116 protein-coding genes are annotated in these 110,666 nt (G+C 62.2%); 76 read left to right on the top strand and 40 right to left on the bottom strand.

Annotated elements, in window-relative coordinates; genetic code table 11:
- Positions 1–23: 23 nt before the first annotated feature.
- The 15 genes from trpS (at position 24) to trmB (ending at position 13,671) form a co-directional block, all read left to right on the top strand.
- The gene (gene trpS / locus BS629_RS33450) at positions 24–1,088 is read left to right on the top strand and encodes a tryptophan--tRNA ligase (protein WP_018244504.1); all 1,065 of its coding nucleotides are present in this window, start codon (positions 24–26) and stop codon (positions 1,086–1,088) included.
- A gap of 129 nt (positions 1,089–1,217) precedes the next feature.
- Complete coding sequence (locus BS629_RS33445; protein ID WP_003544884.1) at positions 1,218–1,709, top strand: universal stress protein; 492 nt, start codon at positions 1,218–1,220, stop codon at positions 1,707–1,709.
- Between the two features lie 219 nt (positions 1,710–1,928).
- The gene (locus tag BS629_RS33440; protein WP_018447786.1) at positions 1,929–2,495 is read left to right on the top strand and encodes a NifU family protein; all 567 of its coding nucleotides are present in this window, start codon (positions 1,929–1,931) and stop codon (positions 2,493–2,495) included.
- A gap of 88 nt (positions 2,496–2,583) precedes the next feature.
- The gene (gene tsaB, locus BS629_RS33435) at positions 2,584–3,246 is read left to right on the top strand and encodes a tRNA (adenosine(37)-N6)-threonylcarbamoyltransferase complex dimerization subunit type 1 TsaB (RefSeq protein WP_018244502.1); all 663 of its coding nucleotides are present in this window, start codon (positions 2,584–2,586) and stop codon (positions 3,244–3,246) included.
- Positions 3,243–3,743, top strand: coding sequence for a GNAT family N-acetyltransferase (locus BS629_RS33430; RefSeq protein WP_018244501.1), 501 nt, complete (start codon positions 3,243–3,245; stop codon positions 3,741–3,743). Before tsaB ends, BS629_RS33430 begins: the two co-directional genes overlap by 4 nt.
- Before the next feature lie 82 nt (positions 3,744–3,825).
- Positions 3,826–4,254 carry a Fur family transcriptional regulator gene (locus BS629_RS33425; RefSeq protein ID WP_003544875.1) on the top strand — a complete coding sequence of 143 codons (429 nt, stop codon included), beginning with the start codon at positions 3,826–3,828 and terminating at the stop codon, positions 4,252–4,254.
- 27 nt (positions 4,255–4,281) lie between these two features.
- A complete protein-coding gene (gene olsA, locus BS629_RS33420; protein ID WP_018244500.1) occupies positions 4,282–5,079 on the top strand; it encodes a lyso-ornithine lipid O-acyltransferase in 798 nt (265 codons plus the stop codon).
- A gap of 49 nt (positions 5,080–5,128) precedes the next feature.
- Complete coding sequence (gene miaB / locus BS629_RS33415) at positions 5,129–6,562, top strand: tRNA (N6-isopentenyl adenosine(37)-C2)-methylthiotransferase MiaB (protein ID WP_018244499.1); 1,434 nt, start codon at positions 5,129–5,131, stop codon at positions 6,560–6,562.
- 18 nt (positions 6,563–6,580) lie between these two features.
- A complete protein-coding gene (locus tag BS629_RS33410; RefSeq protein ID WP_018244498.1) occupies positions 6,581–7,633 on the top strand; it encodes a PhoH family protein in 1,053 nt (350 codons plus the stop codon).
- Entirely contained in the window at positions 7,633–8,148 is a 516-nt protein-coding gene (gene ybeY / locus BS629_RS33405; protein WP_018244497.1) for an rRNA maturation RNase YbeY, read from the top strand. Before BS629_RS33410 ends, ybeY begins: the two co-directional genes overlap by 1 nt.
- Entirely contained in the window at positions 8,145–9,290 is a 1,146-nt protein-coding gene (locus tag BS629_RS33400; protein ID WP_018244496.1) for a hemolysin family protein, read from the top strand. Before ybeY ends, BS629_RS33400 begins: the two co-directional genes overlap by 4 nt.
- A gap of 80 nt (positions 9,291–9,370) precedes the next feature.
- A complete protein-coding gene (gene lnt / locus BS629_RS33395; protein WP_026188588.1) occupies positions 9,371–10,975 on the top strand; it encodes an apolipoprotein N-acyltransferase in 1,605 nt (534 codons plus the stop codon).
- Between the two features lie 152 nt (positions 10,976–11,127).
- The gene (locus BS629_RS33390; RefSeq protein ID WP_018244494.1) at positions 11,128–11,544 is read left to right on the top strand and encodes a helix-turn-helix domain-containing protein; all 417 of its coding nucleotides are present in this window, start codon (positions 11,128–11,130) and stop codon (positions 11,542–11,544) included.
- Between the two features lie 178 nt (positions 11,545–11,722).
- A complete protein-coding gene (gene metK / locus BS629_RS33385; RefSeq protein WP_018244493.1) occupies positions 11,723–12,961 on the top strand; it encodes a methionine adenosyltransferase in 1,239 nt (412 codons plus the stop codon).
- Between the two features lie 8 nt (positions 12,962–12,969).
- Positions 12,970–13,671 carry a tRNA (guanine(46)-N(7))-methyltransferase TrmB gene (gene trmB, locus BS629_RS33380; protein ID WP_018244492.1) on the top strand — a complete coding sequence of 234 codons (702 nt, stop codon included), beginning with the start codon at positions 12,970–12,972 and terminating at the stop codon, positions 13,669–13,671.
- Positions 13,672–13,800: 129 nt separating this feature from the next.
- Here trmB and BS629_RS33375 read toward each other — a convergent pair whose 3' ends face one another.
- Positions 13,801–14,508, bottom strand: coding sequence for a helix-turn-helix transcriptional regulator (locus BS629_RS33375; RefSeq protein ID WP_018244491.1), 708 nt, complete (start codon positions 14,506–14,508; stop codon positions 13,801–13,803).
- Between the two features lie 89 nt (positions 14,509–14,597).
- Between BS629_RS33375 and BS629_RS33370 the strand changes: the two genes are divergently transcribed.
- Positions 14,598–14,996, top strand: coding sequence for a VOC family protein (locus BS629_RS33370; RefSeq protein WP_018244490.1), 399 nt, complete (start codon positions 14,598–14,600; stop codon positions 14,994–14,996).
- A gap of 278 nt (positions 14,997–15,274) precedes the next feature.
- Here the strand turns inward: BS629_RS33370 and BS629_RS33365 are convergent, their stop codons facing one another.
- Positions 15,275–15,532, bottom strand: a complete 258-nt coding sequence (locus BS629_RS33365) for a BQ00720 family protein (protein WP_003556039.1) — start codon at positions 15,530–15,532, stop codon at positions 15,275–15,277.
- 46 nt (positions 15,533–15,578) lie between these two features.
- Positions 15,579–16,004: an Hsp20 family protein gene (locus BS629_RS33360; RefSeq protein WP_003583826.1), complete on the bottom strand. Its 426-nt coding sequence runs from the start codon at positions 16,002–16,004 to the stop codon at positions 15,579–15,581.
- 277 nt (positions 16,005–16,281) lie between these two features.
- Here BS629_RS33360 and BS629_RS33355 point away from each other — a divergent pair, with 277 nt between their 5' ends.
- Positions 16,282–17,226, top strand: coding sequence for a nucleoside hydrolase (locus BS629_RS33355; RefSeq protein WP_026188587.1), 945 nt, complete (start codon positions 16,282–16,284; stop codon positions 17,224–17,226).
- Between the two features lie 39 nt (positions 17,227–17,265).
- Here BS629_RS33355 and grpE read toward each other — a convergent pair whose 3' ends face one another.
- Positions 17,266–17,898: a nucleotide exchange factor GrpE gene (gene grpE / locus BS629_RS33350; protein WP_018244488.1), complete on the bottom strand. Its 633-nt coding sequence runs from the start codon at positions 17,896–17,898 to the stop codon at positions 17,266–17,268.
- Between the two features lie 111 nt (positions 17,899–18,009).
- Entirely contained in the window at positions 18,010–19,098 is a 1,089-nt protein-coding gene (gene hrcA, locus BS629_RS33345) for a heat-inducible transcriptional repressor HrcA (RefSeq protein WP_018244487.1), read from the bottom strand.
- Positions 19,099–19,226: 128 nt separating this feature from the next.
- On the opposite strand from hrcA, the gene rph reads away from it, so the two are divergent.
- The 4 genes from rph to hemW are packed head-to-tail and all read left to right on the top strand — an operon-like array spanning position 19,227 to position 22,225.
- Positions 19,227–19,946 (top strand): ribonuclease PH, encoded by a 720-nt coding sequence (rph, locus tag BS629_RS33340; RefSeq protein ID WP_011650181.1) that lies wholly within the window; start codon positions 19,227–19,229, stop codon positions 19,944–19,946.
- A complete protein-coding gene (locus BS629_RS33335) occupies positions 19,943–20,368 on the top strand; it encodes a VOC family protein (protein ID WP_018244486.1) in 426 nt (141 codons plus the stop codon). The genes rph and BS629_RS33335 overlap by 4 nt, the downstream gene beginning before the upstream one ends.
- Positions 20,369–21,013, top strand: coding sequence for an RdgB/HAM1 family non-canonical purine NTP pyrophosphatase (gene rdgB, locus BS629_RS33330; RefSeq protein ID WP_018244485.1), 645 nt, complete (start codon positions 20,369–20,371; stop codon positions 21,011–21,013).
- Positions 21,014–21,022: 9 nt separating this feature from the next.
- Complete coding sequence (gene hemW / locus BS629_RS33325) at positions 21,023–22,225, top strand: radical SAM family heme chaperone HemW (RefSeq protein WP_018244484.1); 1,203 nt, start codon at positions 21,023–21,025, stop codon at positions 22,223–22,225.
- Positions 22,226–22,365: 140 nt separating this feature from the next.
- Here the strand turns inward: hemW and BS629_RS33320 are convergent, their stop codons facing one another.
- From BS629_RS33320 to mutM, 5 genes are all read right to left on the bottom strand, one after another.
- A complete protein-coding gene (locus BS629_RS33320; RefSeq protein WP_018244483.1) occupies positions 22,366–23,478 on the bottom strand; it encodes a saccharopine dehydrogenase family protein in 1,113 nt (370 codons plus the stop codon).
- 137 nt (positions 23,479–23,615) lie between these two features.
- Complete coding sequence (dnaA, locus tag BS629_RS33315) at positions 23,616–25,166, bottom strand: chromosomal replication initiator protein DnaA (protein ID WP_018244482.1); 1,551 nt, start codon at positions 25,164–25,166, stop codon at positions 23,616–23,618.
- Positions 25,167–26,021: 855 nt separating this feature from the next.
- Positions 26,022–26,300: a 30S ribosomal protein S20 gene (gene rpsT / locus BS629_RS33310; protein ID WP_003556028.1), complete on the bottom strand. Its 279-nt coding sequence runs from the start codon at positions 26,298–26,300 to the stop codon at positions 26,022–26,024.
- 192 nt (positions 26,301–26,492) lie between these two features.
- The gene (locus BS629_RS33305; RefSeq protein ID WP_017966711.1) at positions 26,493–27,266 is read right to left on the bottom strand and encodes an enoyl-CoA hydratase; all 774 of its coding nucleotides are present in this window, start codon (positions 27,264–27,266) and stop codon (positions 26,493–26,495) included.
- A gap of 23 nt (positions 27,267–27,289) precedes the next feature.
- The gene (gene mutM, locus BS629_RS33300; protein ID WP_018244481.1) at positions 27,290–28,195 is read right to left on the bottom strand and encodes a bifunctional DNA-formamidopyrimidine glycosylase/DNA-(apurinic or apyrimidinic site) lyase; all 906 of its coding nucleotides are present in this window, start codon (positions 28,193–28,195) and stop codon (positions 27,290–27,292) included.
- A gap of 149 nt (positions 28,196–28,344) precedes the next feature.
- On the opposite strand from mutM, the gene ubiE reads away from it, so the two are divergent.
- The 8 genes from ubiE to BS629_RS33260 all read left to right on the top strand — a co-directional run bounded on the left by ubiE (position 28,345) and on the right by BS629_RS33260 (position 38,334).
- Entirely contained in the window at positions 28,345–29,121 is a 777-nt protein-coding gene (gene ubiE / locus BS629_RS33295) for a bifunctional demethylmenaquinone methyltransferase/2-methoxy-6-polyprenyl-1,4-benzoquinol methylase UbiE (RefSeq protein WP_018244480.1), read from the top strand.
- Positions 29,122–29,183: 62 nt separating this feature from the next.
- Complete coding sequence (gene ubiB, locus BS629_RS33290) at positions 29,184–30,758, top strand: 2-polyprenylphenol 6-hydroxylase (protein ID WP_018244479.1); 1,575 nt, start codon at positions 29,184–29,186, stop codon at positions 30,756–30,758.
- Positions 30,759–30,960: 202 nt separating this feature from the next.
- On the top strand, positions 30,961–32,547 hold the full coding sequence (locus tag BS629_RS33285) for an aromatic amino acid lyase (protein WP_018244478.1): 1,587 nt from the start codon (positions 30,961–30,963) through the stop codon (positions 32,545–32,547).
- A 24-nt stretch (positions 32,548–32,571) separates the two neighbouring features.
- Positions 32,572–33,951, top strand: a complete 1,380-nt coding sequence (locus tag BS629_RS33280; protein WP_018516599.1) for a dihydroorotase — start codon at positions 32,572–32,574, stop codon at positions 33,949–33,951.
- Entirely contained in the window at positions 33,948–35,228 is a 1,281-nt protein-coding gene (locus BS629_RS33275) for a Zn-dependent hydrolase (protein ID WP_018244476.1), read from the top strand. The genes BS629_RS33280 and BS629_RS33275 overlap by 4 nt, the downstream gene beginning before the upstream one ends.
- Positions 35,209–36,306 (top strand): thiohydantoin desulfurase, encoded by a 1,098-nt coding sequence (locus BS629_RS33270; protein ID WP_018244475.1) that lies wholly within the window; start codon positions 35,209–35,211, stop codon positions 36,304–36,306. Before BS629_RS33275 ends, BS629_RS33270 begins: the two co-directional genes overlap by 20 nt.
- 3 nt (positions 36,307–36,309) lie before the next feature.
- Positions 36,310–36,639: a TfoX/Sxy family protein gene (locus BS629_RS33265; protein WP_018244474.1), complete on the top strand. Its 330-nt coding sequence runs from the start codon at positions 36,310–36,312 to the stop codon at positions 36,637–36,639.
- Positions 36,640–36,672: 33 nt separating this feature from the next.
- A complete protein-coding gene (locus BS629_RS33260) occupies positions 36,673–38,334 on the top strand; it encodes a thiourocanate hydratase (protein WP_018244473.1) in 1,662 nt (553 codons plus the stop codon).
- Positions 38,335–38,351: 17 nt separating this feature from the next.
- Here the strand turns inward: BS629_RS33260 and BS629_RS33255 are convergent, their stop codons facing one another.
- Positions 38,352–38,738, bottom strand: coding sequence for a VOC family protein (locus tag BS629_RS33255; protein ID WP_018244472.1), 387 nt, complete (start codon positions 38,736–38,738; stop codon positions 38,352–38,354).
- Positions 38,735–39,985, bottom strand: a complete 1,251-nt coding sequence (locus tag BS629_RS33250) for an MFS transporter (RefSeq protein ID WP_077988770.1) — start codon at positions 39,983–39,985, stop codon at positions 38,735–38,737. Before BS629_RS33250 ends, BS629_RS33255 begins: the two co-directional genes overlap by 4 nt.
- A 91-nt stretch (positions 39,986–40,076) precedes the next feature.
- Between BS629_RS33250 and BS629_RS33245 the strand changes: the two genes are divergently transcribed.
- Entirely contained in the window at positions 40,077–40,952 is an 876-nt protein-coding gene (locus BS629_RS33245) for a LysR family transcriptional regulator (RefSeq protein WP_018244470.1), read from the top strand.
- Positions 40,953–41,052: 100 nt separating this feature from the next.
- Here BS629_RS33245 and BS629_RS33240 read toward each other — a convergent pair whose 3' ends face one another.
- On the bottom strand, positions 41,053–41,958 hold the full coding sequence (locus BS629_RS33240; RefSeq protein WP_018244469.1) for a LysR family transcriptional regulator: 906 nt from the start codon (positions 41,956–41,958) through the stop codon (positions 41,053–41,055).
- A gap of 125 nt (positions 41,959–42,083) precedes the next feature.
- On the opposite strand from BS629_RS33240, the gene BS629_RS33235 reads away from it, so the two are divergent.
- The 3 genes from BS629_RS33235 to coaBC all read left to right on the top strand — a co-directional run bounded on the left by BS629_RS33235 (position 42,084) and on the right by coaBC (position 45,116).
- On the top strand, positions 42,084–42,848 hold the full coding sequence (locus tag BS629_RS33235; protein WP_018244468.1) for an SDR family oxidoreductase: 765 nt from the start codon (positions 42,084–42,086) through the stop codon (positions 42,846–42,848).
- 135 nt (positions 42,849–42,983) lie between these two features.
- Positions 42,984–43,733 carry an SDR family oxidoreductase gene (locus BS629_RS33230; RefSeq protein WP_018244467.1) on the top strand — a complete coding sequence of 250 codons (750 nt, stop codon included), beginning with the start codon at positions 42,984–42,986 and terminating at the stop codon, positions 43,731–43,733.
- Between the two features lie 177 nt (positions 43,734–43,910).
- A complete protein-coding gene (gene coaBC / locus BS629_RS33225) occupies positions 43,911–45,116 on the top strand; it encodes a bifunctional phosphopantothenoylcysteine decarboxylase/phosphopantothenate--cysteine ligase CoaBC (RefSeq protein ID WP_018244466.1) in 1,206 nt (401 codons plus the stop codon).
- Positions 45,117–45,146: 30 nt separating this feature from the next.
- Here coaBC and BS629_RS33220 read toward each other — a convergent pair whose 3' ends face one another.
- Positions 45,147–45,959, bottom strand: coding sequence for a class II glutamine amidotransferase (locus BS629_RS33220; protein ID WP_018244465.1), 813 nt, complete (start codon positions 45,957–45,959; stop codon positions 45,147–45,149).
- A 527-nt stretch (positions 45,960–46,486) separates the two neighbouring features.
- Between BS629_RS33220 and BS629_RS33215 the strand changes: the two genes are divergently transcribed.
- The 4 genes from BS629_RS33215 (at position 46,487) to BS629_RS33200 (ending at position 50,593) form a co-directional block, all read left to right on the top strand.
- Complete coding sequence (locus tag BS629_RS33215) at positions 46,487–47,164, top strand: FadR/GntR family transcriptional regulator (protein ID WP_018244464.1); 678 nt, start codon at positions 46,487–46,489, stop codon at positions 47,162–47,164.
- Complete coding sequence (locus tag BS629_RS33210; RefSeq protein WP_018244463.1) at positions 47,161–48,453, top strand: CynX/NimT family MFS transporter; 1,293 nt, start codon at positions 47,161–47,163, stop codon at positions 48,451–48,453. Before BS629_RS33215 ends, BS629_RS33210 begins: the two co-directional genes overlap by 4 nt.
- 98 nt (positions 48,454–48,551) lie before the next feature.
- The gene (locus tag BS629_RS33205; protein ID WP_018244462.1) at positions 48,552–50,081 is read left to right on the top strand and encodes a S10 family peptidase; all 1,530 of its coding nucleotides are present in this window, start codon (positions 48,552–48,554) and stop codon (positions 50,079–50,081) included.
- 110 nt (positions 50,082–50,191) lie between these two features.
- A complete protein-coding gene (locus BS629_RS33200; protein ID WP_018447814.1) occupies positions 50,192–50,593 on the top strand; it encodes a GFA family protein in 402 nt (133 codons plus the stop codon).
- A 40-nt stretch (positions 50,594–50,633) separates the two neighbouring features.
- On the opposite strand, the gene BS629_RS33195 is transcribed toward BS629_RS33200, so the two are convergent.
- Entirely contained in the window at positions 50,634–51,215 is a 582-nt protein-coding gene (locus BS629_RS33195; RefSeq protein ID WP_018244460.1) for an Lrp/AsnC family transcriptional regulator, read from the bottom strand.
- Between the two features lie 27 nt (positions 51,216–51,242).
- Here BS629_RS33195 and BS629_RS33190 point away from each other — a divergent pair, with 27 nt between their 5' ends.
- Entirely contained in the window at positions 51,243–51,629 is a 387-nt protein-coding gene (locus BS629_RS33190) for a RidA family protein (protein WP_018244459.1), read from the top strand.
- 44 nt (positions 51,630–51,673) lie between these two features.
- Here BS629_RS33190 and BS629_RS33185 read toward each other — a convergent pair whose 3' ends face one another.
- Complete coding sequence (locus BS629_RS33185; RefSeq protein WP_018244458.1) at positions 51,674–52,381, bottom strand: glutathione S-transferase family protein; 708 nt, start codon at positions 52,379–52,381, stop codon at positions 51,674–51,676.
- 114 nt (positions 52,382–52,495) lie between these two features.
- On the opposite strand from BS629_RS33185, the gene BS629_RS33180 reads away from it, so the two are divergent.
- Positions 52,496–53,413, top strand: coding sequence for a LysR substrate-binding domain-containing protein (locus BS629_RS33180; protein ID WP_018244457.1), 918 nt, complete (start codon positions 52,496–52,498; stop codon positions 53,411–53,413).
- 76 nt (positions 53,414–53,489) lie between these two features.
- On the opposite strand, the gene BS629_RS33175 is transcribed toward BS629_RS33180, so the two are convergent.
- The gene (locus BS629_RS33175) at positions 53,490–55,073 is read right to left on the bottom strand and encodes a peptide chain release factor 3 (RefSeq protein ID WP_018244456.1); all 1,584 of its coding nucleotides are present in this window, start codon (positions 55,071–55,073) and stop codon (positions 53,490–53,492) included.
- A gap of 91 nt (positions 55,074–55,164) precedes the next feature.
- Between BS629_RS33175 and dut the strand changes: the two genes are divergently transcribed.
- Together dut and BS629_RS33165 are read left to right on the top strand one after the other, a co-directional pair.
- Entirely contained in the window at positions 55,165–55,635 is a 471-nt protein-coding gene (gene dut, locus BS629_RS33170) for a dUTP diphosphatase (protein ID WP_018244455.1), read from the top strand.
- Complete coding sequence (locus BS629_RS33165) at positions 55,635–56,534, top strand: GNAT family N-acetyltransferase (RefSeq protein WP_018244454.1); 900 nt, start codon at positions 55,635–55,637, stop codon at positions 56,532–56,534. The genes dut and BS629_RS33165 overlap by 1 nt, the downstream gene beginning before the upstream one ends.
- 73 nt (positions 56,535–56,607) lie before the next feature.
- On the opposite strand, the gene BS629_RS33160 is transcribed toward BS629_RS33165, so the two are convergent.
- Complete coding sequence (locus BS629_RS33160; RefSeq protein WP_018244453.1) at positions 56,608–57,072, bottom strand: Lrp/AsnC family transcriptional regulator; 465 nt, start codon at positions 57,070–57,072, stop codon at positions 56,608–56,610.
- A gap of 99 nt (positions 57,073–57,171) precedes the next feature.
- Here BS629_RS33160 and BS629_RS33155 point away from each other — a divergent pair, with 99 nt between their 5' ends.
- Positions 57,172–58,086, top strand: a complete 915-nt coding sequence (locus BS629_RS33155; RefSeq protein WP_018244452.1) for a DMT family transporter — start codon at positions 57,172–57,174, stop codon at positions 58,084–58,086.
- A 44-nt stretch (positions 58,087–58,130) separates the two neighbouring features.
- On the opposite strand, the gene BS629_RS33150 is transcribed toward BS629_RS33155, so the two are convergent.
- Positions 58,131–58,649, bottom strand: coding sequence for a Dps family protein (locus BS629_RS33150; protein ID WP_018244451.1), 519 nt, complete (start codon positions 58,647–58,649; stop codon positions 58,131–58,133).
- 233 nt (positions 58,650–58,882) lie between these two features.
- Between BS629_RS33150 and BS629_RS33145 the strand changes: the two genes are divergently transcribed.
- Positions 58,883–59,500: a LysE family translocator gene (locus BS629_RS33145; RefSeq protein ID WP_018244450.1), complete on the top strand. Its 618-nt coding sequence runs from the start codon at positions 58,883–58,885 to the stop codon at positions 59,498–59,500.
- Between the two features lie 145 nt (positions 59,501–59,645).
- Positions 59,646–60,608, top strand: a complete 963-nt coding sequence (cysK, locus tag BS629_RS33140; RefSeq protein ID WP_018244449.1) for a cysteine synthase A — start codon at positions 59,646–59,648, stop codon at positions 60,606–60,608.
- Here the strand turns inward: cysK and BS629_RS33135 are convergent.
- The 6 genes from BS629_RS33135 to BS629_RS33110 form a co-directional block, all read right to left on the bottom strand.
- On the bottom strand, positions 60,605–61,192 hold the full coding sequence (locus BS629_RS33135) for a hypothetical protein (protein WP_018244448.1): 588 nt from the start codon (positions 61,190–61,192) through the stop codon (positions 60,605–60,607). The genes cysK and BS629_RS33135 overlap by 4 nt on opposite strands.
- 421 nt (positions 61,193–61,613) lie before the next feature.
- Positions 61,614–63,146, bottom strand: coding sequence for a YifB family Mg chelatase-like AAA ATPase (locus BS629_RS33130; RefSeq protein ID WP_018244447.1), 1,533 nt, complete (start codon positions 63,144–63,146; stop codon positions 61,614–61,616).
- Between the two features lie 229 nt (positions 63,147–63,375).
- Positions 63,376–64,323 carry a glutathione synthase gene (gene gshB / locus BS629_RS33125; protein WP_018516393.1) on the bottom strand — a complete coding sequence of 316 codons (948 nt, stop codon included), beginning with the start codon at positions 64,321–64,323 and terminating at the stop codon, positions 63,376–63,378.
- A 148-nt stretch (positions 64,324–64,471) separates the two neighbouring features.
- Entirely contained in the window at positions 64,472–65,494 is a 1,023-nt protein-coding gene (locus BS629_RS33120) for an ABC transporter permease (RefSeq protein WP_018244445.1), read from the bottom strand.
- Positions 65,478–66,998: a sugar ABC transporter ATP-binding protein gene (locus BS629_RS33115; protein WP_026188585.1), complete on the bottom strand. Its 1,521-nt coding sequence runs from the start codon at positions 66,996–66,998 to the stop codon at positions 65,478–65,480. Before BS629_RS33115 ends, BS629_RS33120 begins: the two co-directional genes overlap by 17 nt.
- A 182-nt stretch (positions 66,999–67,180) precedes the next feature.
- Positions 67,181–68,167 (bottom strand): sugar ABC transporter substrate-binding protein, encoded by a 987-nt coding sequence (locus tag BS629_RS33110; RefSeq protein WP_018244443.1) that lies wholly within the window; start codon positions 68,165–68,167, stop codon positions 67,181–67,183.
- 334 nt (positions 68,168–68,501) lie between these two features.
- Between BS629_RS33110 and BS629_RS33105 the strand changes: the two genes are divergently transcribed.
- Entirely contained in the window at positions 68,502–69,521 is a 1,020-nt protein-coding gene (locus tag BS629_RS33105; RefSeq protein WP_018244442.1) for a LacI family DNA-binding transcriptional regulator, read from the top strand.
- Between the two features lie 29 nt (positions 69,522–69,550).
- Here the strand turns inward: BS629_RS33105 and BS629_RS33100 are convergent, their stop codons facing one another.
- The 3 genes from BS629_RS33100 to rsmI all read right to left on the bottom strand — a co-directional run bounded on the left by BS629_RS33100 (position 69,551) and on the right by rsmI (position 71,448).
- Positions 69,551–70,054: a cupin domain-containing protein gene (locus tag BS629_RS33100; protein ID WP_018244441.1), complete on the bottom strand. Its 504-nt coding sequence runs from the start codon at positions 70,052–70,054 to the stop codon at positions 69,551–69,553.
- 118 nt (positions 70,055–70,172) lie between these two features.
- Entirely contained in the window at positions 70,173–70,541 is a 369-nt protein-coding gene (locus tag BS629_RS33095) for a YraN family protein (protein ID WP_018244440.1), read from the bottom strand.
- Entirely contained in the window at positions 70,531–71,448 is a 918-nt protein-coding gene (gene rsmI, locus BS629_RS33090; RefSeq protein WP_018244439.1) for a 16S rRNA (cytidine(1402)-2'-O)-methyltransferase, read from the bottom strand. The genes BS629_RS33095 and rsmI overlap by 11 nt, the downstream gene beginning before the upstream one ends.
- Before the next feature lie 260 nt (positions 71,449–71,708).
- On the opposite strand from rsmI, the gene dnaN reads away from it, so the two are divergent.
- The 8 genes from dnaN to BS629_RS39420 all read left to right on the top strand — a co-directional run bounded on the left by dnaN (position 71,709) and on the right by BS629_RS39420 (position 77,630).
- Positions 71,709–72,827 carry a DNA polymerase III subunit beta gene (gene dnaN, locus BS629_RS33085; protein ID WP_018244437.1) on the top strand — a complete coding sequence of 373 codons (1,119 nt, stop codon included), beginning with the start codon at positions 71,709–71,711 and terminating at the stop codon, positions 72,825–72,827.
- 54 nt (positions 72,828–72,881) lie between these two features.
- Positions 72,882–73,793, top strand: coding sequence for a DUF72 domain-containing protein (locus BS629_RS33080; protein ID WP_018244436.1), 912 nt, complete (start codon positions 72,882–72,884; stop codon positions 73,791–73,793).
- Between the two features lie 95 nt (positions 73,794–73,888).
- Entirely contained in the window at positions 73,889–74,488 is a 600-nt protein-coding gene (gene pmtA, locus BS629_RS33075; protein WP_018244435.1) for a phospholipid N-methyltransferase PmtA, read from the top strand.
- Between the two features lies 1 nt (position 74,489).
- Positions 74,490–75,071 (top strand): histidine phosphatase family protein, encoded by a 582-nt coding sequence (locus BS629_RS33070; protein WP_018244434.1) that lies wholly within the window; start codon positions 74,490–74,492, stop codon positions 75,069–75,071.
- Between the two features lie 6 nt (positions 75,072–75,077).
- The gene (pyrF, locus tag BS629_RS33065) at positions 75,078–75,785 is read left to right on the top strand and encodes an orotidine-5'-phosphate decarboxylase (RefSeq protein WP_018244433.1); all 708 of its coding nucleotides are present in this window, start codon (positions 75,078–75,080) and stop codon (positions 75,783–75,785) included.
- A 28-nt stretch (positions 75,786–75,813) separates the two neighbouring features.
- Complete coding sequence (locus tag BS629_RS33060; protein WP_003544731.1) at positions 75,814–76,101, top strand: DUF1330 domain-containing protein; 288 nt, start codon at positions 75,814–75,816, stop codon at positions 76,099–76,101.
- Positions 76,102–76,213: 112 nt separating this feature from the next.
- The gene (locus BS629_RS33055; protein ID WP_018244432.1) at positions 76,214–77,194 is read left to right on the top strand and encodes a complex I NDUFA9 subunit family protein; all 981 of its coding nucleotides are present in this window, start codon (positions 76,214–76,216) and stop codon (positions 77,192–77,194) included.
- A 283-nt stretch (positions 77,195–77,477) separates the two neighbouring features.
- Positions 77,478–77,630 (top strand): hypothetical protein, encoded by a 153-nt coding sequence (locus tag BS629_RS39420; protein WP_003544729.1) that lies wholly within the window; start codon positions 77,478–77,480, stop codon positions 77,628–77,630.
- A 244-nt stretch (positions 77,631–77,874) separates the two neighbouring features.
- Here the strand turns inward: BS629_RS39420 and BS629_RS33050 are convergent, their stop codons facing one another.
- The gene (locus BS629_RS33050) at positions 77,875–78,672 is read right to left on the bottom strand and encodes an undecaprenyl-diphosphate phosphatase (RefSeq protein ID WP_018244431.1); all 798 of its coding nucleotides are present in this window, start codon (positions 78,670–78,672) and stop codon (positions 77,875–77,877) included.
- A gap of 232 nt (positions 78,673–78,904) precedes the next feature.
- Between BS629_RS33050 and BS629_RS33045 the strand changes: the two genes are divergently transcribed.
- The 9 genes from BS629_RS33045 to BS629_RS33005 all read left to right on the top strand — a co-directional run bounded on the left by BS629_RS33045 (position 78,905) and on the right by BS629_RS33005 (position 89,089).
- A complete protein-coding gene (locus BS629_RS33045) occupies positions 78,905–79,597 on the top strand; it encodes a glutathione S-transferase family protein (protein ID WP_003544722.1) in 693 nt (230 codons plus the stop codon).
- A 12-nt stretch (positions 79,598–79,609) separates the two neighbouring features.
- Positions 79,610–80,767, top strand: a complete 1,158-nt coding sequence (queG, locus tag BS629_RS33040; protein WP_018244430.1) for a tRNA epoxyqueuosine(34) reductase QueG — start codon at positions 79,610–79,612, stop codon at positions 80,765–80,767.
- Positions 80,767–81,636 (top strand): SDR family oxidoreductase, encoded by an 870-nt coding sequence (locus tag BS629_RS33035; protein ID WP_077988769.1) that lies wholly within the window; start codon positions 80,767–80,769, stop codon positions 81,634–81,636. The genes queG and BS629_RS33035 overlap by 1 nt, the downstream gene beginning before the upstream one ends.
- A 407-nt stretch (positions 81,637–82,043) precedes the next feature.
- The gene (locus BS629_RS33030) at positions 82,044–82,406 is read left to right on the top strand and encodes a septal ring lytic transglycosylase RlpA family protein (RefSeq protein WP_018244428.1); all 363 of its coding nucleotides are present in this window, start codon (positions 82,044–82,046) and stop codon (positions 82,404–82,406) included.
- A 131-nt stretch (positions 82,407–82,537) separates the two neighbouring features.
- The gene (locus BS629_RS33025) at positions 82,538–83,827 is read left to right on the top strand and encodes an RsmB/NOP family class I SAM-dependent RNA methyltransferase (protein WP_018244427.1); all 1,290 of its coding nucleotides are present in this window, start codon (positions 82,538–82,540) and stop codon (positions 83,825–83,827) included.
- A gap of 214 nt (positions 83,828–84,041) precedes the next feature.
- Complete coding sequence (locus BS629_RS33020; protein ID WP_018244426.1) at positions 84,042–85,319, top strand: imelysin family protein; 1,278 nt, start codon at positions 84,042–84,044, stop codon at positions 85,317–85,319.
- A gap of 47 nt (positions 85,320–85,366) precedes the next feature.
- On the top strand, positions 85,367–86,905 hold the full coding sequence (locus BS629_RS33015) for a di-heme oxidoreductase family protein (RefSeq protein ID WP_018244425.1): 1,539 nt from the start codon (positions 85,367–85,369) through the stop codon (positions 86,903–86,905).
- The gene (locus tag BS629_RS33010; protein ID WP_018447893.1) at positions 86,905–88,005 is read left to right on the top strand and encodes an imelysin family protein; all 1,101 of its coding nucleotides are present in this window, start codon (positions 86,905–86,907) and stop codon (positions 88,003–88,005) included. The genes BS629_RS33015 and BS629_RS33010 overlap by 1 nt, the downstream gene beginning before the upstream one ends.
- Positions 88,006–88,009: 4 nt before the next feature.
- The gene (locus BS629_RS33005) at positions 88,010–89,089 is read left to right on the top strand and encodes a DUF1513 domain-containing protein (protein ID WP_018244423.1); all 1,080 of its coding nucleotides are present in this window, start codon (positions 88,010–88,012) and stop codon (positions 89,087–89,089) included.
- A 121-nt stretch (positions 89,090–89,210) separates the two neighbouring features.
- Here the strand turns inward: BS629_RS33005 and BS629_RS33000 are convergent, their stop codons facing one another.
- Entirely contained in the window at positions 89,211–90,287 is a 1,077-nt protein-coding gene (locus tag BS629_RS33000) for a DUF2252 family protein (RefSeq protein ID WP_018516395.1), read from the bottom strand.
- A gap of 253 nt (positions 90,288–90,540) precedes the next feature.
- On the opposite strand from BS629_RS33000, the gene BS629_RS32995 reads away from it, so the two are divergent.
- The 3 genes from BS629_RS32995 to guaA all read left to right on the top strand — a co-directional run bounded on the left by BS629_RS32995 (position 90,541) and on the right by guaA (position 93,280).
- Positions 90,541–90,990 carry a PaaI family thioesterase gene (locus tag BS629_RS32995; protein ID WP_003544704.1) on the top strand — a complete coding sequence of 150 codons (450 nt, stop codon included), beginning with the start codon at positions 90,541–90,543 and terminating at the stop codon, positions 90,988–90,990.
- Positions 90,987–91,625, top strand: a complete 639-nt coding sequence (locus BS629_RS32990) for a 5'-methylthioadenosine/S-adenosylhomocysteine nucleosidase (RefSeq protein ID WP_018244421.1) — start codon at positions 90,987–90,989, stop codon at positions 91,623–91,625. The genes BS629_RS32995 and BS629_RS32990 overlap by 4 nt, the downstream gene beginning before the upstream one ends.
- Positions 91,626–91,717: 92 nt before the next feature.
- Positions 91,718–93,280 (top strand): glutamine-hydrolyzing GMP synthase, encoded by a 1,563-nt coding sequence (gene guaA / locus BS629_RS32985; protein ID WP_018244420.1) that lies wholly within the window; start codon positions 91,718–91,720, stop codon positions 93,278–93,280.
- Positions 93,281–93,376: 96 nt separating this feature from the next.
- Here guaA and BS629_RS32980 read toward each other — a convergent pair whose 3' ends face one another.
- Both BS629_RS32980 and BS629_RS32975 read right to left on the bottom strand, forming a co-directional pair.
- Positions 93,377–93,979, bottom strand: a complete 603-nt coding sequence (locus BS629_RS32980) for an NADPH-dependent F420 reductase (protein WP_018244419.1) — start codon at positions 93,977–93,979, stop codon at positions 93,377–93,379.
- Positions 93,980–94,132: 153 nt separating this feature from the next.
- Positions 94,133–94,867 carry an SDR family NAD(P)-dependent oxidoreductase gene (locus tag BS629_RS32975; protein ID WP_018244418.1) on the bottom strand — a complete coding sequence of 245 codons (735 nt, stop codon included), beginning with the start codon at positions 94,865–94,867 and terminating at the stop codon, positions 94,133–94,135.
- 274 nt (positions 94,868–95,141) lie between these two features.
- Between BS629_RS32975 and BS629_RS32970 the strand changes: the two genes are divergently transcribed.
- Complete coding sequence (locus BS629_RS32970) at positions 95,142–96,038, top strand: LysR family transcriptional regulator (RefSeq protein WP_018244417.1); 897 nt, start codon at positions 95,142–95,144, stop codon at positions 96,036–96,038.
- Between the two features lie 79 nt (positions 96,039–96,117).
- Here BS629_RS32970 and BS629_RS32965 read toward each other — a convergent pair whose 3' ends face one another.
- Both BS629_RS32965 and BS629_RS32960 read right to left on the bottom strand, forming a co-directional pair.
- The gene (locus BS629_RS32965) at positions 96,118–96,648 is read right to left on the bottom strand and encodes a dihydrofolate reductase family protein (protein ID WP_018244416.1); all 531 of its coding nucleotides are present in this window, start codon (positions 96,646–96,648) and stop codon (positions 96,118–96,120) included.
- Positions 96,649–96,856: 208 nt separating this feature from the next.
- On the bottom strand, positions 96,857–97,738 hold the full coding sequence (locus tag BS629_RS32960; RefSeq protein WP_018244415.1) for an AraC family transcriptional regulator: 882 nt from the start codon (positions 97,736–97,738) through the stop codon (positions 96,857–96,859).
- Between the two features lie 284 nt (positions 97,739–98,022).
- Between BS629_RS32960 and BS629_RS32955 the strand changes: the two genes are divergently transcribed.
- A complete protein-coding gene (locus BS629_RS32955) occupies positions 98,023–98,514 on the top strand; it encodes a GNAT family N-acetyltransferase (protein ID WP_018244414.1) in 492 nt (163 codons plus the stop codon).
- A gap of 104 nt (positions 98,515–98,618) precedes the next feature.
- On the opposite strand, the gene BS629_RS32950 is transcribed toward BS629_RS32955, so the two are convergent.
- From BS629_RS32950 to BS629_RS32940, 3 genes are all read right to left on the bottom strand, one after another.
- Positions 98,619–99,164 (bottom strand): YbhB/YbcL family Raf kinase inhibitor-like protein, encoded by a 546-nt coding sequence (locus tag BS629_RS32950; RefSeq protein WP_018244413.1) that lies wholly within the window; start codon positions 99,162–99,164, stop codon positions 98,619–98,621.
- A 38-nt stretch (positions 99,165–99,202) separates the two neighbouring features.
- Positions 99,203–100,057 (bottom strand): helix-turn-helix domain-containing protein, encoded by an 855-nt coding sequence (locus BS629_RS32945; protein WP_018244412.1) that lies wholly within the window; start codon positions 100,055–100,057, stop codon positions 99,203–99,205.
- 185 nt (positions 100,058–100,242) lie between these two features.
- Positions 100,243–101,214, bottom strand: coding sequence for a LysR family transcriptional regulator (locus BS629_RS32940; RefSeq protein WP_018244411.1), 972 nt, complete (start codon positions 101,212–101,214; stop codon positions 100,243–100,245).
- Between the two features lie 78 nt (positions 101,215–101,292).
- Here BS629_RS32940 and BS629_RS32935 point away from each other — a divergent pair, with 78 nt between their 5' ends.
- Positions 101,293–101,817, top strand: a complete 525-nt coding sequence (locus tag BS629_RS32935; protein WP_018244410.1) for a hypothetical protein — start codon at positions 101,293–101,295, stop codon at positions 101,815–101,817.
- Positions 101,818–101,863: 46 nt separating this feature from the next.
- Here the strand turns inward: BS629_RS32935 and BS629_RS32930 are convergent, their stop codons facing one another.
- The gene (locus BS629_RS32930) at positions 101,864–102,760 is read right to left on the bottom strand and encodes a LysR family transcriptional regulator (RefSeq protein WP_018244409.1); all 897 of its coding nucleotides are present in this window, start codon (positions 102,758–102,760) and stop codon (positions 101,864–101,866) included.
- Between the two features lie 128 nt (positions 102,761–102,888).
- Between BS629_RS32930 and BS629_RS32925 the strand changes: the two genes are divergently transcribed.
- From BS629_RS32925 to BS629_RS32915, 3 genes are read left to right on the top strand one after another with little or no spacing between them, the layout of a single operon-like run.
- The gene (locus tag BS629_RS32925) at positions 102,889–103,260 is read left to right on the top strand and encodes an Atu4866 domain-containing protein (RefSeq protein ID WP_018244408.1); all 372 of its coding nucleotides are present in this window, start codon (positions 102,889–102,891) and stop codon (positions 103,258–103,260) included.
- A 58-nt stretch (positions 103,261–103,318) separates the two neighbouring features.
- Positions 103,319–104,215: an oxidoreductase gene (locus BS629_RS32920; RefSeq protein ID WP_018244407.1), complete on the top strand. Its 897-nt coding sequence runs from the start codon at positions 103,319–103,321 to the stop codon at positions 104,213–104,215.
- Position 104,216: 1 nt separating this feature from the next.
- Entirely contained in the window at positions 104,217–104,951 is a 735-nt protein-coding gene (locus tag BS629_RS32915; RefSeq protein ID WP_026188583.1) for an SDR family oxidoreductase, read from the top strand.
- Positions 104,952–105,012: 61 nt separating this feature from the next.
- Here the strand turns inward: BS629_RS32915 and BS629_RS32910 are convergent, their stop codons facing one another.
- A complete protein-coding gene (locus BS629_RS32910; protein ID WP_026188582.1) occupies positions 105,013–105,576 on the bottom strand; it encodes a methylated-DNA--[protein]-cysteine S-methyltransferase in 564 nt (187 codons plus the stop codon).
- 244 nt (positions 105,577–105,820) lie between these two features.
- Between BS629_RS32910 and BS629_RS32905 the strand changes: the two genes are divergently transcribed.
- From BS629_RS32905 to ybaK, 3 genes are all read left to right on the top strand, one after another.
- Complete coding sequence (locus tag BS629_RS32905; protein WP_018244404.1) at positions 105,821–106,882, top strand: succinylglutamate desuccinylase/aspartoacylase family protein; 1,062 nt, start codon at positions 105,821–105,823, stop codon at positions 106,880–106,882.
- A gap of 119 nt (positions 106,883–107,001) precedes the next feature.
- On the top strand, positions 107,002–107,352 hold the full coding sequence (locus tag BS629_RS32900; RefSeq protein WP_018244403.1) for an ArsC family reductase: 351 nt from the start codon (positions 107,002–107,004) through the stop codon (positions 107,350–107,352).
- Positions 107,353–107,384: 32 nt separating this feature from the next.
- On the top strand, positions 107,385–107,858 hold the full coding sequence (gene ybaK / locus BS629_RS32895; RefSeq protein WP_018244402.1) for a Cys-tRNA(Pro) deacylase: 474 nt from the start codon (positions 107,385–107,387) through the stop codon (positions 107,856–107,858).
- 63 nt (positions 107,859–107,921) lie between these two features.
- Here the strand turns inward: ybaK and BS629_RS32890 are convergent, their stop codons facing one another.
- Positions 107,922–108,365, bottom strand: a complete 444-nt coding sequence (locus BS629_RS32890; protein ID WP_018244401.1) for a MarR family winged helix-turn-helix transcriptional regulator — start codon at positions 108,363–108,365, stop codon at positions 107,922–107,924.
- Positions 108,366–108,447: 82 nt separating this feature from the next.
- On the opposite strand from BS629_RS32890, the gene BS629_RS32885 reads away from it, so the two are divergent.
- Together BS629_RS32885 and BS629_RS32880 are read left to right on the top strand one after the other, a co-directional pair.
- The gene (locus BS629_RS32885; RefSeq protein WP_018244400.1) at positions 108,448–109,131 is read left to right on the top strand and encodes a glutathione S-transferase family protein; all 684 of its coding nucleotides are present in this window, start codon (positions 108,448–108,450) and stop codon (positions 109,129–109,131) included.
- A 126-nt stretch (positions 109,132–109,257) separates the two neighbouring features.
- Positions 109,258–110,511 carry an aminopeptidase gene (locus BS629_RS32880; RefSeq protein WP_018244399.1) on the top strand — a complete coding sequence of 418 codons (1,254 nt, stop codon included), beginning with the start codon at positions 109,258–109,260 and terminating at the stop codon, positions 110,509–110,511.
- The last annotated feature ends 155 nt before the right edge of the window (positions 110,512–110,666 follow it).

The following is a 110,666-nucleotide window of genomic DNA, read 5'->3' as shown; positions in this document are numbered from 1 at the left end:
TCCACCAGCCTATTGAGGACGACATGAGCGAATTCAAGAAACTCGTATTCTCCGGCGTGCAGCCGACCGGCAATCTGCATCTCGGCAATTATCTCGGCGCGATCCGCCGGTTCGTGGCACTGCAGGAAGGCAATGACTGCATCTACTGCGTCGTCGACATGCATGCGCTCACCGCCCAGCTCGTGCACGAGGACATGCCGAGCCAGACGCGCTCGATCGCCGCTGCCTTCATCGCCGCCGGCATCGATCCGGAAAAGCATATCGTCTTCAATCAGTCGGCCGTGCCGCAGCATGCCGAACTCGCCTGGATCTTCAACTGCGTTGCCCGCATCGGCTGGATGAACCGGATGACGCAGTTCAAGGACAAGGCCGGCAAGGACCGCGAGCAGGCTTCGCTCGGCCTTTACGCCTATCCGAGCCTGATGGCCGCCGACATTCTCGTCTATCGCGGCACCCATGTGCCGGTCGGCGAGGACCAGAAGCAGCATCTGGAGCTTGCCCGCGACATCGCGATGAAGTTCAACCTCGACTATGCCGAGCATATCAGCAGGACCGGCTACGGCGTCGACATCACCGTCGGCAACGAGCCGGTGCATGCCTATTTCCCGATGGTCGAGCCGCTGATCGGCGGGCCGGCGCCGCGCGTCATGTCGCTGCGCGACGGCACCAAGAAAATGTCGAAATCGGACCCCTCCGATCTCTCGCGCATCAACCTGATGGATGACGAGGACGCGATCTCGAAGAAGATCCGCAAGGCCAAGACCGATCCGGACGGCTTGCCGAGCGAGATCGACGGGTTGCAGGGCCGTCCGGAAGCCGAAAATCTGGTGGCGATCTATGCCGCACTCGCCGACAAGTCGAAGGCGGACGTGCTGGCCGAATTCGGCGGCCAGCAGTTCTCCGTCTTCAAGCCGGCGCTGGTCGATTTGGCGATCCACGTGCTGGCGCCGATCACCGGCGAGATGCGCCGGCTGATGGACGATACCAGCCATATCGACGCGATCCTGCGCAAGGGCGGCGAGCGCGCAAGGGCGCGCGCCGAGGTGACGATGAGCCAAGTGCGCGACGTCATCGGCTTCCTCTATTGAGATAAATCTCCTCTTCTCTCCGCCGTGGGAGAAGGGGACCTTCCCCCGGGGAGAAGAGGATTTCTTCTCGGGCATCAGGGCAAAAACTGGACTTGCAAATTTTCCGCTTCGGGTGTCAGAGTCGGCGCTATGGTATCGAAGCGACTCTCACGGCTCGAAGGTCACCGCCGCAAATTCATGGCGGTGATTGACGGCACACCCGAATGCCAACGCGCCGTTCATTATGCCGGCCGGCGCGCGAAGAATTCCAATGGCGGGCTGGTGCTGCTCTATGTGATCCCGGATGGGGATTTCCAGCAATGGCTCGGCGTCGAAGAGATCATGCGGGCCGAAGCCCGTGAAGAGGCCGAGGCAGTCGTTGCCAAGATCGCCCAGATCGTGCGCGAGACCATCGGCATCGAGCCTGAGGTCGTCATCCGCGAGGGCGGTGCTGCCGAACAGATCAACGCCGTGATCGAGGAAGACCGCGATGTGGCGATCCTGGTTCTGGCCGCCGGTTCTGCGAAGGAAGGTCCAGGGCCACTGGTCTCCTCGGTCGCGGGCCGCGCGGCGGCGTTTCCGATCCCGGTCACCGTGCTGCCGGATACGCTGACCAACGAGGAAATCGACGCCCTCTGCTAGAGCATGATGCCGAAAAGTGTGAGCGGTTTTCGGACGACATCATGCTCTAACTATATAATTTAGAACAGGATTCAGATTTTAGGCCAACCGGGCCTAAAATCATCCTGTTCTAGCTTTTCTTGAGTACAAGTCTCTTGATTAGCGCCGTCAATCGGCTTATCTTCTTTTGAAGAATTCTAAAGACGGCCGAGACCATGGGCCGGCCGCATGGAGAACCAGATGTTCATTCAGACCGAAGCCACGCCGAACCCTGCCACGCAGAAGTTCCTGCCGGGCAAGGTGGTGATGGAAAACGGCACGGCCGAGTTCCGCAGCACTGAGGAGGCTGCAGCCTCGCCGCTCGCCGCCCGCCTGTTCGAAATATCAGGCGTCACCGGCGTCTATTTCGGCTATGATTTCATTTCCGTCTCCAAGGACAATGCCGACTGGCAACATCTTAAGCCGGCTATATTAGGCTCGATCATGGAGCACTTCATGTCCGGCAAGCCGGTCATGGGCGACGCCTCCATCCTTTCCGAAGACGCCGATGCCGGCGACGAATTCTTCGACGAAGGCGATGAATCGATCGTGCTGACCATCAAGGAGCTTCTGGAAACTCGCGTGCGCCCGGCCGTTGCCCAAGACGGCGGCGACATCACCTTCCGCGGCTTCAAGGACGGCAAGGTCTATCTGAACATGAAGGGTTCCTGCGCCGGCTGCCCGTCTTCGACGGCAACACTGAAGCACGGCGTGCAGAACCTGCTGCGCCATTTCGTTCCGGAAGTGCAGGAAGTGATTGCCGCTTAAAAATCTTGAATTCGTCCGGCCGTTCACCTCAGGTTCGGCCGAACGGATTTATCGATAGGCGACACTAGTTTATTCGGAAATTGATGGCATGATCATTCTGGCGCTCGACACGGCAGGTGTGGACTGCGCTGCCGCCGTCTATGACAGCGGCAGGGATACGGTGCTGGGGGAGGCATCGGACATGATCGGCAAGGGGCATGCTGAACATCTGATTGGTATCGTCGATCGCGCGCTGGATCAGGCGGGACTGGCACTTTCTCATATCGACCGCCTTGCCGTCACCATCGGTCCCGGCTCCTTTACCGGTATCCGCGTCGGTGTTGCCGCAGCCCGCGGTTTTGCGCTCTCCCTCAATGTGCCGGCCGTCGGCATCACGACACTCGAAGTCATGGCCTCAGCCCAGCGCGACAAGACGCCTCATCGCGCCGTGCTGGCGGCGATGGATGCCAAGCGCGACGAGATCTACCTCCAGTCCTTCGCAGCCGACGGTTCGTCCCTCGACACGCCACGGGCAGTCAGCGTTGCAGAAGCACAGGCATTTGCTGCCGGCTTCGACGGCGAGATCACCGGTTCGGCGACGGCGCTGCTGAAGGCCGACGCCGGCGGCGATCACACCAACAGGTTCCCGATCTCCATCGTGGCGCGCCTGGGCGCTGCCGCCTCCCCCGATGCCGGAAAGCCGAAGCCCCTTTATCTGCGCGGACCCGATGCCAAACCGCAGGCCGGATACGCGATTGCGCGACGAGTATGACGATGCTGGAAGCCTATCTGACGCTGAAACCGGAATTCGAGATCATCGCCATGGAGCGCGAGGATTGCCGCGATGTCGCCGTCCTGCACGGCGAGCGCTTCGCCCGGCCCTGGGGCGACGGTGAATTTCACGGCCTGCTGATGCAGGACACTGTGTTCGGCTTCGTCGCGCGCCAGACCAATGCCATCCTGAAAAAGCCGCTTCCGGGTTTCATTCTTGCCCGCCATGTCGCCGGCGAGGCTGAAATCCTGACCATTGCCGTGCAGGCGAAGGTCGCCCGTGCCGGACTGGGCTGGCGGCTGATGCAGGCGGCGATGCGGGAAGCGCGGTCGCGCGGCGGCGAGAGCATGTTTCTCGAGGTCGACAACGGCAATACGGCAGCGCTTGGCCTCTACCGCAAGCTCGGCTTCGAAAAGGTCGGCGAACGTCAGGGTTACTACAGACAGGAAAACGGCGCCCTCTCCACGGCGCTTGTCATGAAGCGCGTTCTTCGGTAGTTCCCTGGCAGCAAGATGACATGCAGGCCGGCGCAAATGCCGTGCGGCGTTGTCGAAACACGAATGTCTCTATAGGCCGGCGATGACTGATGTAGCCAAGACCCTTGAGGAGCTTTGCACCGAACGCGGCATGCGCATGACCGAGCAGCGCCGCGTGATCGCGCGCATCCTGGAAGACTCGGAAGACCATCCCGACGTCGAAGAACTCTACCGCCGCTCGGTGAAGGTCGATGCTAAGATCTCGATCTCGACCGTCTATCGCACCGTGAAACTGTTCGAGGATGCCGGCATCATCGCCCGGCACGACTTCCGCGACGGGCGCTCGCGCTACGAAACGGTGCCGGAAGAACACCATGACCATCTGATCGACCTGAAGACCGGCACGGTCATCGAATTCCGCTCGCCGGAGATCGAGGCGCTGCAGGAGCGCATCGCCCGCGAACACGGCTTCCGGCTGGTCGACCACCGGCTGGAGCTCTACGGCGTGCCGTTGAAGAAGGAAGACCTCTGAAGCAATGGCAGCCCGGGAGACCAGCATTTGATCGCCTGGTTGCGCATCGCCTTCGCCGCGGTCGTCATCCTTGCCGTCAGCATCGTGCTCATGCCGCTGCAGGTGCTGGCGCTGCGTTTCGACTGGCGGCTGCGCCGCAGCCTGCCGCGCGTCTGGCACCGGATCGTCTGCTATTGCCTCGGCATCCGCGTCCGCGTGAGCGGCAAGCTGGAAGATCGCCGGCCGCTGATGCTCTGTTCCAACCATTCCTCCTGGCTGGATATCATGGTGATGTCGGCCGTTGCCGACGTCGTCTTCATTGCCAAGATCGAGGTGCGCGACTGGCCGATCTTCGGCACGCTCGCCAAACTGCAGAAGAGTGTCTTCGTCGTGCGTGAGGAGCGGCGCAAGACCGGCCATCAGGCAAACGAGATCGCCGGGCGCATGGCCGACGGTGAGATTGTCGTGCTCTTCCCCGAGGGCACGACCTCGGACGGCAACCGGCTGCTCGAGGTCAAGTCGTCGCTGTTCGGCGCTGCCGCGATGGCGGTGCCGACGTCGCCGACGGGAACGGTCGTGGTGCAGCCGGTGGCGGTTGCCTATACCCGGGTGCACGGCATCGCCATGGGGCGCTATCACCGGCGGCTCGCCGCCTGGCCGGGGGATCTCGACCTCTTGCCGCATCTCATCGATATCGTGCGCTGCGGCGCCATCGACGCCGAAGTTTCCTTCGGTGAGGCGGTGGATTACCGTGCCGATACCAGCCGCAAGGAGGTGAGCGCGACGATTGCCTTGCGCATCCGCAACCTGCTGAACAGCCGACTGCGCGGGCGGGAAATCTCCTGAAACAAGATTTCGATTTTCTCCGGCGTCAAAAACCACTAAATAGCGCGCCATGACACAGGACAGCGCCCTTCTCCCGGCCCCGAAGGCAATCCCCCACGAGGGCCCCAACGAGGCCCTCCGCGACGGCAGCAACAGCCGCAAGGTCTTCATCAAGACCTACGGCTGCCAGATGAACGTCTACGATTCGACGCGCATGAGCGATGCCCTCGCCCGCGACGGCTATGAGCCGACGGACGATATGGAAGAGGCGGATCTCGTTCTCCTCAACACCTGCCATATCAGAGAGAAGGCGGCCGAGAAGGTCTATTCGGCGCTTGGGCGGCTGCGCGAGATGAAAAAGAAGAAGGCGGCGGACGGCCGGGAGATGATGATCGGCGTTGCCGGCTGTGTCGCCCAGGCCGAAGGCGAGGAGATCCTGCGCCGCGCGCCTGCCGTCGACGTCGTCATCGGCCCGCAGACCTATCACCGCCTGCCGGAGGCGCTGCGCCGGGCCAAACAAGGCCAGCGCGTCGTCGATACCGAATATGCGATCGAAGACAAATTCGAGCATCTGCCGATCGCCGAGAGCCGAAAGATCCGCGCCCGCGGCGTTACCGCCTTCCTGACGGTGCAGGAGGGCTGCGACAAGTTCTGCACTTTCTGTGTCGTGCCCTATACACGCGGCTCGGAAGTGTCGCGGCCGGTTTCCCAGATCGTCGAGGAAGCCGAAAAGCTCGCAGAAGGCGGGGTGCGCGAGATCACCCTGCTCGGGCAGAACGTCAACGCCTGGCACGGCGCCGGGCCGCGGGGCGAGGCATGGAGCCTCGGCGACCTGCTCTACCGGCTGGCCGAGATCCCCGGCCTTGCCCGGCTGCGCTATACCACAAGCCATCCGCGCGACATGGACGACCGGCTGATCAATGCCCATCGGGACCTCAGGGCGCTGATGCCCTATCTGCACCTGCCGGTGCAGTCGGGTTCGGACCGCATCCTGAAAGCGATGAATCGGCGTCATACGGCGGCCGAATATCTGGCGCTGATTGCGCGCATCCGCACGGTGCGGCCTGACATCGCACTGTCGGGCGATTTCATCACCGGCTTTCCGGGGGAGACAGACAAGGATTTTGAGGATACACTGAGGCTTGTGGAGGAGGTCCGTTATGCACAGGCCTTCTCGTTCAAATACTCGACACGGCCGGGCACACCCGGCGCGGAACTGAAGGACCAGGTGCCGGAAGAGATCAAGGCAGAACGGCTGGAACGCCTGCAAATGCTTCTCCTGAAGCAGCAGCAGGAATTTGCCGAATCCTGCATCGGCAAAGAGATTGACCTGTTGCTCGAAAAGCCCGGTCGCATGCCGGAACAACTAATCGGACGTTCTCCCTGGCTTCAATCTGTGAATGTTGATGCAAAAGCATCGCAAATCGGTGACATTATCAAAGTGCGAATCACAGGAACCGGAACGAACAGCCTGTTTGCCGAACGCGCAGAGGCTGCGGTTTAACCTAAGGAGCCCGACCGCTTGAACGGACAAGAATTGGTTTCTTCTTCACCGCGCCACCCCCGCACGCCGAGCGACACCAATCACTTCGTCCTGACGTTCGAGAACAACCGCTTCGCCAGCGAGCTCTTCGGTCAATTCGACCAGAACCTCAAACTGCTCGAGCAACGGCTGAACATCGATGCGCGGGCGCGCGGCAATTCGGTCGTCATCACAGGCGATATCGTGACCACCAACCAGGCGCGGCGCACACTCGACTATCTCTATGAAAAGCTTCAGAAAGGCGGCAGCGTGGAACGATCCGACGTCGAGGGCGCAATCCGTATGGCGGTCGCCGCCGACGATCAGCTCAGCCTGCCAACCATGGAGCGCAAGGCCAAGCTGACGATGGCACAGGTTTCCACACGCAAGAAGACGATCATCGCCCGTACGCCGACCCAGGATGCCTATATCAGGGCGCTGGAACGCGCCGAGCTTGTCTTCGGCGTCGGCCCGGCCGGCACCGGCAAGACCTATCTCGCCGTCGCCCATGCCGCTCAGCTCCTGGAGCGTGGCGCGGTCGAAAAGATCATCCTGTCGCGCCCGGCCGTCGAGGCCGGCGAGCGCCTCGGCTTCCTGCCCGGCGACATGAAGGAAAAGGTCGACCCCTATCTTCGCCCGCTTTATGATGCGCTCTACGACATGATCCCTGCCGACAAGGTCGATCGGGCAATCACCGCCGGCGTCATCGAAATCGCGCCGCTCGCCTTCATGCGCGGCCGCACGCTCGCCAACGCCGCCATCATCCTCGACGAAGCGCAGAATACGACGTCGATGCAGATGAAGATGTTCCTGACGCGTCTCGGCGAAAATGCCCGCATGATCGTCACCGGCGACCCGAGCCAGATCGACCTGCCGCGCGGCGTCAAATCCGGCCTCGTCGAGGCCTTGCAGCTTCTGAACGGCGTCGAGGGCATCTCGATCGTGCGCTTCAAGGATACCGACGTCGTCCGCCATCCGCTGGTCGGGCGCATCGTTAGGGCCTATGATTCCACTTACGCCGTCGAAACCGAAGAAGTCAGCCGGCAGGACTAATGGCCGAACTCGACATCCAGATCAGCGTTGAGGACGTCGGCTGGCCCGGCGAGGAGACGCTGCTGTCGTTTTGCGAACGCGTGCTCGGTGCCGCGGTGGTCTATCTCCGCGACAGCGAGAAGCAGCCCTTCCCGACGATGCCGCCCGAGGTTTCGCTCGTCTTCACCGACGATGCCTCGATCCAGGACATCAACGCCGAATGGCGCGGCAAGGACAAGGCGACCAATGTGCTCTCCTTTCCGGCCTTTCCGGTTCAGCCCGGCAAGATGCCCGGCCCGATGCTCGGCGACATCATCATCGCCCGGGAGACGTTGGAGCGGGAAGCGGCCGAGCTGGAAAAGAGTTTCGACGACCACCTGACCCACCTTCTGGTGCACGGTTTCTTGCATCTTCTCGGCTACGACCATATGAATAGTGCCGAAGCCGAAATTATGGAGGGGCTGGAGACTCGCATTTTGGCCCAGCTCGGCCTATCTGATCCCTACGAGGGTCAAGACCTTAAAATGGAACCATGAGCGACTTTACGACGAAGCCGGCGGCAGACGCCAAGGACTCCGAGTCATCCTCCTCTTCGGACGAGGCAGGCAGTAGTAGTCGGCCATCCGGCCGATCGCAATCCTTCTGGTCGCGCGCCGCGCGCATCCTTCGCCCGCAGCAGGGCTCGCGACTGCGCGAGGATCTCGCCGACGCGCTGATGACCGATGCGGCAGGCGACGACGCCTTTTCGCCCGACGAACGGGCGATGCTCAACAACATCCTGCGCTTTCGCGAGGTGCGCGTCGCCGACGTGATGGTGCCGCGCGCCGATATCGAGGCGGTCGACCAGAATATCACCATCGGCGAGCTGATGATCCTCTTTGAGGAATCCGGCCGCTCGCGCATGCCCGTCTATGCCGATACGCTCGACGATCCGCGTGGCATGGTCCATATCCGCGACCTGCTCTCCTACGTCGCCAAGCAGGCGCGCAACAAGCGCCGCGGCCCGACGAAACCGGCCGTTGCCGTGCCGGCGATCGAGGTTGCGCCCGAAAACATCCAGAAGACCACGCGTTCGGCCAAGACGAATTTCGATCTCGCCCGCGTCGACCTGCAAAAGACGCTGGCCGAAGCCGGTATCATCCGCAAGATCCTGTTCGTGCCGCCGTCGATGCTGGCGTCCGACCTGTTGCGTCGCATGCAGGTGAACCGCACGCAGATGGCGCTCGTCATCGACGAGTATGGCGGCACCGACGGGCTTGCCTCGCATGAGGACATCGTCGAGATGGTGGTCGGCGACATCGACGACGAACATGACGACGAAGAGGTGATGTTCAAGCGCGTCGCCGAAGACGTCTTCATCGCCGACGCGCGCGTCGAACTGGAAGAGATCGCCGCGGCGATCGGGCCGGATTTCGACATCAGCGAGCAGGTCGACGAGGTCGATACGCTGGGCGGCCTGATCTTCTCGGCGCTCGGCCGCATCCCGGTGCGCGGCGAAGTCGTCCAGGCGCTCCCGGGCTTCGAATTCCACATCCTCGACGCCGATCCGCGCCGCATCAAGCGGCTGCGCATCACCCGCAAGCGCCATGCGATCCGCCGCCGGACCAAGCTGGATGGCGACATCTCCCCCGGCTCCGAGGCCGGCGACGACCGGCCGGCGGAATCGACCGCGAACTGACAGCACCCAACTGACGGGACAAAGAGCCGCTTTTTTGAAAGACTGCGAACGGGTTGATTCGCGGTTTGATGGGAGTGCGCATGGAGCGGCTTGCGGACAGGGTTATCCTCGTCTGGGGTTTCAAACGGTCGCTGCTGGCCATCGCCGCCGGGGCATTCGCGGTTCTGGCGCTGCCGCCCATCGGTTTTTTCGCGGCGATGTTCGTCTCCTTCACACTGCTCGTCTGGCTGATCGACGGGGCGGCGGCTTCGCCTGAAAGCGGCCTGATCGGCAGGCTATGGCCGGCGTTTGCCACCGGCTGGCTGTTCGGCTTCGGCTATTTCGTCGCCGGCCTCTGGTGGCTCGGCCATGCGCTGCTGGTCGATCAGGAAGAATTCGCCTGGGCGCTGCCGCTGGCAATCCTCGGGCTGCCGGCCTGTCTTGCAATCTTCTACGGGCTGGCGGCTGCCCTTGCCCGCATCTTCTGGTCAGATGGCATGGGGCGGATCGCCGCCCTTGCGGCAGGCTTCGGGCTGATGGAATGGCTTCGAAGCGTGATCCTCACCGGCTTTCCCTGGAATGCCATCGGCTACGGCATGATGCCGGTTCCGCTGATGATGCAGTCGGCACATGTGATCGGGGCGATGGGGGTGACGGCCCTTGCCGTCTTCGTCTTTTCCGCGCCTGCCCTTGCCGGGACACGGCAAGGGGCGCGGCCGGGCATCGCGCTTGCTGTCCTGCTCTTTGCCGCCCATCTCGGTTATGGCGCTTATGCTCTCCATCTCGCGCCGCGGCCGGACGCCTTGCCGGAGGACAAGCGGCCGGTGGTGCGGCTGGTGCAGCCGGCCATCGACCAGGCGGCGAAGATGGATAACGACGCCGACCGCGCCGCGATCTTCGAGACGCATCTGAAGCTGTCAGCCGAAGCGCCGAAGAATGGCGGGCGCAAGCCCGATATCATCGTCTGGCCGGAAACCTCGATCCCCTTCATCCTCACCGACAACCAGGATGCGCTCACGCGGATCGCCGATACGCTTGACGACAATCAGATCCTGATCGCCGGCGCCGTACGCGCCGAGGAAATGGGACCGGGCACCCCGGTGCGCTACTATAATTCCATTTACGTGATCGACGGCCGCGGCCAGATCATCGCCGCCTCCGACAAGGTGCATCTGGTGCCTTTCGGCGAATATCTGCCCTTCGAGGACGTGCTCACCGGATTCGGCATCCAGAACGTCGTCGAGATGCCGGGAGGGTTTTCGGCCGCGGCAAGCCGGCACCTGCTGACGCTGCCCGGCGGGCTCAATCTCTATCCGCTGATCTGCTACGAAATCATTTTCCCCGATGAAATGACCGGCGACATAAAAGACGCCAACGCGATCCTCAATATCACCAATGATGCCTGGTTCGGCGCGACGCCCGGCCCCTACCAGCATTTCCAGCAGGCGCGGGTACGGGCCGTGGAAACCGGCCTGCCGCTGATTCGTGATGCCAATAGCGGCATTTCAGCGCTGGTGAATGCCCATGGGGAAATTATTGCGGGTCTCGATCTTGCGGAAACCGGCTTCATCGATGCAACGCTCGATAGTATCAGCGACGGGCGCGGAACAACATACCCCCGGCAAACTTACTTCTGGTTGACCGAGGCGCTGCTGATTCTGATTGCGCTAATTTCTCGCAGAGGTTTTATTTCCGGGTTGAATTGACCAAAAACCCCTAAAATTGCATAGTGATGACAATCGGCGTTCTTAACGTATGTTTGAAGGTGGGTTCCTCACCGCTTGCAACGTGGCGTTTTGGGATGGATCAGGGGCATGCCGGTTAGAAACAGGTTGAAATTCTTAGCTAGGGCACGACCATGATTGAAAACAAAAAGAAGCCGAATCCGATCGACATCCATGTTGGCAGCCGTATTCGCCTCCGTCGTACGATGCTGGGCATGAGCCAGGAAAAGCTTGGCGAAAGCCTTGGCATCACATTCCAGCAGATCCAGAAATACGAAAAGGGCACCAACCGCGTCGGCGCAAGCCGTCTGCAGAACATCTCGAACATCCTCAATGTTCCGGTGTCCTTTTTCTTCGAGGACGCGCCCGGCGAACATTCTGCCGGCGGCGGCATGGCCGAAGCCTCCAGTTCGAATTACGTCGTCGATTTCCTGTCTTCCTCGGAAGGCCTGCAGCTCAACCGCGCCTTCGTCAAAATTTCCGATCCCAAGGTTCGCCGCAAGGTCGTGGAGCTGGTGAAAGCTTTGGCAGCTGAAGCCGACGCCGACTGAACGACGACCATCGCAGAATTCGAAAGGCGGTCGAAAGGCCGCCTTTTTTGCGTTTTTGGGGCAAAATTTGTCACTTTGCCGCAGATATAAAGATATATTTATGTCCTTCTGCGCTTGTCATCGGCCCTCGAACTGAGTACCTACTAGCTGGCTTTTATTCTTTGAGGGGAATCCCGAAATGCGCGCGAATTATCTCTTTACCAGCGAATCTGTTGCCGAAGGTCATCCGGACAAAGTCTGTGACCGCATCTCCGACGAGATCGTCGATTTGGTCTACCGCGAAGCGGCCAAGACCGGCGTCAATCCATGGGGCGTGCGCATTGCCTGCGAAACGCTGGCGACGACCAACCGCGTCGTCATCGCCGGCGAAGTTCGTCTGCCGCCGAGCCTGATGAAGAAGGACAAGGACGGCAAGGACGTCATCAACCCGTCGAAGTTCAAGGCCGCCGCTCGCCGCGCCATCAAGGATATCGGCTACGAGCAGGATGGCTTCCACTGGAAGAAGGCCAAGATCGACGTGCTGCTTCACTCGCAGTCGGCCGACATCGCGCAGGGCGTCGACAGCGCTTCTGACCAGCAGGGCGACGAAGGCGCCGGCGACCAGGGCATCATGTTCGGTTATGCCTGCCGCGAAACGCCGGACCTGATGCCGGCTCCGATCTATTATTCCCACAAGATCCTGCAGCTGCTCGCGGTTGCCCGCAAGAAGGGCGACGGCGAAGTTGCCAAGCTCGGCCCCGATGCCAAGAGCCAGGTGACCGTGCGTTACGTCGACGGCAAGCCGTCGGAAGCAACCTCGATCGTGCTTTCGACCCAGCATCTCGACGAGAGCTGGGATTCGAACAAGGTCCGCGCCGTCGTCGAGCCCTATATCCGCGAAGCGCTCGGCGAGCTGAAGATCGCTGACGATTGCAAGTGGTACATCAACCCGACCGGCAAGTTCGTCATCGGCGGACCAGACGGCGATGCGGGCCTCACCGGCCGCAAGATCATCGTCGACACCTACGGCGGTGCCGCTCCGCATGGCGGCGGTGCATTCTCCGGCAAGGACACGACGAAGGTCGACCGTTCGGCCGCCTATGCCGCCCGCTATCTTGCCAAGAACGTCGTCGCCGCCGGCCTTGCCGACCGTTGCACGATCCAGATCTCCTACGCGATCGGCGTCGCCCAGCCGCTGTCGATCTATGTCGACCTGCACGGCACCGGCAAGTTCACCGAGGATCAGATCGAGGCAGCGATCCGCAAGAACATGGACCTTTCGCCGACCGGCATCCGCCGCCATCTCGACCTCAACAAGCCGATCTATGCCAAGACCTCCGCTTACGGCCATTTCGGCCGCAAGGCCGGCCGCGACGGCTCGTTCTCCTGGGAGCGCACCGACCTCGTGAAGGCGCTCAAGGAAAGCGTGAAGGCCTGAGATAAAGCATGACGGATATGGAACGCCGCGGCCGGGCGACCGAAGCCTTCTTCGGTCGTCGCAAGGGCAAGGCTCTGCGCGAACAGCAGGCCGAGACGCTGAACAGTCTCCTGCCGGCATTCCTGATCGATCTCTCAGCGGCTCCCCCGGAGCCGCTGACATCCCTCTTCCCGGTTCCGGTAGAGAGATTGCGGCTGGAAATCGGTTTCGGCGGCGGCGAGCACCTGATCCACCGCGCGCTGGAGACGGCTTCGACCGGCTTCATCGGTGTCGAACCCTTCGTCAATTCCATGCAGAAGCTGTTGTCGCGCATCGGCGAGACGGGTGCCTCCAATATCCGCGTCTATAATGACGACGCGACGCAACTGCTCGATTGGCTGCCGGACGGCTCACTCGATCAGATCGACTTGCTTTATCCCGATCCCTGGCCGAAGCGGAAACACTGGAAACGGCGTTTCGTCTCGAAAACCAATCTCGACCGCTTTCATCGCGTGCTGAAGCCTGGCGGCCTGTTCTGCTTCGCCTCCGACATCGACACCTATGTCAACTGGACGCTGATCAAATGCCGCGACCATGGCGGTTTCGACTGGATAGCCAACAATGCAGCGGATTGGCTGACGCCCTATGAGGGCTGGCCGAGCACACGTTACGAGGCCAAGGCCAGGCGCGAGGGCCGGTCTTCGGCCTATCTGACATTCAGGAAGATCTGAGGCTGCCGACAAGTCGGCGAACGCGCCGGGATGTTCCTCGGCGCGAAAGATCGCATGAGGCGCAGGCCTGACGGATTTCCGGTATTGTGCGGCAAGTGCCATCAATGACCGCTAACGGCCCCGAAACGGTCACTGCGCCCCACGGGAATTCCGCATTTCGGCATCGCGCCACTGCTGCCATCGCTGCCTCAGCTTGCTCCGGGACATGCCTATGGATTCACCGAGAATCTCGACTTTGAGGATCCGTTCCGTGCGGAAATGACGGAAGGCTTGTTTCGATTGGCACCACGCGATCAAGAGGCTGTGCGTGTCGGCATAGCCGAGAAGCACAGGCCAGACGATGCGGCTGGTGATCGTCTCATCCGCCGCGCGATAGTCGAGCTCAAGCTTGCGGCCTTCCCTGATCGCCAACCTGAGCGGACGCGTATCGCATGTCACATCGCCGCCGACATCATCCGGTTTGATGCCGACGGCGGGTTGGGCAATATAGGGAAGAAGGTCCTGCGGCATGACCGATGTGATCTTGGCCATCACATCGCTGGCGGCATTCCGCATGGCCGCGTCATTCAACCTTGCCACCATTTGAACGCCGAGCACGACGGCCTCGATCTCGTCAGGCGTCAGCATGAGCGGCGGCATGTCATATCGCGGATCGAGGACGTAGCCGAACCCCGCTTCACCCTCGATTGGAACACGCTGGGCAATCAGGTGTGCGATATCGCGGTAGACGGTTCGCCGCGCGACATCAAGTTCATCCGCAAGCTCAGACGAGGTCACCGGGCGGCTCGACCGTCGAAGAATCTGGATGATCTGAAAAAGTCGATCTGCTTTTCGCATGCCTGATGACTCCTGCTGCCACAACGCTGTCAGCACGGCTATGTCACAAAAGCAAGGAAAGAGACGGTCGCGCACCCAAGGAGAAGATCATGAAGTTCGCATCCACCCGCCTCATTGCCTCGGATATGACCGGCATGGTGGCCTTTTATGAGCTTGTGACGGGCTGTCGCGCCGACTGGCTTGCGCCCCTCTTCGCCGAGATCGTCACCCCCGGCGCGAGCCTCGCAATAGGCAGCGCGGAAACCGTGGCCTTGTTCAGCGAAGGCAGTGCGGAGCCCGGGGCCAACAGGACGGCCATTCTCGAGTTCATGGTATCGGACGTCGATGCGGAATTCGCACGGCTCAAGGACCAGGTCACGGTCGTGCACGCCCCCAAGGATTTGCCTTGGGGCAATCGGACAGTGCAGATTTCCGATCCCGAGGGGACACGCGTTGCCCTCTATACACCCGTAACCGACGCCGCGAGACAGCGTTTCGCCGGCCGTTGATTGACCGACGCTGTTTGCCGGAGCTTTTGTTTGAGTAACGTTCCGCGCGTCGACGACCGCAACCAGCACGACTCGTCGGCCGCCTCTGGCTCATAGTTGCCCTCGATAGGCCTGGTGACAGGTGCTACCGAATCCTGGAATTTTCAACGTCTTCGCACATAAGGCGTCGAAAGGAGGCTCCGCGCATAGGTCGCGACAAGCAGCCTCAACCGCAGCGAAATCGGATAAGCGGCCACGCACCGGACGAGCGCTGAAACGCGACGGACGCTAACTGACGGTCAGTGCAGGCTGACCGTCTTCAACTCGTCCTCGGCAGCTTTGAAGAAGGTGCTGGAGCGGTTGTCCGTCAAAAGGATCGGCGTGCCGTCGGCGCCGAAGAGTGCCCAGAGATCGACGGTCGGATCGATATCCGGCGCCTCGGGAAAGCACTTGGCGACCTCATCGGTCCGCATTTTTCTGATATAGGCGACCTCGCCGTTGCCGATATGGGCAAGCTCGGATTTGGTCAAGTGAGACGTGGCTTCTTTCATCAACATTCCTGTTCCTCCGGGAGAAGGGACCAACGGTTCGACAACCGTTGTGCTACTGTGAGACCGAAATGTTAATTTTCTTGACCATTCTCGCAGGTTCCGGACGAATTAGATCGACGGAGAGCAGACCGTTCTTCAGGCCGGCGCCGAGCACCTGCATGCCGTCGGCAAGAACGAAGGTGCGCTGGAACTGGCGGGCGGCGATGCCGCGATAGAGATAATCCCGCTCGCCCTGTTCGACCTGGCGGCCGCGGATCAGAAGCTGGTTCTCCTCAATGGAGACATCGAGTTCCTCCTCGCTGAAGCCGGCCACGGCAAGGGTGATGCGCAAACGTTCCGGCGCGCCGCTGTCGGCGCCGATGCGTTCGATATTATAGGGCGGATATCCGTCGCTCGCCTTGGAAATGCGCTCCAGCGTCTTTTCCATGGCATCGAAGCCCAAAAGCAGGGGGCTGGCGAAAGGGGTAATGCGGCTCATCTCTTTTCAAGTCCTTGACGCAAGCGACCATCCCGGACCTCAAACGCAGCATCCGGATGCCGCTAATATGGGGAGAAGAGCCCGGCGCTGCAAGGCGTGGGCGCGACTGTCGGCGCGCCCTCTCAATTTTGAGGTGGTGGCGGCCAGGCTCTTTCCTTGACAAAGCCTCCGCTGCCTCGCATCAAAACGTGCCCGCGCGGAATGTGCTGATTTGTGACGGGAAGTGAAGAAATCGGTGCATGCCGATAACACGCAGTGCGAGGATGGAACGATCGGAATGGCAAGCGCAAGAAAGATCATCATCGACACGGATCCCGGCCAGGACGACGCGGCCGCCATCATGCTTGCCTTCGGCAGTCCCGATGAGCTGGAGGTTTTGGGGATCACCACGGTCGCCGGCAACGTGCCGCTTTCGTTCACCAGCCGCAATGCGCGCATCGTCTGCGAGCTCTGCGGCCGGACGGAGACCAAGGTTTTTGCCGGCGCCGATGCGCCGATCGCCCGCAAGCTGGTAACGGCCGAACATGTGCACGGCAAGACCGGCCTCGACGGTCCGGAACTCAGCGAGCCGACGATGGCGCTGCAGCCCGGCCATGCCGTCGACTTCATCATCGAGACGCTGCGCCGCGAGCCGGAGGGCACGGTAACGCTGTGCACGCTCGGGCCGCTCACCAATATCGGCATGGCCTTCCAGAAGGCGCCCGACATCGTCCCCCGCATCCGCGAGTTGGTGATGATGGGCGGCGGCTTCTTCGAGGGCGGCAACATCACGCCGGCGGCCGAATTCAACATCTATGTCGACCCCGAGGCCGCCGACATCGTCTTCCGCTCAGGCGTTCCGATCGTGATGATGCCGCTTGACGTGACGCATCAATTGCTGACCCGCAAGGACCGGGTGAAACGCATGGCCGAGATCGGCACGGCGCCGGCAAAGGCCATGGTCGAGATGCTGGAATTCTTTGAACGCTTCGACATCGAGAAATACGGTTCCGACGGCGGGCCGCTGCACGACCCGACCGTTGTCGCCTACCTGCTGAAGCCGGAGCTTTTCCAGGGCCGGGATTGCAATGTCGAGATCGAGGTCCAGTCCGAACTCACCGTCGGCATGACGGTCGTCGACTGGTGGCATGTGACCGAGCGCAAGCGCAATGCCAGGGTCATGCGCTATGTCGATGCGGACGGCTTCTTCGATCTGCTGATCGAACGCTTCGCCCGCATCTGATCCTTTGGCCTCCCTCTCCCGAGGGAGAGGGAAATGATATCAGGCGTCCTTCTCGTCGAAGACAGAGTTGGTTTCGGCTTCGGCCGGCTTCGGGCCGCCCTTGGCGACGCCGACCATGGCCGGGCGCAGCACGCGCTCGCCGATGGTGAAGCCTGCCTGCACGACCTGGACGACCGTGTTGTTCGGCACGTCCGGGTTCGGCACCTCGAACATCGCCTGATGGAAATTCGGATCGAACTTCTGGCCAACCGGCTCCAGCTTGCGAACGCCATGGCGCTCGAGAGCCGACAGCATGGCGCGCTCGGTCATCTCGACACCCTCGATCAGCGTGCTCAGGCCGGCATCGGCCGCAGCCTTGGTCTCCGGAGAGATGGCATCAAGCGCGCGGCGCAGATTGTCCGAGACGGCGAGCATGTCGCGCGCGAAACCCGCGACGGAATAGGACTTGGCATCCTTCACCTCGCGCTCGGTGCGCCGGCGCAGATTGTCCATCTCGGCAGCAAGGCGCAGATAGCGGTCGCGTAGTTCGCCGTTTTCGGCTTTCAGAAGCTCGATCGGGTCCGGCTGGGCGGGCTCTTGCTGCGCAGTTTCGTTCTCGACGTAGGCGGCAGCGTCGGCTGCGGCATCGGCCGCAGTTGCGTCAGGTCCGTTTTTCGTCGTGTCATCGGTCATGACGGTCTCCGGTTGGTGTCTTCAGATGCGCCCGATATCGAGGTTTGACCGAAAAAAATCAAGTCTGCGTGACAAAGAAGCGAAAATTCCGCACACTTGATAGCTGCTTCGTCAAAGCTGATTGCGCGAAAGGCGGGAGACGAGTTGGGCTGTATAGTCCACCATTGGCACGATGCGGGAATAATTGAGCCGCGTCGGGCCAATGACGCCGACGGCGCCGACGATGCGATCATCATCATCACGATAGGGCGCGACGATCAGCGACGAGCCGGACAGCGAGAAGAGCTTGTTTTCCGAACCGATGAAGATGCGCACCCCCGAACCGCTTTCGGCGAGATTGAGAATCTCGATTAGGCTGTCCTTCTTCTCGAGATCGTCGAACAGCAGGCGCAGCCGGTCGAGATCCTCGGCGCCGGCCAGGCCCTCGAGCAGGTTGGCGCGGCCGCGGATGATCAGCTGAGCGGGCTTTCCCTCGTCCGGGCTACCAGACCAGACAGCGATGCCGCGCTCGACGAGATCGCGCGACAGGGCATCGAGCTCATGACGGACGTCGTCCTTCAGCCGGCTTAGTTGTTTGCGAAGCTCCGGCAGGGTCTGGCCGGACATGTGGGCATTGAGAAAATTCGCCGCCTCCGTCAGCTGCGAGGAGGTGACGCCCGCCGGCAGCTCGATGATGCGGTTTTCCACCTGATCGTGGTCGCCGACGAGCACGGCGAGCGCCTTTGTCGGCTCGAGCCGGATGAACTCGACATGTTTCAGCACCGGATCGCTTTTCGAGGTGATGACAAGGCCGGCGCCGCGCGAAATGCCGGATAGCATGCGGCTTGCCTCGTTCATCATCGATTCCACGGGGTTGCCGCCGCTTTCGGCCCGCACCTGCCGGTCGATGTTGGCGCGCTCCTCGGCGGAGAGGTCGCCGACCTGCATGAAGGCATCGACGAAGAAGCGCAGGCCGATCTGGGTCGGCAGCCGGCCTGCGCTGACATGCGGCGAATAGATCAGGCCGAGCTCTTCGAGATCGCTCATGACGTTGCGCACCGAGGCCGGCGACAGCGACATCGGCAGCAGCCGGGACAGGTTGCGCGAACCGAGCGGCTCGCCGCTTTCCAGATAACCTTCGACGATGCGACGAAAAATTTCCCTGGAGCGCTCGTCCAGCGCAGCTACGGCATCCGAAACCGACGTCGACCTGATGCCCATGAAGCTTTCGAACCCGCGCTGATGATACTTCCCGAAAAGTAAGTCAAACTCGCACCCGTGGCAAAAGGGAATTTGCAAATGAGCGCCGCCAATCGTAGAAGCGGTCAAATAAACTCCAGGAGATAAGAATGCGGCCTTCAGGCAGAAAAATCGACCAGATGCGCAAGGTCTCGTTCGAGCGCAATTTTTCCAAGCACGCGGAAGGCTCCTGCCTGGTGAAGTTCGGCGATACGCATGTGCTCTGCACGGCGAGCCTCGAAGAAAAGACGCCGCCATGGCTGCGCAATACCGGCAAGGGCTGGGTCACGGCCGAATACGGCATGCTGCCGCGGGCGACCGGCGAACGCATGAAGCGCGAGGCCGCCGCTGGCAAGCAGGGCGGCCGCACCCAGGAAATCCAACGGCTGATCGGCCGGTCGTTGCGTGCCGTCGTCGACCTGCAGGCGCTCGGCGAACGGCAGATCACGCTCGATTGCGACGTCATCCAAGCCGATGGCGGCACGCGGACCGCTTCGATCACCGGCGGCTGGATCGCGCTTTACGACTGCCTGAAATGGATGGAAAGCCGCAACATGATCAAGGTCGACCGGGTCCTGAAGGATCACGTCGCCGCCATCTCCTGCGGCATCTTCGCCAGCCAGCCGGTGATCGATCTCGATTACCTCGAGGACTCCTCGGCCGAGACCGATGCGAACTTCGTCATGACGGGAACCGGCGGGATCGTCGAGATCCAGGGAACGGCCGAAGGCACGCCGTTCAGCGAAGGCGAATTCACCTCGCTGATGCAGCTTGCCAGAAACGGCATCGGCGAACTCGTGGCGCTGCAGAAGCAAGCCGTCGAAGGATGAACCCCATGCTGGAAGGCATGTTGGAAACGGCGCTCTATGCGCGGGATCTCGACCAGGCCGAGACGTTCTACGAAGACGTTCTCGGACTTGAAAAGATCGCCCGCGCCGCCAATCGGCATGTCTTCTTCCGCTGCGGGCCAGGCGTTCTCTTGATCTTCAATCCCGAGCAAACGGTGAAGCCGCCGGCGCCTGAAGCACTGCAGGTGCCGCCGCATGGCACGACCGGCCAGGGCCATGCCTGTTTCCGGGTGTCCGGCCGCAATATCGATGCCATGGCCGAACGGCTGACGGCGGCGGGTGTCGCGATCGAATCCGAGGTGCGCTGGCCGAACGGCGGCCGCTCGATCTATTTCCGCGATCCGGCCGGCAACAGCCTGGAATGCGCGGAGGCTAAAATCTGGGGCATCGAACAGGATATCTGAATGCGCAAGCTTGAAACGAAGACCATCGTCGTTGCCAGCCACAATGCCGGCAAGATCCGCGAGATCCAGGAATTGATCGGGCCGCTCGGCTTCACCGCCAAATCGGCCGCCGAGCTGAACTTCGTCGAACCGGATGAGACCGGCACGAGCTTCGAGGAGAATGCGACGATCAAGGCGGTCGCCTCGGCCAATGCCGCCGGCATGCCGGCGCTTTCGGACGATTCCGGGCTGGTGGTCGACGCACTCGGCGGCGATCCCGGTGTCTACACAGCCAATTGGGCGGAGAAGGCCGATGGTACGCGCGATTTCGACATGGCGATGGGCAAAGTGGAAAAGGCGCTGCAGGATGCGGGCGCGACAAAGCCGGAACAGCGCACGGCGCGTTTCATCAGCGTGCTCTGCCTCGCCTGGCCGGATGGGCACACGGAGCTGTTCCGCGGCGAGGTGGAAGGCAGCGTCGTCTGGCCGCCGCGCGGCACCCAGGGCTTCGGCTACGATCCGGTGTTCCAGCCTGAGGGCTACGGCATCACCTTCGGCGAAATGAGCGGCGAAGAAAAACACGGCTGGAATGTCGGCAAGCCGCAAGCGCTGTCGCACCGGGCCCGCGCCTTCAAACTCTTTGTCGAAACCTGCCTGGAGGCATAAGGTCGGTCCGTGGTCAATCTCGACACGCCAAGCATCTCGCGCGACGCGGCCCTGCTGCCCGATACCGGCGAGCCGGGCTTCGGCGTCTATGTGCATTGGCCCTTCTGCGCGGCGAAGTGTCCCTATTGCGACTTCAACAGCCATGTGCGCCACCAGCCGGTGGATCAGGAGCGCTTTACATCAGCCTTCCTGACGGAGATGGCGACGGTCCGATCCATGAGCGGGCCGAAGACGGTGACGAGCATCTTCCTCGGCGGCGGCACCCCCTCGCTGATGAAGCCGGAAACGGTTTCGGCCATTCTCGACGGCATTGCGCGGCACTGGCATGTGCCTGCCGGTATCGAGATCACCATGGAGGCCAACCCTTCGAGCGTCGAGGCCGAACGCTTCCGCGGCTATCGGGCGGCTGGCGTCAATCGCGTCTCGCTCGGCGTGCAGGCGCTGAATGACCGGGATCTGAAATTCCTCGGCCGGCTGCATGATGTCGCCGACGCGCTGAAGGCGATAAGGCTGGCGCGCGACATCTTTCCGCGCATGTCCTTCGACCTGATCTATGCCCGGCCCGACCAGACGGTCGAGGAATGGGAAAAGGAACTGAAGGAGGCGATCTCCTACGCGGTCGACCACCTTTCGCTCTATCAGCTGACCATCGAGGAAGGCACGCCCTTCTACGGCCTGCATAAGGCCGGCAAGCTGATCGTGCCGGACGGCGAGCAATCGGCATTGCTCTACGAGGCGACGCAGGAGATCACCGCGCGCGAGGGCATGCCGGCCTATGAGGTTTCCAATCATGCCCGGCCGGGGGCTGAAAGCCGGCATAACCTGACCTACTGGCGCTACGGCGATTATGCCGGCATCGGCCCAGGCGCCCATGGCCGGCTGACGCGTGGCCCGGAGAAGCTCGCGACGGCGACCGAGCGCAAGCCGGAAACCTGGCTCGACATGGTCGAGCGTGACGGGCACGGCATTCTCGACGAGGAGCGGCTCGGCTTTGAGGAACAGTCCGACGAGCTGCTGCTGATGGGGCTGCGGCTCAGGGAAGGCGTCGATCTTGCCCGCTGGCAGCAGCTTTCGGGCCGCGACCTCGACCCGAAACGCGAGGAATTCTTGCTCGAACACAAATTCATCGAGCGGATCGGCAATTCACGGCTGCGTTGCACGCCGTCCGGCATGCTGATCCTCGATTCCGTCGTCGCCGATCTCGCCTGCTGACGTCAATACGACGAGCGGAATTGCAGCGCGGCGGCATCGATGTTGTCGCCGCGCCGAAAAGTGTGTCTCAGCGGTGGCTACTGCATAATTCCTTAAATCGAAATCGATTTAAGGATAAAATTATGCAGCAATTCAAAGTGCTACAGCGTCCTTTGCGCGTCTGAAGGGACGCGCGGCGCTGTAGTCGCACCCGCCTTGAACAGGCTGCCAGTTGGCGTTTTCAGGAACATCTCCAGCGGAATATGCTCCTGGTGCAGGAAGCCGGTTGCCGGCAGCAGGCCGTCGCGGACCATCTCGATGACGGCGACGACGGAGGCTGACGTCGTCCAGGCGATCGCCGTGCGGCGCGCGCCGGCAATCTCGATCGGGTAATAGGCGCGCACGAACTCCTTGCGGCGCAGGCTGCCATTCTCGGTGCCTTCGGCGGCGACATGGACATAGACGACATCGTCTTCAACAGGCGGCTTGGCATTGGTCAGGATCTCGCCGGCGAGCTTGCGCTTGTCGCGCATCAATAGCTCATGGAAGAAGAAGTTCATCAGCTCCATATGGCCGGGATAACGCATGGTCTTGTAATCGAGATTGTCGATCTTGCCGAGCATCGTATCGCACATGGTGCCAAGGCCACCCGACGTCGTGAAGGCTTCGAGCTTGACGCCCCCGACATAGACGGTCTCGTGCCATTCCATCGGCGAGACGAGCTTGCGCACACCGCCCTCGATGACCTCGCAGTCGTTCAGATATTCGTTGACGACGCCCTCGGGCGACCAGTTGAAGGCGTAGCCGAGCAGTCCGGTCGGATGCTGCGGCAGGGCGCCGACGCGCATGCGGATCGAACGGCAGCGATCGAAGCCGTCGGCCAGGCTTGCGCCGACGATGCCGACAAAACCCGGCGCCAGGCCGCATTGCGGCGCCATCAGGCCGCGGGCGGTCTTCGACAGCTCGATGATGAAATTGGTTGTGGGAACGTCTTCGGTCAGATCGAAATAGTGGATGCCGGCAAGATGGGCGGCGCGCGCCAGCTCGATGTTCAAATGATAGGGCAGGCAGGAGAGCACAGCCTCGACATTCGAGAGCAGTTCGCCGATCACTTGGGGATCGGAGATGTCGCCGGTGCGGCACTTGAAGGGGACGTCGCTCAGCGGCAATTGCGCGTCGACGCCGATGACCTCGAAGCCGCCTTCATGCAAAAGCGTCGCCGCCAGCCGTCCGACCTTGCCCAGGCCGAGAACGGCGATCTTTTCAAAACTCATTCATTCCTCCCACGCGCCGTTTTGGCGCTTCAGTCTTTGACATGCACGTAATGCGCGGGAGGTATAGAATAAAAAACTTATAAAGGAAAACGGCCGGAATCGCTTCCAGCCGTTGAATCCTTAAGAAAACCCGTCGATTATTCGTTGATCAAGCGCTTCAGAAGCTCGACTTCGTGCGAAAGTTTGGTGTCTCCCGAAATCAGCTCCTCGATCTTGCGCACGGCATGCAGCACGGTCGTGTGATCGCGCCCGCCGAAACGGCGGCCGATCTCCGGGAAGGAGCGCGGCGTCAGTGTCTTCGACAGATACATGGCGATCTGGCGCGGCTTGACGATGACGCGAGTGCGGCGGTTCGAGACCAGTTCCTGACGCGAGACGTTGTAGTGTCTTGCGACGATGCGCTGGATATCCTCGATGCGCACACGGCGAGGCTCGCCGGAGCCGACCAGATGGGCGAGCAGTTCGTCCACGCGTTCGATCGACAGGTTCGGCTCGAAGGAGCGGCGGAAGACCAGCTGATTGAAGGCGCCTTCAAGTTCGCGGCCGCTGGCCGTGACGTTGCGAGCAACGTGCTGGAGCAGCTCGGCGGGAATTTCGAGCGACGGATCTTCGAGCCGGGCTACAGCAAGGCGACGCTTGAGGATTTCGAGACGCATCTCGTAATCCGGCGCGTCGAGTTCGATCGCGACACCGCCCTGCAGGCGCGAGCGAACGCGGGGATCGAGCGACTCCAGCTCCCAAGGCGCACGGTCGGCGGCAACGACGACCTGCTTGGCGCTGTCGAGCAGCATGTTCAGGAGGTGGCAGAATTCATGCTGGATCATCTTGCCCTGCAGGAACTGCATGTCGTCGATAATCAGGAGATCGATGTTGCGCAGCGAATCCTTCAGCGTCAGCGCATCATTGTCGCGGATCGCGGTGGCGAAGCGCCACATGAAATATTCGGCCGTCAGATAGACGACGCGCAGCGCCCGCGGGTTCTGCACCGCGGCATTGGCGACCGCCTGCAGCAGGTGGGTCTTGCCGAGGCCGACGGTCGAATGGATGAAGAGCGGGTTGAAGCGCACGGCGCCCTGACCAGCTTCCGCGATCGTCTTTGCAGCCGCAAGCGCGACCCGGTTCGAGCTGCCTTCGACGAAGGTGTCGAAGGTAAAGCGGCTATCGAGCGGCGAACCGAAGAGCGGCGAGCCAAAGCTTGCAGGCCTTGCGGCGGCAACAGCCGACACCGCCTGCTGGACGGCCTGACCGGCCGGCTGGGCGCTTGTCGGGCGGCGCATCTGCGTGGGGGCGGCTGGTTCCGGCACCGCCGCTTCGTCGAGTGGCTTCATGCCATGGCGCGTCGCCGTACGCACCAGGACTTCGATTTTCAGAATTTCCGGATCTTCGGCCTGGAACAGACCGGTGATGAGATCGAGATAACGATTGTTGATCCACGACTTCAGGAAGGTCGTGGGGACCGAAAGGCGAACGACGCTCTTCGATACCGAATGCAGCTTCAGCCGGGCGAACCAGCTGGCGTAAACATCCTGACCGACCTGAGCCTTCAAGCGCGCACTGACGCGCTCAAACAATACGTTCTGCTTCATATCCGCCTTTACTTCCGCCGCTTCCAGGCGAATTGAGCCGAACGCCTGCGGTGCCGCATCCGCATTGTCGAGCCCGCTCGTCGTCATCGTATTCATCTGCATAATGCCGCCTTTCAATTCCACCGGGCGGCATCCGCTAAAACGGCCGCCCGATCATTCCCCGCTTTGGCGGGCTGACGGATCCTCATGAGCCGCTCGCCTGCCGGTTCACTCAAACACTGCCCCCGAAGGAACCGGCGCAGAACTCCGTTGCAGGTGCCGCGCTCATGCGGCAACCTTCATCGGCTTTCCGTGCCAGGCTGGCGGTCGAACCTCGTTTTCGGCCGACCAGCCCGAACGCAATATTACTTTACCTTCTCCGATGGCCTCGCCTTAAACGTGTGGCCACTGAAGGCACAAAACATCCCCGCTCCGTAACAGCCACGTTACGGCTCAAATCCGTCGAGTGCTTGAAAAAACGGAAGCGCAATGCTCCGTAACAAACGGCACAAACTTATCGCCCTGCCGACGTGGCAGTTAAGACCGAGCCTCTGCAGGTGATGTCCGCGCCCTTTGTTGAAAGCCATTTAGGCAGGATCAAAAGGCAATATCAACGATGAATTTTACGCAAAATTAAGAAGCGGGCATTGACTCCGCCTGCCCTTTTCGGGCGTCACACCAGCGTCAAAAAAGAATCGCAGTTGAATCAAAGAGATTCCCCGTTCGGGCTATTTTGACACGCATTGAAAGAAAAAAAAATAAAATCCTCTTGACTCGCCTGTGGTCCCGGAAGCGTGGGGTAGAGTCGCGCGGCGTCAAAGCATCCTTGCGCAAGCCATTGTTTTTACACAATTTTTCCTGTCATGGCGCTGACACGAAACAGTCGTCAGATTAACCATGCAGGGGCTGATCGGTGGAATCGAAAAAGCCCGGTAAAATTACCGGGCTAATCATAAAGAAGAAGTCCTTAATGGAAGATTACGCGGTCGTGGTGACCGAAAGAGCCTTCACACGAGCGGCCAGACGCGAGACCTTGCGCGATGCCGTGTTGGCATGCAGCACGCCCTTGCTGGCGGCGCGGGCAAGCTCGGGCTGAGCAGCCAGGAAAGCTTCCTTCGCCTTGGCGGCGTCGCCGGATGCGATGGCCTCTTCGACCTGGCGAACGAAAGTACGAACGCGCGAGCGACGAGCCTTATTGACGTCGGTACGGCGGGCGATCTTGCGGGTCGCTTTTTTCGCCGAAGTTGTATTGGCCATGGATGCCTCTCTCAAGAATTCGAACAAACTCCGCCATTACCGCGGGCCTTGCGGCCACAAAATCCAGCAATGCGGGAGCAATCGCGGAAAACCAAACTGGCTTTCCGAACCGTGGGCGGGCATATAACTCTAAAGCCGGCCCACGTCAACGCGGATTTTCAAGCTTTACCACTGGCAAGCGCCTAAAAGCATTCAACGGTGCGTAAAAGCCGGTTTGCGCTTCTCGACGAAGGCCGCCATGCCTTCTTTCTGGTCGTCCGTGGCAAAGAGACTGTGAAACAGGCGGCGCTCGAAACGCAAGCCCTCCTCCAGCGTCGTCTCGAATGCGCGGTTGACCGCCTCCTTGGCCATCATCACCGAGGGACGCGAAAGCGAAGCGATCTTTTCGGCCGCGGCAAAAGCCTCGTCGAGCAGACGTTCGGGTGCCACCACGCGCGAAACGAGTCCCGAACGTTCCGCCTCGGCCGCATCCATCATGCGGCCGGTCAGGATGAGATCCATCGCCTTCGCCTTGCCGACGGCGCGCGTCAGCCGCTGCGAGCCGCCCATGCCGGGAATGACGCCCAGTGTGATTTCAGGCTGGCCGAACTTCGCCGTCTCCGAGGCGATGATGAAATCGCACATCATGGCGAGCTCGCAGCCGCCGCCGAGCGCAAAACCGCTGACGGCAGCGATCACCGGCTTGCGTGCCTTGGCGACCTCATCCCAGCCGCTGATGAAATCACTCTTATAGATATCGGCGAACTCAAGCGGCTGCATCTCCTTGATATCGGCGCCGGCGGCAAAGGCACGCTCGGAACCGGTCAACACGATCGCTCCAACCGTCTCGTCGGCGTGGAAGGCGGCATAGGCCTCTTTCAGTTCCTTCAGGACGGTGGAGTTCAGCGCGTTCAGCGCCTGCGGGCGGTTCAGCGTGACGAGGCCGACATTGCCTCGGGTTTCGACGATCAGGGTCTCATAGGCCATGCTGTTCTCCCGGTTTCTCACTCTTACTTCTGGCAGGTGGCGCAATAGAAGGTGGAGCGACCCGCCTGGACGATGCGGGCGACCGTACCGCCGCAGCCGGGCGTGCGGCAAGCCTGACTTTCGCGATCATAAACTGAGAAGGAATGCTGGAAATAGCCGAGCGATCCGTCGGTCTGGATATGGTCACGCAGCGATGATCCGCCGGCGGCGATCGCGTCGGCGATGACGTCGCGGATCGAGGCGACGAGCAGGTCGAGCTGCGCCTTCGGCCGGCCCCCTGCCGTCACCAGCGTGCCGGCGGCGCGGATCGGCGAAAGATGCGCGCGCCACAGCGCCTCGCAGACATATATATTGCCGAGACCGGCAATGTTCTTCTGGTCAAGCAACGCGCTCTTCAACGGCTGCGCCTTGTCGCGGAAGCGTTCGGCCAGATAGGCGGCGCCAAGCTCGTTTCCTGTCGGCTCCGGGCCGAGATCGCGGAAGAAGGGATGGGCGGCGAGATCGGCACGTCCCACCATATCCATGAAGCCGAAGCGGCGCGGATCGTTGTAGACGACCCGGCGTGGGCCGCTTGCGGCTTGCAGATGGAAGATGACGTGATCGTGTTTCTCGTCCTTCGAGCGGGCATGGTGGAATTCGCCCGGCGCGGCGGAGGCAGCAGCCTTCTCGATGCGGCCCTCCTCGATCCGGAAGGAACCGGACATGCCGAGGTGGGAGATCAGCGTGTTGCCGTCGTCGAGATCGACCAGCAGATATTTGGCGCGGCGGCCAAGGCTGACGATGGTGCGGCCCGAAACCCTGTCCGCGAAAGCGTCGGGAAAGGGGAAGCGCAAATCGCCGCGCCGCAGCTCCAGCTTGGTGATGCGGGTGCCCTCCATCGCCGGCGTCAGGCCGCGTTTCACCGTTTCGACTTCTGGCAATTCCGGCATCTTAACCCATCTATATCTAACGTGTTTCAACCGACGACGATGTGCGCTATAGCGCCAGTGTGCCGTGGAGAGCGCGGCCCATAGATAACGTCGCGCGCGGTCTTTCGCTATGGCCGCCGCGCCCGAATCTTCAGGAACGGAGCAGTCTGATGTCAGAAAGCCGCACTTCCGCCGATGGCGGCATGGAGACCTCCTACGGCTTCCGCGAGGTGCCCAATGGCGAGAAGCAAAGCATGGTCAACCAGGTGTTCCACAAGGTTGCCAAGCGCTACGACATCATGAATGACGTCATGTCGATGGGCATGCACCGCGCCTGGAAGGATGCGATGATCTCGGCGCTGAACCCGCGCAAGGAGCCGGGCTACAAGGTGCTCGACGTCGCCGGCGGCACGGGTGATATCGCCTTCCGCATCGTCGAGGCCTCGGGCAGACAGGCGCATGCCACGGTGCTCGATATCAACGGCTCGATGCTCGGTGTCGGGGCCGAGCGGGCGGAAAAGAAGAAGCTTTCCGGCAATCTCACCTTCGTCGAGGCGAATGCCGAGGAACTGCCGTTCGAGGCAGGCAGCTTCGATGCCTATACGATCGCCTTCGGCATCCGCAACGTGCCGAGGATCGACGTAGCGCTGTCGGAGGCCTATCGCGTCTTGAAGCGCGGCGGACGGCTGCTGGTGCTGGAATTTTCCGAAGTCGATATGCCGCTTCTCGACAAAATCTACGACGCTTGGTCGTTCAATGCCATTCCGCAATTCGGCAAGGCGATTACCGGCGATGCCGAACCCTATCAATATCTGGTGGAATCGATCCGCAAGTTCCCGAACCAGGAGAATTTCGCGGCAATGATCCGCCAGGCCGGCTTTTCGCGCGTCACCTACACCAATTATACCGGCGGCATCGCCGCACTCCATTCCGGCTGGAAGCTCTGACGCATGACGCCGAAAAATGCAGAGCGGTTTTCGAATAGCGTCGCGCGAGAATCAAACAGAAGATGAGTACTTTCGGCGCATATTTCCGTCTTTGGCGCGTCGGCTGGGTGCTCGTGCGTGAGGGTGTCGTCTCAGCTCTTCCTTCCGAAGGGCTGCCGCCTCCGGTCGCGCTCGCCAAATCCTTCGTCACGATTTTCGAACGAAGCAAGGCGCGGCATCAGAAGCGCAGCGACCGGTTGGCCCAGGCTGTCGAGCGGCTCGGTCCCTCCTATGTGAAGATCGGGCAGTTCCTGGCGACGCGGCCGGATGTCGTCGGCGTCGAATTCGCCAATGACCTGTCGCAGCTTCAAGACCGCATGGCCTTCTTTCCCTCGGCAGCGGCCAAGGCCAATATCGAAGGCTCGCTCGGACGGCCGATGGGCGAGCTCTATGCGAGCTTCGGCGATCCGATCGCCGCCGCCTCGATCGCGCAGGTGCATCCGGCCGAGGTCGATAGCGCCGAGGGCCGGAAGAAGGTTGCCGTCAAGATCGTGCGGCCCGGCGTGCGCCAGCGCTTTGCCCATGACATCGAGGCTATGTATCTCGTTGCCCATATGCAGGAGCGTTTCCTGGCGTCCAGCCGGCGGCTGCGGCCGGTCGAGGTGACGAAGACGCTGGAGCAGACGACGAAGGTGGAGATGGATCTTCGCCTGGAGGCGGCAGCCCTTTCCGAGATCGCCGAGAATACCGAAAAGGATCCCGGCTTCCGCGTGCCGAAGGTCGACTGGGAGCGCACCGGGCGCGACGTCATCACCATGGAGTGGATCGACGGCACAAGGATGTCCGACGTCGAGGGCCTGCGCGCGGCGGGCCACGATCTCAACCTGCTTGCCGATACGCTGATCCAGTCGTTCCTGCGCCACACGCTGCGCGACGGCTTCTTCCATGCCGACATGCATCCAGGCAATCTCTTCGTCGATGCTGACGGCATGATCGTCGCCGTCGACATGGGCATCGTCGGGCGGCTGGGCAAGAAGGAACGGCGGTTCCTCGCCGAAATCCTCTATGGCTTCATCACCCGCGACTATATCCGCGTCGCCGAGGTGCATTTCGAGGCCGGCTATGTGCCCGGACATCACAATGTCGAAAGCTTCGCCCAGGCGATCCGGGCGATCGGCGAGCCGATCCATGGACAGCCGGCCGAGACGATCTCGATGGGCAAGCTGCTGACGCTGCTGTTCGAAGTGACCGAACTCTTCGACATGGCGACGCGGCCGGAGCTGGTGATGCTGCAGAAGACCATGGTCGTGGTCGAAGGCGTATCGCGCATGCTCAATCCGCGCTTCAACATGTGGAAGGCCTCCGAGCCTGTCGTCGGCGACTGGATCCGCACCAATCTCGGGCCGAAGCGGATCGCCACCGATCTTAAGGACGGGCTGAAGGCGGCGGTAAAGCTCGCCGAAGCCGTGCCCGAAATCGCAGCGAAGACCGAAAAATTCCACCATCAGCTCCTGCATATGAGCGAGCACGGGTTGCGCTTCGATGCTGAGACGGCGGATGCGATCGGCAAGGCCGAAGCGCGGCACAACCGCTCAGCCAGGATCGCGCTTTGGATCATCGCATTGACGCTTGTCTATATTGCCTGGATGCTGAGCTGACCGCCTGCCAAAAACATGCTGTGTTCGGCATTTGGGATATCCCATGTGACAGAGGGCTCGCTTAGTCTCACGTTCCGAGCATGATGCCGAAAAGTGTGAGCGGTTTTCGGGCGACATCATGCTCTGACTCTTTAGTTTAGAACAGGATTCAGATTTTCGGCCGATCCGGCCTAAAATCATCCTGTTCTGGGGAGATAGGCACATGAAGCACGAACGCCTTGGCATCGAACTTTCCGGACAACCGCTCGGTTTTGCCGAGATGGTGACGATTGGTGCGGGCAAGGCTAAGATTTCGGCTTCGGCGACAGGCATGGCCCGCATCGCGATCGCCCGCGAGGTCGTCGAGGATGCGATTGCCTCCGGCATGCCCGTCTACGGCTCGACGACAGGCGTCGGCGCCATGAAAGATGTGGAGTGGTCGGCCGACGAACTCGACACCTTCAATCTCGGCCTGGTGCGCGCCCATCATTTCGGCACCGGCACACCCTTTTCCTGCAATATCGTCCGCAATGCCATGGCGATCCGTATCAACACGGCGCTGACCGGCCAGGTCGGCTGCACGCCGGAGCTGATCCAGGCCTATATCAGGATGCTCGAGGCCGATCTCATCCCGGTCGTGCGCCGCACCGGCTCGATCGGCTGTGCGGATATCGGCCTGATGGGACAGATCGGAGCGGTGCTGACCGGCGTCGGCGAAGCGATCTATCGCGGCAACCGGATGCAGGCGGCCGAGGCTTTCCAGGCGGCCGGGCTGGAACCGATGCGGATGGCGCCGCGCGACAGCCTCGCCTCGCTCAGCATCAATGCGGTAAGCTTTGCCTCGGCGGCGGAAACGACGCGCAACGCCGCGGCCTCGATCCGCGTCCTGCTGGCAACGGCGATGATGGCGGCCGGTGCGCTCGGTGCTTCCCGCGATCCCTGGAAGGCGGTCCGGCATGTCGGAACTGCGCGCGAAGCGCTGATCGGTGCCTGGCTCTGCAATGCCTCCGACGAATGGAACTGGCCCGTCGCAACGCATGTGCAGGATCCGCTGAGCCTGCGCATGATCGCCCAGGTGTTCGGCGCGGTGATCGAAAACCTTTTATCGACCGGCCATAAGATCCTTGCCGCCACCGGGCGCTCGGACGACAATCCCGTCGTGGTTGAAGGCCGGGTGATGACGTCGGGCGGCTCTCTTCCGCTCGATGTGACGATCCTGCTCGAATCGGCAGCGCTTTGCATGGCGCATGCAGCGCGCAACGCCTTCAACCGCTGCGTCATTCTCGGCAACGGCCAGCGGCGCGACCTGCCGGTCAATCTCGTGCCGCCGGGGCGGATTGCCACCGGTTTCGGGCCGATTATCAAACTTGCCGGCGAGATTTTCTCGCGCGTGCTGTCAATGTCCAATCCCGTGTCGGCCCAGTCGCTGGTGGTTGCGGCCGGGCTGGAGGACGAGGCGGCCTTCCTGCCGCTCGTCATCGAGCGCTTCGACCGGCAGATGCGGGCGCTGAAGCGCCTCGCAGCCCTTGAGGCGCTGCTCTCGGCCCAGGCGATCGACATTCTCGGCGATGAACCGAAGGGTGTTGCAGCCATGCTCTACGAGGTCGTGCGCAAACATGCGGATTTCTATACGGTCGACCGGCCGCTTTCGGCTGAAGTGGAGGCGATCGAGGAGGAACTTGGTTCGGACGATTTCGTCACGAAGCTGACTGAGCAGGTTCCGATCGCCTCCTTCGACGATTTCTTCGCCCTCGGCTCGTTGGAGCACATCGAGGAACGGCTAACCCATGACGAGCCGGCAGCAGTCTGATTTCCAGTCTACGGAGGAAGCAACATGGACTTCGATCTCGTTCTGCAGGGCACGGTGGTGCTGCCGGACCGCATTGTCGAAGAGGGCTATGTCGCCGTGCGCGACGGCAAGATCGCCGAGGTCGGCCTCGGCGTGCCGCCTGCGGGCCGCGAACGGCATCTGCTCGGAAAAGCGCTGATCCTGCCCGGCGCGATCGATGCGCAGGTACATTCGCTTTCCCAGAAGGACCAGGAGGATTTCATCTGGTCGACGCGCTCGGCGGCGGCAGGCGGCGTGACTACAATCGTCGACATGCCCTATGACGAAGGCAATCTCGTCTGTTCGGCAGCGGCGGTGAAGCGGAAAGTCGACCATGCCGGACCGCAGGCGCGCGTCGATTTCGCGCTTTACGGCACCGTCGATCCGGAAGAAGGCCCGGCGCGGATCCGCGAGATGGTGGAGGCAGGCGTTGCAGCCTTCAAATTCTCGACCTTCGGCACCGACCCCAAGCGCTTTCCGCGCATTCCGCCGGCACTGCTCGACGCCTGCTTCGCGGCGATCGCTCCGACGGGGCTGACAGCCGGCGTGCACAATGAGGACGACGAGGCGGTGCGCACCTATATGGAGCAGGTGAAGGCGAGCGGCATCACCAACTGGCGGGCGCACGGCCTGTCGCGACCGCCGATCACCGAGCTGCTGGCGATGCATACGATCTTCGAGACGGGTGCCGACACGGGCTGCCCGGCGCATGTGGTGCACTGCTCGCTCGGGCGCGGCTATGATATCGCGCGCGCCTATCGCCGCGACGGCTTTGCGGCGACGGTCGAATGCTGCATCCATTATCTGACGCTCGACGAGGAAAACGACGTGAAGCGCCTCGGTGGCAAGGCGAAGATCAATCCGCCGGTGCGGCCGCGCGCCGAGGTGGAGAGCCTCTGGCGGAAGGTGGCCGAGGGTGATGTCTGGCTGGTCTCGACCGATCACGTCAGCTGGTCGGAAAACCGCAAGACCAATCCCGACATGCTCGCCAACGCCTCCGGCGTTCCAGGCCTCGAGGTGATGGTGCCGCTTTTCGTCAAAGGTGCCATCGAACGCGGCATTCCGCTGACATGGGCAGCCAGGCTGATGGCGGAGAACCCGGCGAAGCATTTCCGGCTCGACCATATCAAGGGCGCGCTGACGCCGGGCAAGGACGCCGATATCGTCGTGCTGGAGCCGCGCGACAGCATCTATGATGCCGCCGCGAGCGGCAACAATGTCGTCGGCTGGAGCCCCTATAACGGCATCCGCCTGCCCTGGACCGTTTCCGCCACCTACCTGCGCGGCGAAAAGATTGCCGAGGGCGCCAAGGTGCTGGCTGCGCCCGGCACCGGGCGCTTCGTGCGGCCGCTGCCGCGCCAGGTCATTGCGGGAGCTAAAGTATGAGCCGCAATCTTCCCGTCAATGCCGGCCGGATCGCTGGAGATATCGAGGCGCTGGCCGGGATGACCGAGCCGGGGCATCCCTGGACGCGGCGGGCGTTCTCGCCGCTCTTCCTCGAAGGCCGGGCCTATATCGACGCGCGGATGAAGGCGGCGGGACTGGAAACGCGGGTCGATGCCGCCGGCAATCTGATCGGCCGACGGACTGGCCGGAAACCATGGCTCGGCACGATCATGGTCGGTTCGCATTCCGACACGGTACCGGACGGCGGCCGCTTTGACGGTATTGCCGGGGTAATTGCGGCGCTGGAGGTGGCGCGCGCGCTGCGCGACCAGAATATAGAGCTCGATCACGATCTCGAAATCGTCGATTTCCTTGCCGAGGAGGTCAGCATCTTCGGCGTGTCCTGCATCGGCAGCCGTGGCATGACCGGCCAACTGCCGGCGGCCTGGCTTTCGCGTGTCAGCGACGGGCGCGACCTGGCTGAGGGCATCGCCGAGGTCGGCGGCAGACCTGATGTACTGATGCAGCAGAACAGGCCCGATATAGCCGGCTTTCTGGAACTCCATATCGAACAGGGCCCGGTGCTCGAAGCCGAAAAGGAGGATGTCGGCATCGTCACCGCGATATCAGGCATCACCCGCATCGAGATCACCGTCGAAGGGCGGGCCGACCATGCCGGCACGACGCCGATGGACCGACGGGCGGATGCGCTGGTGGCGGCATCGCAGCTGGTGCTCGACATCCGCAACGCCGCCGCCGAGCTTGCGAAAACGCCGGGCCATTTTGCAGCGACGGTCGGCGAATTCCGCATCGAGCCGAATGCCGCCAATGTCGTGCCGTCGAAGGTGGCGCTGCTGATCGATGGGCGCGCAGAAGTCCGCGCCGACATGGAGGCATTCTGCCGCTGGCTCGACGGCCATGTCGAAAAGCTGGCGGCGGCCTACAGCGTGACGATCCAGACCCCGAACCGGGTATCCGACAATCTACCGACGCCTGCAGATGCCGGGCTGCTGTCGACCTTGGAGGCCGCTTGCGAACGTGTCGGTGCAAAACATCGGCGCATGGCCTCCGGCGCGGGGCACGACACGGCCTGGATCGCCAAGGTGGCGCCGGCGGCGATGATCTTCGTGCCCTGCCGGGAAGGCCGCAGCCATTCGGCCGACGAGTGGGCTGAAAACGACGATATCGCGCTCGGCGCCGCCGTGCTTTTCGAGGCGGTGCGCGAGATGGACAAGGATTTGAATCAGGAGAGGACCGATGGGACGCATACTCGTTGAGAAGGACGTGGAAGCTGCCGTCAAGGGCGGCTCCGTCTATGCCGCCGGCGGCGGCGGCTGGGCCGATCACGGGCGGATGCTCGGTTATGCCGCCGTCAATGTCGGCAAGCCCGAGCTGGTCTCGATCGACGAGCTGAAGGACGAGGCGTGGATCGCCACCGCAGCTGCGATCGGCGCGCCGGCTTCCACCACCCCCTGGGAAATGCAGGGCATCGACTATGTGAAGGCCGTGCAATTGCTGCAGGAGGCACTGGGTGAAAAGCTTTCCGGTCTGATCATCGGCCAGAACGGCAAATCCTCGACGCTGAACGGCTGGCTGCCGTCGGCAATCCTCGGCACCAAGGTGGTCGATGCGGTCGGGGATATCCGCGCCCATCCCACAGGCGACATGGGCTCGATCGGCATGGCCGGTTCGCCCGAGCAGATGATCCAGACTGCTGTCGGCGGCAATCGGGCCGAAAACCGTTATATCGAGTTGGTGGTGAAGGGCGCGACGGCGAAGATCTCGCCGGTGCTGCGCGCTGCCGCCGATCAATCCGGCGGCTTCATCGCCAGTTGCCGCAATCCGCTCAGAGCCTCCTATGTCCGCAGCCATGCGGCGCTCGGCGGCATCTCGATGGCGCTTTCGCTCGGTGAGGCGATCATCGCGGCGGAGAAGAAAGGCGGATCTGATGTCATCGACGCGATCTGCAAGACGACGGGCGGACATATCCTTGCCGAGGGCGTCATTACCCGCAAGGACGTCGTCTACACCAAGGAAGCCTTCGACATCGGCACGATCACCGTCGGCGCGGGCGAAAAGTCGGTGACGCTGCATGTGATGAACGAATATATGGCGGTGGACGATGCAGATGGCGGGCGGCTTGCCACCTTTCCTGCCGTCATCACCACGCTTTCACCAGAGGGCGAGCCGCTCAGCGTCGGCCAGCTCAAGGAGGGCATGCGGGTGTTCATCCTGCATGTACCGATGTATGTCATTCCGCTGTCGGCAAGCGTGCTCGATCCGACCGTCTATCCCGTCGTCGAAAAGGCGATGGGGATCGAGATCGCACGCTACGCACTGGCGACAAAGGCCTGAGCCATGGCGCGCGATCCCGGTCTCGAAGAACTGATGCGTGAGGAACTCGGCGATCGGCCGGGTCTTGCCGAAAAATCGATGTTCGGCGGCTGGGCCTTCATGCTGAACGGCAATCTTCTCTGCTGCGCACGCCATGACGGCATGCTGATCCGTCTCGGCAAGGGCAATAACGGCTGGGCGCTGGCACTGCCTGGCGTGATCCAGATGCTGTCGGGGGAGCGTGTCATGCATGGCTGGGTGCGAGGCGGTGCCGAAGTTTACGGCGACGATGCCCTGAGGCGGCGTTTGCTCGATGCGGCACTCGCCTATGTGCAATCGCTGCCCAGCAAATAACGAACGAAGGCAGAGCAAAACGAGGAACCCACGATGCCGAAGGCCAATCCACGTCATCCGAAATTTCCGATTCCCGGCGGGCCGGAACTGCGCGCCAAGGGCTGGCGGCAGGAGGCGCTGCTGCGGCTGCTCGAAAACGTGCTCTCCGTCGGCGAGGACCCCGACAATCTGATCGTCTACGCCGCGCTCGGCAAGGCGGCCCGCAACTGGGCGGCGCATAGGGGCATCGTCAAAGCGCTGACCGAGATGGACGAGGACCAGACGCTGCTCATCCAGTCCGGCAAGCCGATCGGCCTCGTTCGAACGCATGCCAAGGCGCCGCTGGTCATCATGGCGAACTGCAATATCGTCGGGCAATGGGCAAAGGCCGAAGTATTCTACGAGCTGCAGCGCAAGGGGTTGATCTGCTGGGGCGGGCTGACGGCCGGCGCCTGGCAATATATCGGCAGCCAGGGCGTCATCCAGGGCACCTACGAGATCTTCATGCGCATTGCCGAGCGGCGCTTCGGCGGCGATCTCCTCGGCCGGTTCGTGCTGACGGCCGGCCTCGGCGGCATGGGCGGGGCGCAACCTCTCGCCGGCCGCATGGCAGGGGCTGCAATCCTCTGTATCGACATCGATCCGGAGCGCGCCCGCAAGCGCCAGCAGATCGGCTATCTCCAGGAAATCGCTCCCGATCTCGATACCGCCCTTCAGATGATCGATGCAGCGGTGAAGGACAAGCGGGCGCTGTCCGTCGGCCTCGTCGGTAATGCGGCGGAGGTCTATCCCGAGATCGCCCGCCGCGGCATCGTGCCCGACATCGTCACCGACCAGACCTCGGCGCATGACCTCGTCTACGGTTACGTGCCGAAGGGCATGAGCCTCGATCAGGTCAAGGGCCTGCGCGACGATGGCCAGGGGCAGTTGATGGCGGCAAGCCGGGCCTCGATCGTCGAGCATGTGACGGCGATGCTGGAATTCCAGAAGCGTGGCTCGGAAGTCTTCGACAACGGCAATCTAATCCGCACGCAGGCCCGCGAGGGCGGTGTCGCCAATGCCTTCGACATTCCGATCTTCACCGAAGCCTATCTCAGGCCGCTCTTTGCCCGGGCGATCGGCCCGTTCCGCTGGATGGCTCTGTCAGGCGAGGAGAGCGATATCGCCCGGATCGACGATCTGCTGCTCGAGATGTTTCCCGATAACAAGATCATCACAAACTGGATCCGGCTGGCGCGCGAGCATGTGCCCTTCGAGGGGCTGCCGGCCCGCATCGCCTGGCTCGGCCACGGCGAACGCACCGCACTCGCAAGGCGCGTCAACGCGCTGGTTGCGAGCGGCGAACTCAAAGGCCCGGTCGCCTTCTCCCGCGACCATCTCGACGCCGGCGCCATGGCGCATCCGAATATCATGACCGAGGGGATGAAGGACGGCTCCGACGCAATCGCCGACTGGCCGCTGATCGATGCGATGATGCTCTGCTCGTCGATGGCCGATCTGGTCGTCATCCATTCCGGCGGCGGCGGCTATGCCGGCTACATGACGAGCTGCGGCGTCACCGTGGTCGCCGACGGCACGGATGCCGCCGACGAACGGCTCGACCATGCGCTGACCAACGATACGGCGCTTGGCGTCATGCGTTACGCCGATGCCGGTTACGAGGAGGCGCTGGATGAGGTGGCGAAGAAGGACGTGCCCTATATCCGGCTCGGTTGATGTGCGGGAGGCCGACGTCAGGCAATCAGATTGGAGACCTCGAGGAGGTTGCCGTCGGGGTCCCTGAAATAGACCGAGCGCAAACGCCCGGTCGCGCCGGTGCGCTCGACCGGACCCTCTTCGATGGCAACGCCTAAGGCCTCCAGATGGGCGATGACATCGGCAAGCTGAGTCTCGGCGATGAAGCAGAGGTCGCCGGAGCCGGGTGTGGGTTGCCTTGCCTTGGGATCGAATTCGTGGCCGGCATGGTGCAGATTAATCTTCTGCCCGCCGAATTTCAGTGCTTTACGGCCTTCAGCAAAGGTTTCGACCGACATGCCGAGGATGCGGGAATAGAAGTCGCAGCTGATCGCGATATCGGCGACGGTCAGCACGAGATGGTCAAGCCGGTCTATGCGGATCATGCTTTTCTCCTCGCGAGGTGCTGGGCAAGACAGGCGGAGACAAAGGCCAGCGCCAGCATGGCAAGCGTGAAGATAACGACGGCGGCCCAGCCTTCAACCGCGAAGAACCAGCCGCCCGCCGAACCCATGAGGCTGGAGCCGACATAATAGGCGAGCATATAGAGCGACGAGGCGTGCCCTTTGGTGCCATGTGCCAGCTTGCCGACAAGGCCGCTGGCGATCGAATGGCTCATAAAGAAGCCGGTCGTGAGCACGATGATACCGAGGATAATCGCCGGGAGCGAGGCAAAGAGCGTCAGCGCGCTGCCGGCGGCGGTGAGTGCCAGACCGAAGAGAAGCACGGAAAAGTGCCCGATCCGGTCTCCCAACAGGCCGCCGATCGAGGAGGCGCCGATGCCGAAGAGGTAGACGGTGAGGATCAGGCCGAGTTCGGTCTGGTTGAGGCCGTAGGGCGGCGCCACCAGGCGGAAGCCGGCATAATTGTAGATCGTCACAAAGGAGCCCATCGCCAGGAAGGCGATGGCGAAGATGAAGGGCAGCGTCGGATTGCGGAGATGGCCGAGCCAGGCCTTTGCATGAAAGCGTGGGTCGAAGCCCGGCCGGCGGACGAAATTGCGTGACGGTGGCAAGAGGGCGATGAAGCCGAGCGCGGCGGCAAGGCCGATGGTGCCAATGATGAAGAGCGCCGGACGCCAGGTGAGATATTCGGCGAAGATGCCGGTGAGCACACGGCCGGACATGCCGCCGAAGGCCGTGCCGCCGACATAGAGGCCCATGGTGGCGCCAAGGCCGCGCGGATCGATTTCCTCGGCGAGATAGGCCATGGCAACGGCCGGCACACCACCGAGAACAAGGCCCTGAAGCGCGCGGATGACGAGCAGCAGATGCCAGTTCGGGGCAAAGGCGGTGGCAATGGTCAGCAATGCCGCCCCGACCAGCGATATCGACATCAGGCTGCGGCGGCCGAGACCTTCCGAGACGGCGGCGGCGCAGACGATGGCGACCGCCAGGAAACCGGTGGAGAGCGAAAGGGACAGCGAGCTTTCGGCCGGGCTGACAGCGAATTCCTGCGAGAAGATCGGCAGCAGCGGCTGGACGCAATAGAGCAGCGAGAAGGTGGAGAAGCCGGAAAGGAAGAGTGCCAGGCTGGCGCGGCGATAGGCGCCGGCGCCACGGGTCAGGTAGTGCTTCTGCCCTGGGGTCGCAGCTGTCTCGGAGGTCTTCACTGCATGCACTGACGTCGGCATATCTTCATCCTTCCAGCCTCCGATCTAGTCAAAGCGCCTCCATTTGTCCAATATATGAGACCGTCGATTCCGATAGGTTTTGGAGATAGTGATGGAGCTGCGGCATCTCAGGTATTTTCTGGCGGTGGCGGAAGAAGGCAATTTCACGCGTGCCGCCGGCAAGCTCGGCATCGGGCAGCCGCCGCTCAGCCAGCAGATCCGCGACCTGGAGAGGGAAGTGGGTGCGGCGCTGTTTCACCGTGTGCCGCACGGCGCCGAATTGACGGCAGCGGGCGCGGCCTTCCTTGGCGAGGCAAAGGCGTCGCTGGTGGCAGCTGAGAAGGCGAAGCTTGCGGCGCAAAGCGCCAATCGCGGCGAGTCCGGCCGCCTGTCGCTCGGCTTCACCGCATCCTCCGCCTTCAACCCGGTGGTCAGCACGACGATCCGCCGGTTTCGCGCGCGCTGGCCGGAGGTGCAGCTGTCGCTGACGGAAATGAATACGCTAGCGCTGATGCAGAAGCTGGAACGCGGGGAGCTCGACGCCACCTTCATGCGCCCCGGCCTGGACGATCCCGCCGGCATCCGGCTGCGGCGGCTGCCGGACGAGCCGATGGTGATTGCCCTGCCCGCCAGCCATCCTCTGGCAAGACATCGTAGCCTGCCGCTTGCAATGCTGGCGGACGAACCCTTCATCCTCTTTCCCCGGCTCGTGGGCTTGAGCCTCTACGACGATGTCGTGCTCGCCTGCCGCAAGGCGGGATTCGAGCTGACCGTGGCGCAGGAGGCGCCGCAGATTTCCTCGGTCGTCAATCTGGTGGCGGCCGATCTCGGCGTCTCGATCGTGCCGGCCTCGATTTCGCAGATCAAGCTCGAAGGTGTGGCCTACCGGCCGATCGAGGGGCCGCCGGCCGTGGCGCGCCTGGCGCTGGCAATCCTGAAAACACATCGCTCGCCGGTCACCGAGAACCTGATGAGCCTGCTGAGCTAAAGCGCGTCGCGATCTTTCAGATTCGCTCTTCGCGCTTTAGGTCTTTGTTTTTACGCATGTCGTTGTCGCAAAACTGCTGCACACTTTTGCGCGACATGCTCTAGCCCGCCGGATCCCAGTAGGGCGGATCGCCGAAACTCTTCTTCAGGTGATCGGCGATGGCGCGGAGCTTGGCGGAGGGATTTCGGCCCTCGGGATGGGCCATATAGATGAATTCGACCTCCGGCCTATGGCCGACATCGATTTCGGCAAGCCGGCCCTCGCGGATGGCCGGGCCGGCGATGAAGGCGGGCAGCAGCGCAATGCCGAGGCCGGCAATCGCGGCGTCGCGGAGCATGTCACCATTGTTGATGCCGAGCGCCAGTTTCGCACGGACGACGATCGCACCCTCCGGCGTCTGGAAGCGCCAGTCGGCAACGCCGCGATTGGTGTAGAAGATGCCGCGATGGCCGTTGAGATCAGCCAGCGACGACGGAATTCCCTGGCGGGCGAGATAATCCGGCGAGGCACAGAGAAGACGGCGGCTTCGCGTGAGCTTCCAGGCGACCAGCCGGCTATCAGCGATCGGACCATTGCGGATGATGGCGTCATAGCCGTCCGAAGCGGCATCGACCCGCCGGTCATCAATATCGAGGGTCAATTCGATCTCGGGATGCTCGGCGAGAAAGGGATAGAGCGCCGGGCCGAGATGCATGCGGCCGAAGGTGACGGGGGCGGCGATGCGGATCGGGCCTGACAGCGTTCCGCGCCGCTCCGCCATATCGGCCGCGGCCTCCTCGATCTCGCGCACGATGCGCGCAGCCCGCTCCAGGAAGACCGTGCCGTCCTCGGTCAAAGTAAGCTTGCGGGTCGTTCGGTGCAGCAGGATGCCGCCGAGCGACTTCTCCAGCTCGGCCAACCTTTCGCTGACGACGGATTTGGACAGCCGAAGACGCCGGGCCGCCTCGCTGACCGAGCCTGCCTCGACCACGGCGACAAAAGCCGCAATGCCTTCTATCCTGATCATCGTTCGGTCTTTCCGAATTCGAATTCCCCGATCTGGAGACTAATCCGAACGAAAGGAAAATGCCATCTTCCATTCAACGGAAGGGACGGCAAGGGCCGCCTCACCTCAACACAGGAGATGGAACCATGAACCGCTTGAACAACAAGGTCGCGATCGTCACCGGCGCAAGCTCCGGCATTGGCCGCGCCACGGCAAAACTCTTCGCCGCCGAAGGCGCCAGGGTCGTCGTCGGCGCCCGCCGTCAAGGCGAACTTGACAGCCTCGTTGCGGAGATCAAGGCAGAGGGCGGCGATGCCATCGCCATTGCCGGCGACGTGCGCTCGGAAGATTATCACAAGGCGCTGGTCGCCGCCGCCGTGACGAATTACGGCAAGCTCGACATCGCCTTCAACAATGCCGGCACGCTCGGCGAAGCCGGTCCGAGCACCGCCGTTTCCGAATCGGGCTTCAGCGATGCGCTGGCGATCAATCTGACGGCCTCCTTCCTCGCCGCCAAGCACCAGATCGGGGCGATGGTGGAAAATGGCGGCGGCTCGGTGATCTTCACCTCGACCTTCGTCGGCTACAGCTTCGCCTTCCCGGGGGTTGCCGCCTATGCCGCCAGCAAATCCGGCCTGATCGGCCTGACACAGGCGCTTGCCGCCGAATTCGGCCAGCAGGGCGTGCGCGTCAATGCCATCCTGCCGGGTGCGGTCGATACCGACATGTATCGGGACATGAACGATACGCCTGAGAAGCAGGCCTTCGTCACCAATCTGCATGCGCTGAAGCGTGTCGCAACACCCGAAGAACTTGCCCGCTCGGTCCTCTACCTCGCCTCCGACGATGCAAGCTTCGTCACCGGTACGGCGTCGCTGGTCGACGGCGGCGCTTCGATCACCCGCACCTGAGGCGGCGCGGCGCGGTTATCCGCTGCGGGTTGATGATCCTTCAACGCGCCGGCTTATCGCGCCGCCTTTTTCAGAGCATTCTCGCATTGAACAAGAACGGGCCGCGCGCCAACATTCGGTCAAAGGAACTTCATCATGTCACGCCTGCAGAACAAGACAGCGCTCATCACCGGCGGCACCAGCGGCATCGGCCTCGAGACCGCCCGCCAGTTCATCGCTGAGGGCGCCCGCGTCGTCGTTACCGGCAGCAGCGCGGCAAGCGTCGAGGCGGCCCGCGCCGAATTCGGCGGCAAAGCCACCGTCATCCAGGCCGATGCCGGCAATGCGGTCGGCCAGAAAGCCGTCGCCGATAGCGTGAGAGAGGCTTTCGGCACGCTCGACATCCTCTTCGTCAACGCCGGGGTCGCCGAATTCGGGCCGCTGGAACAGTGGAGCGAAGCCGCCTTCGACAAGTCGGTTGATATCAACGTCAAGGGCCCGTTCTTCCTGATTCAGGCGCTGCTGCCGATTTTTTCGAAGCAGGCCGCGATCGTGCTCAACACCTCGATCAACGCCCATATCGGCATGCCGAATTCCAGCGTCTATTCGCTGACGAAGGGCGCGCTGTTGACGCTTGCCAAGACATTGTCGGGCGAGCTCATCGGCCGCGGCATCCGCGTCAACGCCGTGAGCCCCGGTCCGATCTCCACGCCGCTCTACAGCAAGCTCGGCGCTTCACAAGCCCAATCCGAAGCGATGACTGCGCAGATCCAGGCCCAGATTCCCGTCGGCCGTTTCGGAACCCCCGGCGAAGTCGCCAAGACCATCGTTTTCCTCGCCTCCGATGAGGCGGCCTATATCGTCGGCAGCGAACTCATCATCGACGGCGGGATGAGCAACCTCTGACCCACGAGTGCGGCGGAGACTGGCTGCCGCCGCAGCTTGCCCGCCTCGGCATGGCGATTGCGATCGTCATGCGGCGGCTTCCGGAGCAGCTCCAATGCCTATCGGCGGCGCGATTGCATGTTCTCCGCCAAAGGCTTAGGGTCGAGGGCGGTCAGAAAAGGCAACGGGTAGAAGGCCATGGCTCTCAGCGGCAAACGCATCCTCCTCATCATCTCCGGCGGCATCGCGGCCTATAAGAGCCTGGATCTGATCCGCCGGCTGCGCGAGCGCGGCGCGAGCGTGCGCCCTGTGATGACCAAAGGCGCCCAGGAATTCGTCACGCCGCTTGCCGTCGGTGCATTGGCGGCGGACCATGTGTACCTCGATCTGTTTTCGCGACAGGACGAACAGGATATCGGTCATATCCGGCTGGCGCGCGACTGCGACCTCGTGCTGATCGCCCCTGCCACCGCCGATCTGATGGCGAAGATGGCGAATGGGCTTGCCGACGATCTCGCCTCGACGGTGCTTCTGGCGACCAATGGGCCGGTGCTTGCCGCACCGGCGATGAACCCCGCCATGTGGGCGCATCCGGCAACGCGGCGGAATGCCGCGATGCTCAGAGCCGACGGCATCCGCTTCGTCGGGCCGATGGCCGGCGAGATGGCGGAAAGCCGGGAGGCAGGGCTCGGCCGGATGGCGGAACCGCTGGAGATCGTCGCTGCTGCCGAAACCATGCTCGACGACGGAGAAAAGCCGCTCAAGGGACGCAAGGCAATCGTCACGTCAGGACCGACGCATGAGCCGATCGATCCGGTGCGCTATATCGCCAACCGCTCCTCCGGCCGGCAGGGGCATGCGATCGCAGCAGCCCTTGCAAAGCTCGGAGCGGAGGTGACGCTCGTATCGGGGCCGGTGGCAATCGCCGACCCCGTCGGCGTGACAGTCGTGCATGTCGAGCGGGCTGAAGAAATGCGTGATGCCGTGCTTGCGGCGCTGCCGGCCGACATCGCCGTGATGGTCGCAGCGGTGGCGGACTGGCGCGTCGCCTCGGCGGCCGACCAGAAGCTGAAGAAACATCCGGGCGAATCCATCCCGACGCTGGCGCTGACCGAGAACCCGGACATCCTGAAAACCGTCGGCCATCATACGATGCGGCCGAAGCTGGTGATCGGCTTTGCCGCCGAGACCCAGGACGTCGAAAGCAATGCAAAGGCAAAACTCGAAAGGAAAGGCGCCGACATGATCGTCGCCAATGACGTTTCTCCTGCGACTGGCATCATGGGCGGCAGCCACAACCGCGTCAAACTCGTTCGCCGCGACGGCGTCGAGCAATGGCCTGACCTGGCGAAGGAAGAGGTTGCCGAACGGCTCGCGGCGCTGATCGCCAGGCAGTTCAGCTAATCGCCAGCGGCTCAGCTATCGTCGAGCGGCTCAGGCAGGAATAGCCACGCGCGGCGGCTTGGAGGCACTCCGCTTCTCCGGCCGGAAGTCGGCGACGTCGATGCCGTCTTTACCGACGGTGACGGCGCTGCCATCCGGAATTTCCGCCCAGGCATCGCCATCGTCGTTCAGCGGCTCGGACACGAGGCAATAGCCCGCACCCACAGGCGAGGCATAGAGCGTCGGCGCCTTGCGGTCGGTCGCATAGCGAACAGCATAGAGCATGTTGCCATCGGAGAAGGCAGCGGTAAAGCGCAGCAGGATCGAGCCGATGACGCTGTCGGCCAGGTCCTCGACGACACCGATCATGTGAGCCATCGCAGCGATCGGCGCCTCGCGCAGACCGAATTGCAGCGCCAGCAGGAACATCAGTTCGGAATCGGTCGTGCCGCCGCGGGCATTGAACAGCTCGTCGTCGAGCATCGCCTCCATCGGCCGGCGCAGACGCTCGAAACCGGTGATCTGGCCGTTGTGCATGAAAGACCAGGTGCCATGGGTGAAGGGGTGGCAGTTGTCGCGGCGCGTGCCGCCGCCTGTGGCAGCGCGGACATGGGCGAGGAAGAGCGGCGAACGGATCTGCCGTGCCAGGCTCTTCAGATTGCAATCCGACCAGGCCGGCAGGATATCGCGGTAGCGGCCGGGCTCGGGCCTGTCGCCATACCAGGCGATACCGAAGCCATCACCATTCGTCGCCGTCTTGGCGCGGGTGGCGCAATGGGACTGCTCGATCAGCGAGTGCGCAGGCGAGGATACCAGTTCCTCAAGATAGAGAGGGTCTCCGCGATAGGCTGCCCAGCGACACATGGCTTTCTTGCTCCGGAACCCGCCGCCGCATCGGCGGGAATGCTCTAAATTGTCTGATGTCACGGCTAATAACAGCTTAACGCGTTGCCGGTTTGCAAGGGCAACATGACGGTTTCGTGACGTCTGGCACCTTCACATTCGGCGAAAAGCCGTGTTCTTTTGTGAACACCCGCGCTTCTCTCAAAGCAGCGCAGGCGTGCATTTCTGCTTGCATCTCAGAAGAATCAGCCTAACTTTAAGCCATCAGCAACAGAACGAAAGGAAGGTGATCCAATGTCTAATGAGATTTCGGACCTCGTAACGGGCATGGAAGAGGTGACGAAGGCGAGGCAGCCCTCGCTCTAATCCCCGCCTTCCTAGGGCTGCATAGACAGTCCAGGCCAGTTTGAGGCCAAACTCATGGAAAGGGTCGCCGAGGCGGCCCTTTTTTATTGTCTTGATGTCTTTATCGTCTTGATGTCAGGCGTTGACGAAAGATCGAAATCTCACTACTCATAAAGTCATCAGATGACTTTATGAGTAGTGAGATGCGAGCGCTCAGCAAGACCAATCTCGCGGATGAGGCGATCGAGGCGATCCGCGGCGACATTCTCGGCAAACGCTGGGCGGTCGGCGAGAAATTGCCGAATGAAGCCTCGCTGTCGGCCATGCTTTCCGTCAGCCGCGGCACCGTGCGCGAGGCGGTGCGCGTTCTCGTCTCCCAGGGTTATCTCGAAACAAGACAGGGTTCGGGAACCTATGTCCGCTCGACGACCGATGCCGGCCGGCCGTTGACGATGGCCCGGCGCGCCAGCCTGCGTGACCAGTTCGAGGCGCGCTTGGCGCTCGACGTCGAGGCAGCCCGGCTGACGGCGATCCGCAAGACGCCGAAGACGGTTGCCGGGCTTCGCAGGCTGCTTGCCGAACGTGGCAATTACGACGGCGGCGATCAGGCCGCCTTCATCGAACGCGACCTCGCCTTCCACAAGGCTGTCATCGCCGCTTCCGGCAACCGGGCGATGATCGAGATCTACGATTTCTTTTCGGCCTCGATCGCCGATACCATTGCGGCGACGCTCGGCAAGGACATTCCCGAGCCGGATATGCAGGCGCATGCCGATATCGTCGACGCCATCGAAACCGGCGATCCCGACGAGGCGGATGCGGCGGTGCGCCGCTTCATGGCGCCCGTTCTTGCCGCCCTCGACAGGATGATCCTGTCATGAACGCGCCGTCCAGCCATGCCGCCAGCGCGCTCGACCCCGCCGACGAATTGCTGATCGACGCCGAGGCCGGCAGCCTTCCGCCGCCGCAGGCAACGCCGGTGCGGGGAGCTGCCGGGCGTTTCCTGCTCGGCGCGAGCCTGGTGCTGATCGCCTTCAACCTGCGCCCGGTCTTCTCGAGCGCCTCGGCGCTGCTGCCGGAGATCCGCTCGGAGCTCGGTCTCAGCGCGCTGGGCGCCAGCCTACTGACGACGCTACCGGTCGTCTGCCTTGGTGCCTTCTCGCCGCTTGCGCCTCGTCTTGCCCAGCGCCTCGGGACGGAGCGCACGCTGCTCGGCGTTCTGCTGCTTCTCGCACTCGGCACGGGTTTGCGCGGACTTTCCTCCGTGCCACTGCTCTTCATCGGCACCGCCCTTGCGGGCGCCTGTATTGCTGTCGGCAACGTGCTGCTGCCGGGGCTGGTGAAGCGCGATTTCGCCGGGCGCGCCGCACTGATGACCGGCTTCTACACGATGGCGCTTTGCGCCGGTGCGGCAAGTGCCGCCGGGCTGACACTGCCGATCGAGCATGGATTGGGCGGCTCTCTCGAGGGTGCCCTCGCTGTCTGGGCGCTGCCCGCCCTGATCGTCAGCCTGCTCTGGCTGCCCGAAGTTCTTCGCAGCGGCCGGCAGGCAAGACGAAATGGCTTCCACGTCAAAGGCCTCTGGCGCGACCGGCTCGCCTGGCAAGTCACGCTGTTCATGGGGCTGCAATCGGCACTTGCCTATTGCGTCTTCGGCTGGCTGGTTCCGATCTTACGCGAACGCGGGCTCGACGGCGTCACATCAGGGGCGATCGTTTCCCTGTCGGTGATGGTACAGGCGGCATCCTGCCTGATCGTTCCGCATATCGCCGTGCGCGGCCGCGACCAGCGGCTGATCAATGCGAGCCTCTGCGGCGTCGCCGTCATCGCCCTGCTCGGCCTGCTCTTCGCGCCACTTTCGACGGTCTGGCTATGGGCGGTGCTGCAGGGCATCGGCCAGGGTGGGCTGATCGCGGCGGCCATGACGACGATCGTGCTGCGCTCACGCGATCCCGATGTCGCCGCCCATCTTTCCGGCATGGCGCAATGCGTCGGTTACCTGCTTGCCGCCATCGGCCCGCTCATCGTCGGCCTCATCCGCGGCTGGACCGGCAGCTTTTCCTGGTGCGCTGCCCTCTTCGTCGCGCTCGGGCTGGGCGCGGCGATCAACGGCTGGAAGGCCGGCCGTGCGATCGAGATCAATGTTCACGCGGTCGAGAAGGTCGGCTGAAGCTCGCTCACTGGCCCATCACCATCTCTTGATGCCCGTCGTCGGCCGCGGATGCTACGCTATCTCAGCCTCTCATTCCCCACGCCGGAGGAGACATCTTGCGCATACGAACCCTGTTTCTGTTCACCGCGCTCGCAGCAATGCTGGCCCCCGCCCTTTCCCATGCGCAGGAAAGCGATCCACCGAGGGCGAATGTCCAGAGCGGCGCACGCGATGGCGTGCTGAAGCTGCTGCCGGCCGATTCCGTCACCGAGCACGCGCTGACGATCGGCGGCCGGAAGATTGCCTATACTGCCACCGCCGGCACGCTGGATCTCTTCGGCCAGGACGGCGTACAGACCGGCGCGGTCTTCTACACCGCCTATGTCGCAAGGGATGGCGGGCCGAACCGGCCTCTGACCTTTGCCTTCAACGGCGGGCCGGGTGCTGCTTCCGCCTTCCTGCATCTCGGGCTGGTCGGGCCGAAGGTACTCGATTTCGGGCCGGACGGACGCGACGGCGCCAATGCGAAACTCGTCGACAATCCGCAAAGCTGGCTCGATTTCACCGATCTCGTGCTGATCGACCCGATCGGCACCGGCTGGAGCCGGACGGCAAAGGCCGACGACGCCTCCAATTATTATAACGTCAGTGCCGATGCCCAGAGCATCGCCAAGGCAATTGCGCTCTATGTCGCGCACAACAACCGTTCCAACTCGCCGAAATATCTTCTCGGCGAGAGTTATGGCGGCTTCCGTGCGGCCAAGGTCGCCTCGGTGCTGCAGGAAAGCCAGGGCATCATCGTCGCCGGCGCGGTGATGCTTTCCCCCCTGCTCGAGGGCCAGCTGATGTTCAATGCCGATCAATTTGCGCTCGGCGCGGCGCTGGAGCTGCCGTCACTGGCGGCGGCCGAACTCGACCGGCACGAGGCCTTTGACGAAGAGAAGCAGAAGGAGGCCGAGACCTTCGCGCTCGGCGACTATCTGACGACGCTGGCCGGACCACCGCCGACGGGTGCCGATGCCGCCGCCTTCTATGGCAGGATCGCTCGCCTGACGGGCATCCCAGAGGATATCGTCACCCGCAACCGCGGCTTCCTCGGCAGTTCCTTCGTCAAACATTCAGATGGGGGCGGCGAGGTGATGAGCGCCTACGACGCCTCCTTTGCAGCACCCGATCCCTATCCGGAATCCGATTACGACCGCGGCGACGACGCCATCCTCGACGGCTTCACCCGCGCCTATGGCGGCGCCTTTGCCGATTACGCCCGCAACGAGCTCGGCTTCAAGACGGAGATGACCTATTCGCTGCTCGACGGCGATATCAGCCGGCGCTGGGAATGGGGCGGCGGGCGCGGCGGCGGATCGCGCTTCCAGGCCAGCGCTACCGACGACATCCGGCAACTGCTCGCCTCGAACTCAGCATTCCACCTGCTGATCGCGCATGGCTACAGCGATCTGGTGACGCCTTACAGCGTCAGCCGCTACGTCGTCGACCATCTGCCGCCCTCGCTCGCCGACGGCCGCGTCGGGCTAAAGCTTTATCGCGGCGGGCATATGTTCTATACGAAAGCCGATCAGCGGGCCGCCTTCACGGCGGATGCGAAGGCCTTCTACGCCGCCCACCCGGCCGCCCAGCCCGCTGAGTAAAGCGTAGCGCGATCAGATTCGCCTGCCATGCTTTGGTTCTTTGTTTTCCGCATGTCATGATCGCAAAACCGCTCTACACTTTTGCGCGACATGCTTTTGGGGGCTTGCCGATGCATATCACCGGAGGATGCCATTGCGGCGCGATCCGCTATCAGGCGGAGATCGATGCGGAGCGGATCTCGATCTGCCATTGCACCGATTGCCAGCGGTTGACGGGCTCCGCCTATCGCATCACCGCACCGGCGCGGCCGGGAAGTTTCACACTCCTATCAGGCGAGCCGAGAGGCTACGCAAAATATGGCGACAGCGGCGGTCTCAGCCGGCAATTCTTCTGCCCGAATTGCGGATCGCCGCTCTACCGCACGGACGGCGAAGGCGGCGCGATCGGCGTCCGCGTCGGCAGCATCGACCAGCGGCGGGAGCTGACGCCCAGGAAACAGATATGGTGCCGGTCGGCTTTGCCCGGGGTGGAGAATATCGAGCCGCTGCCACGTTTCGAGGGTGAGGACTAGCGAGACAGCTACGCTTAGACCGGAAACCGGGAGCGCTCGTCTATTCCGGCAGATGCATATCAGGCCAACTGTCGGTGACGCCGGCCTGTACCGGACGCTCCAGATAGCTGGAAAGCGCGATATAGCTGCGGGTGCCGGTGACGCCGGGAACGGCATGAATCTGCGAGAGAAAAGCCTCCAAGGCCTGCGGGCTTTCGGTACGGACCTTGAAGAGAACGCTGGCGTCGCCAGCGACCGAATGCATCTCCTCGACTTCGGGAAACTGCAGAACCTGCATCAACCGCTCGCTCTTGCCCCAGCCGGCCGCTTCCACATGCACGAAAGCAAGCAGCGGCTTGCCGAGCGCTGCGCCGTCGAGCGCAGCATGCACGCCCTTGATGGTGCCGGATTGTCTCAGGCGGCGCACACGCTCATGCACGGCCGGCGCCGACAGGCCGACCGTTTCGCCAAGCCTGGCATAGCTCTGGCTGCTGTCGGCGGCGAGCGCGGCTAATATTTTTCGGTCGAAAGCATCGATGACCGGCTGCTGCGGACGCCTCTGCCGAAGATCCTCTGTATTTTTCGTCATTCCGCAAAAGCCCCTTTCTGCCGAAGGATAATCGCCGATACTGCCATTATTCAACAGAATATTCGGAAGAGGAGAAATTTCATGGAGATGATCACGCGCAATCCGGCAAGTGGGGTCTATCCGGCCAGCCCTGATTACATCCATGCGCTGGAGGTCAGGCATCCGTCCCGGCTGCTCTTCGTCAGCGGTACGATGGGTCTCGATCAAGAGGGAATGGCGGCGGCCGATCTGGAAAGACAGCTGGAGCTCATCTGGTCCAATCTGCGCGCCATCCTCACTTCCGCTGATATGACCGTGGACAATATCGTGCGGCTGACGAGCTATCTCAGCGACGGCGCCTTTATGGAGGCGAACCAGAATGCCCGCCTTCGGGCCCTTGGCGGCCGCGCCGTGCCGACCACGGCGATCATCGTCGAAACGCTGCGTGACGACTGGCTGGTCGAGATCGAGATCATCGCTGCCGGCTAAGGCACATTGGCCGTCGCACCCCAGGGGTGCGACGGCGGCGGCGATCAGGCCGCCTGTTTCAACAGGCCGAGCGCTTCGGCCAGATCGACCTCGCCGCGGAAACCGCCGCTGCTTTTCGCTTCCTGCCGATGCTCGATCGCATGGGCAAAACGCACGGCCGGCTCCCGCTGCATGCGCTCATAGAGGCGATGCAGGCCGGGAAACTGCCGGCGGTCGACGACCTTATGGAAATCGTTCCAGCGGGCGATCCCGACGAAATAGGCATCCGCCAGGCTCGGCCCATTGCCGAGAAGCCATTCGCGGCCATCGAGCAGACGCTCCAGCGTCTGATGCGCCTTTTCGACCGCGGCAATGCCATAGGCTGTGAGGGCCTGCTTCTGCTGCGGCTCCAGAGGGTGTTCGAACGCATACCAGAGCGGGCCGAAGGCCTTGAAGAAACTGGTGTTGAGAAAGGCGAGCATCTGGTTCAGCCGATCGAAATCCTCCGACCCCTGCGCAAAACCCAGACCGCCGCCGATCGCGCGAGCGCCGATATGATGGAGGATCGCCATGCTTTCGCTGATCGTCCTGCCATCCTCGAGCAGCAGCGACGGCGTTTCGCCGACTTTGTTGATCCTGATGTAGTCTTCGCTGGAAACCATTTCCGGCATCTCGACTCGGCAGAGCCGATAAGGCAGGCCGGACCATTCCAGCGCGACGATCGAGCCGAAGGAGCAGCCCTCCGGCACGCCGTAAAACAATATGGGTGACATCAATCGTTCCTTTCAGAATTGACCCCGTTTGGACACGATGAATGTGAAGATGTGGACGATCCTGCGGTAGAGGCTATAAATGCGTCGCAATGTCCACATATCTGGAAGATAGCAATGACGCTCTTCAACCTCAACGACCTCCATCTTTTCGTGCAGGCCGTCGACAGCGGCAGTTTTACCGCCGCCGCCAGGCATCTCGGCATTCCGAAATCGACTGTGAGCAAACGCGTTGCGGAGCTGGAGGCACGGCTTGGCGTCAGGCTGATCCAGCGCACGTCGCGAAGCTTCGCGCTGACCGAGCTCGGCCGGGAATTCTTTCAGCACGCCCAGGCCTCGATCATCGAGGCGGAGATGGCCGAAGGCATCGTGCGGCGGCATCTGGCTGAACCCGCAGGCAGCGTTCGCCTCACCGCCTCGGTGCCGACGGCACAGTTTACCTTGACGGAGCATCTGCCGGCGCTGGCAGCGCGATATCCGAAGCTCAGGCTCTCCGTGCACGTGACGGACCGCTTCGTCGATATCGTGCAGGAAGGTTTCGACATCGCGCTGCGCAGCCATCGCGGGCCGCTGCCGGATTCCGCACTGGTACAGCGGAAGCTCGCCAGCCACCCTTTCTTCATCCTCGCCTCGCCGGATTATATCAGCACCCATGGGCAGCCGCGCCTGCCGGAGGAACTGGCGCAGCATGCGACGATCATGACCAGCCTGACGGAAAACCAATGGCGGTTCCACTCCGATGGCGGCGATGAGGCTCTCGTCACGCTGCATTCCGTCATGGCGGCGGATGAACCCTATGTCTTGATGGAAATGGCCGTGTCGGGGCTTGGCATTACCTGCCTGCCGACATCCGTCTGCCGCAAGGCGCTGGCAGACGGGCGGCTGGTGCGGGTGCTTCCGGAATGGACGGCGGGCAGCATCGAGACGACGATCCTGATGCCGCATCGGCGTGGCCAACTGCCGGCAGTGCGCGCCGTCGTCGATTTCCTGGCCGAACGGCTGGCGGCCCCGCATAACTCCTTAAGTCGGAATTGATTTAAGGAATTATGCGGTAGTTCAAAGTGCTACAGCGTCCTTTGCGCGTCTGAAAAGACGCGCGGCGCTGTAGAGATCACGCCGCCTTTGCGGCGTGATATTCCTTGATGGCGACCATCTTGATCGTCGGATGGCGCTCGGACTCGTAACGCAGCGAGAAACCGTCCTGGGCGAGGAAGACCGGGTCGCCGTCGAGGTCGCGGGCGATATCGCCGCGCTTGACGGTGAGGAATTTCTCGAGATCGGCCGGCTGCTCGGCCGAGATCCAGCGGCAGACGGAGAAACGCGACATTTCGAAGGAGACCGGCAAGCCGTATTCGGCCATCAGCCGCTCCTTCAAGACGTCGAGCTGCAGGGCGCCGACGACGCCGACGATCGCCGGCGAGCCGTCTTCCGGCGAGAACAGCTGGACGACGCCTTCTTCGGCCATCTGCTGCAGGGCTTCCTTCAGCTTCTTCGCCTTCATCGCGTCTTCCAGGCGCACGCGGCGCAGGATCTCCGGCGAGAAGTTCGGCACGCCCTGGAAGACCAGCGATTCACCTTCGGTCAGCGTATCGCCGATCCGGAGGGTCCCGTGGTTGGGAATGCCGACGACGTCGCCGGCATAGGCGGTGTCGGCGAGCTGGCGCTGCGAGGCGAAGAAGAATTGCGGCGCGGTCAGGCCCAGCTGCTTGCCGGTGCGGGCGAGCCTTGCCTTCATACCGCGCTCGAGCTTGCCGGAGCAGATGCGGGCAAAGGCGATGCGGTCGCGGTGGTTGGGGTCCATGTTGGCCTGGATCTTGAAGACGAAGGCCGTCATCTTGTCGTCGGTCGCATGCACGGTCCTGGTATCGGCGACCTGGTCACGCGGCGGCGGCGCGAAATCGCCGAGCGCGTTGATGAGATCGCGAACGCCGTAATTGCGCAGCGCCGAGCCGAAAAAGACAGGCGTCATATGGCCTTCCAGGAAGGATTCGCGGTCGAAGGGACGGCAGGCCTCGATCGCCAGTTCGGTCTCCTCGACAAAAGCCTTACGCTCGTTTTCGGGCAGCCTACCGGCGACGCTTTGCGGACCGTTGACCGGCGTTCCCTCGATTTCGGTATCCGAACCGCGCACCGTGTTGGCGGCGATATTGTAGGAGCCGCAAAAGGTCTTGGAGCGGCCGATCGGCCAGGTGATCGGCGCGGTATCCAGCGCCAGCTTCTCTTCCACTTCATCGAGGATCTCGAAGGGATCGCGGCTTTCGCGGTCCATCTTGTTGATAAAGGTGATGATCGGAATATCGCGCATGCGGCAGACTTCGAAGAGCTTCAGCGTGCGCGGCTCGATGCCCTTGGCGGCATCGATGACCATGACCGCGGCATCGACGGCCGTCAGCGTGCGATAGGTGTCGTCGGCGAAATCCTCGTGACCCGGCGTGTCGAGGATATTGAAGACATTATCGTTATATTCGAAGGTCATCACCGAGGTGACGACGGAGATGCCGCGTTCGCGCTCGATCTTCATCCAGTCGGAGCGCGTCTGCATGCGATCCTTCTTTGCCTTGACTTCGCCGGCAAGCTGAATGGCGCCGCCGAACAGCAGCAGCTTTTCGGTGAGCGTCGTCTTACCCGCGTCCGGGTGGGCGATAATAGCGAATGTGCGGCGGCGGGAGACCGCCTCGGCGAGACTTTCGGCCATACTTGTGAATCCTGTGGAATTGCCGCGTATCTAGCGACTAAAGGCCGACTTTGCAATTGACCTCGGCGTCGCGCGCGCAAAGTAATGGCCCATGAACATTCATCACGACGTCAGCCCCAGGCTGAAACTCATCCGCCTGCCGAATGGCGAAGGCCTCGATCTGCCCGCCTATGAAAGCAAGGGGGCGGCCGGCATGGACCTGCGCGCTGCCGTTGACGAGGCAGCACCGCTGACGCTTCTGCCCGGCAAACGGGCGCTGGTGCCGACCGGCTTCATCTTCGAGATCCCCGAGCATTTCGAGGGACAGGTGCGGCCGCGTTCCGGCCTTGCCTTCAAAAACGGCATCACCTGCCTGAATTCGCCTGGTACCGTCGACAGCGACTATCGCGGCGAAGTGAAGGTGCTGCTCGTCAATCTCGGCGAGGAAGCCTTCGTCATTTCGCGCGGCATGCGCATCGCCCAGATGGTGATCGCGCCGGTGACCCAGGCACGGGTGGTGGAGATCACCGAGGCAAGCGAAACGGTGCGCGGCGCAGGCGGTTTCGGCTCCACCGGCGTCTGATGGCACAGCGCCTCGACAGCGCGGGCCTGACCTTCCGGCAGGATTATTTCGGCGACCCCGCCGGCTGGGCGGCGCTGGTCTGCCTGCTCAGGGATATTTTCGGCATCGATATCGGACCGCTGCAACAGCTCGGCGGCCCCGACCCCACCAGCATGCCCTTCGGCTGGTTCGACGCCGAAGGGGAACTTGCGGCGAATATCTCGGCCTTTGCGCTGCCCTTCGTCCTCAACGGCAGGAACGTCCATGCCGCCGGCCTGCAATCCGGCGCCGTGCGGCCGCCATGGCGCGGCCGCGGGCTCTATCGCGACGTCACGGTAAAAGCCCTCGACTGGTGCGAGCGACAGGGCTTTGAAGCCGTCATCCTCTATACCGACAAACCGTCGCTCTACGAACCCTACGGTTTCCGCGCGATAGCGCTGCACCGATACGAGGGACCGACGCCCGACCCTTCGTCTTCCGCCGCCCGCGCCCGGCCGCTTTTGCCGACAAACGCGGATGATCTTGCCCTGCTGCAATCGCTGCTGAAAAGACGACGCCCGGTTTCGACCTCGCTGGCGGTCACAGTCAATGCGGCGATGTTTCTGATCAACACCCGGCTCGATCCCGATATCCGCATCAGCTTCCTGGAAGACCGGCAGGCGGCGATCGCATGGAAGATGGATGAGGCAGGCCGCTTCAGCCTCCTCGACGTCGTGGCGGCTGACATACCGTCGCTTGCAGCGATCCTTGGCGGACTGGAGATCGCCCCCGCCTCTGTCGAAGTGCTTTTCCGTCCCGACAAGCTCGGCTGGGACGGTGTTCCGCAACCGTTGGAAAGCGGCACGAGGTTGATGCTGCGCGGGCTCGGCCATGCCACCCCGGATTTTCCGGCGATGTTGTCGCCGATGGCGGAATTCTAGAGCAGTTCCAGCAAAACTGCGCAGCGGTTTTGCGACCGGAATGCGCAAAAACAAAAAGGCGTTTCGCCGCCCCCTATTTCCGCCGGGAAAGCGGCGGCAGGCGGCGTTTGACGGGCGAGGCCTTGATCATCGCGGTGTTGGTCTCCGCCCTTTCGGCAACCCGGTCGAGGATGCCGTCGAGATCGGCCATCGAGCGGATGACCAGGCGGGCGATAAAACAATCATCACCCGTCACCTTGTCGCATTCGATGATTTCGGGAATTTCCTCGATGATGCGCTCGACGATGTGCAACTGCCCCGGCAGCGGACGCACGCGCACGATCGCCTGCAGGGGATAACCGACGGCGGCGGGATCGAGATCAATGGTGAAGGCCTTGATGACGCCACGCTCCTCCAACCGCCGCAGGCGCTCGGCCGCACTCGGCGAAGAGAGGCCGACCTGCTGGGCCAGTTCCTTCAGCGAGATCCGCGCATTCCCGGCCAGCGCCTCCAGAATGGCCTGATCAATTTCGTCGAGCGATTGCACATCATTAGCCACGACGAGATATTCTCCTCTTATGATTAGGCAACATCGATCATCTTCCTTCTTATCCTTATATAAAATCGCCTATCGCCGCAATATTCTTATGCCACCGAAATGGAGGCAATCATGGGCAGTGACATCAAAAGAGGCACGGTGGAAATGACGGCAGCGATGCTGATCTCGGGGACGATCGGTTGGTTCGTCGTCATGTCGGGCCAGCCTGTCAGCGGCGTGGTCTTCTGGCGCTGCCTGTTCGGCGCGCTCACTTTGCTTGTCATCTGCGGTGCTCTCGGGCTGCTGCGGCCAGGCATCATCACGCTGCGCGCCTTCGGCATCGCCATATCAGGCGGTATCGCCATCGTCTTGAACTGGCTGCTGCTGTTTGCCTCCTACTCGCATGCGACGATCTCGATCGCGACGACGGTTTACAACACCCAGCCTTTCATGCTGCTCGTGCTCGGCGCGCTTTTTCTCGGCGAGAAGATCACGGCCACCAAGCTGTTCTGGCTGACACTCGCCTTCGCCGGCATGATTGCCATCGTCGAGGCAAAACCGGGGACAGGCGGGGCGGCATCTGACGGTTACGGCCTCGGCATCCTGATGGCGCTCGGTGCCGCCTTCTTCTACGCGCTCGCCGCCCTTGCCGCGAAATGGCTGAAAGGCACGCCGCCGCATCTGATCGCGCTCATCCAGGTCGCAACCGGCATGCTGATGCTGGCGCCGATGACCGATTTTTCTCATCCGCCCGGCGATGTCGGATCCTGGGCGATCCTGGTGACCGTCGGCGTCGTCCATACCGGGCTGATGTATGTGCTGCTCTACGGTGCGATCCAGAGGCTGCCGACGCATCTCACGGGCGCTCTGTCCTTCATCTATCCGATCGCGGCGATCCTGGTCGACCGGCTGGCCTTCGGCCACGCGCTGCAGCCGATGCAGATCGCAGGCGCCGCGATCATTCTCCTTGCCGCCGCCGGCATGAATCTCGGCTGGACGCCGCGCTGGCTGCGGCCGCGGGCGGTGGAGAGCTGAACCGGGCGTTCGATCGGGATGGCCGAGACGCCCGGTTGCCGACATTACCTCTGCGGGCGCGTCGTTTCGAACAGGAACCAGGTGCGGCGCTCGCCCTCGTCGATCCAGTTCTCGATCAGGCTGGCGGTTGCGACATCATTGTGCTCGTCGCAAAGGCCATGCACTTCGCGCAGCAGCGAAACGAGTTGAGCGTTGTCCTCGCGCAGTTCCGACAACATGTCTTCGGGCGTGACGAAATCCGCGTCATTGTCCAAAAGGCGCTGCTGGCGAGCGATCTGGCCGATGGAGCGGAGCGTCGTGCCGCCGATCTTGCGGGCACGCTCGGCAATGTCGTCGGTCATCGCGAAGATCTGTTCCGCCTGTTCGTCGAGCAGCAGATGATAGTCGCGAAAATGCGGGCCGGACATGTGCCAATGGAAATTCTTGGTCTTCACATAAAGCGTAAAGACATCGGCGAGCAGTGCGGTCAGCGCCGCCGAAATATCGGTAATGGCGTTGGTCGGCAGGCTGGACGGCGTCTTGAGTGGCGAAAGCCTGCGGGTTTCGGCTGGCGTATCGGACATTTAATCTCTCCTTGGTGATGAAAATCTCTAGCGCCACCGGCCGGGACAACCGCGGCGGGCCGCGCTGATCGCGCATTTGCAGAGAGAGAAATAGCAAGGCCGGGTCGCTTTCCAAGTAGATCATGGTCTAGCAGACCTATTCCTTATGGTTATGGACCGATCAGCGCCAAAGCATTGATGAAGAAGCGGCGCTTGCCTATAGATGGGCGGTGGAAGCCCTGAGGGTTAAGAAGATGAGCCTCACCGTCCTGATCACCTATGCCGAAGCGCTGTTCATCGCCGCGGCCATTCCGGGACCCGGGATTACCGCAATCGTCGCGCGTGCGCTCGGCTCGAATTTCCGCGAGACCTTCTTCATGGGTCTCGGCCTGGTGATCGGCGACATGACCTATCTCACAGCGGTCATTCTCGGCCTTGCCTTCGTGGCGCAGACCTTCACCGAGGTGTTCATAACAATCAAGATCGCCGGCGTCCTCTATCTCGGCTACATCGCCTGGAAACTCTGGACGGCGGGGCTGCTGCCGCAGGATATTGCGGCACGGAAATCGACCAATATCGGCCTGTCCTTCCTCTCCGGCCTGCTGGTGACGCTCGGCAATCCGAAGACGATGCTCTTCTATGTCGCCCTGGTGCCGACGCTGATCGATATCGGCAATATCGGGCTACGCGACTATGCGATCCTGCTCGCCGCCACCTTCGTGGTGCTGATCGTCGTGCTTGTGCCTTATATGCTGCTTGCCTCGCGGGCCCGCACGATGCTGAGAGAGCCGCGGGCCTTGCAGGCGCTGAACCGGGTTGCCGCCGGCATCCTCGCCGGCACGGCAGCCTTCATCGCCACGCGGGCGGCCTGAAATAAACATTCGGCAAGAAACGGTTATCAAAGGTTTTTTTCTCTCCTGACCGCTCCTCCAGGTCGAACGCGGTCTGGCCTAGACGGGTCTTTGACCCTATTCTCCCCCTCGATTTCAGGAGCAGGATTTCAAAGGGAGAGCACCCATGTCGCACAAGCCCGGCCGCGGCCGCATCTATTCCTCGATCACCGAGACCATCGGCGACACGCCGCTCGTGCGCTTCGACAAGCTGGCGCGGGAAAAAGGCGTCGTGGCGAACCTGATCGGCAAGCTCGAATTCTTCAACCCGATCGCATCCGTGAAGGACCGTATCGGCGTCGCGATGATCGAGGGCCTCGAAGCGCAAGGCAAGATCACCCCCGGCAAGACGGTGCTGATCGAGCCGACCTCCGGCAATACCGGCATCGCGCTCGCCTTTGCCGCCGCCGCCAAGGGCTATCGGCTGATCCTCACCATGCCGGAGACGATGTCGGTCGAGCGCCGCAAGATGCTGGCGCTGCTCGGCGCCGAGCTGGTGCTGACCGAGGGGCCAAAGGGCATGAAGGGCGCCATCGCCAAGGCCGAGGAACTGGCGTCCTCCCTTCCCGATGCCGTCATTCCGCAGCAGTTCGAAAACCCTGATAATCCCGAGATCCACCGCAAGACGACGGCCGAGGAAATCTGGAACGATACCGACGGCACGGTCGATATCGTCGTATCGGGCATCGGCACCGGCGGCACGATCACCGGCGTCGGACAAGTGCTGAAGAGCCGCAAGCCCGAGATCAAGATCATCGCCGTCGAACCGGCCGATTCGCCGATCCTATCCGGCGGCAACCCCGGCCCGCACAAGATCCAGGGCATCGGCGCCGGCTTCGCGCCAAAGATCCTCGATACCGGCATCTATGACGAAGTCGTCACCGTTTCCAACGACGAGGCCTTCGAACAGGCACGCCTCGTCGCCCGGCTCGAAGGCGTGCCGGTCGGCATCTCCTCGGGTGCAGCACTGACCGCCGCCATCAAGGTCGGCATCCGTCCCGAGAACGCCGGCAAGAACATCGTCATCATCATCCCGTCCTTTGCGGAGCGTTATCTGTCGACGGCGCTGTTTGAAGGGCTCGGGAGCTAAAGGTGGCTATGGCGGGGCCTTTCCGCCGGCAATTTATCCTGCAGAATATCGGGGCGCTTCGGCGCCCCATCATTTGTGCCGTCACCTGCATCCCAATCGACGTGGGACGAAAGTTCTGTGGCAGTCCGTAATAACGATTGTCGATGTCCACCTGAGCTCGTTGAATGCAGGTGTTTGCCAACCTTCGCCATGACTTCCGCCAGCGTCGCGGTCAAACGATTCAGCTCAGTGTGCTCTCTCGTCCGCTCCGGAGCATAGCGCGATATGATGTACTCACGCTTTGCTGTCATTGCCTCGAGATGCAAGGCAGTCTTCTTTCTCAGTTTAAGTTTGGCAACGAACAAAGGCTCAGCGAGATTGTGCATCCGTTTTCGTATTTCTTCTGGAGCAACGCCTTCATGGCGCAGGAAGGCATTTAAGTAGAGTTCGATAGCGTGAATGGCGCACATTCGAGCTGGAGCAATGGATATTGCAACTCGCTTCTGACCCTTCCCGAACAGGAATTTCGAAGCGAGAGAGTAGGCATTCGCTAAGTCTAGAACCTCCGATGGGTTAGCGTTCGAGCCCGGATATTCGTTACTCATCTACATCCCCGGCAGATTTTCTTATCCGTCACCTCCGATCGACTATGTCGAACGGACCGACATCCTTCTCAAAATTTTTTCAGCCTAATCTAATATTGTAAATAGCGACGAAGTGAGGAGAGGCCCTTACCCCTAACGGATAAGCAACGCAGATGTTTAAATCGGCGTCCTAGGCAGCTTCGGCACCGCTTTTGGCAGGTCAGCCCCTGCCAAGAGCATTCGCGGCCGGCAGCGCGCCATAACGGCAGCGATCAATCGTTCCGTCGGGGTTGGGTTCGCGGACAGCGACATAATCTCATAATCCGGCAGCGCACCGGCGGGGATTTCGCTGAGGGCAGCATCAGCGCCAGCGCGATCGGCAGATCGGTGAGCGGCCTGACGACTAGTACTTCAAAATATCTACGCGCATCCGCCCTTCTTCTTAAGCCGCAGCCGTCAGCCTTTCGCCGGCGATGCGGTAGGAGATCGCTTCGGCGAGATGGATGCGGCCGACCGTCGGCTTGCCGTCGAGATCGGCAAGCGTGCGGGCGACCTTGAGCACGCGGTGGTAACCGCGGGCGGAGAATTTCATCTTCTCGGCGGCGTCGCGCAGCAACTGCAGGCCGCTGGCATCGGGCTCGGCCAGTTTCTCGATCATCGCGGTCGAGCAGCGGGCATTGGTGCCGATGCCCTTGGCGCCGGTGCTTTCGAAGCGCTCCTGCTGGATTGCGCGGGCGCGGGCGACGCGGCGGGCGACATCGGCGCTGGTTTCAGCCGCCATCGGCCGGATGAGATCGGCAGCGGAGACGGCCGGCACATCGATGCGGATATCGATGCGGTCCATCAGCGGGCCGGAGATGCGGGCCTGGTAATCGCTCATGCAGCGCGGCCCGCGGGCACAGCTATGGCCCGGCTCGCCGGCCATGCCACAGCGGCAGGGGTTCATCGCCGCGATCAGCTGGAATTTCGCCGGATAGGAGACGCGGTGATTGGCACGGGCAATGACGCATTCGCCGCCTTCGAGCGGCTGGCGCAGCGCATCGAGCGCCTGCGGCGTAAATTCGGGGAACTCGTCGAGAAACAGCACGCCGTGATGGGCAAGCGAGGCTTCGCCTGGACGGGCGCGCAGGCCACCGCCGACGAGGGCTGCCATGGTGGCGGAATGATGCGGGGTGCGGAAGGGCCGGCGATCGGAAAGCTTGCCGCCGGAGAGCTGGCCGGCGATCGAATGCACCATCGAGACTTCAAGCAGCTCGGCGGCCGAGAGCGGCGGCAGGATCGACGGCAGCCTGGCTGCCAGCATCGACTTGCCGGAGCCCGGAGGACCGACCATCAGCAGATTATGGCCACCGGCGGCCGCCACCTCGAGCGCCCGCTTGGCGCTTTCCTGACCCTTGATCTCGGCGAGATCCGGCAGGTTTGCGGCATTGGCGCGGATCGACGGGTCCGGCCTGGATAGGACTTGCGTGCCACGGAAATGATTGGCAAGGGCGATCAGGCTGCGGGGTGCAAGGATATCGACGTCGGCGCCTGCCCAGGCGGCTTCGGCGCCGCTTTCGGCGGGGCAGATCAGCCCCTTGCCGAGCGCATTGGCGCCGATCGCGGCCGGCAGCGCGCCTGATATGGCGGCGATCGTGCCGTCGAGATTGAGCTCGCCGACGACGACAAAGTCCGACAGTGCATCGGCGGGAATGGCGCCGAGGGCGGCCATCAGGGCAAGGGCGATCGGCAGATCGAAATGCGAGCCCTCTTTCGGCAGGTCGGCAGGCGCCAGATTGACCGTCACCCGCTTTGCCGGCAGCGCCAGGCCGGAGGCGTGGAGGGCCGCCTGCACGCGCTCGCGGCTTTCGGCAACCGCCTTGTCAGGCAGGCCGACGATCTGCATCCCGACCTTTCCGGGAGCGACCATGACCTGGACCTCGACCGGCACACCTTCGATACCCTGAAATGCAACCGTACTGACACGCGCGACCATAAGCCCATCCCCTTGCCGCAAACTTTTATATACCGCCCTGCAGCCTTTTTCGATGCATGTCGTGGTCCCAAAACCGCTGCACAGTTTTGGGCGACATGCATTAGGGCCAGCGGTTGCAATCTGGCATGGAAGCTGGAATAAAACAAGAACAATCAAAGAACATAGTCGGGCATCCGCTGTGACCTTGTTTGGCTCGGTCGCTGGACCAGAACGGTCATGGGCGGCTGGCTCAGCCGCGCTTGCGCTCGATCGCATCCCAAAGCAGGGCTGCTATATCGGCACCGCCGAACTTCTTGACCTCGCGAATGCCTGTGGGCGACGTGACGTTGATCTCGGTCATGTAATCGCCGATCACATCGATGCCGACGAGCAGGAAGCCGCGCTCCCTCAGCGCCGGGCCGATGCGGGCGCAGATTTCCTGTTCGCGCGGCGTCAGCTCGGTCGCCTCGGCGCGGCCGCCGACATGCATGTTGGAGCGGCTGTCGTGTTCGGCCGGCACGCGGTTGATGGCGCCGGCGAATTCGCCGTCGACCAGGATGATGCGTTTGTCGCCCTTGCGCACGTCGGGCAGATATTGCTGGGCGATGAAGGGCTCGCGGAAAAGCTGGCCGAACATCTCCAGCAGCGAAGAGAGGTTGCGGTCGTCGCGGGTCGAATGGAAGACGCCGGCGCCGCCATTGCCGTAAAGCGGCTTCAGGATGATGTCGCCCATCTCGTCGCGGAAGCGGCGGATCTCGGCGGCATCCTTGGTGATCAGCGTCTTCGGCATCAGATCGGAGAATTCGGTGACGAAGATCTTCTCCGGCGAATTGCGCACCCAGGCCGGATCGTTGACGACGAGCGTCTTCGGGTGGATGCGCTCGAGCAGATGCGTCGCGGTGATATAGGCCATATCGAAGGGCGGATCCTGGCGCAGCAGCACGACATCCATGGTCGCGAGATCGACGCGCTCCGGCGCGCCAAGCTCGTAGTGATCGCCCTTGACGTCACGCAGCACCATCGGCTCGACGCTGGCATAAAGCCGGTTGTCGCGGAAGCTCAGGCGATCGGGCGTGTAATGGAAGAGCCTGTAGCCGCGCGCCTGCGCTTCCAGGCTCATGGCGAAGGTGGAATCACCCGCGATATTGATGCCTGCGACATGATCCATCTGGACCGCTACATTGGTGATCTTGGCCATTTCCATCCCTCGCTGAATGCCGGACAGATGTAGGTCGGCCAGATATCAAACGCAACGGCCAATCAAGGGCTTCGGCACTGGAGCATTTTTGTTTTTGCGCAATTCCGGACGCAAAACCGCTGCGCACTTTTTTTGCTGGAATTGCTTTTCACCGCGTTTCGAGTTTCCGCATCAACCGGCCGCGATAGCTATCGAGAATGACGGCGAGCACGATGACGGCGCCGATGACGATCGGCTTGATATTGTCGTCGGCGCCCAAGAGCTGCAATCCCGTCGACAGCACCTGCAGAATGCAGGCGCCGACCAGCGTGCCGACAATCGAGCCTTTGCCACCCGAAAGGCTGGTGCCGCCGATAATGACGGCGGCGATCGCATTCAACTCGTAGCCGATGCCCGCAACCGGGCTCCCGACATTGAGACGGAGCAGATAGACCATGGCCGCAATGCCGGCCGTCAGCCCTGAGATCGTGAAGACCGCAATCTTGTACCGTTTGGGCTCATGCCCCGACAGCCGGACAGCCTCTTCATTGGTGCCGATCGCGAAGACGAAGCGCCCGAAGACGGTGTAGCGCAGCACGAACCAGCCGATCAGGACGACGACGATCGCAATCAGAAAGATCGACGGAAATATGCCCCAGAAGATCAGGTTGCCGAAATCGACGAAAGGCTGAGGCAGGCCGGTGATCGTCGAATTGTCGCTGACAACGCGCGCCAGGCCGCTCGCGACGTTCAGCATGCCAAGGGTGACGATAAAGGAAGGAAGCTTCCACTTCTCGCAAATCCACCCGTTGACGGCGCCAAGGATGGCACCCGTGCCCATCGACGCAAGACATGCGAGAACAATCGCCTGCCATGGCGAAAACGCCGGATTGATCATGATCGTCGCACCGATCACCGTGCAAAGGGCAAGCAGCGACCCGACCGAGAGATCGATGCCGCCAACGAGGATGACGAAGGTCATGCCCGCAGCAAGCACGGTGTTGATGGCAATCTGCACGAAGATCTTCAGGAAGTTCTCCGGCGTTGCGAAATAGGGCGCCGTCGCCGAGAAAAACGCCAGGATCAGAATGAGGGCAATGGCGACGCCCGCCTCCTTCAGCGAGATCCGGATAAGCTTGTCCCAGACGCTCACCTCTTTCGCCTCGGTCTGTTTTTCAATGTTGGCGGACACGACTGTACTCCTTGTAGGCGAGCGAAAGGATCCTGCTCTCGTCAAATTGTTCCCGAACTATTTCGCCCGATATCTTGCCGTCGGAGAATACGATGATGCGATGGCAAATGCCCATGAGCTCCGGCAGATCCGAAGAGACGACCAGAACGCCTTTTCCCTGAGCCGCAAACTTCCACAGAAGCTCATAAATCTCGGCCTTTGCACCGACGTCGATTCCACGGGTCGGCTCATCGAAAATCAGCACTTTGGGACCGCGGAACAGCCATTTTGCAATGACGACCTTTTGCTGGTTGCCGCCGGAAAACGTCCTGACGGCCTGATGGATGGACGGGGTCTTGATGCGCAGTTCGCGCACGAGGCGCTGCGAATGATCATCCTGCGCCCTTCGCATGATCAAGCCGTTGCGGGAGATCTTGGCGAGATCGGTTATGGTGGCATTTTCGGCGCAGCTCATATCGAGCATCAAGCCCTGCATCTTGCGGTCTTCGGTTGCCAGGCAGAGCCCGGCAGCAACGGCGTCCTTTGGCGAATGGATCTCAACCGGCTTGCCATTCACGCGAATTTCGCCGGTCGCTTTGGCGTCGGCGCCGAATATGGCGCGAACCGCCTCCGTCCGGCCGCTGCCGACAAGGCCGGCAATGCCGACGATTTCCCCCCGTGCCACGGAAAATGACAATTCCGGGCTAGTGCGCGTCACCTTCAGGCCGGACACACCGAGCGCCTCGCCGGACACGGTGCTGTCGCTGCGAAAAATGCCATGATCCGAAAGCTTCCGCCCGACCATGAGTTCGACGATGTCAGGAATAGCAAGTCCGGACAGCGGACGCGTGATCACATGCTGGCCGTCGCGCAGCACTGTCACATCGTCGCCGACGTCAAAGATCTCCTCCAGCCTGTGAGAGATGTAGAGCGTGGTCACGCCACGCCGCTTCAGGCGCTTGAGAATTTCAAAAAGGCGATCGACCTCTTTGGAGGTCAAGGTTGCTGTCGGTTCGTCGAGAACGAGAAGCTTGCTTTCGTAGCAAAGCGCCTTGGCGATCTCGACCAATTGAAGCTGCGCAACGCTGAGGCGGCTCGCCAGTGTCGTCGGAGCCACGTCGAGGCCGACCTCTTCCAGGAGTTCCGCCGCTCTGCTGTTCATCGCCTTATAGTGCACCAGGCCATATCGGCGCGGCAGATGCTCAAACAGCAGGTTTTCTGCCACCGTGAGGTTGGAAAGCGGATGCAGTTCCTGGTGAATGACCCGGATGCCCGCCTTGAACGCCTCCAGCGGCGAGGCCGGATGGTATTGTTTGCCGTCAAACAGGATGTGACCGTCATCCGGCCTGAAAACGCCGCCGAGTAGGTTGATCAGGGTCGACTTTCCAGCACCGTTCTCGCCCAGAAGAACGTGGCCCTTGCCGCGGCCGATCCGCATGGAGACATCCTTGAGCGCCACGACGCCCGGGAAGCGCTTGCCGATCCCTTCCAGCCTCAAAATCTCGTCATCTGCTGCGTCTGACACGTCGACCTCATGCACGCTCTGTTCGAACTCCACGCAGCACGCATCCCAGGGGCTCGGAAGCGAGCCTCACCTGAAGCGATCAACGCGTCAATCGGTTGCTAGCGGTGAGCGCCGGCCGCGGCCGGCGCTTCCTGTACGCTGCCGCGCGTCATTTTTCAGACGCGCGATGCGGGCGATCCCGACTATTTGAGATCCGCTGCGGTGACCAGCTTGATGTCGGTCTTGACCCAACCGGTGAATTTCTCGCCGGCAAGTTCGCGCATGCCATACTGGATGCCGAGGACCGCCATCTGCGCACCATACTGTTCGACGGTGGCAAGCATCTTGCCATCCTTGATCAGCGGCTGGACCGGCGGAATGTTATCGAAGCCGACAACCTTGATCTTGCCACTTTGGCCGGCCGCATCGAGCGCCTTGACAACGCCGAGGGCCATCGAGTCGTTGGCTGCCATAACGCCCTGAATATCCTTATATTTCGTCAGGAAATTCGTCATGACGGTATTGGCTTCTTCCGTCTCCCAATGGGCCGTCTTGCTGTCGAGAAGCTCAAGCTTGCCAGACTTGACGGAGTCCACGAAGCCTTCCTTGCGCTCCTTGGCATTGTCGGCCTCGGGGTTACCCTCGAGGATGACGACCTTGGCGCCGGGTCCCAGATCCTTGGCAAGCGCGTCGCCCGCAAGCGTCGCCCCGCCCTTATTGTCAGGCCCGAAGAAAGCGAGATCGATACCGGCTTTCTTCTTCGCATCGGCATCGAGCGGCACGTCGATGTTGATGACCTTGACGCCAGCCTTGACTGCCTTTGCCAGCGGGGTTGCCATGGCCTTTGAATCGGCCGGCGCGACAACGATGATATCGTATTTCTGCGTGACGAAGTTTTCGACGGCATCGACCTGGGAAGCGAAATCTCGCTCGTCCTTCATGCCGACGGCCTTGAAGTCGAACTTGTCCTTGTTCTCGGCCGCATATTTGTCGGCGCCGGCCTTCATCTGCTTGAAGAACTCATTGGACAAGGATTTCATGATCAGGCCGACCTTCGGCTTGCCGGCCGCAAAGGCGGGCGACACGCCACAGGACAGCGCAAGCACCAAGGTGCCGGCAAGTCCGAGCTTCAATGCCGCACGGCGCGGCGCATTGATCAAGACGGATTCACGCTTCATAGAATTGGACATTTTTTCCTCCGAACGGCCCTGGGCTCAGCTCCACCTGAGTTGCCTGCGGCAATGAACCGTTTCCAACGACATCTGGGTAGCACGCCCTTAAAAATTGTCAAGCAGTGGAAATTCAGCCAAACGCCCGCTTTTGTTCCTGTGTTTCGCTCATATCGGTGTGCATGTGATGAACCGTTTCCATTGAGCGTTGGCCCACGCTCATGCTATGGAGACTGGCGGTCAATATTGAGATGCAGCCCTTTGACGAGGGCGGTAAAGACCATTAGCTGGAAGCTTCGGTCAGGCGCCCTTCGGTGTCTTCCGAAGGCGCAGAGAAAGGGCCACTGTTTCCGTTATGTCAAAGGTCGGGATTCGAGAGGTTGCCAAGCTTGCGGGAGTTTCCACCGGGACCGTTTCGCGAATTTTGAATGATCATCCCTCGGTGACGAATGAATTGCGGGCGCGCGTCACAGCGATCATCAAAGACCTCGGCTATACGCCCGACCCGTCGGCGAGAAGCATGCGCGGCAAGGTCAGCCGCCTCATCGGCATCGTCATTCCGGATCTGACCAATCCCTTCTTCGCGGAACTTGTCCAATCGGCGGAACAAGCGGCGGCAAATCACGGCTATAATATCATCGTCATGACGTCGTTTGATCATGCGGCCAAGGAGGCTGACCGCATCAAACAGCTGACAAGCCGTAAGGTCGACGGCATCATGCTGGTTCCCAGCAATGATTTCCACACACTCAAGCTGCCGAAGGGCTTGCCGATCGTCGTCGTCGACCGGCTTATGCCAGGGTATTCCGGCATTGCCGCCGATCACCGCAATGGCGTTCGTCTTGGCGTCGAGCATCTTTTGCAGCTCGGCCATCGCCGCATCGGCTTCATTTCGGGGCCTGGGCACTCCGTCCCCGCTAACGATCGACTCAGGGGCTATCTCGATGCAATCGAGCAGGCGAGGGAGCGGGCAGACGGCACACGAATGGCAGGACCACCGCTGATTGCCGAGGCGGCCTTCGACTACGAGAGCGGCCGTTCCGCGGGAAATTATCTTCTGGCCCGCGCGCGAAACGAGCGGCCGACGGCGATCTTTGCAAGTTCGGACCAGCAGGCAATCGGCTGCATGCGGGCAGCGCATGATCTGGGAATCCCGATACCTGCAGCCCTTTCGATCCTCGGCTTCGACGGCATCCCGCTCGCAAGCATGACAACGCCACGCCTGACGACAGTGAAACAGCCTATTCAAGACATAGCCGCAGCTGCGGTGGCTGTTCTGTTGAACAAGCAAACCGCGCCCGAGCTCGACAATCCGATCCTATTCGCTTGCGAGATCTTGAAGGGCGAAACAACCGCCCCGCCTCAGCCTGATTAGCGCATAGGTCCGAACATCGAAATCGATCGTCAGGCGGCGATGCCCTGGTTGCCGCTGTTGCGCAGCATGTTGCGGAGGCGGTAGGCGATCGCCAAGGGCTTCGGGAAGGGCTTGCGCAGGAAGGCGACCTTGCGGACGTAATTGTCGACCCGCCAGCTCGCCCAGGTTCCGCCGGCGAAAAAGGCGACGTCGCCGGCGCGCAAGGTGCGTTCGGTGCCGTCCTCGGCAGTGATATGGACCTCGCCTTCGAGGATCATCACGGTCTCGTCCCAGCCGAAGCGCCAGCGGAATTCACCCGCCGTGCAATCCCAGATCGCCGTCAGCGACGCTTCGTCATGGCCGCGCGAATGTTCGGCCGTGCGGGCCTGCGGATTGCCGCTGACGATCCAGTCCGGATTGATCGGCGTCGGCTTCAATGGCAGCAGGTCGCTCGCATGCGCGACGAAGGATTTCCCGGCCGGCTTCGCCACGGCATAAGGCGCGGAGCGCGCGGCCATGGCGACCGCACTTGCAAGCATCAGCTTCCAGGCCATGAAACAATCCCCAATTGTTATCCCTACCGAGATTTGGGGTAGCAGAGAGTCGTAAGAACCTCGTTCACGCGGGAACTAAAAGTTTAACGATTCGAAAACGGATTGGACCATAAAGGCGCTAAAACGCATCCGGAAAGTGCCGCGGCAGGCGGCCGGGCATGATCGCCACGATATCATAGCGCTGGGAAAGGCGAGCCTGGTCCGCCTGGCGGGCGAGCCAGAGATCGCTTGCCGCCCGTATGCGCTTCTGCGCGGCAATAGAGACGGCATCGACCGCCGCAGCCTCGCCATGGCGGGCCTTGACCTCGACGAAGACGGCGAGATCACCCTTGCGGGCAATAATATCGATCTCGCCGAGCCGGGTGCGGTGGCGCAGAGCCAGGATGCGGTAGCCCTTCAGCATCAGGAAGGCGGCCGCGACATATTCCGACATGCGGCCCCGGCGCAGCGCCTTCCTCCTGATGGCGGTGAGATCATTATCGCCCATCGGCGTTCTTGATCTCCAGCAGGCGCTGGTAGAGCACCTTGCGCGGCAAGCCGGTGAGGCGGGCGGCCTCGGTGGCGGCGCCTGCCGTCGGCATTGACTTCGACAGGTCGGCCAGCATGGCTTCGACATCGGCCTCATCAGTCTCGACCGGCGCCGGCGGACCGATCACGAGGACGATCTCGCCCTTGACGTTTTCCACTTGCTGATAATGGGCGGCGAGGTCGGCAAGCGTGCCGCGACGGAACTCCTCATAGGTCTTGGTCAGCTCGCGGCAGACGGAGGCGGGCCGCGTGCCCCCGAGCACATCGGCGGCGGCCAGAAGCGTTGCACCGATGCGGTGCGGCGATTCAAAGAAGATCAGCGTCGCGGGTGCCGCGGCTAATTCACCGAGACGGTCGCGGCGGGCCTTGTCCTTGGCCGGCAGGAAACCGGCGAAAAGGAAGGCATCGTTCGGCAGGCCGGAGCCGACAAGGGCTGCGAGCGGCGCAGAGGCGCCGGGAATGGGAATGACGCGGTACCCTGCCGCGATCGCCTGTTGGGCCAGCCGGTAACCGGGATCGGAAACCAGCGGCGTGCCGGCGTCGGAGACCAGCGCCACCGAACGCCCGGCTTCGAGCGCCTGCAGCAACCTTGGACCGGCCTCGTCGGCATTGTGCTCATGATAGGCGAAGGGACGGTTCTGGATGCCGTAGCGGTCGAGCAGCACGCGGGTGACGCGCGTATCTTCGCAGGCGAGCACATCGGCGCCGGCCAGCGTTTCCAGCGCCCGCAGCGTAATGTCGCCGAGATTGCCGATGGGGGTGGCGACCAGATAGAGCGCCGGCTCCAGCGGTCGCGCCGGCACCGTTGCATTGTGCAGGCGGAAGCTTCGCCGGCTGGCGGCGTCCGCTGTCGTTTCCTCATTCATGCCATTTGCTTTCGTCCCGCCGGCTCGTCGCCGGCATCGAAGCCTTTATGGGCGAGCGGCACCGCTTCGGCAAGGGTTCGGATTTCTGTGAGCATTGCTCTGGAAAACCGCAAATGCAGGGGTGCCGGCGTCCATGCCTCTTGCAAAGCAATGCTGAAGTCTGCCATTTTGCCCGTCCACTCCCCCGGCCTCAAGCCGGGACAGCATTCTTCGGGTGCTCGACGCGCCCGGACAGTCACGGTCGAAAGCGGTAGCATCCCATGCGTATTACTATTGAGCGGTCAAACCTGTTGAAATCGCTGAACCACGTCCACCGCGTGGTCGAACGTCGCAACACGATCCCGATCCTGTCCAACGTACTGCTCAAGGCCGACGGCCAGAAGCTCGACATGAAGGCGACCGACCTCGACCTCGAAATCACCGAGGCGACACCTGCTAGCGTCGAGCAGCCCGGCGCCACTACCGTTCCCGCCCATCTTCTCTACGATATCGTGCGCAAGCTTCCCGACGGCTCGGAAGTGCTGCTTGCCACCAGCACCGATGGCGGCGCGATGACCGTGCAGTCCGGCCGCTCGAAATTCTCGCTGCAGTGCCTGCCGGAGTCGGACTTCCCTGATCTCACAGCCGGCACATTCACACATTCCTTCAAGCTGAAGGCGACCGATCTGAAGATGCTGATCGACCGCACGCAGTTCGCGATTTCGACGGAAGAGACGCGTTATTATCTCAACGGCATCTTCTTCCACACGATCGAGAGCAATGGCGAGCTGAAACTCAGGGCGGTTGCGACCGACGGTCACCGGCTGGCGCGTGCCGATGTCGATGCGCCCTCCGGCTCCGAGGGCATGCCCGGCATCATCATTCCGCGCAAGACGGTCGGCGAACTGCAGAAGCTGGTCGACAATCCCGAAACGACGGTGACCGTCGAGGTCTCCGACGCCAAGATCCGGTTGACGATCGGCTCGATCGTCATGACCTCGAAACTGATCGACGGCACCTTCCCGGATTATCAGCGCGTCATCCCCACAGGCAACGACAAGGAAATGCGCGTCGACTGCACGACCTTCGCACAGGCGGTCGACCGCGTCTCGACCATCTCCTCCGAGCGCGGACGCGCCGTGAAGCTGGCGCTTTCCGAGGGGCAGCTGATGCTGACCGTCAACAATCCCGATTCCGGCAGTGCGACTGAGGAAGTCGCCGTCGGCTACGACACGGATGCGATGGAAATCGGCTTCAACGCCAAATACCTGCTCGACATCACCGCCCAGCTTTCCGGCGAGGAAGCGATCTTCCTGCTTGCCGATGCCGGCTCGCCGACGCTGATCCGCGACACGGCGGGCGACGATGCGCTCTACGTGCTGATGCCGATGCGCGTCTGACGGGAACGAAGGCGACCGCTTGCCGTTTTTCCTCCTGTCAAAACGGAGGATCCCATGACCAATAAGACGGGAACGGTGCGCATCGGCATATCCGGCTGGACCTATGGGCCCTGGCGCGGCCAATTCTACCCGGAGGACCTGCCGCAGAAGCAGGAGCTTTCCTACGCCGCCCGCCACTTCCGGTCGATCGAGATCAACGGCACCTTCTACGGATTGCAGCGGCCCGAAAGTTTCGGCCGCTGGCGCGACGAGACGCCGGATGATTTCATCTTCGCGGTCAAGGGACCGCGCTTCATCACCCATATGCTGCGGCTGCAGAATATCGAGACGGCGCTCGCCAATTTCCTCGCCTCCGGCCTGCTGCGGCTTGGTCCCAAGCTCGGGCCGATCCTCTGGCAATTGCCGCCGAACATGGCCTTCGATCCATCCCTTTTCGAAAGCTTTTTGTCGCTGCTGCCGCATGACCGCGACGCGGCGATAGCGCTTGCGAAGCGTCATGACTGGCATATAAAGAGACCGGCCTGGCTTAAAAGCGACGGACACCAACCGATCCGCCATGCGCTCGAAATCCGCCACGAGAGCTTCCGCTCACCCGCCTTCATCGAGATGCTCCGGCGTCACAAGGTCGCTCTCGTCTGCGCCGATACGGTGAAATGGCCGCTGCTGATGGATATCACCGCCGATTTCGTCTATTGCCGCCTGCATGGCTCCGAAAAGCTCTATGTCAGCGGCTACGAGGACGAAGCACTCGACATCTGGGCGCAACGCATCCGCGCCTGGGCCACGGGCGGAGAACCTGAGAACGCGATACGGGTACTGCCCCCCGTGCCGGCGCGCAGCAAGGACCGCGACGTTTATCTCTACTTCGACAATACCGACGTGAAGCTGCGCGCGCCTGTCGACGCCGATCACTTGGCCGAAAAGCTTGCCGATCTCATGCCGGATTCAGCGCCGAAAGCCGCATGAGCTGTTGATGTCGATGTCCTTGTTGCGAAAATCCTTGTCCCTTAAACGACAAGCGGCATATTAAGGCATTCGATCAACATGCGGATGGGTGGAGAATGAGCTTACGGGTCAAGGTGAAGGAACGGTTCGGGAAGAGGTTCGACGACGAGATCCGCTTCTTCCGAGGCATGATGCAGGGGCCGAAGACGGTGGGCTCGATCGTGCCGACCTCCTCGATCACGGCGAAGCGCATGGCAAGCGTCGTCGATATCCATTCCGGGCTGCCGGTGCTTGAACTCGGGCCGGGCACGGGCGCCATCACCAAGGCCATCCTCGGCCGCGGCGTTCGTCCGGAAAATCTCGTTGCGATCGAATATTCGACGGATTTCCACAAACATCTGCTGCGGACCTATCCCGGCGTGCACTTCATCAACGGCGACGCTTTCGATCTTCAGACCACTCTTGGCAATTTCGGCGGTCTCACCTTCGATTCCGTCGTCTCGGGCATTCCGCTTCTGAATTTCCCGATGGCGAAGCGCATCTCGCTGCTCGAAAGCCTGCTCGATCGACTGCCGGCCGGCCGGCCGATGGTGCAGATTTCCTATGGGGCGATCTCGCCGATCGCCGCCAATCCCGACCGCTACCATATCCAGCATTTCGACTTCGTCATGCGCAACATTCCGCCGGCGCAGCTCTGGATCTACAAGCGCGGCTGAGATGTTCGGGATCTACATCACTCATCCGCAGGTCAGGATCGACGCCAACGTGCCGGTGCCGAAATGGGGGCTTTCCGATGTCGGCGCGGCACGTGCCCGCAAAGCGGCAGAGAGCGGCTGGGCCAGGCAGTTGCAGCGCATCGTCTCCAGCGACGAGACGAAGGCGATCGAGACGGCCGAAATTCTGGCGGAGGCTTCCGGCGTGACCGTCGAGATCGTCCCCGCCATGCACGAGAACGACCGCTCGGCCACCGGCTTCCTGCCGCCGCCGCAATTCGAAGAAGCCGCCGACTGGTTCTTTGCCCATCCGGAACAAAGCTTCAAGGGCTGGGAGCGCGCCGTCGACGCGCAGGCCCGCATCGTCGAGTCTGTTAACGCCGTTCTTGCCACACATGATGCGACGGCGCCGATCGCCTTTGTCGGCCATGGCGGCGTCGGCACGCTGCTCAAATGCCATCTGGCGGGGAGCTCGATCGCGCGCGACCGTGACCAGCCGGGCGGTGGCGGCAATCTCTATGCTTTCGGTCTTGCGGATCGCCGCTTATCATGCGACTGGACGCCCATCGAAGACTGGCAGGGGTGACTTCAGATGGACGCACGCGAGCGGTTGATCGTCGGCCTGGATGTTCCAACGATCGGCGAGGCGGAAAGACTGGTTTCCGCGCTCGGCGACGATATTCTCTTCTACAAGATCGGCTATCAGCTAGTCTTTGCCGGCGGCCTGGAATTCGCCCGCGATCTTGCCGCCAGCGGCAAGAAGATCTTTCTCGACATGAAGCTGCTCGACATCGACAACACCGTTGCCTCCGGCGTCGAGAACATCGCCAAGATGGGCATGTCGATGCTGACGCTGCACGCCTATCCGAAAGCGATGAAGGCGGCGGTCGAGGCCGCGGCCGGTTCCGGCCTCTGCCTGCTCGGCGTGACCGTGCTGACCTCGATGGATGCCGATGACCTTGCCGAGGCGGGCTACAGCCAGGATCCGCACAGCCTGGTGCTGCGCCGCGCCGAACAGGCGCGCGCAGCCGGCATGGGCGGCGTGGTCTGCTCGGCGGCGGAAGCGGCTGAGGTACGCGAAATCGTCGGACCCGAGATGGCGATCGTCACCCCCGGCATTCGCCCTGATGGTAGCGACAAGGGCGACCAGAAGCGGGTGATGACGCCTTTCGACGCGCTGAAGGCGGGAGCGACGCATCTCGTCGTCGGCCGGCCTGTCGTCAAGGCGCCGGATCCCCGAGATGCCGCCCGCGCCATCCTCAGCGAGATGGTGTCGGCGCTCTGGCCGGCAAACCGCTGATAGTTTCAACGACAAAAGGGAGAAGACCATGGCCAAGGGATATTGGATCGCCCGCGTCGATGTTCGCGATGCCGAGCGCTACAAGGATTATGTGGCGGCCGCCAAGCCGGCCTTCGAAAAGTATGGCGCGAATTTCCTGGCGCGCGGCGGCGCCTTCACCGAACTCGAGGGCAAGGCGCGCGTCCGCAACGTGGTGATCGAATTCCCGTCGATGCAGCATGCGGTCGACTGCTATAATTCGCCGGAATACCAGATCGCCGCGAAAATCCGCCAGGAAGTCGCGGATGCGGAAATGGTCGTCGTCGAAGGGGTCTAGAGCGGTCTCGCATCCCGCAAAACTGACGGTACGATAGGTCTTCCCGTCGCGCCGGGATTCGGCTAAGACGAAGCCAATCAAGCATTCCGCAAAGCCTTTCGAGGAGCCTGCCATGACCCTTGCCAACCTGCCGCCGCTCGTCACCGTGTTCGGAGGGTCCGGCTTCGTGGGCAGGCACGTGGTTCGGGCGCTGGCCAAGCGCGGCTATAACATCCGCGTCGCCGTGCGCCGTCCCGATCTCGCCGGCTTTCTGCAGCCGCTCGGCAATGTCGGCCAGATCTCCTTCGTCCAGGCGAACCTGCGCTACCGCAGCTCGATCGATCGCGCCGTCGACGGTGCGAGCCACGTCGTCAACTGCGTCGGCATTCTGCACGAGGTCGGCCGCAACACTTTCGACGCCGTGCAGGAATTCGGCGGTCGTGCGATTGCTGAGGCGGCGCGCGGCGCAGGCGCGACGCTGACCCATATTTCGGCGATCGGCGCCGACGCGAAATCCGATTCTGACTATGGCCGCACCAAGGGTCGCGCCGAAACGGCCATCCTCTCGGTCAAGCCCGATGCGGTGATCTTCCGTCCGTCGATCGTCTTCGGACCGGAGGACAGCTTCTTCAACAAATTCGCCGAGATGGCGCGCATGTCGCCGATCCTGCCGCTCGTCGGCGGCGGCAAGACGAAATTCCAGCCTGTCTATGTCGAGGATGTCGCCGAGGCCGTCGCACGCGCCGTCGACGGCAAGGTCGCCGGCGGCAAGGTCTATGAGCTTGGCGGGCCAGAGGTGCTCAGCTTCCGCGAATGTCTCGAGACGATGCTGAAGGTAACGTGCCGCAAGAACCCGCTGGTATCCCTGCCCTTCGGCATCGCTTCGATGATCGGCAGCATCGCTTCGCTGGTCCCCTTCATAACGCCGCCGATCACGCCGGACCAGGTGCGCCTGCTGAAGCGCGACAATGTCGTCTCCCCCGTAGCCGAGGCGGAAGGCCGCACGCTGAAGGGCCTCGGCATTGCGCCCACCATGGTGGCATCGGTGCTTGGCTCCTACCTGGTGCACTATCGTCCGCACGGCCAGTACACGGGTACCGGCAAGGCCGCCTGACCATCTTTTCCGAGGAACGATACCGCCGTCCGCCGATACCGCGGGCGGCGTTTTGGCGTTGGCGTGTCCCGCAAAGCTCGGCGCAAGTTTGAAGTGTTCTGGTGCTCGGCATACTCAGCGGCGTTGCATAAAAGACGCATCGGAATTTTTGTGGAATTAACGCCAAATTTAGCAGGAACGTTTATTGCTATTTGCCATTCCACTGACTACCAAACCCGCGCGTCTTCCAACGGACTCAACGCCTGCGGTCGCGTGCGGCAATCACTGTGAAAGGCATTTCTCGATGGGCAAGTCAATCGCGCTCCTGTTTGCGTGTGCGGCGCTGGTTATCCTTGCAGGCTCTTTCGTTGCGCCCGGTTCGGTCGCGGCGGTAAAGGGCGATTGCTCGCCGGCCTACGGCGTCGATCCTTGCTCGACGGCTTCGATCATCCATTGACGAAAGGCCGGCCCTGCGCCGGCATGCTGCTCCAAGCCAGCAGTCGACCGGAGCGCCTGAAACAGCGCGCTCCGCAATGAACGTTCAGTCTCGCCTGTATCAAAAACGGCGGCGGGCGCTTATCCCCTCAACATCGCCTATCTGAAATCGGCGCCCTGCCGGTAATCGAGTGTCTATTCGAGAAGTCCGGCGGGCATTTGCATTCGCGCCGGGAGTTGCGCGAATGCAACGCGGGACGGATGTCTCAGGCAATGAAACCGGTCGCGGCCATGCCGAGCAGCAAGACACCGAGAATGATGCGGTAAATGGCAAACAGGGTAAACCGGTTGCTCCTGATATAGGCAAGCAGCCATTTAACGGCGATGAAGGCGACGACCGTGGAGACGACGAAGGCGATGCCGAGCGCCGTCCAGTCTTCGCCTGCCGCTCCACCATCCTTAAACGTCTTCAGCAATTCATAGCCGCTGGCGGCATACATTGTGGGTATGCCGACGAGAAAGGCGAATTCCGTCGCCGCTGCGCGGTTGCCGGTGCCCGCCAGCATGGCGACGAAGATCGTGGCGCCGGAGCGCGACGTTCCTGGGAACACCCCGGCGACGATCTGGGCGATGCCGACCAGGATGGCGACAAGCCAGGTGATCTCTTTATGGGGCGGCCTGCGGGCGGCGGCCCATTCGGCAAAAATCATCCAGATACCGCCGATGATGAGCGCCCAGGCAATCGGCGTCGCGGTCTCCGGCAGTTCAAAGCCGAGCTTCTTGACGACCAGTCCAAGAACGGCGGTGATGAGAAAGGCGACGATCAGCTTGGCGGCATAATCGCGGTTGGCAGGATCGCGCCAGCCAAGCACCAGATCCAGCAGCCGACGCCAGTAAATGATGGTGACGGCGAGGATAGCGCCCGCCTGAATAACGATGTTGAACATATCCGACCGATGTCCGAGCCATTGCTCCGCAATGATCAGATGGCCGGTGCTCGAGATCGGCAGGAACTCGGTGATCCCCTCTATGACGCCGAGAATTGCAGCATTTATATAATCCATACATTGTCTCCGGTTTAAAGTTCGGTCGGGCCTGAGCGCTTGGGCCGATCAGGCTGCCGCTTCCATTCGTTCGTTAGACCGTGTTTCGCCATTATCAGATGGCCTGAAAAATCCGATTCGCTTGTATTGGCGGGGCCAAGCTCCTATAGCTTCAACCAATGAGTCATGACTAGGGCGCTATAATTGAGCTGCCACACAGTCCTGTAACAGCAATCACAACGCCCGAGTATCGATGCCCACGCTTTATCATCATCCCATGTCATCCGCATCTCGCTTCGTCCGGCTGATCCTGGCGGAATACGGCTATCAGGCGGATCTGATCGAAGAGCAGACATGGGAGAAGCGCCGGGATTTCCTGGCGCTCAATCCGGCCGGCACGCTGCCGGTCTATGTCGACGACAGCATGCGCGCGCTCTGCGGCGCGAGCGTCATTTCCGAGTATCTGGACGAGACGCATGGCGTCTTGAAGCGCGACCGGCGGCTGCTCGCCGAAGATCCTTTCCAGCGGGCGGAAATCCGCCGGCTGACCGAATGGTTCATGCAGAAAATGGAAAACGACGTGACCAAGCCGCTCGCCCGCGAGCGTGTCTACAAGTTGCAGATGACAGCGGATCAGGGCGGTGGAGCGCCAGATTCCAAGGTTTTACGCACGGCGCGCGCGAACATCCGCCAGCATATGCGCTATCTCACCTGGCTCGCCGGTTCGCGTCAGTGGCTGGCGGGCGAGCGGATGAGTTATGCCGACCTGGCCGCCGCGGCCTCGATCTCCATCCTCGATTATCTCGGCGAGATCGAGTGGGCGGATTCGCCCGTCGTCAAGGACTGGTACCAGCGGCTGAAGTCACGTCCCTCCTTCCGGCCGATGCTGACCGAGCGCGTGCGCGGACTGACACCGGTTTCACACTATGCCGATCTGGATTTCTGACGAGGGCTCTTCATGCCCGAACCTGACAATGACGACAAAGAGCGCCGCCGCCGCGACAATTTGACCGAGTTCGTTCGGGCGGAATCTGCTGCCAAGGGCTTCGATCTCTGCCGCATCACGCGCCCGGACGCGATCCCGCAAGCCAAGGAGCGTCTCGGCCAGTTCATCGATGCCGGGCGCCACGGGACGATGGACTGGATGGCGGAGACTCGCGACCGGCGCGGCGATCCGCGCACACTCTGGAGCGACGTGCGCTCCGTCGTCGTCTTCGGCTTGAATTACGCACCGGAGGAAGATCCCCGCGGTATCCTCGACAAGCCTGATAAAGCGGCAATTTCCGTTTACGCCCGCAACCGCGATTACCACGACGTCATCAAGGGCCGGCTGAAGGAAATCGCCACGCGCTTTGCGGCACGGGCCGGCGCCGATGTGAAAGTCTTCGTCGATACGGCGCCTGTCATGGAAAAGCCCTTAGCGGCGGCGGCCGGGCTCGGTTGGCAGGGCAAACATACCAATCTCGTCAGCCGCATGCACGGTTCCTGGCTGTTTCTCGGCACGATGTTCACCACCGCCGATCTTGCCATCGACGCGCCGGAGACCGATCATTGCGGCTCCTGCCGCGCCTGTCTCGACATCTGTCCGACGGCTGCCTTTCCGGCGCCTTACCAGATCGACGCGCGGCGCTGCATCTCCTACCTCACCATTGAGCACAAGGGACCGATCGACGCCGATTTGCGCGTGCTGATCGGCAATCGCATCTATGGCTGCGACGACTGTCTTGCCGCCTGTCCCTGGAACAAGTTCGCAAGCTCCGCCTCCGAGATGAAGCTGCAGGCGCGGGAAGATCTGAAGGAGCCGTCGATCGCCTTTCTGCTGACGCTTGACGATGCCGTCTTCCGTACCTTTTTCAGCGGCTCGCCGGTGAAGCGGATCGGCCGCGACCGCTTCATCCGCAATGTGCTGATCGCCGCCGGCAATTCCGGCGAGACGGCGCTCATCGAGCAATGTCGGGGGCTTTCGGAGGATCCCTCGCCCGTGGTGCGCGGCATGGCGGTCTGGGCGCTTTCACGGCTGATGGAGGCTGGCGAATTCTCGGTCTTTGCCGCACAAAGAGCGGATGAGAAAGATGACGACGTCCTGAACGAATGGCGATTGGCGGGAGTGGGCTGATGCATGTGATGATCTTTGGCTGCGGTTATTCCGGCACGGCGATCGCCAAGGCCTTTGCCGGCAACGGCGTGCGTGTTTCCGGCACCACGCGTTCGCCAGACAAGATGGACGTGCTCCGCCAGAATGGCATCGAAGCATTCCTTTTCGACGGTGAGAGCATGGAAGAGGAGCTGCGCCGGGCGTTGACTGGTGTAACGCATCTCGTGCAGTCGATCGCGCCTGGAAAGGCCGACCCGCTGCTGCGGTTGCTTGACAAGGACGGCGCACGCCTGCTGCCGAGGCTCGAATGGATCGGTTATCTCTCCACGGTCGGCGTCTATGGCGATCACAAGGGCGCCTGGGTGAGTGAGGAAACGCCGTGCCTGCCCGTTTCCGGGCGGTCGAAGGAGCGGCTCGAGGCAGAAGAGGGCTGGCTGGCGATGGGCGGGGAGCGCGGTGTGCCGGCGGCGGTGCTCCGCCTTTCCGGGATCTATGGGCCGGGCCGCAACGCCTTCTGCAATCTGGCGAAGGGCACGGCGCGACGGCTGATCAAGAAGGACCAGGTGTTCAACCGCATTCGCGTCGAGGATATCGGTGCGGCGACACGTTTCCTATCAGAGCGCGGCCTCGGTGGCATCTATAATGTCACCGACGACCGGCCCGGCCCGCCGCAGGATGTGATCGTCGAGGCAGCCCGCCTGATGGGCGTCGAACCGCCGCCCGAGCAGGCGTTTGAGACCGCCGAACTGACGCCGATGGCACGCTCCTTCTACGGCGAGAACAAACGCATCTCGAATGCGAAACTGAAGGCCACCGGCTTCGAATTCTCCTTCCCGAACTATCCGATGTCGCTTGCGCAATTGTGGCAGGACGGGCGCTGGCGTGGGTAGAATGCAGTCCTGTTTGCGACGGGATGTACTCACCCAAAATGAGTAGGAAATTCCTACTTTGCCGCTTTGGCCGGACAATTTTCGCCGCATCTTATGGTTAACGGCCTTTAAATTTGCCCAAATGTGGCAGCAAATATGGCGAAATCGGAAAAATATTTTCGCGATTTTCGTGAACGCCAGGCCGTTAACTATCCCTTCGGAAAATTCGTTCGGATTTTAGCTGATTTTATTAGGTTTTTTCCACATTTGGGGGCGGCATGGATTCCTGAGATTCCATCACCGCACTCACGAATGTTACAGATTGTAATATTCCGTGAACACATCCGGCACTTTTTCGCCACTTTTTCGCAGATTTAAGCCCCGCCGCCTGCAAGGGCGTGAGTTCAACAGTTGAGGGATACTCTGTTTTGAAGAAAATACGTCGTTCTATTATCGTCGCCGCAACTATTGCCGCCTGTTCTTCCATGCTTCCGGCGGAAGGTTTTGCTGCAAATGGCTGTGGCGGTGCTTCATGGTACGCACTTCGCTCCAAAACTGCTTCCGGGGAACGTATGAACCCTGCCATCTTGACTGCCGCACATCGTTCACTTGCTTTCGGCACCAAGGTGAAGGTCACCAACCGCAATAATGGCCGCACTGTCGTCGTTCGTATCAACGATCGTGGTCCGTTCATCCGTGGTCGTGTGATCGACCTGTCGCGCGCCGCCGCGCAGAATATCGGCATGGTGAGCTCCGGCACCGCGAAGGTTTGCTACCAGGTCATCAGCTGAGGCGCCGGAAGCGGCGCTTGCTCTTGCCGTCAATCGCGGTTACCACCCGGTTGAGACTTGTGAACAATCCACTGCGTGACTATCGCGTTTGCGCTGGTCGTTCACACGCCACGGCAACAGGAGACATGTGAATGCGTCTGGGCGGCCGCCTCGAAGGGGCGATTTCTGTGCTCGCGGACATCGATGCCCGCAAGCGGCCCGTCGCCGACGCGCTGAAGGACTGGGGCCTCGCGCACCGCTTCGCCGGCTCCGGCGATCGTGCGGCGATCGGCAACATCGTCTATGACGCACTGCGCATGCGGCTTTCCCATGCCTGGCTGATGGATGACGATAGTGCCGCGGCGATTGCCCATGCCGTCATGTTCCGCCAATGGGGTTTCACCCCGGACAGTCTTGCCACTGAGCTGGCGGATGACAAGTTTGCGCCGACGCCGCTTTCAGCCGACGCCGCCTCGGCCATTCAAAGCCGCTCCCTCGACGATGCGCCGCCGCATATCCGCGGCGATATTCCCGAATGGGTCCAACCCTCCTTCGAACAGGCCTTCGGTGCCGGCTGGCTCGCCGAGGCACAGGCACTCGCCGCCCGCCCGACGCTCGATCTGCGCGCCAACCTGCTCAAGGCCTCCCGCGACAAGGTCGTCAAGGCGCTCGAAAGAGCCAACGCGCATGCAGCGAAGATCGCCCCCCACGGCATCCGGATTGCCGCCGGCGAAGGCGCCTCGCGACTTCCCAACGTGACAGCCGAGCTTTCGTTCCAAAAGGGCTGGTTCGAAGTTCAGGACGAGGGATCGCAGATCGTCGCCGACCTGGTGCTCGCCCATGATGGCGAACAGGTTCTCGACTATTGCGCCGGCGGGGGCGGCAAGACGCTCGCCATGGCGGCCGCCATGCAGAACAAGGGACAGGTTCACGCCTATGACGCCGACCGCAAACGGCTGGCGCCGATCATCGAGCGGCTGAAGCGCGCAGGCACGCGCAATGTCCAGGTGCATGACGACGCCAGGGCGCTCTCCGCCCTTGCCGAACGCTGCGACAAGGTGCTGGTCGACGCGCCCTGCACCGGCACCGGCACATGGCGCCGCCGCCCCGATACGAAATGGCGGCTGACGGCAAAGAACCTCGACGAGCGCACCGCCCAACAGCAGGACGCGCTGGCGCAGGCGAGCAGCTTCGTCAAATCAGGCGGCGAACTGATCTACGTCACCTGCTCGGTCCTGCCCCAGGAGAACGAGGAACAGGCGCGCCGCTTCACGGCCGCCAATCCTGATTTTCAGATCGTCAGCGCCCTGCCTGCCTGGGATCAGCTCTTCGGAAAGGACGCCCCGCGTCCGCATTCTTCCGACGGCCTGACGGTGACGCTGACGCCCGCCTCCACCGACACGGACGGCTTCTTCTTCTGCCGTATGCAGCGGAAGGGCTGACGCGGCTTAGCGGAGGCCTGCAACGGATAGCGATGCCGCGGCGAAATGGCGCGCTTGCTGCCGATTTTTCAAGCAGATGCCGTTCAAAAATGACCGGTTGGCCGCGCCTGTCCATTCTTAAAATCATTCCAAACTAGAGTGTTTGACACCAGTTTGCTTTTGCGCGAAGAGACGGAGCCCGATTAGACGGAAAATCCCGTCACAGGAGAGGATCATGAAGCTCAACCGCAAATTCCGCGCAGCCGTGCTGGCGATCGCCCCCGCCGCCCTGCTCGCCCTTCCCGCGCATGCCGAGACCGATGCTGCCGCCGTAGTGAAACACTATGCCGATGTGGCGCATGCGAAATACGAAGACTCGCTGACGACAGCCAAGGCGCTCGACGCCGCCATCGACGCCTTCCTGAAGGCGCCGACCGACGCAACGCTCAAGGCCGCCAGGGACGCCTGGATCAAGGCACGTGTTCCCTACCAGCAGACGGAAGTCTATCGCTTCGGCAATCCGATTGTTGACGACTGGGAAGGTAAGGTCAACGCATGGCCTCTCGATGAAGGCCTGATCGACTATGTCGATGCCTCTTACGGCACCGAGAGCGACGAAAACTCTCTCTATGTGGCAAATGTCATCGCCAACAAGACGATCAAGATCGACGGCAAGGATGTCGACGCCTCCAAGCTGACGCCGGAATTCCTCTCCGGCACGCTGGCCGAGGCCGGCGGCATCGAAGCCAATGTCGCGACCGGCTATCATGCCATCGAATTCCTGCTCTGGGGTCAGGATCTGAACGGCACGGGGCCCGGCGCCGGCGACCGTCCGGCAACGGATTACGATCTCAAGAATTGCACGCACGGCAATTGCGATCGTCGCGCCGAATATCTGAAATCCGCCTCCACCCTGCTCGTTTCCGACCTGCAGGAAATGACCGACAACTGGACGCCGGACGGTGCTGCGACGAAGAACGTCGAAGCCGATCCGAAGGCCGGTCTCGTCGCGATCCTGACGGGCATGGGTTCGCTTTCCTACGGCGAGCTTGCCGGCGAGCGCATGAAGCTCGGCCTGTTGCTGCACGATCCCGAGGAAGAGCATGATTGCTTCTCGGACAATACCTACAACTCGCATCTCAACGACGCGATCGGCATCGCCGCCGCCTATACCGGCAACTATACCCGCGTCGACGGCACCGAGCTCAGCGGCCCGTCGCTGCACGATCTGGTGGCCGCCAAGGACAAGGCGCTCGATGCCGAAGTGGAAGGCAAGCTCAACAAGACGCTCGATGCCATGAACGCCATGGCTAAGCGCGGCGAGACGGTCGAGAAGTACGACCAGATGATCGCCGAGGGCAACAAGGAAGGCAATGCCGTCGTCCAGGCCGCCATCGACGGGCTGATCGACCAGACGAAATCGGTGCAGCGCGTTATTGCCGCACTCGATCTCGGCACGGTTCAGCTTGAAGGTTCCGACAGCTTGGATAATCCTAACGCCGTCTTCAAATAAGCAAAAAGGCGGGCCGCTTCGAAAGCCGGAGCGGCCCGGACCCTGAAATGTCGCATGCCCCGGCCCGCCGATTGATCGCCAGCGCAATGCTCTGCGCCACGCTTGCCGGTTTTTCCGTCAGCATCGCCGCCGGTTTCGATCTGCCGACGAAACGCACCGACCTTTCCGCGGCCGATCTGAAACGTGTCGCCGCCGTCACCCGGCCGACGGCGGATTTTTCCAAGGCAGAACAATACGAAGCGATGCAGGCAGGGGCGACGACCTCGATCGACCCCGTCACCGAGGACAGCTTCTCGCATATTTCGGCCAACATCCCCTTCGACGAAGAGCAGAATTTCAAGCTCGGCAACGCGCTCTTCCGCAAGCTCTGGGTTTCCGCTCCCTCCTCGACGCGGGCCTCCGATGGTCTCGGGCCGCTCTTCAACGCCCGCTCCTGCATGAGCTGCCATGTCAATGACGGCCGCGGCAAACCGCCGGAGGGGGGCTCGAGCGCCACCTCGATGTTGCTGCGGCTTTCCCGCGCGGCCCGGACGCCGGCGGAAGAAAAGGCGATCGCGAGTGCTGATGTCGTCAACTTTCCCGATCCGGCCTACGGCCATCAGCTGCAGGACCTCGCCGTTCCCCGCCTTGCTGCCGAAGGAAAGATGGCGATCAGCTACCACGAGGAGAGGGTGACGCTCGGCGACGGCGAGACCGCGTCGCTGCGCCGGCCGAGCTATGCGGTTGTCAATCCCGCTTATGGACCGCTCGATCCCGCGACGACGATTTCGCCGCGTGTCGCCTCGGCGATGATCGGCCTCGGACTGATCGAGGCCATTCCCGAAGCCGATATCCTCGCCCATGCCGATCCGGACGATACCGATGGCGACGGTATTTCGGGGAAGGCGGCGATCGTGCGCGACCATCGCAGCGGCAAGATCGCGCTCGGACGATTCGGCTGGAAGGCACAGAACGCCACGGTGCGCGACCAGAGTGCGGATGCCTTCGCCAATGATATCGGCATCTCGACGCCCGATCAGCCGAAGGCGCAGGGCGACTGCACCAGGGCGGAAGAAAGATGCCTTGATATGCCGACCGGGGTGCAGAAACGCCTCGGCGCGCAAGAAGCGCCGGGTCCTATTCTCGACCTCGTCACTTTCTATTCCGAAAATCTCGCCGTTCCCTCCCGCCGCAAGGCAAGCTTCCCCGAGACCCTGAGGGGCAAGCGGATCTTCTACGAAACCGGCTGCATTTCCTGCCATGTGCCGAAATTCGTCACCCGCCGGGATACGCCGGACAAGGCACAATCCTTCCAGCTGATCTGGCCCTATTCCGACTTTCTCCTGCACGATATGGGCGACGGTCTTGCCGACGGGCAACAGGTTGGCCTTGCAAGCGGACGTGAATGGCGCACGCCGCCGCTATGGGGTATAGGACTGACCCGGACTGTCAGCGGACACAGCTTTTTCCTGCATGACGGCCGTGCGCGGAGCCTCACCGAGGCGATTCTCTGGCATGGCGGCGAAGCTGAAAAGGCCCGCAACGCTTTCTCCTCCCTGTCGACCGACGACAGGGCGGCCCTGATTACATTCCTGGAGTCACTTTGATGCGCCTTTGGCACCCCCTGCTCTGCCTTCCTCTGATCGGCCTCGCGACATCAGCGGCCGCCCAGACGGCCACTCCCCCGGCAGGGCTGAACGAGGATGCCGTTCCCGCCGTCATGCAGCGCGCCGTCGACGAGGTGATCCGTCCCGGCTATCGCAACATGCAGCAATCGGCCGCCCGGCTGACGACGGCGATGAAGGATCTTTGCGCAGACGGCACGCAGCAGACGCTCGACAAAGCAAAGTCCACCTTCGACGATACGATCCGCTATTGGTCGATCATCGAGATCGTCCAGACCGGACCTGTTATCCAAGACAATCTCTTCGAGCACATCCTGTTTTATCCCGACCGCAAGGGCGTCGGCCTCAAGCAGGTGCAGGCGCTGATCGCCAAGGCCGATCCGAAGGATGCGACCGTTGATGCGATCGCCGGCAAGAGTGTTGCGTTGCAAGGCCTGACGGCGCTGGAATACGTGCTTTACGGCAATGGCTCCGACGATCTCGTCGGGCAGAAAGGCAGTTTCCGCTGCCTTTACGGCCAGGCGGTCGCCGGCAATATCCAGCGTGAGGCCGGCGAAGTGGTCGCCGCCTGGGAAAAGCCCGATGGCGTGCAGGCGAGCTGGAAACATCCAGGCCCGCAGAGCAACGATTTCATGGACAACAAGGAAGCCGTGACGGCGCTGCTCGGCATTCTCGTCCATGGTGCCGAGAATGTCCGCGACCAGCGGCTGGAGCAGTTCTATAAGGGCAAGGACACCGCGCCACGGCCGCGCATGGCGATCTACTGGCGCTCCAAAAATACCTGGAAATCGATGGCCGCCAATCTGGAGGGCCTTCGCACGCTCTGGCAGAAGGCCGGCATGGCCGAGCTTCTGCCGCCGGACAAGCAGCCGATTGCCGCCTCGATCGATGAGGACTTCAAATCGCTGCTCGACAGCGTGCCGAAGCTCAATCCCGACATCGATGTCGCCACAAGCGATGCGGAGAAGGCCAAGCTCGATACGCTGCTTGCCGATAGCCGCGACCTGATCACCCGGATCAGCGACGAATATGGCGCGGCCATCGGCCTTTCAGCCGGCTTTTCCTTTTCGGACGGAGACTGAGACGATGATGCCAAGTGCCGCGATCGACCGACGCAACTTCGTCAAGGCGGCCGGCCTTGGCTTCCTTGCGGCCTTGGCGCCGAGGTCGCTGATGGCGCTGGAGCGGGCCGATGCGGTCTATGCATCGGGCATTCGTGCAGCCGACGGCTCCTTTGCCATTGCGACCGTGACCGAGCGTGGCGAGATCGTCGATCAAGTGGCCCTTCCCGCCCGCGCTCACGGCATGGCCTTCAGCGCCAGCACCGGCAAGACTGTCGCCTTCGCGCGCCGGCCCGGCACCTATGCGATGATCTTCGATCCCTGGAACAAAAGCGAGCCTGTTGTCATCAACTCCAGGGAGGACCGGCATTTTTACGGCCACGGCGCCTTCTCTCCTGATGGTCGTTTGCTCTACGCCAGCGAGAACGACTTCGACGGTAATCGCGGCATGATCGGCCTCTACGACGCCACCGACCGCTTCGCCCGCATCGGCGAATTCGAGACCTACGGCATCGGTCCGCACGACATGACCGTTTCCGAGGATGGACGCCTTCTGATCGTCGCCAATGGCGGCATCGAGACGCATCCGGATTTCGGCCGCACCAAGCTCAATCTCGGCGAGATGCAGCCATCGCTGGCGCTGATCGATGTGGCAACCGGGGCGCTGGTCGAAAAACATGTGCTGCCGGCGGAATGGGCAGAACTCTCCACCCGCCACGTCGATCTCGACGGCGAGGGCCGCATCTGGTTCGCCTGCCAGTATGAAGGCCACCGCAAGGATTTGCCGCCGCTCGTCGGCCATTTCGCCAAGGGCGAAGATCTCTCCTTCATCGACCTGCCGGAGGAGACGACGCGCAGGCTTGCCAATTACGTCGGGGCGATCGCCGTCAATCGCAGCGAAGGTCTCGTCGGCATTACCTCGCCGAAGGGCGGCGCCTCGGTGACCCTTGACGCAAAGTCGGGCAAGGTGCTGGCGGAGACCGTCGTTCCCGATGCGGCGGGCATCGCGCCGGCAAGAGGCGGCTTTGCCGTTTCCTCCTATGATGGCGATTTCCTGTCGACCCGCAGCGACGTCGCCTGGGATCAGCACATCGTGCGGATTTAGAGCGGTGCAGCTTTTAACGGAAGCGCAGAACCGCTCTATCCTTTTGTTTTTACGCAATTCCGGACGAAACCGCTTCGCACTTTGCCTGGGAAAACCGCTTCGCGCTTTTCCTGGAATTGCTCTAGGTGGCGCGGGAATAGGCTTTCTGCTCGGCGCTGACGCTCGATGCCGCCGCCCTTGCCGCCTCGTGCAGCCATTCGTTTCCCCGCACCGCCAAGTCCTTCAGGATCGCTGCAACCGTCGCCGCATCGTCGGAATGGCAATTGGCGATCTCGAAGCCCATCAGTTCCAGCATCGTCGGCGAAAGCAAGATCTCGGGATGCCGGTCGATTTCAATCTTGCAGCTGTTCGGCGAGAGCCGGCGCACGAGGATGCGGCCGGAGACTCGGTAGTGAGGATCGGCTGAGCGCGCCCGTCCATTGGCGATCTCGTCCGCATGGATCGCCACGTCCTGCGGCCTGTGTCGAAGCGACCAGACGGACGACAGCAGCGCCTTTGCCTCGCGCAGCACCGGCCCACCCTGCCATTCGGCATAGGCGACGAAACGCGGCCGGCCGAGGCTGCCGGTGCCGCCGCTGCGCGGCTTCGGCACGAAAGGCCCTGCCCCGGACGGCAGCGCGGCGGCGAGCGCCTTGATATAGGCTGATGGCGCCGGCTTGCTGCCGGGAAGCAACATTTCGTATTTCTCCCAGAATTCCCGGCGTTCCGAATTCGGCAGCATCAGCGCCTTGCGCAGCCATTTGTGGTCGCGCTCGAGGATGACGGGCAACGGATTTTCAAGGCCCCTGCGATAGCCGCTCAAGATCAATTCGCCGATTATGCGAACCGAGGGACCGTCGTCGCCGCGCGCCAGGATGGCGCTTGCCGCAAGGCGAACGAGATCCAGCGCGTAGGGCATCACCGCCGCGTCGTCGAAATCATTGACGCCCCAGACGAGCCGGCCCTCGATGTCGCGCCAGGTGCCGAAATTCTCCAGATGCGTATCGCCGATCGCCAACACCTCGGGCACGGAGCCAAGTTCCGGGCAGATATCGAGGATGATCTCGCTCCAGCGCCAATAGGTGGCGCGCAGGAAGACGAAATCGTCGCTTCGCATCTTCTCGTGCTTCTCCCGGAGATCGTCCTTGACGAGATCGTCGCCGAGTTCGCCGGCCAGCCAGGTCTCGAAATTCCGGACCGATTGCGATATCGTCGTCATGCCGGCGCTCCATCATTCGCGACCCGGTGCGGAGAATACGCGCACCGCGCGAAGCTGCAATCGTCTTCGCATCGGATCGCCACAATCCAGCGGTACTGGCCAGCTGTACCGGCTTGCGCGGCGACGCAAAGGTGAAAGGTTGCCCCGGCGACACGGTCCCGGGTTTCCATCGCCGCCCGGACCGATTTCAGCAATGTCCAGCTTGTCGAATGCGGCGCGCCATGCCACTTTCGCGGCTGCAAGAGGGGCAGACATGAGCGAGACTGACAGGGGCGATTTCCGCGCGCGAATCCGCCGCAATTTTGCGCGCCAGGCGGCGATGGAAACGATCGGCGCGGAGCTGACGCGCGTCGAGCACGGCGTCGTCGAGATCGAGCTTCCCTTCGACGTCAAGCTGACACAGCAGCACGGCATCCTGCATGCGGGCATCATCTCAGCAGCGCTCGATTCGGCCTGCGGCTTTGCCGCCTACAGCGTCATTGACCCGGAAGCCTCGATCCTGACGATCGAGTTCAAGGTCAATCTCATGTCGCCGGGGCGTGGCGATCGTTTCCTGTTTCGCGGGGAAATCACCAAACCCGGCTCCACCATCATCGTCGCCGACGGACGAGGCTACGCGATCAGCGACGGGCCGGCCAAACTCATCGCCTCCATGACCGGAACGATGATGGTGATCCGCGGTAGAGAGGGCATTACGGGATGAAGTTCGAACTGAAATCGGTCGCGGGGAAATCCATCCTTTTCGTCATGGCAGCGGAGGCCGAATACGGTCCCTTCCTGCGTTCACGCATCGAACCTTTGATGACTGGCGTCGGCCCGGTCGAGGCAGCCATCGCGCTGAGCAAGACATTGGCGCGGCTGGATGCAGTTGACGAACTGCCCGATCTCGTCGTGTCCCTCGGTTCGGCCGGCTCCGCGAAACTGGAGCAGACCGAAGTCTATCAGGTGACCTCGGTTTCCTACCGCGACATGGACGCCTCGCCGCTCGGCTTCGAAAAGGGCAAGACACCCTTTCTCGACCTGCCCGCAACGCTCGAATTACCGCTGCGCATTCCCGGCATTGCCGAAGCAAGTCTTTCCACCGGCGGCAATATCATTTCGGGCGCCGCCTACACAGGCATCGACGCCGACATGGTCGACATGGAGACCTATGCGGTGCTGCGGGCCTGCCAGGGCTACAAGCTGCCGCTGATCGGTCTTCGCGGCATTTCCGACGGTGCCGTCGAGCTGCAGCATATTTCGGGTTGGACCGAATATCTGCACATCGTCGACCGCAAGCTCTCCTATGGCGTCGACAGCCTGTTCACGGCGCTGGAGGACGGGGTTTTCTGGTTCTGAGCCCTTGAATGCGGGACAATTGGAACAATAAAAACCCGATACCGCCGATTTCCCGCATTGCCAGGCGAAGCGCTTTTCATTAAAGCCTCGCCATGACCCAGACAGCACATCCCGACTCCGTTCTCATCGTCGATTTCGGCAGCCAGGTGACCCAGCTCATCGCACGGCGCGTGCGCGAGGCTGGCGTCTATTGCGAGATCGTTCCCTTCCAATCGGCCGAAGAGGCCTTTCGGCGCCTGCAGCCGAAGGCCGTGATCCTGTCCGGCAGCCCGGCTTCCACGGTGGACGAGGGATCGCCGCGAGCGCCTCAGATCATCTTCGACAGCGGCCTGCCGGTGTTCGGCATCTGCTACGGCCAGCAGACGATGTGCATGCAGCTCGGCGGCAAGGTCGAGAGCGGCCATCACCGCGAATTCGGCCGCGCCTTCCTCGAGGTCGACAGGGACTGCCAGCTGTTCGAGGGCCTGTGGTCCTCCGGCTCGCGCCACCAGGTCTGGATGAGCCATGGCGACCGCGTCACCGCGCTGCCAGATGGTTTCGAGGTGGTCGCCACCTCCTCCAACGCCCCCTACGCCTTCATTGCCGACGAGAAGCGCAAATATTACGGCGTGCAGTTCCACCCGGAAGTGGTGCATACGCCTGATGGCGCCAAGCTGATCGGTAACTTCATTCACAACATCGCCGGCATCAAGGGCGACTGGTCGATGTCGGCCTATCGCCAGAAGGCGGTCGAGCAGATCCGCGCGCAGGTGGGCGACAAGCGCGTCATCTGCGCGCTTTCAGGCGGCGTCGACAGTTCCGTCGCAGCGCTCTTGATCCACGAGGCCGTCGGCGACCAGCTGACCTGCATCCTCGTCGACCACGGGCTGATGCGCAAGGACGAGGCAGCCGGCGTCGTCGCCATGTTCCGCGAGCATTACAATCTGCATCTGCTGCACGTCGATGCTTCCGACCGCTTCATCGGCGAACTCGAAGGCGTCAGCGACCCGGAAACCAAGCGCAAGATCATCGGCCGGCTGTTCATCGAGACCTTCGAGGAAGAGGCCAAGAAGCTCGGCGGCGCCGATTTCCTCGGCCAAGGCACGCTCTATCCCGACGTCATCGAAAGCGTTTCTTTCACCGGCGGCCCGTCGGTGACGATTAAATCGCACCACAATGTCGGCGGCCTGCCGGAGCGCATGAAGATGCAGCTCGTCGAGCCGCTGCGCGAGCTCTTCAAGGACGAGGTGCGCGCGCTTGGCCGCGAGCTCGGCCTGCCCGACAGCTTCATCGGCCGCCACCCCTTCCCGGGCCCCGGCCTGGCCATCCGCTGCCCCGGCGGCATCACCCGCGAAAAGCTGGAGATCCTGCGCGAGGCCGATGCGATCTATCTCGACGAAATCCGCAAGGCCGGCCTCTACGACGCTATCTGGCAGGCTTTTGCGGTGCTGCTGCCAGTCCAGACGGTCGGCGTCATGGGCGACGGGCGCACCTATGAATTCGTCTGCGCGCTGCGCGCTGTCACCTCCGTCGACGGCATGACGGCGGACTTCTACCACTACGACATGGAATTCCTCGGCCGCGCCGCGACCCGCATCATCAACGAGGTGCGCGGCATCAACCGCGTGGTCTATGATGTTACGTCGAAGCCGCCTGGCACGATCGAGTGGGAGTGACGCGGATACCGTGGGGTAGTATCGGATGGCAGAGGACACTCGAGCGAATCCTAGGCCATCGTACTTCTCGGGCCAAATCACACGGCCTTAGATCGATTATTGCTCCTTCTTGAACAAATCCTGGAAGATGAGCTGGCCCCAAGTGCGGCCGCGTGCGTGCACCAGCGCGCCACCCTCGTTGAGCTTTCCCAGCTTGACGGGTGCGAACCCGAGCTGTTTGGCCAAATCCGCCACGGGAGCGATCGCGTCCTCGTCGTCGCTCGACAGAAAGACGACCCGGTGGCCGCCCTCAACGATCGGATCGGTAGCCAGGGTGGCGGCAATCAGGTGATTGAAACCTTTCACGAGCTTGGCGCCGGTGAACGCCTTCGCGACGAAGGCGGAGGGCGGCAGGCCGTCCAGCTCTTCGGGAGTGAAGGGAAACGAGTTCGTCGCGTCGATGACTGTCTTGCCTTCCCAGCTCGGCAGAGCCTTCGCAACCTCGCGATGCTCCCCGAACGGGACCGCCAGGATGATCGTGTCGGCCTCGAGTGCATCCTGCAGCGACTTGGCGACGACCGTGGGGCCAATCGCCCGCGCCTGAGGCGCCAACGCCTCGGGGGGCCGGCGGCTCGCGACGGCCACCTTGATGTTTTTACGGGCGAAGGCGTGGGCAAGGGCCTGGCCTATCTTACCGAATCCTACAATCGCATAGCTCATGATATTTCTCCTATCCGTGTTGATATTGATTCCCGGGCCCTTAGTGGCTCTGGGGATCCGTTCCGCTGTATGGCGACTTTCGCGTAGACGTCTCGCCGTGAACGACTTCCGCACGGCCGGACGGTCAGCCGCTTCCGGCGATCCGGCGCGATTTCAGATGGCCGAGAAGCCGCCGTCGACAGACAACTCCACCCCATTCACGAAGCTCGAATCGTCTGAAGCAAGAAACAGCGCGGCCGCCGCAATTTCCTCAGGACGACCCATCTTTCCCCGCGGGATCAGGGATTCGAACATTTGCTTCGCCTCCTCGGTGAGAACTTGGTCCTGCATCGGTGTGGCGATCGGCCCCGGATGCAGCACGTTCACCCGTATATTCCTGCCCTTGAGTTCGTTGAGCCACCCGCGTGCGAACGCGTGCAGCGCCGCCTTGCTCGCCGCATACACGCTGTAGCCAGGAAAACCTTTCAGCGAAGCAACTGACCCGGTCATGAAGATCGATCCGCCATCGTTGAACAGCGGCAACGCCTTCTGAACCGTAAACAGCGTGCCCCGCGTATTCAGGTTGAAGGTCGCGTCGAAATGCTGCTCGGTAATCTCGCCCAGTGGGACGGCTTCGCCCGTGCCGGCGCTCGCGTATAGGATGTCGATCTTACCCTTTTCCCGTTTGACCGTGTCGAACAGACGATCGAGGTCGTCGAGATTGGCCGCGTCGCCGCGCACGCCGGTCACGTTCCGGCCAATCAACTTGACGGCCTCGTCGAGCGCCTCCTGCCTCCGGCCCGTGATAAAAACATAGGCGCCTTCTTCAACGAACCGCTTGGCGCTCGCCAGCGCCATGCCGCTCGATCCACCCGTGATGACTGCAACCTTACCCTCAAGCTTTCCCATGACTTCTCCTTCCAGGCTCCGCCTTTGATCGTTCGGGGACGCCCCCGAGACCCTCAAATAGGTCCACCGGAGTCAGGCGTTGAGTGCGGAAGCGCGCACATCGGTGGTGCAAAATCGATCCGCCTGGACGACTGACGCCAGCCGCGACGATCGGTGTCTGTCGTTCGGAATTGAGCCGCGCTCGTCGACATAAGCTATGATGACAGCCCGTACTGCTGTACGACGCGTTAGATACGGGCTTCGGAAGGCGCACCGCGCGGTGCTGGATTGCACCATGATCGACTGGGATGACATTCGCTACTTTCTTGCCGTGGCGCGCGGAGGCTCAGTGCGGGCTGCCGCCGAGGGCCTCGGGGTGTATCATTCGACCGTGCTGCGACGCATCGCTCAGCTCGAGGAACGCCTCGGGGCGCAGATGTTCGAAAAGCTGCCTTCGGGCTACCGCCTGACGGCTGCGGGCGAGGAGGTCCTCGAGCTCGCGAACGAGATGGAAGCGTCGTCGCACCAGCTGGAGACGCGCGTCTTCGGTCGCGACCAGAGCGTGCGCGGGCTTCTGCGGGTGACGTTGGCTCCAACCCTTGCGACACATCTGCTCATGCCGGATCTCGCCGATTTCGCGGTTCTGCATCCCGATATCGAGATGGAAATCATCTCGTCCGGCGAGCTGGCAAATCTGACCAACCGAGAGGCCGACGTGGCGATCCGCGTCGTTTACGACCGCAAAACCCTGCCGCTCAATCTTCACGGCCTGAAGGGACCGGAGCTCTTCAGCGGCGTCTACATGTCTCGCGATCGACTGGCCGCATGGCGTGCGGGGGCGCCGGATCCCATCCGGTGGATCGTCATAAGCATTCATGGAATTCCGGATTGGGTCCGCGAGGGTGAGGTTCGCACCACGGGGGTTCCGTTCAGGATCACGGACGGCGAGGCGCAGATCGTTGCAGTACGGCAAGGGCTCGGGATGACGACACTGCCGTGCTTCGTCGGAGATGCCGACCCTCTGTTGGTGAGGGTGCCGGGCACCGACCTGCACATGCATGGAACGCTCTGGCTTCTGACGCAGGGGGAGACACGCAAGACGAAGCGCGTCCGGCTCTTCACGGAGTTCGTATCCCGCCGGCTCGCCGCGTATGCTCCGCTTCTCGCGGGGCTGTCCGTGTCGCGCGACTGACGCCCGGCGGGTCGCCGGCGACGCTTGCCGTAATCCGGTCGGAAGCCGAGCTGCGATTTTCATCTGGCGAGTCGCGCGATCAAGCCGGAACGTAGGTCAACCTGATCACATCCTCGCCAATCCGGTCATGAGCCATCAGGCGGAGCGGCGGCCGTGGTCCGGCGAAATATGGCTTGCCATGACCGAGCACGACGGGGTGCAGGTAGATTCGATACTCGTCGATCAGGCCAAGTTCGGTGAGGCTTTGCGCCAAATTGGGGCCGGCAACTTCGATCTCCCCGTCGCGCTCTGCCTTCAGCGCGCGGATCGCGGCCTCAAGATCTTCCCCAACAAGCCTGGCGTTGGGACCGACCGACGTCAACGAGCGCGAGACGACCCATTTGGGCTGGTTCCGCCACGCCGCCGCGAAGGCCTGTCGCTCTGGGTCCCATTCAGGATGTTCGTCGTCCCAGTAACGCATGACCTCATACATCCGGCGACCGTACACACTGCCCGCCTGCCGCTGAGCCTCTTCGATGAAGTGGCGGAAGAGCGTGGGGCTTGGCCCAAACGCCATATGATCGACGTAGCCGTCCAAGGACTGGTTCATTCCGAACACAAGCTTAGCCATCCTCACTTCCTTTCCTTAAACGGCATATCGCCGCAGGCTGATTGCATTATGCAATCGGTTGTAAGTTAGTTCAACTGGTTTTATATCGCAATTGGTTTTTAACGTGGGCATAAATCCGCGACCTGATGTTCGCCAACCGCCCGGGCTGGGGTGGACAACGGCCTGTCCGCTTCCACCCATGAGAATGAACAAGCCGCCATCAGCGGCGCTATTTCAGCGGCAGAAACAGTTCCGCCACCGCCTCATGCTCCGGCACCTCGGGGAAGAAGCTCAGCCGCTGGCAATAGATCGGGAAATCGCGTGCTTCCTCGCCGCTGGCCGGAAGCCAGTCGCGATAAAGGTAGAGCGCGGCGGGCTCCAGATTGTCGGTGTTGCCGACGACGGGCAGCACCGCGCAGCGTCCGCCAGGAATCTCGCCGGCTTTGATCTCTTTGCCGTTCGCCTCGATCGGTTGGTCGGTCCCGACACAAAGGTCCACGCTATAATCGGCAGGCGACGCAGGACGCCGCTCGGAACGCCAGACATTGAAGGTCGGACTTGTCTTGGGGTGCAAGCCAGCGGCCTTGCGCCAGGCGATGAACCGCTGGATGGTGGCGCCGAGCATCGCCGGGTCGCCCCGGTGTTCCATAATCGCCACCGGCGTGGTGGGCACATCGCGAATCTTCACGTCGTCAGTGGTAAAAGTCTTCTGCGTGAGCTTGCTCCTTGCGTTGTCGAGAGGCCCGAAGGCGGCAAGCCACGGCTCCCAGTCAGGAGACTTCCGGAACGACGAAGGCGACTGCCCGAACCGTTGCCGAAAGGCGCGGGCGAAGGCATCCGGTGCGTCGTAACCGGCATCCATCGCTATGTCAGTGACGCGTTCTTCGTCCCTGTAAGCCAGCCGGTATGAAGCGCGCTTCATGCGGGCAAGCCTGATATAGCGATGCACTGATAATCCGAAGGTCGCCGTAAACTGCCGGTGGAAATGAAACTTCGAGAAAGCCGCGACACCGCTCAGAAGGTCAAGATCGAGATCGTCATCGAGGTGCCGGTCGACATAATCCAGCACTCGCTGCATCCGCTCATGATAGTTCCGAAGCGCTGCGGTCATTCGCCTTGGTCTCCGTGGCAGCTCAAACTAGATTCCTCCGGCAACCAGCGCCCGACCGATCTTGCGGTTTGGCATGGATCAGCCGGTGCCGCCCGATCGGAGCGTCTTGCGATCCTCGCCCGGCACTGTTATTCGCTTTCCATCTTAGAGGAGAATGCCTTTGTTTGCCGTCGTAACGATCCAGAACTCACCGGCTGCGGCGGTAAGGATGATGGCGCTCGGCATCGTGACCGAGAGCTAACCTTCATTCTATCGCTCGGCCTTAGCGCGCCCAATGCTGGCGCATGTCTAGTGTCGAGAAGACTATGATTATCGAACTAACGTCTCATGATTTTGAAGCGCTGCTGAAGGGCATCGCGCCACGTCATCTGCGCCTTGTCCAAGACAGCACCATTGCGCCTCCTGAAGTACTGGAGATGTTGAACCGCCTCGCGACTGACATAGGCGCTGAATTCTCGCCGTCGGCCTGGATGATCGTGGAGGATGGCGAGGTCGTCGGCCTCTGCTCCATCGTTCGAGTTCCACAAGATGGAAACATCCATATCGGCTATGGGATTGCGCCTTCGCGCCAGGGCCGTGGATGCACCGCGCGCGCCATAGGCCAGTTGCTGGAGTGGGGGCGGAGCGACCCTCGCGTGGCTCTGATCTCCGCAGAGACCGGGGTTGCGAACATTGCGTCACAGCGTGTCCTCGAGCGCAATGGATTCATTCGCGCCGGCGAGCGTATCGATGCCGAAGACGGTCCATTGATTTGCTGGGAAGCAATGACGGTCTAAGGTTGCGGACCGAATAAGCCCGCACGGGAGACGGCCGGCCGAGGTTCAATTGCCTCGGCCGGACTTTTGTCATGGACAGATGACGACTTCGATCACGGCCTGCTTCAGCGGCCGTAGGTGACCTCGACGGAGGCCTTGTCGAGCGTATTTGCCCTGACATAGAAGCCAACCATGGCGCCCGGCGCAGTATCAGGAAGCGGAAGCTTTTCGACCGAAAGCGCATAGACGGTAAACTGGTAGTGGTGCGGCCCATCGCCGGCCGGCGGGCATGCGCCGCCATAGCCTGATGTACCAAAATCGGTGTGACCTTCGACAGTGCCTGCGGGAAGCTTCTTGTCACCGCTGGCGCCAGTGGCAATCTCCGAGGCATTTGCGGGAATGTTGAACACCGACCAATGCCACCAGCCCGAGCCGGTCGGAGCATCCGGATCGTAAGCCATGATGGCGAAGCTCTTGGTCGCCTCGGGGGCACCCGACCAGGTCAGTTCCGGCGAGATGTTCTTGCCGGCGCAGCCGAAGCTGTTGAAGACCTGTGCATCGGCCATGGCCTTGCCGGCGGTCAAATCCTTCGAGGTGAGCTTCATTTCGGCCTGTGCGGCCGTCGCGCCAAAGACGGATGTGGCGAGAAGTACTGCTGTGATAAAACGCATTCTGTTTTCCTGCGGTTGATAATGCAGGAAAACTATCGTCACCGAGCAAGTGCATCTGCCCCGCTATGCTCAACTTCTGCCCCGATCCGCTCAAAACGCTCAGAGCCGCCCCGCACATGGCGTGGATTGACGCCAAACCGCTCTTTGAACCGCGCCGCGAATTGCGACGGGGAATCGTAACCGACCTCAAGCGCGACCTGCGCCATCGGCAGGGTTGTGGTTTGAATGAGACCCAAGGCGCGATTCATCCTTGTATCGCTCAAGATCTCACTGTAGCCGGTATTCTCGGCGGCCAGCTTACGCCTCAGCGTCGCTTCGCTCATGTTGAACGCGCGCGCCGCTTGCCCCAGCGTCCAATCAAAGGCCGTATCACTTTCGATCATCTGCCGCAGCCGGTCCTCGAGCCGAGGGCTTTGGCATTGGCCCAACACCGCTCCGCAGAGCGCAAACCAGGTGATCAGCTCCATCAAACGAGCCTTGGCAATGGCGCCGGGAAGTCTCGTCAGATTGCCGGGCTGACTGCAATAGTCAAACAATGCCGCGGCTTCCTCCGGCAGCTTCGAGGTGGCTGCCGGGACAGGCCTCGATGGAACGGCGAGCGATCCCATCCTGGTATAGGCTTCCTCGAAGAGCTGTCGCGGAACAGGAAGCGCCAGGGTCTGATACTTCTGCGGCGCCTTGGGAATATTCTCCATCGTCAACGGTCGATAGTCGGGCAGCAAGCCGTAGGCGCCCGCCTCGAGGCGCAAAGCCTTGTCGTCTGCCATGACGATCTTCGTTCCCGATTGCACCTGTATCAACAGGGGGCTCGTATTGACGAGACGATAAAAACAGGCCCGCCCGCCCTGGCGGATCAAGGCCCTGGTCGGAATGGGAAAGACCTCGTCGAGCATATGTTCTCCGACAACAGGATGGATGATCGTGGGGCACGAGCTGCCAGGCCGTGAGACTGGAGCCATGATCGGTAGACTCGCCACCACCGACCCCTTGAGGATCGGGAATAGCAAAACCGCGTGTCATGGGCAATCTTGAGCGTCATTCAGGTGTTCGAACTCAATGGAATTCCGCGCGTCCCACCTCAGCGCATTTTTGTGGCTGGTGTTTGCTTGTCATCGATGTGAATTCGGGTTTTGTCGGCAGCGTCGGCCCGGCTTTTCACGTGATCGATGAAAGCCCGCAGCTTCGGCATCACTTGATGACGGCTGGGATAGTAGAGGAACACACCCGGCGCCATCGGTGCGAACGCCTCCAGGACGCGGACGAGTTTTCCCGCCTTCACCGGTCCGGCGGCGATTGGCTCCGGCACTTGCGCAAGCCCCATATCTTCGACGGCGGCTCCCAGCATGGTGGGAAAATCATGGGCGATCAGCGGCCCGGAGACAACAGCCTCTATCGGCTTTTTGCCGCTGACAAACGACCATGGCGCGATTGAGCCGTTCGAGCGGCGCATGCGGATGCAGGCATGTTGACGCAGATCGTCGATACGCTCGGGCCGCCCTCTCCGGTGCAGATATTCGGGGCTGCCGACGACCACCAGCGGGAAGGACGGCGTCAGCCGGACCGCGACCATGTCGGCTGCGATGAACTGGCCGAGCCGGATACCGGCGTCGAATCCTTCGGCCGCGATATCGACCAGTTCCTCATTCGCGGCGACCTCCACCTCGATCTCGGGAAAGGCCTGGCAGAAGGATGCAATCAGTGGCTCCAACAGGATCGGCACCACTGACGGCGGCACCGTGAGGCGCAATAGTCCAGCCGGTCTCTGGCCGAGCTCACGCGCAACCGCGCTTGCGGCGACCAGTTCCTCGAAAGCGGGCTTTGCGCGCGCGAGGAACCGCTCGCCGGCTTCAGTCAGACCGACACTGCGCGTCGTGCGGATGAAGAGTACTGCGCCGACACGCTCCTCAAGAGCGCGTACGGCCTGGCTGACTGCCGAGGGGGTCACCCCGAGTTCCGCGGCTGCTCTGCGAAAACTACGGTGATGGGCAACGCTCAGAAACGCCTCAACGCCGTCGAGCGCGCCTTGCCTGACTGTGAAGTTCTGCTTCATACCGCATCGATATTATCGCCAATAGTCGATCGCGGGAAGCGGCCGTACATCTGGACCCCACAAATCAGGAGTGCCCCGATGTCGACGGAATCCATCTTTCAAACCCATCTCGCGCTAGGCTACGTCGCGTGGCTGCTTTGCTTCGGCGCCTATATTCTGCCCTGGCTCAAATCGATGGACAGGGTCAAGGCGCACCGCGCCATCGTCACTCTGCACAGCTTCCGCTTCTTCGGGCTCGTCTTCATTCTGCCCGGCGTCGTCGGTCCCAACCTGCCCGCCAGCTTCGCCACCTTCGCTGCCTATGGCGACCTCGCGTCCGGGCTGCTCGCCATGTTGGCGCTCGTCACGATCAGCATGCGTCCGGTCTTCTGGCTGTTCGTCGTCGCCTTCAATCTCGTGGGAATGGCCGACCTCGTGCTCGACTACTATCACGCGATCCAGGCCGGCCTGCCGGCGCGGGCGGAGGAATTGGGCGCCGCATACGCGATCCCGATCATTTACGTGCCCTTGCTGATGATCACCCACGTCTTCGCATTCTATTTGCTTCTGCGTCCTCAGCCTAAGGCAACCCAGGCGCTCGCCGGCGAGGCAGCAGTATCTTAACCTCCGCCATCTCAGGCGTTGCACCTTGCGATCGAAGATCGCAAGTCTAGAGCCTGTCAAACCTGCGCACATAATCGACCAATGCGCGCAGCTTCAGTGGCTGCCTCTGGCGCCTGGGATAGTAGAGATAGAATCCCGGGAATGGGGGGCAGAAATCCTCCAGCAGCGGCACGAGCTCCCCGCGTTCGATATAGGATTGGAAGGTTTCCACCATGCCGAAGGTGATGCCTGCTCCGGCGCAGGCCATGCGGATCATCATTCCCATGTCGTTGGTCGTGACGACGGGATCGACGGAGACGTCGAAGTCGCGATTGTTCTCGGTGAACTCCCAGCGATAAGGCGCCGTATCCGGGCGTGGCCGCCATCCGATGCAGGCATGATCCTGCAGGTCGCGGGGATGGCGGGGATGGCCGCGGCGCTCTAGATAGCTGCGGGATGCGGCCGCGCATTGTCGCTGCTCTTCGGAGACTGAAATCGCGATCATGTCCTGCTCGATCACTTCGCCCAGCCGGACACCGGCGTCGAAACCGGCCTCGACGATATCGAACTCGTCATCGGTGATGGTGATATCGAGTTTGATGTCGGGGCAAGCTTCCATGAAACCGGCCAGTAACGTGCCGGACAGGAAGTTCTCGGCGATCGAGGAAACGGTGATCCGCAGCAGGCCGCTCGGGCGCGCCTGCATTTCTCGCACCGTCTGCATCGCATCCTTGACCTGCCGGACCGATGGACGAACCGCGTCGAAGAACACTTCGCCGGCTTCGGTCAGGCTGACGCTACGCGTCGTGCGCTGGACCAGGGCGACGCCAACCCGATCCTCCAGGCGCTGCAGGGCCTGGCTGACGGCGGAGCGGGTGACGCCAAGCCGCTCGCCGGCAAGGCGGAAGTTCCGCGCCTCGGCCACCGCAAGAAAAACTGAAATGCCTTCGAGATCATCGACCATTGGTTAGCATTCCTAACCAAGGCATCCTCGATTGGCAACTTAATCGCCGCGGATGGGCACGCTATCTTTCAAGTCGAGATCAACGCCAAGACCCACGCATCGGCAGATCCTCTTCGAAAGGCAAGGCAATGCGAAGGATTTTCAAAAGCCCGGTTCTGCAGTTTTTCACGGCGGTCACCCTTGCTGGTACGGCGACCAGTTCGTCCGCCACCGATGCCGTGAACGACCGAGATCAGCAGCAACAAACAAGCGAGAACAGAATGCAGCAACACCCCTATGTCGGCATGTGGGTTACGGATGATGGCCGCATCCGCCACGAACTTCTGCCCAATGGCCGTTACGACGAAGCCCGCGGAAACCGCGAAAGCGCCTATCGCGGCCGTTACGAAGTCACCGGAAGCCACATCGAATACTGGGATGACACGGGCTTTACGGCCGACGGCGATTTCGTCGACGGCAATACCCTCCATCATGGCGGCATGGTGCTTCGCCGCCAATGACGTGCGGCCTGAAAGGCAACATCACCAAGGATAAGGCCGCATTTGCCGGCCGGAAAGGATGACGATCATGTCTTCCCCAGCACCCACCTGGTTCATCACCGGCGCATCGTCCGGCCTCGGCCGGGCACTCGCCGAAGCGGTCCTGGCGCGCGGCTGGCGCGCCGTCATGACGGCGCGCAGACCCGAGACCCTGGCAGATCTCACGGCAGAGCACGGCGACCGCGCGCTTGCCCTTGCACTCGATGTGACGGACAGCAACTCCATCGCCGGCGCGGTTCATGACGCCGAAACGCATTTCGGCGCGATCGACGTCCTCGTCAACAATGCCGGCTACGGCTACCTCTCGGCGATCGAAGAGGGCGACGATGCCGAGATACGCGCTCAGTTCGAAACCAATGTGTTCGGTTTGATCGCTGTCACCAAGCAGGTTCTGCCGGGCATGCGCTCACGCCGGCAAGGACATATCTTCAACGTCTCTTCGCTCGGCGGGCTCGTCGCTTTTGCTGCAACCGGCTACTACCACGCCACCAAATTTGCGGTCGAAGGCTTGTCGGAATCGCTTTCGCATGAGGTCAAATCGCTTGGCATCGATGTGACGATCCTCGAACCGGGCGCCTTCCGCACGGATTGGGCCGGCCGGTCGATGGTCGAATCCAGTACGATCATCGACGACTATGCCGAGACATCCGGCAAGCGGCGCCAGGCCACCCGGTCGGTCTCCGGCAACCAGCCGGGCGATCCGGTGCGAGCCGCGACAGCAATCATATCGGCGTTCGAGGCGGACGAGCCGCCGCTGCGCTTGTTGCTCGGCGCACCTGCCCTGAAGATCGCCCGCGAACGGCTCGATGCGCTGCGCGCAAATTTCGAAGCCTGGGCGGAGACGACGCTCAGCGCCGATTTCCCAAGAAAACCCTCAGCCGTATCGCCAGGCGAGCGGCGTGCAAATGGAGCTTGAAATGTCTGATATCAAAGGAAAAGTCATTGCCATCACCGGAGCCAGCAGCGGTATCGGAGAGGCTGCGGCAAAGGTGCTGGCTGCCGCAGGCGCCCATGTCCTGATTGGCGCGCGCCGCACCGAGCGCCTGGAGGAACTCGCCGCCGACATCGCGGCAAAGGGTGGGTCGGTGCGCCTGCAAAAGCTTGACGTCACCGACCGGGCGGATGTGGAAGCCTTCGCAGGCTTTGCCAAGTCCGAATTCGGCCGGCTGGACGTTATCGTCAACAATGCCGGGGTCATGCCGCTCTCGCCGCTAGACGCCCTCAAGGTCGACGAGTGGGACCGGATGGTCGACGTCAATATCAAAGGCGTTCTCTACGGCATCGCGGCGGCCCTTCCGATCATGAAGGCGCAGGGATCGGGGCAGATCATCAACCTGTCTTCGATCGGCGGCCACAGCGTCTCTCCGACCGCCGCGGTCTATTGCGCGACGAAATTCGCAGTGCGGGCGATCTCGGACGGGCTGCGGCAGGAAACCGATCGCATCCGGGTGACCGTCATCTCCCCCGGCACGACGACATCGGAACTGGCCGAGACGATCACCGATCCGACGGCGCGGGATGCCATGAAGGCGTTCAGGGCGATCACGATCAGCCCCGAGGCCATCGCCAATTCGATCCTCTACGCCGTCAGCCAGCCTGATGATGTCGATGTCGGCGAGATCATCATCCGGCCGACAGCCAGCCCGCATTGATCCGCTGAGATTTTGCCAAAGCAATTCCAGCAAAAGTCTAGAGCGGTTTTGCTGAACTGCTCTAGAAACCCAGCGACTGCTGGGCAGGCGGTGGCGGCGCAAGGTTGACGCCTTCGAGTTCCAGCATGCGGGCTTTCGATGACGAACCGCCGGGAGCGGAGAAGCCGCCGATCTTGCCGCCGGCGGCCAGCACCCGGTGGCAGGGGATGATCAAAGCGACCGGGTTCTTCGCCATCGCCTGACCGACGTCGCGGGCGGCTTCCGGCCCGACGCCGAGCTCCTTCGCCAGCGCGCCGTAAGTGGTCGTGCGACCCCAGCCGACACGCCGTGCCGCCGCATAAATATCCCGGAAGAAGGCATCCTGACCGGCAAGATCGAGTTCGACGCCGGAAAAATCCGTCTCCTCGCCCTGGAAATAGCGCTTCACCGCAGCGACCGTCTCGAGCACAGCAGGCGTCGGTGCGCCGGATTCGGCATCCGACAGGCGGCGCAACAGCAGCCGTTCGGTCGCTTCCGCTGATTTGGTCGGCAGCTGGAAGCGGGTGATGCCGGCATCGCTCCAGGCGATGCCGCAGAAACCGCTCGCGGTTTCGAAGATGAGATAGTGGTGCATTGTCTCAGCCATGGCAAAGGCTCCGCGTTTGCGATGACCCATAAAATCGTATGAGACGGCCGCTGTTTCAACCCGTTTCTTGCGCGCGCCGGGCTTCCCGGAAAGATCGCGATGCTGCAATGTCGGTCGAACGTCCACTTCAGCCGCTTCTCTCCGACCGCAAGGCCGTGCCGCTGATGCGCTTGGCCACGGCTTGCGCTTGCCTAGCTTCTGCGCATAAAGCTCGTTCAGGTGTTGCACGGGGAGCGAAATCAGCATGGACGTTTCAGAGATCATCATCCCTGGAGATACGCCGGGAACGGAGTGGCGGCTGCCGGTGCTGCGCTTTACGGGCGGCGATCCGAAGGCGCCGAAGACCTATATCCAGGCGGCTCTGCATGCCGGCGAGCTGCCGGGAACGGTGCTCTTGCATTTCCTCTGCGAGAGGCTGCGGCAGGCGGAAAGCCAGGGCGCGATCGCCGGCGATATCACCCTCGTGCCGCAGGCCAATCCGATCGGTGCGGCGCAGTCGCATTTCGGCGAATTGCAGGGCCGTTTCGACTTGGGCTCGCGCACCAATTTCAACCGGGATTTCCCGCTGATCTCCGTTGCGGATCGCGCCACGCTGATCGAAGACCTCGATGATTATCCGGCTACCGACAGATTGAAGCGGCAGTTGCTGCACATGGCGCTCGGGGCCGATCTCGTGCTCGACCTGCATTGCGACGACGAATCCCTGCAATATGCCTATATCGACGAGGCCTTCTGGCCGGAGGCGGCCGATCTCGCCGCTTCACTCGACATGGAGGCCGTGCTGCTTTCGGACGGCGAAAGTTCGGCCTTCGAGGAGGCCGTCGGCTTTGCATGGAAATATGAAGTTCCCGGCGAGCGCCAATCCCGGCTGCCCGGCAAACTCTCCGTCACTGTCGAGCTGCGCGGCAAGCGCGATGTCGATCCGGTGCTGGCGAAAAAGGATGCCGACGGGCTCTGGCACTTCCTCGCGACACGGGGGATCGTCAGTGACGGGAAGCCAGCGGCAACGCCATTTTCCGGTCCGGCCGTGCCGCTCGATAATATCGAGATCATTCGCACTCCAGAAGGCGGCGCCGTGCTTTTCCATCGCGATATCGGCGAGAAGATTGCGGAAGGCGACCGCCTAGTGACGATCGTCACCCGGCCGGGACAGCCGGGCGGCAGCATCGAGCTCACCGCGCCGCAGGACGGGCTGATCCTGACCCGAACCTCCGACCGGCTGGTGCGGCGGCGCGGCGACCTGATGAAGATCGCCTGCGACGAACCCAGCAAGGCCTCCCGCAAGGCCGGCACGCTGGAGAATTGAACGAGGCCGGTTTTGTCCTGCTGCGATTGTCGACGCGTTCGGGGATAAAACGTCGCACGGCGTTTGCGCCGGCCTTTGTGCATGTTATCTCGCTGCCATCACAAGGAGATCGATCGGGCATGGCCGTCACCATCTATGGCATCAAGAATTGCGACACGATGAAGAAGGCCCGCAGCTGGCTGGAAGAACACAGCGTCGCCTATGAGTTTCACGATTACAAGGCGCTGGGTATCGACCGCGCCCATCTCGAAGCCTGGATCGACGAAGCCGGCCTCGACACCGTGCTCAACCGCGCCGGCACCACCTTCCGCAAACTGCCCGATGCCGACCGCGAGAACCTCACCCGGGAGAAAGCAATCCAGCTGATGCTCGACCAGCCGTCGATGATCAAGCGGCCGGTGCTGGAGGCGAAGGGCAAGCTGCTGATCGGCTTCAAGCCGGAGATTTACGCCGGTATGCTCGGAGGCTGACAGGCGGCCCGCTGAGCTCACGAGGGAAAGAGATGTCCAAGACCACGCGCGCGACACAGCTTCTTTCGCAGGCGGGCGTCGCCTTCACAGTTCATGCCTATGACTACGACCCCAATGCTGAGCGTGTCGGGCTGCAGGCGGCCGAAGCGCTCGGCGAGGCGCCGCATCGGGTGCTGAAGACGCTGATGGCGGAAGTGGACGGCAAACCGGTCTGCCTCGTCGTGCCGTCGGATCGCGAGGTCAGCATGAAGAAGCTTGCGAGCGCCTTTCACGGCAAATCGGCCAACATGATGAAGCCTGCCGATGCCGAGCGGCTGACGGGCTATCATGTCGGCGGCATCAGCCCGTTCGGCCAGAAGAAGACCGTACCGACGGCGATCGAGGAGGCCGCCCTTGCCGAACCGCTGGTCTATATCAATGGTGGGCAGCGCGGGCTGCAGGTGCGGCTCGATCCGAAGGCTGCGTTGAAGGCGCTGAAGGCTGTCGCCGTGCCGCTGATTGCCTGATCGGAGCATGATGCCGAAAAGTGTAGACGGTTTTCGGATGACATCATGCTCTTACTGTTGAATCTAGAGGAAGCGGTCAAGCACGCCGGCGATCGTCTTCGCCTCGTTGTCGGCAAGCTTGCAGCCGATATGGGTCTCGATCGATCTGGCATAGACGGTCCACATGCGCTCGCGAAGCTTTCGGCCGGCATCTGACATCACCACCCAACGGCCGCGCCCATCTTCAGCGAAGGCCTCGCGCCGGACTAAGCCCTCTTTTTCCAACCGATCGATCAGCCGGGAAAGATTATACTGGGCCAGCAATGTCCGCTCTTCGATCTCGTAGGGGCGCAGCTTGCCATCTTCCGAGCGCGTCAATTCCCAAAGCACGTCATACCAGGCAAGCGGCGGCATGCCGGCCGCCTTCAGATCGGCTTCGATGGCAGCGAGCAAGCGTTCGCGGGCGCGGATGATGCTCGTCCAGGCAGAGGTGACCGCTTCGCTCGGATTCGACGTTTTTTCGGACATAAATGCAATTACATCTATCTTGAATTCCGCCGCAAGCGATATTAGATGCAGTTACATCTATCATCGCCGCATGGAGACCGTCATGAGCAAACTTACCCTCGTCAGCCATCATCTCTGCCCCTATGTGCAGCGCGCCGCGATCGCGCTTCTCGAAAAGGACGTGCCCTTCGAGCGCATCAACATCGATCTTGCCAACAAGCCGGACTGGTTCCTGCAGATCTCGCCGCTCGGCAAGGTGCCGCTGCTGCGGATCGAGGAAGAGGACGGCAGCGAGGCGGTGCTGTTCGAAAGCAGCGTCATCTGCGAATATCTGGAGGAAACGCAGCCGGGCGTCGCGCTGCATCCCAAACACCCGCTGACGCGTGCCCGCCATCGCGGCTGGATGGAATTCGGCTCGTCCGTGCTTTCCGATCTCTGGGGCTATGAGACGGCACAGGATGCGGACCCGCTGGAGGCCAAGCGCAAGGCGCTCACCGCCAAATTCGCGACGCTCGAGGGTGTGCTGACGGATGGGCCTTATTTCGCCGGCAACGACTTCAGCCTCGTCGACGCCGGCTTCGCGCCGGTCTTCCGGTATTTCGATCTCTTCGACACGCTCGGCGACAGCGGCATCTTCGAAGGGCTTGAGCGGGTGGCGCGCTGGCGCAAGGCGCTCTCCGAGCGGGCGAGCGTCAGGGCCGCCGTCGGCGCGGACTACCCGCAGCGGCTGATGGAATTCCTCGAAAAGCATAACTCAATCCTGCTCAGGCAAGCTGCCGCCGCCTGAAGCGCGTCCGGCGGCCGGACATATATCCGGCCGCGTGCAATTCGGCGGCAATACGCTTCATTTTCGCCGCAAACGGGTCTAAGTCTTCCAGCCTCCCACCGTCGATGACAGAAGGCAGGTTGAACCATGACTTTCATGCCCCAGAGCCAGAACACCGTTGATCCCGTCAAGCTGGAAAAGCTTGCGGAAGTCGCCATCAAGGTCGGGCTGCAACTGCAGAAAGGTCAGGATCTGGTGATCACCGCGCCTGTCGTGGCGCTGCCGCTGGTTCGCCTGATCTCCAAGCACGCCTATCAGGCCGGCGCAGGGCTGGTCTCCGCCTTCTATTCCGACGAGGAGACGACACTGGCGCGCTATCAATATGGCAGCGACGAGAGCTTTGACCGCGCCTCCGGCTGGCTCTACGAGGGCATGGCCAAGGCCTATGCCAACGGGGCGGCCCGTCTCGCGGTCGCCGGCGACAATCCGATGCTGCTATCCGAGCAGGATGCCGGCAAGGTCGGCCGCGCCAATCGCGCCAATTCCACCGCCTATAAGCCGGCGCTGGAAAAAATCTCGAATTTCGACATCAACTGGAACATCGTCTCCTATCCGAACCCATCCTGGGCCAAGGTGGTCTTCCCCGACGATCCGGAGCCGATCGCGATCGCCAAGCTCGCCAAGGCGATCTTTGCCGCCTCGCGCGTCGACGTCAGCGATCCGGTCGCCGCCTGGACCGAACACAATGCCAATCTTGCCAAGCGCTCCACCTGGCTGAACGGCGAGCGTTTCGCCTCGCTGCATTTCAAGGGACCTGGCACCGACCTGACGGTCGGCCTTGCCGACGGGCATGAATGGCATGGCGGCGCTTCCACCGCCAAGAACGGCATTACCTGCAATCCGAACATCCCGACCGAAGAAGTCTTCACCACGCCGCATGCGCTGCGCGTCGAAGGCCATGTGTCGAGCACCAAGCCGCTTTCGCACCAGGGCACGCTGATCGACAATATCCAGGTGCATTTCGAGGGCGGGCGCATCGTCGAAGCCAGGGCCTCGCGTGGTGAAGAGGTCTTGAACAAGGTGCTCGATACCGACGAGGGCGCACGCCGGCTCGGCGAAGTGGCGCTCGTGCCGCATTCCTCGCCGATCTCGGCCAGCGGCATCCTGTTCTACAACACGCTGTTCGACGAAAACGCCTCGTGCCACATCGCGCTCGGCCAGTGCTATTCCAAATGCTTCCTCGATGGCGCGACACTGAGCCAGGAGCAGATCAAGGCGCAGGGCGGTAATTCCAGCCTGATCCATATCGACTGGATGATCGGCTCCGATAAGGTCGATATCGACGGCCTCAAGCCGGATGGCTCGCGGGTTCCGGTGATGCGGCAGGGCGAATGGGCCTGAGCGGCATCATCGTGGGCTGACAGAATGCTGGCGCGGCTAGTCCCGTCCTTCGAGGCCCCTCCGGGGTACCTGAGGATGAGGCTGGCGCGAGCGCACGCCTCAGGTGACACTTCGAAGCGACGTGGATCATACTTCAGGACGAGACCGCGCAGCCC

The organism is Rhizobium leguminosarum bv. viciae USDA 2370 (assembly GCF_002008365.1).
In the GTDB taxonomy this organism is placed as follows: Bacteria; Pseudomonadota; Alphaproteobacteria; order Rhizobiales; family Rhizobiaceae; genus Rhizobium; species Rhizobium leguminosarum.
Note: the sequence above shows the minus strand (reverse complement) of the source record. Positions and strands in the feature narration are given on the sequence as shown.

Bases quoted from the DNA above. Each gene is read 5' to 3' on its own strand.
- metK (WP_018244493.1), top strand. From the start codon at position 11,723: ATGCGCGCGAATTATCTCTTTACCAGCGAATCTGTTGCCGAAGGTCAT.
- coaBC (WP_018244466.1), top strand. From the start codon at position 43,911: ATGGCTCTCAGCGGCAAACGCATCCTCCTCATCATCTCCGGCGGCATC.
- BS629_RS33335 (WP_018244486.1), top strand. From the start codon at position 19,943: ATGAACCCCATGCTGGAAGGCATGTTGGAAACGGCGCTCTATGCGCGG.
- BS629_RS33105 (WP_018244442.1), top strand. From the start codon at position 68,502: ATGTCAAAGGTCGGGATTCGAGAGGTTGCCAAGCTTGCGGGAGTTTCC.
- BS629_RS32975 (WP_018244418.1), bottom strand. From the start codon at position 94,867: ATGGGAAAGCTTGAGGGTAAGGTTGCAGTCATCACGGGTGGATCGAGC.
- BS629_RS33100 (WP_018244441.1), bottom strand. From the start codon at position 70,054: ATGGCCTGGAAGCTGATGCTTGCAAGTGCGGTCGCCATGGCCGCGCGC.
- BS629_RS33155 (WP_018244452.1), top strand. From the start codon at position 57,172: ATGGAGGCAATCATGGGCAGTGACATCAAAAGAGGCACGGTGGAAATG.
- BS629_RS33445 (WP_003544884.1), top strand. From the start codon at position 1,218: ATGGTATCGAAGCGACTCTCACGGCTCGAAGGTCACCGCCGCAAATTC.
- BS629_RS32970 (WP_018244417.1), top strand. From the start codon at position 95,142: ATGATCGACTGGGATGACATTCGCTACTTTCTTGCCGTGGCGCGCGGA.
- BS629_RS33000 (WP_018516395.1), bottom strand. From the start codon at position 90,287: ATGACGACGATATCGCAATCGGTCCGGAATTTCGAGACCTGGCTGGCC.
- BS629_RS33020 (WP_018244426.1), top strand. From the start codon at position 84,042: ATGAAGCTCAACCGCAAATTCCGCGCAGCCGTGCTGGCGATCGCCCCC.
- dnaN (WP_018244437.1), top strand. From the start codon at position 71,709: ATGCGTATTACTATTGAGCGGTCAAACCTGTTGAAATCGCTGAACCAC.
- queG (WP_018244430.1), top strand. From the start codon at position 79,610: ATGCCCGAACCTGACAATGACGACAAAGAGCGCCGCCGCCGCGACAAT.
- guaA (WP_018244420.1), top strand. From the start codon at position 91,718: ATGACCCAGACAGCACATCCCGACTCCGTTCTCATCGTCGATTTCGGC.
- BS629_RS33185 (WP_018244458.1), bottom strand. From the start codon at position 52,381: ATGTCACCCATATTGTTTTACGGCGTGCCGGAGGGCTGCTCCTTCGGC.
- cysK (WP_018244449.1), top strand. From the start codon at position 59,646: ATGTCGCACAAGCCCGGCCGCGGCCGCATCTATTCCTCGATCACCGAG.
- BS629_RS32950 (WP_018244413.1), bottom strand. From the start codon at position 99,164: ATGCGTTTTATCACAGCAGTACTTCTCGCCACATCCGTCTTTGGCGCG.
- BS629_RS32955 (WP_018244414.1), top strand. From the start codon at position 98,023: ATGTCTAGTGTCGAGAAGACTATGATTATCGAACTAACGTCTCATGAT.
- pmtA (WP_018244435.1), top strand. From the start codon at position 73,889: ATGAGCTTACGGGTCAAGGTGAAGGAACGGTTCGGGAAGAGGTTCGAC.
- miaB (WP_018244499.1), top strand. From the start codon at position 5,129: ATGACACAGGACAGCGCCCTTCTCCCGGCCCCGAAGGCAATCCCCCAC.
- BS629_RS33145 (WP_018244450.1), top strand. From the start codon at position 58,883: ATGAGCCTCACCGTCCTGATCACCTATGCCGAAGCGCTGTTCATCGCC.
- BS629_RS33320 (WP_018244483.1), bottom strand. From the start codon at position 23,478: ATGAGTTTTGAAAAGATCGCCGTTCTCGGCCTGGGCAAGGTCGGACGG.
- rpsT (WP_003556028.1), bottom strand. From the start codon at position 26,300: ATGGCCAATACAACTTCGGCGAAAAAAGCGACCCGCAAGATCGCCCGC.
- BS629_RS33095 (WP_018244440.1), bottom strand. From the start codon at position 70,541: ATGGGCGATAATGATCTCACCGCCATCAGGAGGAAGGCGCTGCGCCGG.
- grpE (WP_018244488.1), bottom strand. From the start codon at position 17,898: ATGACCGATGACACGACGAAAAACGGACCTGACGCAACTGCGGCCGAT.
- BS629_RS33230 (WP_018244467.1), top strand. From the start codon at position 42,984: ATGTCACGCCTGCAGAACAAGACAGCGCTCATCACCGGCGGCACCAGC.
- BS629_RS33280 (WP_018516599.1), top strand. From the start codon at position 32,572: ATGGACTTCGATCTCGTTCTGCAGGGCACGGTGGTGCTGCCGGACCGC.
- dnaA (WP_018244482.1), bottom strand. From the start codon at position 25,166: ATGCAGATGAATACGATGACGACGAGCGGGCTCGACAATGCGGATGCG.
- BS629_RS32890 (WP_018244401.1), bottom strand. From the start codon at position 108,365: ATGTCCGAAAAAACGTCGAATCCGAGCGAAGCGGTCACCTCTGCCTGG.
- tsaB (WP_018244502.1), top strand. From the start codon at position 2,584: ATGATCATTCTGGCGCTCGACACGGCAGGTGTGGACTGCGCTGCCGCC.
- BS629_RS39420 (WP_003544729.1), top strand. From the start codon at position 77,478: ATGGGCAAGTCAATCGCGCTCCTGTTTGCGTGTGCGGCGCTGGTTATC.
- BS629_RS33150 (WP_018244451.1), bottom strand. From the start codon at position 58,649: ATGTCCGATACGCCAGCCGAAACCCGCAGGCTTTCGCCACTCAAGACG.
- BS629_RS33360 (WP_003583826.1), bottom strand. From the start codon at position 16,004: ATGAGCCGCATTACCCCTTTCGCCAGCCCCCTGCTTTTGGGCTTCGAT.
- BS629_RS32990 (WP_018244421.1), top strand. From the start codon at position 90,987: ATGAAGTTCGAACTGAAATCGGTCGCGGGGAAATCCATCCTTTTCGTC.
- BS629_RS33135 (WP_018244448.1), bottom strand. From the start codon at position 61,192: ATGAGTAACGAATATCCGGGCTCGAACGCTAACCCATCGGAGGTTCTA.
- BS629_RS32940 (WP_018244411.1), bottom strand. From the start codon at position 101,214: ATGAAGCAGAACTTCACAGTCAGGCAAGGCGCGCTCGACGGCGTTGAG.
- BS629_RS32905 (WP_018244404.1), top strand. From the start codon at position 105,821: ATGGACGTTTCAGAGATCATCATCCCTGGAGATACGCCGGGAACGGAG.
- BS629_RS33275 (WP_018244476.1), top strand. From the start codon at position 33,948: ATGAGCCGCAATCTTCCCGTCAATGCCGGCCGGATCGCTGGAGATATC.
- BS629_RS33270 (WP_018244475.1), top strand. From the start codon at position 35,209: ATGGGACGCATACTCGTTGAGAAGGACGTGGAAGCTGCCGTCAAGGGC.
- BS629_RS33425 (WP_003544875.1), top strand. From the start codon at position 3,826: ATGACTGATGTAGCCAAGACCCTTGAGGAGCTTTGCACCGAACGCGGC.
- BS629_RS33440 (WP_018447786.1), top strand. From the start codon at position 1,929: ATGTTCATTCAGACCGAAGCCACGCCGAACCCTGCCACGCAGAAGTTC.
- BS629_RS33210 (WP_018244463.1), top strand. From the start codon at position 47,161: ATGAACGCGCCGTCCAGCCATGCCGCCAGCGCGCTCGACCCCGCCGAC.
- BS629_RS32945 (WP_018244412.1), bottom strand. From the start codon at position 100,057: ATGCTCGACGAGGTCTTTCCCATTCCGACCAGGGCCTTGATCCGCCAG.
- BS629_RS33130 (WP_018244447.1), bottom strand. From the start codon at position 63,146: ATGGTCGCGCGTGTCAGTACGGTTGCATTTCAGGGTATCGAAGGTGTG.
- BS629_RS33430 (WP_018244501.1), top strand. From the start codon at position 3,243: ATGACGATGCTGGAAGCCTATCTGACGCTGAAACCGGAATTCGAGATC.
- BS629_RS33390 (WP_018244494.1), top strand. From the start codon at position 11,128: ATGATTGAAAACAAAAAGAAGCCGAATCCGATCGACATCCATGTTGGC.
- dut (WP_018244455.1), top strand. From the start codon at position 55,165: ATGAACATTCATCACGACGTCAGCCCCAGGCTGAAACTCATCCGCCTG.
- BS629_RS33285 (WP_018244478.1), top strand. From the start codon at position 30,961: ATGAAGCACGAACGCCTTGGCATCGAACTTTCCGGACAACCGCTCGGT.
- ubiE (WP_018244480.1), top strand. From the start codon at position 28,345: ATGTCAGAAAGCCGCACTTCCGCCGATGGCGGCATGGAGACCTCCTAC.
- BS629_RS32885 (WP_018244400.1), top strand. From the start codon at position 108,448: ATGAGCAAACTTACCCTCGTCAGCCATCATCTCTGCCCCTATGTGCAG.
- BS629_RS32930 (WP_018244409.1), bottom strand. From the start codon at position 102,760: ATGGTCGATGATCTCGAAGGCATTTCAGTTTTTCTTGCGGTGGCCGAG.
- BS629_RS33050 (WP_018244431.1), bottom strand. From the start codon at position 78,672: ATGGATTATATAAATGCTGCAATTCTCGGCGTCATAGAGGGGATCACC.
- BS629_RS33180 (WP_018244457.1), top strand. From the start codon at position 52,496: ATGACGCTCTTCAACCTCAACGACCTCCATCTTTTCGTGCAGGCCGTC.
- BS629_RS32910 (WP_026188582.1), bottom strand. From the start codon at position 105,576: ATGGCTGAGACAATGCACCACTATCTCATCTTCGAAACCGCGAGCGGT.
- BS629_RS33060 (WP_003544731.1), top strand. From the start codon at position 75,814: ATGGCCAAGGGATATTGGATCGCCCGCGTCGATGTTCGCGATGCCGAG.
- BS629_RS33255 (WP_018244472.1), bottom strand. From the start codon at position 38,738: ATGATCCGCATAGACCGGCTTGACCATCTCGTGCTGACCGTCGCCGAT.
- BS629_RS33375 (WP_018244491.1), bottom strand. From the start codon at position 14,508: ATGCGAAAAGCAGATCGACTTTTTCAGATCATCCAGATTCTTCGACGG.
- BS629_RS33190 (WP_018244459.1), top strand. From the start codon at position 51,243: ATGGAGATGATCACGCGCAATCCGGCAAGTGGGGTCTATCCGGCCAGC.
- pyrF (WP_018244433.1), top strand. From the start codon at position 75,078: ATGGACGCACGCGAGCGGTTGATCGTCGGCCTGGATGTTCCAACGATC.
- trmB (WP_018244492.1), top strand. From the start codon at position 12,970: ATGACGGATATGGAACGCCGCGGCCGGGCGACCGAAGCCTTCTTCGGT.
- ybeY (WP_018244497.1), top strand. From the start codon at position 7,633: ATGGCCGAACTCGACATCCAGATCAGCGTTGAGGACGTCGGCTGGCCC.
- BS629_RS33365 (WP_003556039.1), bottom strand. From the start codon at position 15,532: ATGTTGATGAAAGAAGCCACGTCTCACTTGACCAAATCCGAGCTTGCC.
- BS629_RS33260 (WP_018244473.1), top strand. From the start codon at position 36,673: ATGCCGAAGGCCAATCCACGTCATCCGAAATTTCCGATTCCCGGCGGG.
- BS629_RS33175 (WP_018244456.1), bottom strand. From the start codon at position 55,073: ATGGCCGAAAGTCTCGCCGAGGCGGTCTCCCGCCGCCGCACATTCGCT.
- BS629_RS33200 (WP_018447814.1), top strand. From the start codon at position 50,192: ATGCATATCACCGGAGGATGCCATTGCGGCGCGATCCGCTATCAGGCG.
- BS629_RS33005 (WP_018244423.1), top strand. From the start codon at position 88,010: ATGATGCCAAGTGCCGCGATCGACCGACGCAACTTCGTCAAGGCGGCC.
- BS629_RS33305 (WP_017966711.1), bottom strand. From the start codon at position 27,266: ATGGCCTATGAGACCCTGATCGTCGAAACCCGAGGCAATGTCGGCCTC.
- BS629_RS33045 (WP_003544722.1), top strand. From the start codon at position 78,905: ATGCCCACGCTTTATCATCATCCCATGTCATCCGCATCTCGCTTCGTC.
- BS629_RS32935 (WP_018244410.1), top strand. From the start codon at position 101,293: ATGTCGACGGAATCCATCTTTCAAACCCATCTCGCGCTAGGCTACGTC.
- BS629_RS33265 (WP_018244474.1), top strand. From the start codon at position 36,310: ATGGCGCGCGATCCCGGTCTCGAAGAACTGATGCGTGAGGAACTCGGC.
- BS629_RS33070 (WP_018244434.1), top strand. From the start codon at position 74,490: ATGTTCGGGATCTACATCACTCATCCGCAGGTCAGGATCGACGCCAAC.
- BS629_RS32960 (WP_018244415.1), bottom strand. From the start codon at position 97,738: ATGACCGCAGCGCTTCGGAACTATCATGAGCGGATGCAGCGAGTGCTG.
- BS629_RS33215 (WP_018244464.1), top strand. From the start codon at position 46,487: ATGCGAGCGCTCAGCAAGACCAATCTCGCGGATGAGGCGATCGAGGCG.
- BS629_RS32880 (WP_018244399.1), top strand. From the start codon at position 109,258: ATGACTTTCATGCCCCAGAGCCAGAACACCGTTGATCCCGTCAAGCTG.
- BS629_RS33110 (WP_018244443.1), bottom strand. From the start codon at position 68,167: ATGTCCAATTCTATGAAGCGTGAATCCGTCTTGATCAATGCGCCGCGC.
- BS629_RS33080 (WP_018244436.1), top strand. From the start codon at position 72,882: ATGACCAATAAGACGGGAACGGTGCGCATCGGCATATCCGGCTGGACC.
- BS629_RS33220 (WP_018244465.1), bottom strand. From the start codon at position 45,959: ATGTGTCGCTGGGCAGCCTATCGCGGAGACCCTCTCTATCTTGAGGAA.
- BS629_RS33035 (WP_077988769.1), top strand. From the start codon at position 80,767: ATGCATGTGATGATCTTTGGCTGCGGTTATTCCGGCACGGCGATCGCC.
- lnt (WP_026188588.1), top strand. From the start codon at position 9,371: ATGGAGCGGCTTGCGGACAGGGTTATCCTCGTCTGGGGTTTCAAACGG.
- ybaK (WP_018244402.1), top strand. From the start codon at position 107,385: ATGTCCAAGACCACGCGCGCGACACAGCTTCTTTCGCAGGCGGGCGTC.
- BS629_RS33370 (WP_018244490.1), top strand. From the start codon at position 14,598: ATGAAGTTCGCATCCACCCGCCTCATTGCCTCGGATATGACCGGCATG.
- ubiB (WP_018244479.1), top strand. From the start codon at position 29,184: ATGAGTACTTTCGGCGCATATTTCCGTCTTTGGCGCGTCGGCTGGGTG.
- BS629_RS33015 (WP_018244425.1), top strand. From the start codon at position 85,367: ATGTCGCATGCCCCGGCCCGCCGATTGATCGCCAGCGCAATGCTCTGC.
- BS629_RS33355 (WP_026188587.1), top strand. From the start codon at position 16,282: ATGGCAAGCGCAAGAAAGATCATCATCGACACGGATCCCGGCCAGGAC.
- BS629_RS32900 (WP_018244403.1), top strand. From the start codon at position 107,002: ATGGCCGTCACCATCTATGGCATCAAGAATTGCGACACGATGAAGAAG.
- BS629_RS32920 (WP_018244407.1), top strand. From the start codon at position 103,319: ATGACGATCATGTCTTCCCCAGCACCCACCTGGTTCATCACCGGCGCA.
- gshB (WP_018516393.1), bottom strand. From the start codon at position 64,323: ATGGCCAAGATCACCAATGTAGCGGTCCAGATGGATCATGTCGCAGGC.
- rsmI (WP_018244439.1), bottom strand. From the start codon at position 71,448: ATGAATGAGGAAACGACAGCGGACGCCGCCAGCCGGCGAAGCTTCCGC.
- rdgB (WP_018244485.1), top strand. From the start codon at position 20,369: ATGCGCAAGCTTGAAACGAAGACCATCGTCGTTGCCAGCCACAATGCC.
- BS629_RS32980 (WP_018244419.1), bottom strand. From the start codon at position 93,979: ATGAGCTATGCGATTGTAGGATTCGGTAAGATAGGCCAGGCCCTTGCC.
- trpS (WP_018244504.1), top strand. From the start codon at position 24: ATGAGCGAATTCAAGAAACTCGTATTCTCCGGCGTGCAGCCGACCGGC.
- BS629_RS33400 (WP_018244496.1), top strand. From the start codon at position 8,145: ATGAGCGACTTTACGACGAAGCCGGCGGCAGACGCCAAGGACTCCGAG.
- mutM (WP_018244481.1), bottom strand. From the start codon at position 28,195: ATGCCGGAATTGCCAGAAGTCGAAACGGTGAAACGCGGCCTGACGCCG.
- BS629_RS32995 (WP_003544704.1), top strand. From the start codon at position 90,541: ATGAGCGAGACTGACAGGGGCGATTTCCGCGCGCGAATCCGCCGCAAT.
- BS629_RS33245 (WP_018244470.1), top strand. From the start codon at position 40,077: ATGGAGCTGCGGCATCTCAGGTATTTTCTGGCGGTGGCGGAAGAAGGC.
- BS629_RS33240 (WP_018244469.1), bottom strand. From the start codon at position 41,958: ATGATCAGGATAGAAGGCATTGCGGCTTTTGTCGCCGTGGTCGAGGCA.
- BS629_RS33250 (WP_077988770.1), bottom strand. From the start codon at position 39,985: ATGCCGACGTCAGTGCATGCAGTGAAGACCTCCGAGACAGCTGCGACC.
- BS629_RS33165 (WP_018244454.1), top strand. From the start codon at position 55,635: ATGGCACAGCGCCTCGACAGCGCGGGCCTGACCTTCCGGCAGGATTAT.
- BS629_RS32915 (WP_026188583.1), top strand. From the start codon at position 104,217: ATGTCTGATATCAAAGGAAAAGTCATTGCCATCACCGGAGCCAGCAGC.
- BS629_RS33055 (WP_018244432.1), top strand. From the start codon at position 76,214: ATGACCCTTGCCAACCTGCCGCCGCTCGTCACCGTGTTCGGAGGGTCC.
- BS629_RS32965 (WP_018244416.1), bottom strand. From the start codon at position 96,648: ATGGCTAAGCTTGTGTTCGGAATGAACCAGTCCTTGGACGGCTACGTC.
- hrcA (WP_018244487.1), bottom strand. From the start codon at position 19,098: ATGGGCATCAGGTCGACGTCGGTTTCGGATGCCGTAGCTGCGCTGGAC.
- rph (WP_011650181.1), top strand. From the start codon at position 19,227: ATGCGGCCTTCAGGCAGAAAAATCGACCAGATGCGCAAGGTCTCGTTC.
- BS629_RS33235 (WP_018244468.1), top strand. From the start codon at position 42,084: ATGAACCGCTTGAACAACAAGGTCGCGATCGTCACCGGCGCAAGCTCC.
- BS629_RS33010 (WP_018447893.1), top strand. From the start codon at position 86,905: ATGCGCCTTTGGCACCCCCTGCTCTGCCTTCCTCTGATCGGCCTCGCG.
- BS629_RS33025 (WP_018244427.1), top strand. From the start codon at position 82,538: ATGCGTCTGGGCGGCCGCCTCGAAGGGGCGATTTCTGTGCTCGCGGAC.
- BS629_RS32925 (WP_018244408.1), top strand. From the start codon at position 102,889: ATGCGAAGGATTTTCAAAAGCCCGGTTCTGCAGTTTTTCACGGCGGTC.